Genomic DNA, 115343 nt, shown 5'->3' with positions numbered 1-115343 from the left:
CGAGGAGGATCCGGCCCGAGGTGGGGCGGATGAACCCGATGAGCAGGTTGAGCGCGGTGGACTTGCCCGCACCCGAAGGGCCGACCAGCGCGATCGTCTCGCCGGGGGTGACGGAGAGGGTGAAGTCGCGCACCGCGGGCCGACCGGCGTCGTCGTAGGCGTGCCCGACCGACTGGAACTCCACCGCGCCGCGGACCCGGGTAACCTCGGCCTTGTCCTCGTTGTCCTCCAGCGCGGGTGCGCGCAGCACCTCGCCCGCCGAGCGGATCGACTCCAGCCCCTTGGTGATCACCGGCGCCAGGCTCATCAGGGTGGCCAGGGACGTGGTGGACGTGGTCAGGAAGGCGCTGAGCATCACCACGTCACCGGCCGTGATGCCCAGGACGCCGAAGTAGGCGACCAGGGCGGCGGCGGTCAGGAAGACGACGCCGAGGATGTTGAGGAACACCCACGACAACGAGGCGACCCTGCCGTTGAGCAGGTCCAACCGCAGCCCCGAGGCCAGCACCCGGCGCAGGGTGTCGTCCATCCGCCGCAGCGCGTGGCCCTCCAGGCCGTGCGCGCGGGTCACCGGGATCAGCCGCGTCATCTCGTTGACCCGGGAGGCCAGCAGCTCCACGTCCTGGCGGAACACCTCGTTGTGGTCGCGCAGGCTCGACCGCAGGCGCACCACCACCAACGACGCGAGCGGCACGATCACCAGCAGCACCGGCAGGAAGTGCGGTGCCCGGACGCCCACCACCGCCAACCCGCCGACCAGCACCGTCACCGCGCCCAGCCCGCTGTCGGTGGTCTGCTGCACCATCTGCTCGATGGTCTCGACATCGCGGACGACCTTCGCCTGGAGCACACCCGCGCTGGTCCGGTTGTGGTAGCCGATGGACAACTCCTGCAACCTGGTGCACAGGGCCGAGCGCAGCGCCGTGCCCGCCCGGCGCACGCTGCCGTGCAGGAGGCGCACGTAGAGCAGGTGCAGCGGGTAGTTGACGACCAGGATCAGCATGATCACCCCGGTGGCGAGCCACATCCCGGTGAGCGGCAGGCGCAGCACCACCGTGTCCACGATGGTGGCCGTGACCAGCGGCAGCAGCCAGACCGGGCTGTGCTTGACGACGAACACGGCCAGCGCCCGGCCCAGGCGCCACCGGTGCGGTCGGAACAGGTGGCCGAGCGCGCGGAACGCGTGGTCGCCGGGGTCGTGGTGGCCGAGCGGGTTGACGGACGAGGTCACCGCGGAGTGCTCCCTTCAGCGCCGGGACCTGGGCAGGCCACTCACCCCGGACGGTCGTCGAACCGGGTCGTTCTGCGTAGGTAAGCGCTTTCCACGGAGTCTATCGCCGTGCCGACGGGCGAGGAACGCTGTGCTCAGCCGTTGGGACCCGCGGGCGTTCGCCGTCACGTCCGGTGGTCGCCACCACGTCGGCGCGGCTTACCGTCCGGCACCACACCGCCCCACTTCCGGGTGTGGCCTGTCACCCGTTCTCCGGTTGTGAGCCCCGCGACGGCGGGCCCAGCATGGCCCGGTCACAATCCGAAGCGGAGGACCAGTGCTCGCACCTGATCTGCTGATCGCCAAGATCGGCCACGGATTCGACTACCTCGACGTGGACGGGGACGGTCGGCTCACCGAGAACGACCACGTCCTCATGGGCAAGCGGGTCGCCGAGTCCATCGGGCACCCGCCGGGCTCACCGGCCGAGCAGGAGATCATCGACGCCTACCTGCGGATCTGGCGCGACCTGCACCAGCCGCACATCCCCGGCGGTGGCGACGCCATCACCCGCGAGCAGTTCGTGGCCTCCACCCGCACGCTCGCCGACGACCCCGACGCGGCACGGGCCACGGTCGGCGCGGTGGCCGAGGCGTTCCTGGCGGTCGCCGACATCGACCGGGACGGCCGGGTCGGTCCGGCCGAGTTCCTGAAGTTCCAGCGCGGCCACTTCCCGGGGCTGACCGAGGCCGAGATCACCGAGGCGTTCACCCACCTGGACCGGGACGGCGACGGCTACTTGTCCACCGAGGAGTTCGTCGGGGCGGTCATCGAGTTCTGGTCCAGTGACGACGTCGACGCGCCGGGCAACTGGTGGATGGGCCGGTCCTCGTACGGGGACTGACCGGTCGACACGGGGAAGCCCACCACGGCACGGAATGCCGTGGTGGGTGCCGCCGCACACCGCGCACCTCTAGGAGATCTTGCGGCGGTAGGTGGCCGTGGCGAAGACGTACGCGACGGCGAGCAGCCCGGCGCACCAGGCGAGGGCGATCCAGAGGTCGCCGCCGACCGGCTGCTCGGTGAACAGGGCGCGGATGGCGTTGACGATCGACGTGACCGGCTGGTGCTCGGCGAACGCGCGCACCGGGCCCGGCATGGTGTCGGTGGGCACGAAGGCCGAGCTGAGGAACGGCAGGAAGATGAGCGGGTAGGAGAACGCGCTCGCGCCGTCCACGGACTTCGCCGACAGGCCCGGGATGACCGCGAGCCACGTCAGCGCCAGGGTGAACAGGATCAGGATCCCGGCGACCGCCAGCCACGCGGGCACTCCCGCCGACGAGCGGAAACCCATGAGCAGGGCGACACCGACGACGACCACGAGCGAGATCAGGTTGGCGACCAGCGAGGTCACCACGTGCGCCCACAGCACCGACGACCGCGCGATCGGCATGGACTGGAAGCGTTCGAAGATGCCGCTCTTCATGTCCAGGAAGAGCCGGAACGCGGTGTAGGAGATGCCCGAGGCCACCGTGATGAGCAGGATGCCGGGCAGCAGGTACCGCACGTACGGGTCCGACCCCGTGTCGATCGCGCCGCCGAACACGTAGACGAACAGCAGCATCATGGCGATCGGCATGATCGCGGTCGTGATGATGGTGTCCGCGCTGCGCGTGATGTGGCGCAGGGACCGTCCCAGCAGGACGGCGGTGTCGCCGAAGAAGTGCTTGGTCATCGTCCTTCCTCACTCGTTCGAGGCGTGTCTTCCCCGCGGTCGGTGCCGACGAGCGCGAGGAAGACGTCCTCGAGCGTCGGCTGCTTCTCGACGTACTCGACCTCGGCGGGCGGCAGCAGCCGCTTGAGCTCGCTCAGGGTGCCGTTCACGATGATCCGGCCCTCGTGGAGGATCGCGATCCGGTCGGCGAGTTGTTCGGCCTCGTCCAGGTACTGCGTCGTGAGCAGCACGGTCGTGCCCTGGGCGGCGAGTTCCTTGACGGCCTGCCACACCTCGATGCGCCCTTGGGGGTCGAGCCCGGTCGTCGGCTCGTCCAGGAAGATCACCGGCGGGTTGCCGACGAGGCTCATCGCGATGTCGAGCCGCCGGCGCATGCCACCCGAGTACGTCGCGACCTTCCGCGCCGCCGCGTCGGTCAGCGAGAAGCGGTCGAGCAGGTCGTCGGCGATCCGGCCGGGGTTCCGCAGGTGCCGAAGCCTGGCGACGAGCACGAGGTTCTCGCGTCCGCTGAGGATCTCGTCCACGGCGGCGAACTGCCCGGTGAGGCTGATCGTCTCCCGCACGTTCGCCGCCTGCGTGGCGACGTCGAAACCGTTGATGCTCGCCGTCCCGGCGTCGGCCTTGAGCAGCGTGGACAGGATCTTCACGGCCGTGGTCTTGCCCGCCCCGTTCGAGCCGAGCAGGGCGAAGATGCTGCCGCGCGCCACGTCGAAGTCCACGCCGCGCAGCACGTGCAGCGCCTTGTACGACTTCTCCAGGCCGCGCACGTGGATCACCGGCGCGGCGGTCGATGGGGCGGTCATGCGCGGTCATCCCCGGCGTCACCTTCGGCGCGCTCGATGGCGGCGACCAGCCGTTCCCGTTCCCGGGTGATCCACCCGCCCTTCGAGTAGTTCCGCAGGAACGCCTCGACGAACTCCACCGGGTCCGCGCCGACGATCTCGCGGATCGACGTCCCGTCCGCCGCGGCCCGTTCGAACAGGTCGGCCAGGTCCTCGTACATCGTGGCCGCGCTGTCGCCGTCCGACGGCCCGAAGTACATCAGGTACCGCTCCAGCGCTTCGACCGCCGTGCGGTGGTGCTCGGGCAGCTGTCGGACGCGTGCCTTGTACGCCCGCCATCGCCGCTTGTCGCCGATCACCTTCGACGCGAGTTCCGAGATGTTCACGGTCGCTCCCCCTCTGCGGCTACTTAGTGCCGCTGACTACTGGTACTGAGTATCACTGAATAGTGCTGCCGGTGCAAATTCGCACGTCCGGCGGTGTCTTGGTGACAGTGCCCAGCATCGGCGGCCGTCCTGACACCGGGCAGTCACGGCCCTGACACGGTGGCGTCGGCCAGGACGTCGTGCGCCGTCGACGCGGCTAACGTCCGTGACGTCGCGGGCGAGTAAGGCGGTGTGGGCATGGATGTCGCGGAACGCTCTCGACCGCTCGTGGAGGTTCCGCCCGCCGCACGGAGCCTCTGCCCTCCGCTCGGGACGACGGCCGCGCTCGGGTTCGCGGGGGTGGCCATCGCGGTCTCCGCGCCGGTCGCGCACCAGAGGTGGACCGACGTGGCGCTGCACGGTTTCGGCGTGCTCGCCATCGTCCTCGGGGCGTGCGTCTGGACGGGTGCGGCCCGGCCGCGGATCGGTGCGCTCATCGTCCTCACCGGAGCCGCGTTCCACCTCGGCGACCTCCGGACCACCGAGACCTGGTTCGCGGTCGGCTTCTGCCTCGCCTACCTGTGGACCGCGGTGCTCGCGCACATCGCCTTGGCCCTGCCGAACGGCCGGGTCGGCTCGACCGGTGCCCGCGCCCTCGTCGTCGTGTCCTACGCGAGCGCGGTCGGGACGCAGGTCGTCCGGTACGTGGTCGACTCGCCGGCGGGACCGTGGTGGTGGAACCACAACCCGGGGCCGAACACCCCGATGGCGGTGGCGAGCAGCGTGACCTACGTGGTCGTGACGGTCGCGACGCTGGCCGTGGTCGTCCGCCGCTGGGTCCTGGCCACCAGCCTGCGCCGCAGGCACGGCGCCGCGCTGTGGGGCACGGTCGTGCTGGCCGGCGCCGGCGGGATCTCGACCGCGCTGGTCGCCGCGTCCGGCGCGTCCTCCGGCGCGCGCACGGTGTCGATGTTCGTGGCCTGCGCGATGCTCGTCGGCGCGGTGCCCCTGGCGGTAGCGGCGCGCAGGCTGCACCTGGAGCTGGCGTGCGCGCAGGCGGCGAGGACCGTGCTCGAACAGTCGGGCGCACCGCACGAGTCGCTGCAACGCGCGCTGGCCGACGCGGTCGGTGATCCGACGCTCGTCCTGCACTACACCGACGACGGCGGCTCGTTCGTCGACGTGCACGGCAGGCCCGTGACGCCGCGGCCGTCGCCGGGGCGCGCGGTGACGCGGGTGCACCGGGACGGCGCGCTGGTCGCGGTGGTCGAGCACGACGAAACCCTGGTCGAACAGCGTCGAGTGGTCGACGTCGCGCTGGACATCGCGGGGCTGGCGATCACCAACGCGGCCCGGCACGTCGCGGCTCGACGGTTGCCGGACGCGGCGTTCGACGAGCGGTACCGCATCCAGCGCGACCTGCACGACGGGGCGCAGCAACAGCTGTTCGGCGCGATGCTGCTGCTGGACATGGCCCGCACCGGGTCGATACCGGTGGACGGCGCGTTGCTCCGGGCGCACCGGTTGATCGGCCAGGCCGTCGCCGCGCTGCGCGAGCTGACGCAAGGGGTCTACCCGGAAACCCTGGTCGAGCACGGGCTCGCGGCGGCGGTGGCGCAGCTGGGTGCCCTGTCGCCCATCCCGGTGCTGGCGGACATCCCGGCGGGCCGCTGGCCGGCGGACCTGGAGCTGACCGCGTACTTCCTGGTGACGGAGGCCGTCGCGAACGTGTACAAGCACGCGGACGCGTCCGCGGTGGTGGTCACGGTCCGGGAGAGCCGGGGCGCGCTCGTGGTGGAGGTCCGCGACGACGGCCGGGGCGTCGCGGGCGAGCCGCGCGCCCTGCGCCTGCGGGCCGCCTCGATCGGCGGCTCGGTGGCCGTGCACAGTGAGCCGGGGCGCGGCACGACGGTGTCGGCCCGACTGCCGATCGGGGTGTCATGCGGGTAGGGATCGTCGAGGACCACTTGCTGTTGCGGGACATCCTCACCGAGGGACTGCGCGGTCGAGGTGTGAGCGTGGTCGGCGCGGCGACCGACGTCGCGTCGGGTGCCCGGTTGGTCGAGGCGGATCCGCCCGACGTGCTGCTGCTCGACATCAGGCTGCCACCGGACCACCGTGATGAGGGCCTGTCGCTGGCCGAGCTGGTGCGGGCGGAGCACCCGCAGGTGGGGCTGCTGGTCCTGTCGTCCCAGGGTGAGGTTTCGTTCGCCCAGCGGCTGCTCGGGCTGCCCGGCGAGGCGCGGGCGCTCGGGTACCTGCTCAAGGACCGGGTCGGCAACCTGGACGAGCTGGTCGACGCGCTGCACCGGGTCGCCGCGGGCGAGGTGGTGATCGACCGCGAGCTGATCCGCGCGCTGATGACCGGTCCGCGGCCGAAGGACCCGCTCGACCTGCTGAGCCCGCACGAACGCCGGGTGCTCGCGCTGGTGGCGGAGGGCCGGTCGAACCTGGGCATCGCCGAGCAGATGGGCTGCCAGGTCGGCACGGTGGAGAAGCACCTCTCGGTGATCACCGGGAAGCTCGGCCTCGGGTCACTGGGGTCGCTCGGGTCGCTCGGCGAGGTCGACCGCCGCGGGGTCAACGTCCGGGTCCTCGCCACGCTGGCCTTCCTGCGCGGCACCGGCGAACTGGCCCGATAGGCGCCACCCGGTTTCCCTACCGTTCGCGCCGGAGGTTTCCCCGTCCCGAGGGGAGGTTCGCGGGGCCAGCCTGGTGGAGGCGCCGATCGGCGTCGGTCCACCCAGGAGGGAACCCATGAAGCTCAGTACGGGCACCGTCGGCCACCGAGCGCGCGCGGTGGTCGCCGCCGCCGTCATCCTGCTCACCACGAGCGTCGCCGGCGCCGTCACCGCGGGCGTCGCGAGCGCCGACCCGGTCGGTGGTTGCGCGAGCGTCTCGAAGTTCACCATGACGTTCCGGACCGGCGGCGACGACCTGCGCTACAACTCCGAGGTGATGGTGTCCATCAGGCTGGCGAGCCTGACCCAGCCGGTGCCGTTGAAGTCGGTCTTCGGGCCGTTCGGCGGCAACACGACGACGGTGAAGGCCGACGTCACGTTCGCGACGACCGGTCAGACGGTCAACTCCTGCGACATCCGGGGCCAGAACATCACCCTGATCTCCCACTCCGCTTGGCACGAGAGTCCGGACAACTGGAACATGGACAGCTTCTCCATCCTCGGCTTCACCAGCACCGGCGTCGTCAAGTACCAGCACGGCTCCGGTGTCGGCGCGCCACGGTTCCGGTTCACCCAGGCCGCTCCGACCCTGATCCTCCGCGACTTCGTCTGAAGTCCGCGACAGGAGTTCGAGAGATCAAGGAATCAAGAGCCTGAAAAGCGTCCTCGCGGGACATCGTCCGGCGAGGACATCTTTTCTTCTCGAGGCTTTCGCGCTTGGACCGGCGAACCAGCGGCGTAGGTCAGCCGGCGGAGATCAGCCTTCCAGTGGCTTCTTCAGCTCCGGCACGCGGTCCGCGCCGTAGAGCGAGCCGAGGGCCGTGTCGATGAACTCCTCCATGCTCAAGCCCTGCTGCTTGGCGACGGCCTTGAGGCTCTCGTCGACAGCCGCCATGATCGAGTGGGCGTCGAACCGCCAGGAACCGTCCTCCTTGCGGAACGTCATCTCGATGCCGGCGGGCTTGCCGCTCACGGTCATCTTGGCCGTCGCCGTCTCACCGTCGACGGTCATGGTGCCCAGGTCGACGTTGTCCAGGCTGGACTCGCTCACCAGGCCCTTCTCCACGGCAGCGGCCACCAACTGCTCGGCCGACATCCCGCGCAGCTCGGTGGCGTCGAACTCGGCACGCATCACGTAGACCATCATCATGGTGGTGGTGCCCTGGTCGCCCAGCTGCTCGGCGGTACCGGTGAGGGAGAGGTCGCGCATCTCCCTGTAGTAGTCCAGCGAGTCCTGCGAGAGCACCTTGGCGGCGGCGGCGCCGTCCTTGGCCCGGGCGGCGTCCCGGTAGTCGGCGAAGGCCTGGCGGATCGCCTCCTCCTCGGCGGCGGCGTCGACCGACGGTGTGGTGCTGGAGGTGGTGCCCGCCGAGGAGGAGGACGCGGCGGTAGTGGTTCCGCCACCGCACGCGCCGACGAGCAGTACCGCGGCGAGGGCGAGCAGGGCGGGAGTTGTTCTCTTCACGCACGGCAGCGTACGTGGCGGTCGTCAGCCGTCCGGTACGAATATCGTTGCGCTGCCCCGCACCCGAGCGTGTCCGTAATCACCAGGGGACGGCGCCCTCGTCGTCGAAGAACCCGCCGCGCGGTCCGTCGTCCGGCAGGGTGGCCAGCCGGATCGCGATGGCGGCGCCTTGCTCGGGTGTCCGCGGCGCGCTGAAGCCGTTGAGGTCGGTCGCCACGTAGCCGGGGCAGCACGCGTTCACGATGACGTTCGTGTCGGCGAGGCGGCGGGCGTACTGGGTCGTGATGCTGTTGAGCATCGACTTCGACGGTGCGTACGCGGCCATGATCGGGCCGGTCCGCAGCGTCAGCGAACCCATGTTGCTCGACATGTTGACGATGCGCGGCGAGTCCGCGCGGCGGAGCAGCGGGAGCATCGCGTTCGTCACCCGGACCACCCCGAACACGTTCGTGTCCAGGACCGTGCGGACCACGTCGAGGTCGAGCGTCGTCGGGTCCTGCGCGTCACCGTCGAACCGGCCGGCGATGCCCGCGTTGTTGACCAGCACGTCGAGTCGTCCCGCCGTCTCCTCGACCACCTTCGCCGCCACGGCGGCGCTGTCCTCGGACGTGACGTCGAGGGCGACCCCGAACGCGTCCACGCCCGCGGCGCGCAGCCGTTCGACGGCCTCCTCACGCCTCGCGTCGTCGCGAGCACCCACCGCGACCCTGAAGCCGATCGCGCCGAGACCCCGGGCGATGGCGAGACCGATTCCCTTGTTCGCGCCGGTGACCAGCGCGGTCTTCGTGTCGTTCGTGTTGCTCGTGTCGTTCACAAGATCCATGGTCGGCGCGACCGGTGCTCGTCGTCCAAGACCGGTCCGGTGCGCTGTGATACCCACCGGGTATCAGTCGGTAGCCTGGCCAGGTGGACGATCTCGAGACCCGTGAGCTGCGGTACTTCGTCGCCGTCGCCGAGGAGCTGCACTTCGGGCGCGCCGCCGGTCGGCTCGGGATCGCCCAACCGCCGTTGTCCCGCGCGATCAGCCGGCTGGAACGTCGGCTCGGCGTCCAGCTGCTCGACCGCGACCGTCGTGGCGTCGCGCTCACCGACGCCGGGCGGGTGCTGCTGCGGGAGGCCGGAGCCGCTCTCGTCGCGGTCACGGCCGCCGCGCGACGGACGCGCCGCGCCGGGGACCCCAAGCGGCCGCTGGTGCTCGCGACGAAGGCCGGTGCCTCCCACGAACTGCTGCGACGGCTCCTCGACGCGGTGGCGGGCGAACCCGGGGCCGCGCCGGTCGAGGTCCTCCTGTGCGAGGTCGGCGAGCAGGCGGGGCTGCTCCGCGACGGTCGTGCCGACGTGGCGCTCATGCACCGGCCGTACGACGACCTCGCCGGGTTCGACACCGAAGACCTCTGCGTCGAGGGCCAGGTCGCGGTCGTTCCCGCGACCCATCCGCTGGCGTCACGCGAGCGGCTCACGATGGCCGAGGTCAGCGACGTGCCGGACCTGCCGATCGCCCGCTGGCCCCGGCTGGACGGGTCCTACCCGGACGGACCCGGACCGGAGGTGCGCACCCAGTCGCAGCTGGCCCAGCTCGTGGCCCTCGGCCGGACGCTGCTCGTCATCCCCGTCTCCAGCCGTGCCTGGCAGTGGCCCGAACACGTGTCGGTGCCCGTGGTCGACGCGCCCGAGGTCACCACGGTGATCGCCTGGCCGTCGACCAGCCGTTCGCAGGCGGTCGCGGCACTCGTCCGCTCGGCCGCCGGCCTCCGCGTCACATCCGCTGCGCACCGGCCTTGATCGCGGCACGGATGCGGGGGTAGGTCCCGCAGCGGCAGATGGTGCGGATGCCGTCGAGGTCGGCGTCGGTGATGGCGCGGCCTTCCTCGGCGGCACGGTGCACCAGCGGTGGAACGGACGGTGGCCGAAGCCGAAGACCTGATCAGCGGACGCCTCGCCGCCATCCGCTGCTAGCGACCTGAGCACGATCGGTCACGGATAGTGACCGATCGTGCCGGTGGCCCGTCGGGGCCTGTTTCCGCCCGGTCGGAGTGGGTAGGCCACGAAGGCCACCCCCGGGCTGGAGGGATGACCCGATGACCCCGAACCGAGACCGATGACCGACCGTGATCACCGCACCACCCCCGACGACCACCCCGCCGATCCCGACCCCACCCCCGACACCGAACAGCCACGCGGTGACGGCGTGCCGCGCCTGGTGGCGGTCGGGTTGTTGGCCGATCCCGGGCTGGCCGCGCTACTCGTGGACCGGCTCGGCGAAGTGCTCCCCGAACGCCTGCGCGCCCGCGTGAGCGACCACGTCACCTGGACCGTCGACACCGTGCAAGAGCCGTTCGAGGCGATGTACCCGGACTCCGACGCGCTGGTCGAGAAGGCACGCGAACACGTCCGCGACACCGAGTGGGACCTGGTGGTCTGCGTCACCGACCAGCCGATGCGGGACGGGCCGGGGATCGTGCTCGCCGACCTCCACACGGCCGACCGGGTCGCGGTGGTCTCCCTGCCCGCGCTCGGCGGCCTGCACCTGGGCCGCCGGCTCGGCAAGGTCGTGCCGGCGATCGTCGCCTACCTCGCCGAGCAGATCGACCAGCCCTCACGGCCGGACGGGATCACCCGACTGCGGCAGCGGTTGTCGTCGCGGACGGTCTACGTGCGCGGCCCGGAGCGGCCCGGCTCGCCCAACCTCCACCTGGTCCGCCCCCGCCGACGCGCGCAGCCGCACCTGCTGGCCGGCATGGTCCGGGTCAACCGGCCGTGGCAGCTGCTGCGCGGCCTGTCCACGGCCCTGGCCGGTGCGATGACAGGTATCGCGTTCGGCGTGCTGTACTCCACCATCTGGGCACTGGGGACGGCGCTCGGCCCGCTCCGGCTCGCCGCCGTGACCGTGGCCGCCATCGGCACGCTGACCGTGTGGCTCATCGTGGCGCACGAGCTGTGGGAACGGGGCCCGAAACCGCGCGGCAGACCCGATCCCGACACCCGGCTGCGCAACGCCAGCACGGTGGTGACCGTGGCCGCGGGCGCCGTCGCGTTCTTCGTGGCCATGTTCGTCGTCGCGCTCGCCGCCGTGGCGCTGGTCATCCCGCCCACCTACCTGGCCGGTACGCTCGGCCACCCCGTGGGTGTGTCGGACTACCTGGCCATCGCGGTGATGGCCAGCGTGCTGGGCACGATCGCGGGCGCCGTCGGATCCGGCCTCGAAGACGACATCACCGTCCGCGAGGCGACCTACGGCTACCGCGCGCGGGAACGGCGGCAGGTCGTGCACGACACCGCCCACGACGCGTCGCCCGTCCACCGCCACCGCAAGTGACGGGTCTCGTCGGACCGCATCGCGCACCGGCCCGGGTGGACGTGCCACAGTCGTCGCCATGACGTTGGACGACCTGCCGGGCTGGGTGTCGGTCTGGTGCGTCGACCGGCTGGGGGAGGAGCCCGTCGCCGTGCTGTTCGAGCGCCGGTCGATCTCGACGGTGTTCGGGCTGCGGCTGGCCGGCGGGCGGGACGTCGTGGTGAAGGCGCGGGAGGACGACGGTCGGGCCGCGTCGTGCGTCGCGGCGCAGGCCCGGTTGGCGGAGCGCGGGTTCCCGTGCGCCCGGCCGCTCACGCCCGTGGTCGGCGTCGGTGCGCTGGCCGTGCACGCCGAGGAGTCCCGGCCCGGCGGCGACCTGCTGCGCGGTGACTCGCCGGAGGTCGCGGTGCGCTACGCGGCGGTGTTCGCCCGGCTGATGGCCGAACTGGCGGACGTGACCGTCGCGCCGCCGTTGCCGAACCCGCGCTGGGCGCGGTGGGACCACGCGGATCCCGGGCTGTGGCCGGCGATCGACTTCCTCGACGAACGCGACCAGAGCGCCGTGCCGGGGTACGTGGTCGACACCGCCCGCCGGGCCCGTGCGCGACTGCTGGCGGCCGACCTGCCGTGCGTGCTGGGCCACGCCGACTTCGAGGCGCAGAACCTCCGCTGGCGGGACGGGGAGGTGCGGGCCGTGCACGACTGGGACAGCCTGGCGTGGCAGCCGGAGGCGGCGCTGGTCGGCGCGGCCTGCGGTGCGTTCAGCAGCGCCTCACCGCCGACCCTGGCCCCGATCGAGAGCTCGGCCGCGTTCCTGGCGGCCTACCAGGACCTGCGGGGACGCCGGTTCACCGCGGAGGAGCAGGAAATCGCCTGGGCGGCCAGCCTGTGGCCGGCGGCGCACAACGCCCGCTGGGAAGCACTGCACCGCGACCACCCGGTATCCGCTGCCGCCGTTCGCACACAGGCAGCCGAACGACTCCACCGCGCGAACGCCTAGTGCCGGCGGACGCCACCGCCCACCACCACCCACCATCACCGCCACGATCACCGCCAGCCGCCATCGCCGCTGCCGCCCGGCCGCCGGCGGTCGGAGCCGAAAGCGGGTGCGTTGACCACCGGTCGGCGGATCGCCGCGCGCACGTCTCGCCGCTCCTGGGGCCGCCGCTGCGAAACGATGCGAAAACACAGGTGCCGTGCCGCTGTTGCGGAGTACTTTGACCGCATGGCCACCGTTTCCGCGCTGTCGTTGTACCCGATCAAGGGGTGTGCCGGTGTCGTCGTGGAGCGGGCCGCGCTCGCACCGACCGGGCTGGCCAACGACCGGTTGTTCGCACCGGTCGGGCCGGGCGGTGGGATCGTCTGGCAGGGGGAGGCGCCGCAGTTGGCCGCGGTCCGGGCCGAGGTGCTGCACGACGGCGCCAAGCTCGCGCTCAGCGCACCCGGTGCCGGCGAGCTGATGCTGGACGTGGTCGAGGACGGGCCGGTCCTGCCGGTCGAGGTGGACAAGTGGCCGGGGTCGGGGATCGACCAGGGCGACGAGGTGGCGGAGTGGCTGTCCGACGCGATCGGCAAGCAGGTCCGCCTGGTGCGCGAGCCCGCCTGGACGACCAGGGTCCGCGACGGGGTCGACCCGAGCGCGCTGCTCGTCCTCTCACTGTCCACACTGGACGGCCTGAACGCGCGGATCACCGCCCGCGGCGCGGATCCCGTGCCGATGGACCGGTTCCGGCCCAACATCGTGATCAGCGGTTGGCCCGAGCCGCACACCGAGGACCGGGTCGCCCGGATGACGATCGGCGGCACCGAGATCGGCTTCGGTGAGCTGGCCATCCGCTGCGCGGTCACGCTCGTGGACCAGACGAGGGGGGTTCGCGTCGGCCCCGAGCCGTTGCGCACCCTGGCCGACTACCGCCGTGAACCCGACGGCGTCAGCTTCGGCCTGAAGGCGGCCGTGCTCACCCCCGGCGAGATCGCCGTCGGCGACGAAGTCACCGTCACCGAGTGGCGCTGACGCCGGACTCGCCGATCGGCTGAGCGCCGACCGCGGACGAACCGGGCCGCGACCCCGCACCGCCATTTCCGACGGCACACTCCTCGCCTTTTCCGAGCGGGCCGTCGAGCCCGAAAAATGCGCCGGGCGACTTCGGTGTACCGAAAGTCCTCACGTCCGCGGCGCGCGTCAGCGGCGATGGGCTGAACGGCCTATTCGATCACGGGTGCTGGACAACGACGCCCAAGTGCGCTGAAGTGGAAGCACTGGGGGCAACACCGGGGGGCTAGTCCGCGAAGGTTTCTCCGCGCATCGCTGATGTGCGGGGATGTTTCGCGCGCGCGTCAGCGCGAGCCCTCGGCGGTGCCACGAACCCTCGCCAGTAGTCATGTGACGAAGGGGCAACTCCGTGCGGAAGAAACCGTTGTCATTGTTGGCCGCCGCGCTCTTGGCGGGTGCGGGAGCCGTGGCGCTGCCCGGGCCCGCTGCCGCCGCCGCGCCGGAACCGGGTGCCGTCATCGAGGTGAAGCTCTCCTCCGGGGCCGGTGTCGCGGCGGTGCGGCAGGCGTTGGACGACCGTCAGGTCGCCAGGATGACGCCGCTGTTCGCCAGGCTCGACGACCGACTGGCCAAGTTGCGGCCGATGGGTGCGAAAGCGGTGCCGGACCTGGCCCGGTGGCACCGCGTGCAGCTCGCCGCCGGTGTGGACGCCAAGGCCGCGGCGCGGGAGCTGACCGCGTTGCCCGAGGTCGAGGTCGCCTACGAGCGGACCGAGGCCAGTGACGCGGTCACGCCCGACTTCTCCGGGCAGCAGGGCTACTCGGACCCGGCGAGCAGCAGCGGCATCGACGCCGACTACGCGCGCACGATCACCGGCGGCAAGGGCGCCAACGTCAAGGTCGTAGACCTTGAGCGGAACTGGAACCCGCAGCACGAGGACCTGTCCAAGCTGCGGTTGCCCGGTGCCCTCATCGCCAACGGCACGCCGAACTTCACCCCGACCAGCATCGACCACGGCACGGCCGTCACCGGTGTGGTCGGCGCCGACGACAACGGGTTCGGCGTGACCGGCCTGGTCCCCGAAGCCGGGCTGCACTACACCAACGCCGTGAACGTGGAGTACGGCTACGACCTGGCCAACTCGATCCTCACGGCCGCCGCGGCGGTGGGGGTCGGTGACGTGCTCATCATCGAGCAGCAGGTCGTGCACTGCGGCAACCACGCGCCCATGGAGGTGTGGGACTCGGTGTACGACGCGATCGTCACCGCGGTCGGGGCCGGGCGGCACGTCGTGGAAGCCGGTGGCAACGGCAACCAGAACCTGGACAACCCGTGCTTCGGCTCCCGGTTCCCGGCCGACAAGCCCGACTCCGGCGCGATCATCGTCGGCGCCGGCTCCGCGCCGGGCTGCACCGGTACGCCCCGCACCAAGCTGAGCTTCTCCAACTACGGCAGCCGGGTCGACCTGCAGGGCTGGGGCGAGTGCGTCACCACCACCGGCTACGGCGCCCTGTACGGCACCGGTGCGAACGACAAGTACACCGCGGGCTTCAACGGCACGTCGAGCGCCTCGCCGATCGTGGCGTCCGCGCTGGCCTCGCTGCTCAGCGTGGCCGAGGCGAACGGCCAGACGCTGTCGCCCGCCCAGGCCCGCGAGATCCTGATCGCCACCGGTACCCCGCAGAACGGCACCCTGGAGATCGGCCCGCTGCCGAACCTGCGCACGGCCATCGACAACTACCTGGCCGGCGCCGAGTTCCCGGAACGCGTCGCCAACCCGGGCCCGCGCACCACGGTCCGCGGCCAGGCGGCCTCCCTGGCGATCCAGGCGTGGGACGGCAACGACGACCCGCTGACCTACTCGGCCACCGGCCTGCCCTGGGGCCTGAGCATCGCGTCGACCACCGGCGTGATCTCCGGAACCCCGACCTCCTCGGGCACCTACACCGTCACCGTGTCCGCCAGTGACGGGGCGGGCTCACCCAGCCAGACCACGTTCACCTGGACCGTCTCCAACCCGTAAGCCCTCACACCGCGGCAGCGTGCGGGTGGCACTCCACGCTGCCGCGGTGGCCGGTCCGCCCCGATACCGGCCGGGCGACAGCACTGCTGCTCGGAGCCGGCCCGAGGGCCGCGCCGGATGTCCGGCGCCCGGCAGGTCGAGGAGCAGTTCCGAAACCCGCCCGCCGACCGAAACCTGCCGTCTCGCGACGTTCCTCGCGGCCGTGGCCGACGTTCGGATAATGCGGATATCGTCGTGATCCGGATCGGGGCCACGCCGCCCGTGGCAGGACCGCGTCCGGCGCTCGTACGCCGACCGTTATTCACCGAAGTCTTCGAAGCAGATGCTTCCACCGCCCGAACCCGCCGAGGTCGAGTGTTCGCGGGGTAACGATCCGCCCTCTGGACGCATAGTGCAACAATGCGCACCATACAGTCTACTGGCACTACCTGGGGCGGTTTACCCCGATAAATACGGATTCGTCAGGTTGCGACCTGTCGGTGAATGCGTAGAGCACTCGTATTCCATCGGAGTTGTACCGAGCGGAGGGCAGATGACCGTCGAACCCCGGCTCCTGTTGGAGGAGTTCAGGGCGCTGTGCCGAGGACCGGGAGTGCAGGCGCCGGCGATCGATCGCCAAGTGGGACCGGCGATCCGCGAAGTGTGCGGACTCAGCCCGGACGACGGTCCGGAGACGGTGCGCACGAGGCTCGGCGCGTGGGTCAACGGGCTCGTCGAGCACTTCCCCTCCGACGTCCGGCTGGCGGTGACCGTCCCGCTCGCGCTGCACGAACAAGCCCGGTACCGGTTCCTGTCCGACCGGATCGAGTGGCTGGCCGACCAGCAGGACCGGGCCGCGCGGACGGTTCGGCGCCGCATCGACGACGGCCTCGCCCGACTCGTCGAGGCGGCACTGGAAGCCGTACCGGTGACCTCCACGCCGGTGGCGCCCGTGCCGTCGACCGAGGACGGCTGGCACGTCACCGACTTCGAGGCGCTGCTCCGGCTGGACGGGCCGACGCCCAGCTGCACGGAACGCCGCACGCTGATGGCCGACCGCGACGGCCTGGACCGGATCACCTGGTCGATGTCGCTCCCGGCGGCGACCGACGACGGTCCGCCCGGGGACTTGGACGTGGAGGTGTTGCACGGGGTGGAACTCATCGAGTCCGTGCGCCCGTCGCCCAGGCGGTTCCTGCTGCACCTGCGCCTGCCCGGACCGCTGCGCGCCGGGCAGACGCACCGGTTCTCGCTGGAGGTCCGCGTGCCGTTGGGGCAGCAGATGCGACCGACCTACGTGTTCTGGCCGGAACGTCCGTGCAACCGGTTCAGCCTGGTCGTGAGGTTCCCGCCGGGGGCGCCGCCGTCATCGGTCTGGCGGGTGGACGGTGCGTTCCACCGCGATAGCGACGACTTGGCCGAGGGGCCGCACCTGCTCGCACCGAACGGGATCGGCGAGGTGGAGGTCGCGTTCGCCAACCCGAAACCCGACCGCGGGTACGGGATCCAGTGGCGGCCCGGCACGATCCCGGCCGCCTGACCGGTCAGTAACCCGCCCTGGCCAACGCCGTGATCAACAGGGCGTGCGCACTGCCCGCGTGCGGTAGTTGCCCGCACCGCACGAGGGCGACCGCGTCGGCGAACCCCAGCCTGCGCACGCGCAAACCCGCCGTGTTCGACACCGCGACCCCCGACGCGAGGAACAGGTGGTCGACGTGGTTGCTCAGGGTGTCGGCGCCGTGCACCGAGCCGATCGACGTCCAGTCCGTCGCGCGAAGACCGGCCGTCCGAGCCAACTCGCGGCGGGCGGCCTCGCGCGGATCGCGGTCCTCGCGGCGCACCCGCCCACCCGGTAGCTGCCACTGCGTGCCGCCGTGGGTGTGGATCCACGCGCGCACCAGCACCACCCGATCGACGTCGTCGACCGCGAGGACGGTGACCGACGCCGGCACGACCACGTGCGTGTAGGTGTCGCTGCGCCCGTCGGCGTGGACGACCGCGTCCTCCCGCACGGAGAACCTCGACGAGGAATGCACCGTTCTCGACGATATGCGCTGCCATGCCACGACCGGTTCGGTCGACTCTTCCCCGTGTTCCGCCGCCATGCAGGCCATGCAACCACCATCAGAGGCCTGTCCGGTGGGCGAAAGACTGCCAGTTCAAGGACAAACGACCATTGTCCGGGCGGTTGTCCGCCGTCCGGCGGGGCGGTCGAGTCCCGTCCCGCCGCCAAATAGCGGACGAACCCCGGCCGGTGGAAGGTGACCAGTAGTTGTCCGGCTTTTGGCCGGCTTCGCTCCGGCTGTGACCGGCATCATGGCGATGTGCTGATCGGGTGATGCCGGGCACGGCCGGAGCGGCTCGGGGAGGTGGTTCGTTGACCACTCGGATCAATGCTCACGTCGTGGTGCCGCCGCCTCGGTCGGCAGGTGCGCCATACCGCGGCGCGGACGATTCAGAGCCGTCCGGGTGGGCGCGATGAGTGCGCGCCGCAAGCGGATCCAGCTCGCGCGGCATTCCGCCCATCCGGTGAACAGGGCACCCGTCAAGGCGAATGCGAGGGCCGCCGCCGTGATTCCGGAAAGCCGCACCTGTGCCGCGACGACGACTACCGACAAGATCAGCAGAGAACCGTACAAGAGGGTCGGCACGGTACGTCCTGCGGCTGTCGCGCCGGTCACGATCTCTTCCCTGGACATCATCTCTCACCTTTCGTCGTGCGGTCCCACCCAGAATCACCGCACCGGTCGGCGTCCCGACAGGCGTTTCCTGGAGCCGGTCCCGGCCGGCAACGGGCAACGCCGGGATCGGTACCACCGGTCCCGGGAGCCGCGATGGACCACCTGACGTTCGGTGGCGAGCTGCGCCGCCGCCGGATCGCGGCCGGGGTCTCCCTCGCCCGCCTGGCCGACACCCTGCACTACAGCAAGGGCTACCTCAGCAAGATCGAGACGGGGAGCCGGCGGCCCGCGATGCGGCTCGCCCGGCAGGCCGACGCGGTGTTGGAAGCGGGTGGGGCGTTGAGCGCGCTCGCCGGTCCCGGTGAGCCCGAGTCGGTGCCGGACATCCGGGACACCGCCGCTCTCGACCGTCGAGCGCTGCTCGACGTCGGCAGTGCGCTGCTGCTCCCGCTGGAGGTGTCCAAGGTCGATGCGGCGGCCATGGTCGAGGACGAGCGGACCGAGCGGTACTTCCGGGAGCAGTTCGACCGGTGTCGCACGCTCGGCAGGAGAGCACCGCCGGGACTGGTGCTGCGGCAACTGGTCGTGGAGCTGCAGACCTTGCAGGAGCTGGTCGAGGTGGCGGCCGACCCGAGGGCCCGCACCCGGCTGCTGCTCCTGGCCGCCCGCTACGCCGAGTACGCGGGCTGGATGGCCCAGGAAGCCGGGCAGAGCCACGCGGCCCTGGCGTGGACGCGGAGGTCGGCGGTGATCGCGTCGTCGGCGGACGACGCGCGGCTGTCGGCCTACGCCCTCGTCCGCGAAGCCGAACTGGCGATGTACGCGCACGACCCGTTGAGGACCGTGGCGCTGGCCAGGCGAGCGCGAACCGACGGGCGTGCCGACGCACGGGTCCGGGGGCTGGCCGCGCACCGGGAAGCGCAGGGCCACGCCCTCCTCGGTGACCACGACGCGTGCCGCACCGCCCTCGGCGAGGCGACCGTCCTCCTCGCCGAGCAGGGCGACAGTGGTCCGGGGGATCCCGTGCTCGGGTCGTCGACGGTGGCCGACCTCGACCTGGCCGTGTCCGGCTGGTGCTACTACGACCTGGGCAGGCCGGGACAGGCGGCGGAGTCCTTGCGGGTCGTATTGGACCGGACACCGGACTCCGCGATGCGCGCCCGTGCGCTCTACGGTGCGCGCTTGGCCTTGGCCTACGAGGCGATCGGTGAACTCGACGGGATGTACGAGGTAGGCGCCAGGGTGCTGGCCGACGCACGTCCGCTGGGTTCCGCCACCGTGCGCGGCGAACTGCGCGACCTGTCGCGCAACCTCCTGCGACGAAGCGGGCACCGCCCTGCGGCGGAACTGCAGGCGGAGATCAACGTCGCCCTCCACCACCCTCCGTAGCCTCGTGCGGCGCGGGTTTCCTGTTGCCTCCGGCGTTGTCGACCGGCACCTGCTTCTGCCCGATGTCGTGGCCGCCCATCCTGGATTCACCCACCGGTGGGCAGACCTGACGAACGGACCCGATCGGATTCCGTTCCTGGACACGACATCCCAGGAGTACGCCATGGAACCGCACCTGTTGATCATCCTGCTCGCCCTGCTGCTCAGCTGAGCGGCAGCGCCGACCGGCGGGCGGCCCACCGCCGCGTGGACCGCCCGCCGTCCACGTTCCGACCCGACCACAACGCTGTCGCCGCAGACGGCAGACCTACCAGGAGACACGGTGACCACCATGACGGAACGCCCCGCCCCCGATGTCGACGCGGTGGCGGATGAGCTGGTGTTGACGGATCAGCCCGAGGGCGCCGGGTCCGGGTGGTCCACCGAGGCCACGGGACCGCGCAGACCGGAGGTGTGGCGCCGGCTGGGGACGAGGCTGGTGCACTCGTCGCCGTGGTTCGAGGTCCGCGAGGACGCCGTGATCCGGCCCGACGGCAACGAGGACGTCTATCACCACGTCGTCACGAGGGGCTCGGTCACGGTGGTCGCGATGGACGCCGACCGCGTACTGCTCACCCGGCAGTGGATCTACACCCACGGCGGCACCCAGTGGCGGCTGCCGGCGGGCGGAGTCGATCTCGACGACGCCGACCCCGTCGCCGCCGCCGTGCGCGAACTGGCCGAGGAAACGGGACTGCGCGCCACGCGGTGGGAACCGCTCGGCGAGGTGCAGGGCGCCGACAGCCTCACCAACCACGTGGACCGGGTGTTCCTCGCGACCGGGCTGACCGAGGGACGCCCGCACCCCGACCCGGGTGAAGCCGACCTGGAACTGCACTGGCTGCCGTTCGCCGAGGCGATGAACCTGGTGACCACCCGGCGGATCCGCCACGCGGCCAGCGCCTACGGGCTGCTCGTGATGGCTCTTCGCCGGTGCGCACCGGACGGATCCGACCCCGGCCGCCCAATGCCCGCGGTGCCGGCGGAGTGGGAACAGGGGGCCGCGACATGAACACCCCCGCTGACTTCTTCGTCAGCTTCGCCAAGCAGGACATCCGCTGGGCGCGGTGGATCACCGGCATCCTCCAGCGCGCGGGCCACCGGGTGGTCTTCCAGGAGCAGGACATGCTGCCCGGTCACAACGTGGTGCGCCAGATGCAGATCGGCACGGCCGCCGCCCGGACGATCGCGGTCCTGAGCCCCGACTACCTCAAGCGCCCCTACCCGATGTCGGAGTGGGCAGCCGCGTACGTGAAGGACCCCATCGGAGTGGAGCGGAAGCTGATCCCGGTCATGGTGCGGCGGTGCTCGCCGCCCGGCCTGCTCGCTCCCATCGTCCGCATCGACCTCATGGGGCTTGACCAGGACGAGGCCAGACATCGCCTTCTGAGCGGGGTCTCCCCGCGGCGACCGGAGTTCCTGGTCGAGCCACCGTTCCCGGGTGACGCGTGAACCGGTCAGGGGAACAGAGGTCGGCGTGGTGCGCGGCGGCGGGTCGACTCGACCTCCTCCGCGAGTCGTGCACGTGCCTGCGCGCGGTCGAGCCCGACCAGGTCGACGTAGGCGAGGTCGCGCAGCAGCCCGTTCGGTTCGCACGGCGCGACCCGCACCGGCACCAGCGTGCGCCGGAGTCCGAGCGGGTCCGCGCGCCACGCCGCGTGCCACTCGGCGGCGACGGCGGGGTCGTCGAGGTACGCCGGTGAGACCACCGCGATCGTGCGGGCCGAGAGCCGCACTGCCTCGTCGAGCCGGTGGACCCGGTTCGTGCCGGGCAGCGCGTCACGGCTCTCCAGTCGCACCCGCCTGCCCCAGGACTCGACCGCCCACGCGATCCACTCGCCCCATTCCCGGTCGGCCGCCGCGCAGGACACCATGAAGTCCCAGTCCACTCGTGCCACCCCCGACGGCAGACGTTCCGAGGCAATCAGACAACCGGCACACTACTCGCGCAGAGAGGGGACATGACGCCGATGACCGTATACGGAATCGACCTCGGGACCACCTATTCCTGCATAGCCCGGGTGGACGACACCGGGCAACCGAAGATCATCCGCAATTCCATCGGGGAGGAATCGACACCGTCCGTCGTCTTCTTCGAGTCGCCGCACAACGTGGAAGTCGGTCGGGTGGCCAGGAACGCCGCCCTGACCGACCCCCAACTCGTCGTCTCACTGATCAAGCGGGACATCGGCAAACCCGGCATGACACTGGACTTCCACGGCAGCGAACACACCCCGGAATCGATTTCCGCCTTGATACTGCGCGATCTGGTGAAGTCGGTCGAGGGCAGCACCGGCGACCGGGTCGCGGACGTCGTCATCACCGTGCCCGCGTACTTCGGGGTGGCCGAACGGGAGGCGACCCGCCAGGCGGGTGTGATCGCCAACCTGAACGTGGTGAACGTGGTCCCCGAACCGGTCGCCGCCGCCCTCTACTACGGCGTGCTCAACGCGGGTACCGACCGCACGATCCTGGTGTTCGACCTGGGCGGTGGCACGTTCGACACCACGGTGATCAAGCTCAGCGGCGGCGACGTCACGGTCGTCTGCACGGACGGCGACCACGGCTTGGGCGGAGCGGACTGGGACGGCAAGCTCGCCGACCTGTTGGGCGAGCGGTTCACCGAGCAGTACCCGGACTCGGACGCGACGGACAGCGAGGACTTCCTCCAGGAGGTCGGCCTGCTCGCCGAGGACCTGAAGAAGGCGTTGAGCGGCCGCCGGAGCATGCGGCAGACCATCCACTTCAAGGGGCTCAAGGTCACCACCGAGGTCACCAGGGCGGAGTTCGAGGACATCACCGCCGAACTGCTCGACCGCACGATGGACATCACCGAGCGCACCCTCGCGCTGGCCGCCGACCGCGGTGTCACCCACTACGACCAGGTCCTGCTGGTCGGCGGCTCGACCCGCATGCCCGCCGTCGCGGAGGCGTTGCGCACGCGGTTCGGGTTCGACCCGAAGGTGCACGAGCCGGACCTCGCCGTCGCGAAGGGCGCGGCGCTGTTCGCGCTGGTGGAGTCGCTGCGCGTGCGGCTCACCGACGACAGCGAAGTCGACCTCGTCGCCCGGGAACTCGACGTCTCGGCGGAGGCGGTGCGCTCGATGGCGGGTCGGAAGGTGGGCATCGTGACGCCGCGTGCGTTCGGCGTGGCGGTGCTCGACCCGGACGACCCGGACAAGGCGAAGAGGCTGGTCAGCCACCTCCTCGTGGCCAACACGCCGCTGCCGGCGGTGGTCACGAAGCAGTACCTCACGTCGTTTCCGAACCAGCAGGCCATCGACATCGAGATCTGGGAGCAGGCGGGCGCGATCGCCTCCGAGTCGCTGGAGCACAACAACCAGATCGGCGGCGCCCGGATCGACAGGTTGCCGCCGCTGGAGGAGGGCTCCCCGGTCGACGTGACGTTCCGGATGGACGAGAGCGGGATGCTGAACGTGCTGGCCAAGGAGATCCGAACGGGCAAGGAGGCCACCACCGACATCACCATCGGCGACCTGAGCGAGCAGCAGATCAGCGCCGCCCAGGCGATGGTCGCCCGACTGTCGTGACCGCCGTCGTCGTGGGTCAGCGCGCTGAAGGGCTCACGACGGCGGACACGACCGCGACCCCGGAGGGCCGGGACACCAGTCCGCGCACGATCTCCTTGATGGTCGGGCCGACGCGCGTCGCCGGCTTGTCGCCGAACGCCGCCTCGCCGGCCGCGGCCCGGCGCCGCCGCAGCCACAGCAGGTCGGTCAGCTCGGCTGATGCGGCGGCGAGCAGGTCACCGACCCGTGCGGGGTCGGACGGGTCGTCGAGCAGGCCGTCCGCCGCCCGGTAGGCCACCGGCTGCCGCAGTTCGTGCGCGAGCACCGCGGATTCCGCGATGTGCCGCCGGTCGCCGGTGACCAGACCCAGTTCCCGGTACAGGTGCATGGCCATCAACCAGTCGCTCCGGTGCCGGGCGACCGCGAGTCCGGCCTCCAGTCGGCGCACGGCTCTCGCGTCGTCCCCCGATCGCCGGGCCAGTGCGGCGAGCCGGCCTTCGCAGTCCACCAGCAGCGACAGCGCCCCGCAGCGCTGGGCGAGCCTCCTCGCCTCCTCGTAGTGCTCCAGCGCGTCGTCCGGCCAACCCCGCCGCAGGGCACCGTCACCGGCGACGAGCCGCGCCGCCACCACCCACGGCGAGGGAGGCTGGTCCGCCGCCGCCCTGCCCAACCGGGCCGCCGTCTCCACCACGGACGCCGCCGCACCCGACACGTCCAGCACCCAGCACATCGTCACCAGGCACGACAGGACGTCCGTCCGCTGCCCGAGCCGCGTGAACGCGTTGGCCGCGTCGTTCAGCACCGGCGCCGCCTCCCGGTAGCGCCCGACGGCCGCGAGGCACTGGCCGTGCTGCCGCAGCGCCTCGGCGCGCAACTCCGGCGCGGAGATGCCCTCCAGGAGCTCTCGGCTCTCCGCGTTCCACTCGGCGGCGTCGCCCACCTCGCCCTCGCCCAACGCCACGTCGGCCAGGCGGACCAGGCACATCGCTTGCACGAACGGGTCCCCCTCCACCACGTCGAGCGCGTCGTGGAACAACCGGACGGCCTCCTTCGACCGTCCCTTGGCCTGCGCGATCAGTCCCAGGCCGAGCAGGCACACCCCACTACCGCGACGGCTGTGGGCGGCGTTCGCCCGTCGCACGCCCTCTTCGAACATCGTCCACGCGCCGTCGAGGTCGTCGTGGTGCAGGCAGACCTGCGCGAGTTGGCTGACGAAGCCGTGCGCGAGGTCGTCGCCCGCCGTCGCCAAACCCTCGACCAGCACCCGACGGGCTTCGTCCGTGCGCCCGGCATCGGTCAGGACCGCGCCGAGGGTGAGCCGGCAGCTCTCCGCGAGCATCGGGTCCATCGCCGTCGCCAGCCGCAACGACTCCCGCGCCGAGTCGAGGTCGCCGAGGTCGCCCCAGATCAGACCGAGCTGTTGGTGCGCGTACGCCTCGGCCCGCCGGTCCTCGATCTCGGCGGCGAACTGGATGACGTTCTCGTAGGCGGCCCGCGCGTCCTCCAGCTCCCGGGACATGACGTGCTGGTACCCGAGCAGGAGCGTGCACCGCATCAGCAGCGGGACGTCGTCCATCTCCAGGGCGAAGCCCAGCGCCGCCGCGACGTGCTCCTGGGCCTCCTCGAACTCCCGTTGCTCGACCCGCACCTGGCCGAGCTGCAACTCGGCGGCGGCGATGAGCCGGCCCATGTCCACGTCGGCCGCGGCCACCTCCTGGGCCCGGAGGTCGTGCCGGGCGGCGGCCACGTGGTCGCCGCACGCCCGGGCCAGTTCGGCCAGGTCGCGGTGGATCGTCATCGAATCCGTCTCGTCGCCGATCTCGACCGCGACGGAGTGCGCGCCCAGGCTCATCCGTGCCGCGGTGTCGGTGTCGGCGCGGGCCAGGGCCACCTCACCGAGGAGCTGGTAGCACCCGGCGAGCACGATCCTGGCGTCGAGCCGTGCTCCGATCCGGGCGTCGCCCGCGACCGCGATCGCCGACCGGTAGGCGTTCTCGGCGGCGGCGGTCTCGCCGCGCAGCCGGGCGATGGTGCCGAGCTGCTGCAGCCCGGTGGCGACGGCGACGAGGTCACCGGACTCGATCGCGACCCGTTGCGCGGTGTCCTGTTCGGCCTCGGCGAGCGCGTAGTCGCCCCGCCGGAGGGCGATGACCGACATCCGGTGGTGGAACACCCTGGCCCGGGTGTGGTCGTGACCCGCGAGGTCGAGCGTCTCGGTGCACAGCGACCACTCGCGCTCCAGCGCCCCGATGCGGTCCAGCACCGCGCACATCTCGGCGGAGACGGCGAGGGCCTGGTCGTCCTCCTCCGCCCGCCAGCTGTGGTGGCGTGCTTCCTCCAGGTGGGTCAGCCGCACGAACGGATCGGCCTTCCACAGGTCGGCCTGCCAGCGGTGGTACGCCGCCGCCCGGCGGTGGGCGATCAGCAGGCTCGTGGGGTCGGCCCTGGTCGCCATGGCCCGCGCCGTCCACCGGTGCACCAGGTACCGGTCTTCCACCGGGGTCAGCAGGGTGAGGCCGACGAGCCGGTCGCGTGCGGCGGCCAGCCCGTCCCGTTCCGCGGGCACGACCAGCGCGCCGAGGTCCCGGTTCACCTGGGCGTGGGTCTCGCCGTCCAGCGGCAGCTCCGACCGCGATCTGGCCGACCCGGTCCGCTCGGCTTCCGCCAACTCGGCGTAGACCTCGCTCAGGCGCGCCTGGCGGCGCGGGTCCGGTTCGGGTTCGGGCGCGACGATCCAGGCCAGGGCTTGGTGCTCCACCGGCTGCCGGAACACCGACGCCGCCACGAACAGCTCCGCCGCGAGCGGGAACGACCTGGAGACCTCGGCGTACAGCTCGTCGAGCAGCACGTCGGAGGAGATGATCGACACCGTCTCGGCGAGGGCGCGGTCCAGGTCACGACCACCGGCGGGCCACCACTCGTCGGTGGCGCCCTTCCCCGCCAGCAGCAGTGCCCGCTCGATCCGTTCCACGACATCGGGGAAGTGCCTGCCCTTGCCGCGCCTCTGCTCCCGGGTGGCGCCACCGCGGAGCAGGGCGTCCAGGTACTCCAGCGCCCTGGGGTGCCCTCCCAGGGCGTGGTGGGCGCGCAGCCGTGCCTCGGCGGGCAACGAGTCCAACGCGGGCAGGCGGAAGATCAGCTTGCGGGTCTCCGCCTCGGACAGCGGTCCGAGGTGGTGGGCGACGATCCGCCGGGACCGGGTGGGGATCGTCATCCGGGAGGTGACCACGAGGTTCACCCGTCCGCGCAGCTCGAGCCAGGTGTCGAGGAACTCTTGGAGCTGCTGCGGATCGGCGTCCGGTCGGCCGTCGGCCTCCAGCGGGTCGCCCAGCGGGTCGTCCAGCATCAGCACCAGCCGCGCCCGCACCCCCGGCAGGATCCGACCGAGGATCTCGATCTTGGTCCGCCAGGTCTCGGACGCGTCGCGCAGCAGTTCGAGTTCGGGCACCGCCCGCACGCCGAAGTGGGCCTTCACCGTCACGCGGACCGTGTCCACGATCTCGTCGGGTGTGCACACCCCGTGCAGGGCGGCGACCAGGACCCGTTCCTCCTGCCCGAGCAGGTGCACCAACTCCGCGGCGAGGCTGCTCTTGCCCACGCCGCCCATGCCGTGGATCAACGCGCCGGAGCCCGCGCGGAGCTCGCGGAGGAGCTTGCGCAGGTCGACCCGCCGTCCGACGAAGTCACCGATCTCCAGGTCGGTGATGCCACCCGCGAGCGGCCCGCGGACCCGGGGCACGACGTCGTCGGCGAGACCGCGCCCGAACAGCCGGCTGTGCCAGACGCGCAGGTGCAGCGCGGGTACCGACCACTCCGGGAGGTGGTGGTCGGGGTCGGCCGCCCGGTCCGCTTCCAGCCGGCGTCGCACCGACGACATGGCGACCAGCACGTCCGGGTCTTCCTGGGAGGCGAGTTCGCCGTAGACGCGGGACAGGAACTCGGTGGCGTACTCGTCGGTGACCGACGCCGTCATCGCCAACACGGCGGGGACACCGCGGCGGATCAGGCTGTCCGCGAGTCCCGGCAGCTCGTCGGTCGCCTGGCTGGTGGCGCACCCGGCCAGGACCACCAGGGGAACCAGCCGACCGGGGATCACCAGTTCGGCGGTGAGCCGGTCGGCGGTGACCTCGTCCACCCTGCCGTCGGCGGTCTCCAGCACCAGCACACCGGAGCGGGCATGGCAGGAGATGTGCAGGACGTGGAACGACTCCTCGGTGAGGGCCTGCCGGATCGCGTCGACCGAGCCCCAGTTGAGGATGCGCACGTACGCCTGCTCGCGGCGGGCCCGGTCGACCTGGTCGAGGATGCGGGACAGCTCGTGCTCGTAGTCGAGCAGTTCGCCACCGCCCTCGTCCGGGCCCGCGATCACCGCCAGGATCCGCAGCGGCCCGGGCACCTGCGGCAACGCCGTCGGCCCGAGGCCCGCGGTGTGCCGGTACAGGCGCACCGACGGTCGCAGGGCCAACGGCTCGCCGTCGAGCACGAGGCCCTCCCACGGCAGGTTCGCCAGCTCCTGGTCCACCTCCAGGGCGATGTGCGCGGCACGACCGGACGACGCCGACTCCTCGATCCGGGCCGCCAGCGCCACGGCGATCGATCGCGGCAGGAACGCCGCCGTCAGGGCACGGCCGACCGCGGTCACCTGGTCCACGGCAGCGGTCGCGGGCCGCGGCCGGACGTCGGAGCGGAACGTGCGACCGGTCGACGTGCGAGCCTGCTCGGCCGCCCAGAGCTGGTGCGCCAACTGCTGGGTCATGCCGAGGTTGGGTGCCGAGCGGTCCTCGGCCACACCGGTGACCAGCGTCGTCGTGGAACCGGTGATCCGCAGGGTGGTCAGCAGGGGCGTGTGCGGTACGCGCGCCCGGTCGGCCGGCACGACGAGCGAGAGGTCGACGGGACGGTTCCGCCGCACCGACCGCAGTTCCGCGACCAACTCGGCCACGAGCTCGTCGAAGCTCCGCTGGTCCACGACCCGGGCGAAGCTGAACCCGGCCCAGGCTTCCAGCAGCGGCGGCAGCACCACCTCGTCGTCGCGGAGCACCGGGACGAGCCGTTCGAGCCGGCCCGCCGCGGCCCGACCGGCGAGGGCCGCGTACTCGTCGGTCACCCGTCCGTCCCGCGGCGCGCGCTTGCTGACCACGATGATCGCGCTCTCGGCTTCCTGGATCGCCTGGTCGACGCGGTGGGTCTTCGACTGACCCGCGTGCACGTCCCACGAGTGCAGGAACACCTCGAACCCGGCTGCCTCGAGCCCGTGCGCGAGGTATTCCGCGAACACCACGTCCACATCGGCGCAGGAGAGGAAAAGCCGACTCTTCACCACTCGGATCGTGACAGCGGCGAACCCCGACCATAATGGGGGAACACAAGCTGGCAAGTAGTTGTCAACTATGTGGCCAGGATTGCCGGAGCGCCCGGTGCTACAAAACAACCATGCTCCCCGCACCGGGTTCACCCACCGATGGAACGCACGACGACATCGCCGGAGAACAACCCGATCCGGTCGCCGCCGCGTTGGACACGGTGGCTGAGCGGATGGACCGGCTGGAATCCGCGGTGGCCGACTTCCACCGCAGATCCGCGCATCGCGAGGCAATCATCGACCGGCTGCACGACGAGAACCAGACCCTGCGCGCGGGACAGCGCCGTGAATTGCTGGAACCCCTCGTCGCGGACCTCGTGCGGCTGCACGACGGCCTGCTCCGCCAGGCCCGGCACCAAGCGGGTGACCTGCTCACCGGTTTCGCCGACGACGTCGTGCTCACCCTCGACCGCTGCGGGGTCGAGGTGGTGCCCGCGGTGCCCGGTGAGGCGTTCGAGAGCGGGCGGCACGCCGTCGGCGGGCTGCAGCCGTGCGAGGACCCGACGTTGCACAACACCGTGGCCGTGCCGTTGACCGCCGGGCTGCGCGACCGCGAGACGGGACGCATGCGGCGGCCCGCGAAAGCGATCTTCTACCGAGCCGACCAGACGCCCGAGGCGTGACCGGAGCGAGGAACCGCATGGCTACCTATGGGATCGACCTCGGCACAACGTACTCGTGCGTGGCCTACATCGACGACGTCGGGCGACCGGCGATCGCCAAGAACGCCATCGGGGAGGACACCACACCGTCGGTCGTCTTCTTCGAAACCGAGGACAACGTGGTGGTCGGCCGCGGCGCGAAGGACTCCGCGAAGCTCTACCCGGGCCAGGTCGCATCGCTGGTCAAGAGGCAGATGGGCGAACAGGTCACCTTCACCTTCAACGGGGAGGAGCACACCCCGGAGTCGATCTCGGCGCTCATCCTGAAGGAACTCGCGCGCGCCGCGTCCGAGCACACCGGTGAACCGGTGAAGGACGTCGTGATCACCGTGCCCGCGTACTTCGGGCTCACCCAGCGCGAGGCCACCCGCAACGCCGGTGTCATCGCCGGGCTGAACGTGGTCGACATCGTGCCCGAGCCGGTCGCGGCGGCGTTGCACTACCAGGCGATGAACGCGGGCGAGGACAAGACGATCCTCGTCTACGACCTCGGCGGCGGCACCTTCGACACCACCGTGATCCAGCTGACCGGCAACGAGGTCAAGGTGGTCTGCACCGACGGCGACCACCACCTCGGCGGCGCCGACTGGGACGAGCGGATCGCGACCAGGCTGCTCGACGCGTTCACCACCGAGCACCCCGACGTCGACGCGGCCGAGAACGAGGACTTCCTCCAGTTGCTGGACTCCGAGGCCGAAGCGCTCAAGAAGGTCCTGTCCAGCACCGTGTCCCGCAAGAACCGCATCCAGTTCGGGGGCGAGGTGAGCACCGTCGTGCTGACCCGGGCGGAGTTCGAGGAGTCGACGGCCGAACTGCTGCAGCGCACGTTCGACATCACCGCCCGCACCATCGAGGTGGCCAAGGCCAAGGGCGTGGAGGAGTTCGACGAAGTGCTCCTCGTCGGCGGCGCGAGCCGGATGCCGGCGGTCGCCGCCGGACTGCGGAGCAGGTTCGCGTTCGACCCGAAGGTGCACGACCCCGACCTGGCGGTCGCCAAGGGTGCGGCCATGTTCGGCCTCATCCACTCGGTGAAGATCGCCTTGCCCGAGGGGGGCGACGACGGCGGCCAGGGCGTGTCGGACAGCGCGTTGGCCGCCGTCGCCGATCAGCTCGGCATCGAGCCCGAGCACGTGCGCAAGCTGGCCGACCAGGAGGTCGTCACGGTGTCGCCGCGCGCGTTCGGGGTGCGCATGTTCAAGGGCGACAGCGACGTCGAGTTCGTCGACCACCTGGTCGGCGCCAACGACCCGCTGCCCGCCGCACCGCCGAAGAAGCAGTACTACACGCGCTACGAGGCGCAGACCTCGATCCGGATCCAGGTGTGGGAGCAGGCGGGTGCGATCGCCTCCGAGTCGTTGCAGGACAACGACCTGATCGGCGAGGGCGTGATCAGCGAGCTGCCGCCGCTGCGCAAGGGCTCACCGCTGGAGGTGGCGTTCCGGATGGAGCGCAACGGCAGCCTCCAGGTCGAGGCGGTCGAGCTCAGCACCGGCAAGAGCTTGAAGATCGAGCTGATGATCGAGGGGCTCAACGGCGAGCAGGTGGAGCAGGCGCGGGACGCCGTGGCCCGCTACACCGTCGGGGGGTGAGCGTTCATGGCGGACGAGTTCGAGGCCTACCGCACCACCGTGCTCGACACCGCGCGCCGCAACGGCAACCAGCCGCCCACGGACCTGTTCGCCCGGTACAACATGGATCCGCGCGCGGTCGGAACGCCGGAGGAGTTCAGCCGCAGGGTCGGCGCGGTCACCAAGTACTGGCGCGCGCTCAAGCTGAAAAAGCTCTACCGGGCGATCGCGATCGCGCTGTTGGCCGCCCACACCGACCTCGAACGCAAGAACCTGCTGAACCTCGACGCGTTCACCAAGCAGCGCGAGGCGGACCGGGGCAAGGCGCGCGAGCAGCTCGACCGGCGGATCGAGGTGATCGCGGGCTCGTCACCGTGCATCACCCTCACCGGGCTGCGCCGCCTGGTCGCGGCAGTGGACAACGCCTTCTCCGAACAGGAGATCAAGGAGGCGCTGCACGACCGGGGCGTCTCGGTCATCGACCCGCCGTGGGAGCTGCCTCCCGGTCCGGCGACCCCGGCGGCGCGGTCGCTGCGCGCGCCGCTGACCGCGCTCGGGTTCCGGCTGTCACCGGAGGTGGTCCTCGGGACCGAGGCGGTGCGCGCCGGGTTCAAGGTGCGCGACGGGTTCCGGTTGTCCGGCAGTGACAAGACCATCACCGTCGCCGACCTGGAACGCGCCCGCGACGAGCAGACCCGCACCAGCCAGGACGAGCGCAAGACCGCGATGGACAACGTCATCGCGATCCTGATGAACGCGGCCAAGCAGCCGGAGAACGTCCACGGGCTTGTCCTGTGGGAGATCCGGGAGCACCTGCGCCCGGACGTCGAGGCCGGGCTGCCGGTCCGGTTGATCGCCCACTCGGCGACGGAACTCGGCCTCGACGCCACCGAGGCGCTGCACCTCGCCGTCACCCTCGCCGGGGACGGCGTCGGTGGCAGGCGCGATCGCGGCACGGCCCAGTCGGTGGCCGACGCGCTGGCCGCGGGGGAGTTGCGGGAGGCACGCAGGCTGCTGGACGACGTTCCGCCCGACGAGTGCAAGGACCTCCGCGCGCAGCTCGCCGCCGCGCTCACCCGGGTCGCCGAGCTGGTGGCGCAGGCCGACGCGGCGTGGTCCGCCGGACGGACCGAGGACACCGCCTCGCTGCTCGCCGCGGCCGCCGAGGTCGCCCGGGACGACGAGACCCTCCACAGCCGCTTGGCCGAGATCCCACCACCACCGGTGGGCGCGGTGACGGCGGGGATCGACCGGGATCGCGTGGTCGTGCGCTGGGACCCGAGCCCCGCGCGCACCGGCTCGGTCCGCTACCGCGTCGTGCGCACCGACGGCGGCCCGGCGGTGTCCAGCGCGGCCGGCGTGGTGGTCGAGGAGACGTCGGCGAACGAGGCGGTCGACTCGTCCGTGCCGGCCGCCGACCCGGTGCACTACACGGTGTTCGCGTCGCGGGGTGGCACGTGGTCGACCGGCAGCGCGGCCGACGCGGTGGAGTCGCTGCCCGCGGTGGAGGACGTCGTGCTGACCTCCGACGAGCGGTCCGTGACGGCCTCGTGGCGGGCCCACCCGTCGGCGACGGCGGTCACCGTGACCCGGACGAGCCGGTCCGCACCGAACGCGCCGCCGCGGCAGGTGCCGGTTCGCGCCGACGGCGGGTCGTCGTTCACCGACACCGACGTGCGCGGTGGCGAGACGTACGACTACGCGTTCCGCGCGGTGTACCTGACCAGGTCGGGTGCCAAGCGCGAGTCCGAACCGGTGGTGGCCGCGGCGAGCCCGACCGCCCGGCCCGTCGCGGTCACCGACCTGGTGCAGGAGGTGGTCCAGGTGAACGGGGCGGCGGTGCTGCGGCTGACCTGGCGGCCTCCGCCGTCGGGTGCGGTGGAGATCCGCTCGTCGGTCGATCGCCCGACGTGGGAGGTCGGCTCGCTGGTCAGCCGCCGGGCGCTGACCACGTTCGGGCAGCCGGTGGGCGGCGTCGTCCGAACCGGTGCGGACGGCCGTGCGGTGCTCGAAACCCCGGTGCGGCACGGCCGGATGACGCTCACCGCCGTGACGCTGGCGGGCGACCACGCCGCGATCGGCGGCACGGTCTCCGTCACGCTGGTCGACGCGGTGACCGGGGTGCGGGCCGACCGGCTGGACGACGTGGTGCGGCTGCGCTGGGCGTGGCCGCGAGGCGCGCACCTGGTGCGGGTCAAGTGGTGGCCGGACGACGGCGTCGACCCGCCGGTCCACGTGGAGCAGTCGGAGGTCACCGCTCGGGCGCACAGCAGTTCGGGCGGCGCCGAACTCCGGGTCGGGCCGAGCGCCACCGTCCTGGCGGTCCAGGCGGTGACCCGCACCAGGGGTGAGGAGAGCACGTCCCCGGTCGTGCTGACCCGGGTGCCCGGCAGGCCCACCAGCGTCGGCTACCACGTGCGACTGGCCGGTCTGCCCGGCAGGCGCAGGATCGACCTCACGCTCACCAGCGACCGGCAGTGCCGGCTGCCGGCGATCGTCGTGGTGCACCGCGAGGACGGCATCATGCCGCTGCGCCCCGATCGCGGCCGCGTCGTGGCGAAGTTCCCGTCACGCAACCTGGCGCCGGGTCGACCGGTGTCCCTGGTCCTGCCGGTGCGGGTGAGCCCGCTGTCCGGGCTGGCCTGTTTCGTCGACCCGAACTCGACCCACGCTGACGAGGTGACCCTTGTTCCCGGCAATCCTGGGTAGTCGACTGCACTGCCCGTACTGCTACCGGCCGTTCCGGCAGAAGGAGATCCGGTTCCGCTGCTCGGGACGCACCGGCAAGCGCGCGAAGTGCGCCACCGCCCTGGACCGGACACTGGCCGACCAGCTGGGCGACCGCACCCCGCAGCTGCCCGTGTTCGACGCGGACAGCCGCAAGTCGACGGCCGTCCACCCGCCGTGCGGTGCCGAGACGCACTACCGGGTCTGCCCGCACTGCCACAGCCAACTGCCCGTCCACTTCGGGCAGTCGGACAGCAAGATGATCGCGCTCGTCGGCGCGAAGAACAGCGGCAAGACGATCTACATGACGGTGCTGCTGCACGAGCTCATGAACAACGTGGGGGAGCGCTTCAGCGCGGCGGTGCTCGGCGCGGACGAGGAGACCCGGAAGAAGTTCCAGCTGGACTACGAGCAGCGGCTCTACCAGGACCACGAGTTGTTCGGGACGACCAAGACGCTCGGTGCGCAGCGGGGCGGACGCAGGCCGCTGGTCTTCTCGTTCACCACCCCCGACGGTGGGCGCAAGGTGCGGCGGTCGCTGCTGTCGTTCTTCGACACCGCGGGCGAGGACATGGTGTCCGAGCACAGCGTTGACCAGAACGTCCGCTACCTCACCAGCGCCGACGGCATCATCCTGCTGTTCGACCCGCTGCAGCTGCGGGAGGCGCGCATCCACGCGGACGCCGACGCCCTGCTGCCGGAGATCGCCGACTCACCCGCGACGGTGCTCACCAACATCGTCGAGCAGTTGCACGGCAGGCTGGGGGTGAAGGCGAACCGGCGCATCGGAACGCCGCTGGCGGTCGTGTTCACGAAGATGGATGCGCTGGAGGGCTACCTGCCGCCGGAGAGCCCGCTGCGCCGCGTGCCGCCGAGCACGGCGAGCTTCAACGAATCGGACAGCTTGGCGGTGCACCGGCACATGCGCGCGTTGCTCGACGATTGGGCCGGGCACAACCTCGACGAGGCGCTGTCGGCCAACTTCGCCAAGTACCGCATGTTCGGCGTGACCGCACTGGGCGAGAGCCCGCGGCTGGAGGGAGGCACCAGGCAGCGGGTGTCGGAGCGGGGTGTGCAGCCGCGCCGGGTCGAGGACCCGTTCCTGTGGCTGATGAGCGAGTTCGGAGCCGTCCCGAAGAGCACCAAGCCGGCCGGGGAGTGACATGGGGTTCAGCCAGCTCTACTACACGTCGTGCGAGCGGGGGCTGTCCGGCCACGCCGGCTACCAGTTCAACGCGGCAACCCCCGGCGTGGCGCAGGAGGTGATGGCCGAAGTCGAGGCGATGACGGCGTACGACCCACCGCGCTCGATCGCCTACGACTCGGATGCCGCGCAGATCGCCCGGTCGCCGGTGAACCTGTGCTACCTGCCCGGAGCACCTGGTGTCCTGGCGAACGTGGTGTTCGTCGGCAACGACTACTCGCGGAGGTTCGGCAACTACTTCGCGCACGCCCTGGTCTCCGACGACGTGCGGCGCGACTTGGCCGGCGTGTTGCCCATCGAACTGTGGGGTGCGGGGCTGTGGACTCGGCAGCCCGCCGACGACCCGGTGCTGCCGACGGTCGAGCGACCGCACGCGGGCGACCTCGACCGACACCTCGTGGCGGACTTCCTCGCCGCTCATCGGGGTGCGCGCCACCTGCCGGCCCTGCTGACGGCGGTGGACCGGGCGCTCGTCGACCCGACGCGCAGGGTGGTGATCGTCGAGCGGGACGCGGAGTCCGTCGCCCGCTGGATCGCCGCCGTGTCGTACCTGATGCCGGCGGACGTGGTGTCGCGGATGTCGTTCGCGACCTACGAGCACGAGCCGCGCTACAGCCGGATGCACGTCGTCGGCACGGTGGCGGAGACGGCGGTGGACCGGTCCGCGTTCGACGCCTACCACCTGTTCGACCTCCTCGCGGACGAGGTCAGCCCGGTCGAGCCGCACCCGCTGGCCGAACTGCTGGTCTACGTCGGCGTGGAGTCCGCACCCGAGCTGTGGCACCAGGTCGACGCGCTCGCCGACGGCTCGGAGACCGGGCTGGACGGGTGGCACGCGGTCGTCCTGGCGTCGATGGGCGCGGACGGTGCGGACGCCGACCTCGTGGCGCGGTGGCTGAGCCGGCACGCCCACCGCCTCGGTGCCGCCACGGTGGCGCGGATCGGGTTCGAACTCGATGTGCGCGCCTGCCCGCCGGACCTGCTGTCCGAGCTCGCCGAGGTGACCCGGGCCGTGGGCGCGCACGAGTTCGCCGCGTGGGTGGAGGAGGCGTGGGTCGAGGTTTTCCTCGACGGTGACCTGGGTGGTCCGGGGTTCGTGCTGCGCGCACCCACGGCACGGGAGCGAGCCGCCGCCCTGGTCACCGAACGGCTGAAGGACGCGTCACCACCGAAGGCGGCCCGCCTGCTGGACTGGGCGAGGCAGTGCGGGATCGAGACCGACGACCAGCTCCTGCGGCGCGTCGGCGCGGAGACGTTCGGGCCCGCCTTGCTCGCCGAGCCGTTCGACGAGCGGTTGGCGACGGCGCTGCGCGAGTGGCCGGGGATGCGGCCGGGTGTGGTGGCGCACCTGGTGGCGCACGGCGACCTCGGGCGGCTGGCCGCGGTGCTGCGGTCCACCGCCGCCGAACTGCTCGGCCTGCGCGGCCATCCGGCGATGTCCGGTGCGGCGACGGTCGCGGACGCGCGGCTCGGGACCATTCCCCGCACGCTCGCCCTGGTGCGGGTGAGCACCGGCGCGGCGGTCGACGAAGCCCTGTTGGTCGAGCTCTGGCCGGACCGGGAGTGGGACCACGACGAGGCCTCGCTCCTGCTGCGGGACCTCGAGCCGGAGTCCGTGTGCGTGCCGCCGCTGCTGGACAGGTTCGACGCCGCGCTCCGGGCCGAGCCCACCGACGGTGAGGTGTTCGACCTGCTGTGCGCGCAGGTGCGCGAACACCCGGTGATCGACGTGCTGCCGGCCGCGACCCGCACCCGCGTGCACGACCGGTTCCGCATGGTCACCCTGGTCGACGGCGTTCTGGGCGCCGAAGGTCGGGACGCGTTCGAACGGGCGCTGCCCGCCCTCGTCCGGAGCTACGGCAGCTCCGGGCAGCAGCGCCGCGCCACCATCCTGACGATGCTCCTCGACCGCTTGGCGACCGTCGACGTCCCTCGCCGTGCGCTGCTCGTGGCGAAGCTGGACGACCTCCGTGCGGTGTACGTGGGCGACGCGGTGGCGTCGCTCGGCCAGGAGCCCGACCCGCTGCTGGCGGCCGACCTGCTCCACCTGTCGTGGCAGCTGCGCAAGCTCAGCGCCAAGAACGTGGCGCACGCCAACGTCGCGCTGAAGCAGGTGCAGGATGCGACGCTCACCGCGATCAGGAAGTGGCGGCGCCGCCGGGTGCGGGTCGTCATAGCGCTCCTGCGCGACCGGGGACTGAAGGACGCTGCCGAGTGGTTCGGCAGCTGGGCCGACCACGAGACCGGGAACCGGATCGGACGGTTCATCCGCAAGCGACTGCCTTCGAAGGAGACGACGAAATGACCGTCGGGTTCTTCACCCTGGTGGCGTTCTGCGCGCTGGTCCTCGTGCTGGTGCCCGGCGCCCGGTTCGCCTTGGTACTCGTCTGGCACTACGGCAAGGCCGTGGCGATCGGCTACGGCCTCGGGAAGTCGCCCAACGCGCGCCAGGTGAAGTCGCCGGAGGGCAAGCGGACGGCGGACGCCGAGCCCGCCTGGGAGTTCTACCTCATGGGCCAGGCGTGGCGCGATGTCCAGCACGTGCACTCGGCGGGTGCGAAAAGCCTGTGGGCGGCGGTCGTCGAGCGGTCGAAGGTGTTGCGCGAGCGGCACTTCGTGCACCCCGACGAGGCGCACGCCAAGGCGAACCCGAGGTGGCGTGGTGTCATCGGGTACTTCGGTGTGGGTGTCGGGCTGGTCCTGGCGGTACCGGTTCTGCTCCTCGCCTCGGTGTCGGCTGTCTCCGTGCTCGGTGTGCTGCTGCTGGTCAGCCTCGGCACGCTGTACGTGTTGCGCGCCGTGGACACGGTTGTCCTGCGCGTGCGGGGCATCCGGATGACGTGCAACACCTGTGGTCTGCGGGTGACGTTCGCGCTGTACGGCTGCCCGGGGTGCAAGACCCTGCACGGCAACGTCCGGCCCGGCCGGTACGGGATGCTGTACCGACGGTGCAGGTGCGGCATGACGTTCCCCTCGCTCATGGTGCTCACCGCACTGGTCCGCAGACCCGGCCGCAAGCCGACCCTGTGGTGCCCGCACAGCGACACCCCGCACCAGCTCTCGGACGACTCCGGTTCGACACCGGAGATAGTCCTGCCGGTGTTCGGCGCGACGAGCGCGGGCAAGAGCCAGCTGATCACGGTGTTCATCATCGCGCTCGAAGCGATCGCCACGCGCTCGAGCGGGAAGTTCGCGTACGCCGACCAGTCGACGCGGGACCGTGCCACCAACGCCCGGCTGACCCTGGAGACCAAGGGGGAACCGGGCAAGACGAAGGCCGTGAACAGGGACGGCGGTGTGGTCGCGCCCGCCTACTCGCTGCGCGTGAAGCCGCGGCGCGGGCAGGGCAAGCTGGTGCACGTGTTCGACGCCGCCGGTGAGATCTTCGACGGGGTGCGGCAGGTGCAGGAGCTCGAGTACTTCAAGATCGCGCGAACGTTCGTCTTCGTCATCGACCCGATGTCGATCAAAGCCGTGTGGGAGACGTTCGAGGAGCGGAGGAAGGAGGAGCTCAAGGACCGCCGTGCCCAGCCCGAGCCGTTCGCGACGTTCAACGACACCGTGTCGACCATGACCTCCATGGGCATCGACATGCGCAAGGTCCACCTCGCGGTGGCGGTCAGCAAGGCCGACTTGATCCGGCACCTGCTCGATGACGTCGACACGGAGGACCCGGTGGCGATCAGGGCATGGCTGGAGACGCTCGAGCAGGGCAACCTCACCCGGGCGATGGACCTCAACTTCAAGGAGGTCTCGTACTTCCTGACGTCCGCGCTGCCCGACGGGAACCACGAGGCGCACCACAGCGTGGAGAAGTTCACCGAGAAGACGCTCGCCGAGGAAGGGCTGCGCCTCTAGGCCTGTTTCACAAGTCCGTCGAGACTGGTGAAACAGGCCCTGACCGAGAAAGGTACCGCCGTGCAACAACTCCCTTACCGCCGCTGGCGGGTCGGCGCGTTCACCGTGTCCGTCACGCTGGGCGCGCTGGTCGTGCTGGTGATCGTGCTGGCGGTCGTGTCGGTGCTGGTCGGCGTCGTGACCGAGTCGGCCCTTCCGACGACCTGACGCGTCAGGGCTTTCGCCGGGTCACGGCGAAGTGGGCCGCGGTGCCGAAGAGGAGGCCCCAGAAGGCCGAGCCGATGCCGAACAGGGTCACGCCGGACGCGGTCACGAGGAAGGCGATGAGGGCGCCTTCGCGGTGCGAGTTGAGCGAGGTCGTGTCGGTGATGGCCGTGCCGAGCGAGCCCAGGAGTGCGACGCCGGCCACGGCGGCGATCAGTGGGGCGGGCAAGGTGAGGAAGACGCTCAGCAGGGTGGCCCCGAAGGCGCCCACCACCAGGTAGAACACGCCGCACGCCACGGCCGCCGGGTAGCGGCGGCGGGGATCGGGGTGGGCTTCCTCGCCGGTGCAGATGGCGGCGGTGATGGCGGCCAGGTTGATGGCGTGCGAGCCGAACGGGGCCAGCAGGGTGGAGGCGATGCCCGTGGTGCCGATGAGGAGGCGGTCGGGGGTGGGGTAGCCCGAGGTCCGGAGCACGCCCAGGCCCGGTGCGTTCTGGGAGGCCAGCGTCACCACCAGCAGCGGGATGCCGATGCCGATCGCGGACGCCGCGGTGAACTGCGGTGTGGTCCACTCCGGGCGCGCCCACTCCAGCGAGACCGACGACAGGCGGGTTCCGGTGGCCAGTGCCGCCGGCACGCCGAGGGCCAGGGCGCCCAGGACGGCGTACCGGGCGCTGAAGCGCTTGACCACCAGGTAGCCGACGATGACCGCGCCGACGACCAGTGGCGCGACGCCGAGGTTGCGGAAGGCGTCCACGCCGAAGGCGAACAGGATGCCCGCCAGCACACCGGACACGATCGGTGCCGGGATGACGGCCATGATCCTGCCGAACAGCCCGGAGAAGCCGACCGCCGCCGTCGCGATCCCCGCCAGCACGAACGCGCCGATCGCGGCGCCGTACGGGTGGTCGTCCAAAGTGGACACCAGAAGGGCGGCGCCCGGTGTGGAGAACGCCGTCACCACCGGTGTCCTGGTCCACAGGCTCAGCAGCACGCACGTCAACCCGCTGCCGATCGACACCGCCCACACCCACGACGTGGTCTGGCCCGGGGTGAGGTGACCGGCCTTGGCGGCGGCCAGGACGATCACCATCGGCCCCGAGTACGACACGACGACCGCGAGCAGACCGGCCACGACCGAGGGCAGCGACACGTCCCGCAGGAAGTGCCGCCGCCCCCGGTCGCTGGAGACCTCCGCGCTCATGCCGCGGTCGGCTCGGCCACCGGCTCCGGCATCTCGCGCAGCCTGCTGACCGGCGAGATGATCAGGCCGACGACCACGAACGCGGACCCGATCGCCGCCACGACCAGCGCGTTGCGCGCGCCGATGGCGTCGGCGAGCAGGCCCGCGACCAACCCGCCGAGCGCGCCGCCGCCGAACAGCAGCGTGCGGAACGACGCCGTCATGCGGCCCATCATCGACTGCGGTGTCAACGTCTGCCGCACCGACACGATGATCACACCCGCGATGCCCAGCCCCAGGTACGTGGTGAAGAACGAGGCGATGAACATGCCGATCATCACCGGCGTCGGCCCGCCCGCCAGCACGATCAGCAGCGGCCCGAGGAGCAGGCCGCTCTGGGCGATGAAGTACGTCGGGCCGATGGGGAACCGCCCGACGACCCGCCGGGACACGATGGCCCCGATCAGGCCACCGACCGACGCCGTGCCGAAGATCAGGCCCAACGTCGTGGAGTCGAGCCCGAGCGTGCGGGTGCCGTAAAGCAGGAACATGGTCCAGGTGGTGATCATCGAGAAGTTGCAGCAGAACCCGATGATGGCCAGCCACCGCAGCAGCGGCTTGCCGAACACCCAGACCACGCCCTCCTTCAGCTCGCGCAACGCGTGCCGCTGCTCCGGCCTGGGCGGCTTGGGCTCCTCGGTGCGGATCAGCAGCAGCGAGACGACCGACACGAGGTACGTGCCGGTCTGCACGGCCAGTGCGACGGGCGCGGTCAGCCACGCCACGACCAGGCCGGCGATACCGGGACCCGCGACGTCCGCCGTGGACGAGCTGATGCCCATCTTGGCGCTCGCCTCGACGTAGTGCTCCGGCTTCTTCACCAGCGTCGGCACGTACGACATCCAGCTGAGGTCGAACAGCACCGAAGCCACGCCGATGAAGCACGCGATGACCAGCAGCGCCGGGATGGACAGCAGGTCCAGCACGTACAGCAGCGGGATGAGGCCGATCAGCACCATCCGGGCGATGTTCGTCCACAGCATCACCTGCCGCCGGCGCACCCGATCCACCCAGATCCCGAGCAGCAGCGCCAGCCCCAGGTAAGGGGCGAGCTGGACGAACCGCAGCACGCCGACCTGGGTGTCGGTGGCGTTCAGCGCGGTGATGGCGGTCAGCGGCAGGGCCAGGATGGTGACCTGGGTGCCGAGCAGCGAGACCGTCTCGCCGACCCAGAACTTCAGGAAGTCCCCGTTGTGCCAGAGGCTCTTCTCTTTTTTCGCGGGTTCGGCGGTCTGGTGCTCGGGATCGGTGATGGACACGGACGTCTTCCTAGTCGCCGAGGTGCTTGCGGACGAGCCGGGCCAGCTCAGCGAGGGCGTCACCGGTCCAGATCGAGTGGTGGGTGCTGTCGGGGACGGTGTGCTCGACCAGGTCGGGCAGCAGCCGTCCCCAGCGCATGTCCTCGGCGGGGGAGCGCTCCGCCAGGACGTGCACGGACGGTCCGGTGTGCGTGCCGGTGACCTCGATGGAGTAGAACGCCTCCAGCAGCGCGTGGAACACCGCGTACTGGTCGCCGAGCACGTAGGCGTCGATCTCCTCGGGCAGGATGCCCGCCGCCTCGACCTGCTCGAACACCGTCTCCGGGTCCGGGTCCTCCGGCCAGCCCGCGGCGAGCTCGTCCAGGCCGGGCGGCGACTGGTCCGAGCTGCCCGCCATGTCGCGGATGTACCGCACCAGGGTCTCCCGCTCGGGCGGGAGGTCCATCACGATCGGCATGCCCGCGTCCACCAGGAACAGCAGCTCCACGTCCGAGCCCAGCCGCTTCGCCATCTCGAACGCCACCAGCCCGCCGAGGGACCAGCCCAGGAGCCGGTACGGCCCCTCGGGCTGGAACTCGCGCAGGATCTCGACGTACTCCTCGGCGAGGGCGGGCAACGACGGCACCGGGGTGCGGTCGTTGTCGAACCCCGGTGCCTCGAAGCCGTAGACCGGTCGGTCGCCGAGCAGGCGGGAGAGCCCGGAGTACGCGTACGCCGAGCCCGACACCGCGTGCACGCAGAACAGCGGCGGCAGGTCGCCGCCGGTGTTCAGCGGCACGATCCGCTCCAGGTCAGCCATTCGCCTTCGCCTTCACCATCTCGTCCACGGTCTGCGCGATGGCGCCCACGGTCGCGTTGCCGTACAGCAGCCGGACGGTGATGCGGATCTTGAACGTCTTGTTGATCCGGCTCGCCAGCCGCAGGGCCTGCAACGAGTTGCCGCCGGTGTCGAAGATGCTGTCGTTGACGCCGATCCGCTCGACGCCGAGCACCTCGGCGAAGCACCTGGCCACCTCGATCTCGGTCGGGGTGGTCGGTGCGGCGAAGTCGCGGTCGGTGTCCTCGACCGGGTCCGGCAGCGCGTTGCGGTTGATCTTCCAACCGTCGTTGTTCATCGGGAACTTGTCCAGGGCGACCCACGCCGTCGGCACCATGTAGTCCGGCAGCGACTCGGCCAGGTGCTCGCGCAGCGCCTCCACCGACGGCGGCTCGGCGACCGACGTGTAGTAGCCGACGAGGCGGTTCTCGCCGCGCTTGTCCGGCCGCATGAGCACGACGGCCCGCAGCACGCCCGGGTGCGCCTGCAACGCCGTCTCGATCTCGCCGAGCTCGATGCGCAGGCCGCGCAGCTTCACCTGGTTGTCGATGCGGCCGAGGAACTCGATCTGGCCGTCCTCGCTCCACCGCACCAGGTCACCGCTGCGGTAGACCTTGCTGCTCGGGTCGAACGGGTCGGTGATGAACTTCTCGGCGGTCATCTCCGGCTGGTTGAGGTAGCCGCGCGCCAGGCCGCCCTCGGCGCCGCCGATCAGCAGCTCGCCGTTGACGCCCTTGGGCACCAGGTTGTCGAACCGGTCGACGATGTAGACCTGCCGGTTGAGCTGGGGACGGCCGATGGGCGGCGGCGTCTTCCACTCCTTCTGCTCGACGTGGTACTCGGTCTGGCCGATCGCGCACTCGGTCGGGCCGTACAGGTTGAGGTACTTGCGGCCGGGCAGGTTCCACTTGTTGACCAGCTCGGGCGGCAGGACTTCCGCGCCGCCCATGACGTACTTCAGGTCCGGGTACGGCTCGGGTTCCATCACCGACTGCATGGCGGGCGGCAGACCGGCGTAGGTGACCTTCTGCTCGCGCAGCAGCGCGGTCAGCGCCTCCGGCGACTGGGCGTCGTCCGGCGAGACGGCCACCACCCGGCCGCCGACCAGGAACGCCGTCCAGATCTCACCCTGCGACATGTCGAAGTTCAGCGCGGGCAGCTGCAGCAGCCGGTCCTGCGGGCCGAAGTCGAACGTCCGCTTGTACGCCTCGCAGAAGAACGACACCGCGCGGTGCGCGATCATGACGCCCTTCGGCGTGCCGGTCGAGCCCGAGGTGTACAGCACGTAGGCCAGCGACTCGCGGGTCGTCCACTCCTCCAGCGGCGCCGAGGCGTCGATCTCCTCGATCGTCGGCCAGTCGGTGTCGATGAGCACGGTGGCCCACTCGCCGCCCTCGGGCAGCACGGACGCCAGCGGCGACCGGCTGATCACGACCGGTGCCCCGGTGTCGCGGATCATGAAGTCGAGGCGGTTGGTCGGCACCTTCGGGTCCATCATCGCGAACGCGCCACCGGCCTTGAGCACGCCGAGCATCGCCACGTAGGCGTCCAGGTCGCGGTCGATGACCACGGCCACCACGCGTTCGTGCGTCACGCCCAGCCCGCGCAGGTGCCGCGCCAGCAGGTCACCGCGCCGGTTCAGCTCGCCGTAGGTCATCTCCACGCCCCGGCACACCACCGCGACCGCGTCCGGCGTGGCGGCGGCGACCTGCTCGAACGCCACGTGCAGCGGCAGCTCCGAGTACTCGGCCTCCTCACCGTGGCCCAGCGCCAGCAGCTCGGCCCGCTCGGCCTCCGTCACCACGGGCAGCTGCGACAGCGTCAGCGACGAGTCGCGCGCCGCGGCCGTCACGACCGTGCCGATGTGGTCCAGCAGCGCCTCGATCCGCCACTGGTCGAACAGGTCCGTCGAGTACTCGACGACCGCGCGCAGCGAGTCGCCGGACTCCACGAAGTCGATCGCCATGTCGAACCGCGACCCGGTGGACGCCAGCGAGATCGGCTCGGCGGTGATGCCGGGCAGGTCGATCGCACCACCCGAGTTCGCGTCGCCCAGCAGCTGCATCGACACCTGGAACAGCGGGTTGCGGCCCGGGACGCGCACCGGCTGCACCCGGTCCACGATCAGGTGGAACGGCACTTCCTGGTGCTCGTACAGGTCGAAGTTGGCCTCCATGGTGCGCTGGAGCAGCTCGGCGAACGTCGGGTCGCCCGACACGTCCGACCGCAGCACCACCATGTTCACGAACAGGCCGACGACGTCCTCGGCGTCCGGGTCGACGCGGCCGAGCATCGGCACGCCGATCGGGATGTCCTCCTGGCCGCTGTAGCGGCTGAGCACCACGTTCAGCGCGGACACCAGCACCATGTACAGCGACACGCCGTGCTCTTCGGCCAGCGCGCGGGCCGAGACCAGCAGCTCGTCCGGCAGGTGCTTGGTGATCGAGTCGGCCCACTTGGTCGGCGCGGGCGGTCGCGGGCGGTCGGTGGGGAACTCCAGCGTCGGGAGGTCCTTGAGCTTGTCCTCCCAGAACGCGAGCTCTTCTTCCAGGGTCTCGCCCTGCATGGTCTCGCGCTGCACCCGTGCGGCCTGCGTGTACAGCGAGCCCGGCGTGGCGAACTCGGGCTCACGGCCCTCGATGAACGCCCGGTAGGCGATGGCCAGCTCCGAGTTCACGATCCCGGACGACCAGCCGTCGGTGATGATGTGGTGCAGGTTCTGCAGCAGCACGTGGTCGTCCGGCGCGAACGCCAGCACCCGGTACCGGTACAGCGGGCCCTTCTCCAGGTCGAACGGGCTGGTGGACAGCTCCCGCAGCGCCTCGGCGATCACCTCGTCCCGCGCGGCCTCGTCCAGCCCCGGTCGCTCCACCACCTCCAGCGCCACCTCCGACGGCGGCGCCACGACCTGGTACGGCGTGCCCTCGGAGTTGTGGATGGTGACGCGTAACGCCTCGTGGCGCTCGACCACGAGGTTCAGGCACCGGTGCAGCACCGGCACGTCCAGCGGTCCTCGCAGCCGGGCCGCGAGCAGGATGTTGTAGGTCGTCAGCCCGGGTGTGAGCTGGTCGAGGAACCAGAGCTGCTCCTGGCCGAACGACAGCGGCGACCGGGTTTCGGCGTGCGTGGACGTGGACGTGGTCATGTCGGGTACTTCTCTCCTTGCAGGTTCATGCGGCGTGCGCCGTGCCGCGCCCGGGGTCGGACGCGGCACGGGCCTTACAGGCAGTCGCCGGGTGGCTACGATCTTGCCCGAACTTGCCACCGCCGCGGGAGCCGAACGGGTGGTTCAGCCCCGCCGTGGGGTGACGAACGTGTCGTTGATCACGTAACCGTCCAAGCCGTGCTTCTCGCCGTACGCGATCAGGTCGCTCGTGCGGTTGATGAAGCCGCGGCCGTTGTTGTTCAGCGACGTGTTGCACAGGACGCTGAAGCCGGTGAGGTCGCGGAACGCTTCCAGCAGGTCGACGATGTGCGGGTTGCGCTCGCGGGTCACGGTCTGGGTGCGGGCGCTGCCGTCGACGTGCGTGATGGCCTTGAGCCGGTCCGTCGTCACCCGGTTGAAGTACAACATGTACGGGTCGACCACCGAGCCCGCGAACCACTTGTGCGCGTCTTCCTCCAGCGCGATCGGCGCGATCGGCCGGTAGCCCTCGCGGCGCTTGATGGTGTTCAGGCGGACCGTCGTCTCCTCGGTGAACGGCGCCGCGAGGATCGAGCGGTTGCCCAGCGCGCGGGGACCCATCTCGTAGCGGCCGCGGGCCCAGCCGATGATGTTGCCCTGCTCGATGTAACGCGCCACGTCGGCGTGCACCAGCGGGCGGACCTCGTACTTCGCCGCGTCGGGCGCGACGTCCTCCACGAAGTCCTCGCCCGCGTACACCGACCACTCGATGGTGGCGTCACCGGTGTAGTGCCACTGGGCGTCGATGCCGGTGCCCAGGGCCGAGCCGCTGTCGTTCGGGCACGGCGGCACGAACACCGACTCGAACAGGCCGCTCTCCCGCCACTGGGCGTTCCAGTCGCAGTTCAGGCCGCAGCCGCCGGAGATGAGCAGCGGCAGACCCTCCTTCATGTGCTCGGCCGCGTAGTCGTAGAACAGGTTGAAGATCGCCTGCGAGTGCTTCGCCGCGGTGTTGCGGTACTCCTGCGAGTCGACGCCCTTGTTGTAGATGTGCGACCAGGACATCTTGTCCTTGGACAGGTTCAGGATGATCTGCTCCTGCCGGAGGATGAACTCGATGGTCTCCTTCTCCTCGGCCGTCATCGGGCCGTCCTCGGCGAAGCCGGTCAGCGCCATCTGCTTGCCCGCGTCGTTGTAGCGGAACAGGCCCGTGCCCACCGGGAAGCCGGGGTCGGCCAGGGCGAACAGGTAGGCGTACTTGTTGCCCGGGTCGGCCAGCACGTGCTTGAGGTGGGTGGCGTTGCCCTTCTCGTCGACCCGGTAGAAGTCGCCGATGCTGCCTTCCCACACCAGCGAGTAGTACGCCTGGCCGGTGCGGCGCGGTGCCATGCCCAGCGACGTGTAGATGTGGGAGCGCTCGTGGGTGGAGGAGAAGTAGCGCACCTTCTTGCCGAAGAACGTGCCCTCCTCGTCCTGGATCGACCCCGGCCCGACGCCGAAGTAACCGGCGCGGGTCTGCGGCTCGATCGAGTGCAGGCCCTTGACCCAGCCGCCGAGGGCGACCACGTCGGGCGCCCGGTCGAGCATCCCGGCGGCCCGCGCGATCACCTCGCCGGTCAGCCGGTCGTAGCGCGGGTAGTTGTCCTTCTCCGCTTCCAGCGCGAACAGCAGCTTGCCGTCCTCGATGGCCGTGATGCCGCCGTCGTGACCCTCTTTGAGCGATAAGATCAGCATGGTTCGTGTGTCACTTTCTCGTTGCGGTTCGTGAGGGCAGTGGCCGTGCCCGGCGGGCTTCGTGGCCACGGATTCAGGACAGGTGACGCGTCAGCGGCTCCTGTCGGCACGGAGGGCGGGGCCCAGTACCCGGTCGAGGTCGGTGAGCGCGCGGGACCACACGCCCGGCGACGGCACGTAGTGGTTGTAGTAGCTGGCCCCTTCGGCGGGCGGGCCGAACACGGCGACGGCGGACCGCGGCGCACCGCCGCGCGGGATCACGAAGCCGTCCCGGTCCAGCACCAGGCGCGCGGACCGGTCCGGGCCGGTCTCCGCCCACGACCGCAGCGCCACGCCCACGGGGTCGAGGCGGCCGTCCGGCGACGGCCAGGTCAGGTTGGCGCGCACCACGTGGTCCACCTCGACGGTGCGCGGCTCGGCGAGCCCGGTCGAGCTGAGCGCCCACCGCCCGCCGAGGCGCTCCAACCGGGGCCGCGGACCGGGTCCCAGGGCGACCACACCGGCCTTCACCAGCGCGAACAGCTCCTGGATCCGTTCCTTCTGCGGACCGATCACCACCCGGTTGACCAGCGGCACGTACTCGTCCATGAAGTACCGGTGCGAGTCCTCGGTGAGACCGGGCGGGTCGAGCGCCGCGCGCACGCTCTCCCGGTGGTCGCGCAGCACCTCCAGCGCCTCCTTGACCGGGCTCACGCCCAAGCCCAGTTCGGCCTCCGCCAGGTCGGCCCGCGCGGCGCCCAGCACCGCGTCCCGGTACTCCTCGTAGGTCGCCCACGTCGTCGGCACGGGTGACAGGGCGCGTTCGACCACGGCCACCTGCTCCGGCGTCGCCGAACCCATGCGGCCGACGGCCTCCCGGAGGATCAGCGGCTCCACGTCCCGCCGGAAGTCGAGCAGGCCGCCCGGCACGTGCTCGCGCAGCGCCGCCAACGCCGCCGGCGTGAAGTGCTCGGCGGGTGCGGCCACCCGGTCCTGCCTGGTCCGGGGACGCGCGCGTGGCAGCACCCCGGCCCGACTGGTCAGCACGATCCGCGGTTCCCGACCGGAGGGCCGGTAGCCGTCGCCGTCGAAGGAGCCGCCGCGGCCGACGGTCAGCGCCGCGATGACGTCCATCGCGGTCAGCCCGGTGCCCAGCAGCGCGACCGTCGAACCCTCCGCGACGGTGTCGGTCCGCACGGGCAGCGGGTAAGGCGTCTCCACCAGGTCGCCACCCGTCAACGGGGCGGGGTCGGCCAGCCCGTGACCGGTCGTCACCACGGCCACGTCCACCTGGTGCCGCGAGCCGTCGGCCAGGGTCACCACCGCGCCGTCGCCGTCCGGCCGCACGTCCTGCACCGCCACCGGCAGCTGCCGCACGGTCAGCCGCGGCGGTACGCGGTCGAGCAGGTTCCGCACCGCCCACTGCAGGTACTCGCCGAGCAGCCGACGCGACAGGAACTCGTCGAACCGCACCGGTCCGTGGTGCTCCAGGCACCACTCGTACAGGCTCGGTCCCGGCGTCACCGGCGCACCCGGCGTCATCCGCTCGTCGGAGAAGATGGTCAGCTGCGACGCGATCGTGTTCAGCAGCAGGTAGTCGGGCTGCTTGACGTCGTGCACGCCCAGGCCGAGCTCGCCGGGCTCGATCAGCAGCAACTCCGTCGGCGGCCCGGGTGCGCGGGTGTGGCTGATCACCCGCTCCAGGACCGACAGCCCGCGCGGGCCGACTCCGATGACCGCGATGCGCAGCACGTCGTTCACCACCGCCGCGTCTCGCCGAAGAAGTCCGGCACCTCGATCGCCAACCCCTGGGTTCGGGCGGCGAGCAGCACGTGCTGCCCGACCGCGAGGTCCAGCACGCCGAGACCGAACGGCGACACCAGCACACCGCGCGACGGGTCGGGCAGCGCCCGGCCGCGCACCACGTCGGCGATCGTGCCGGTGACGAAGTCCCGGTTCCCGGTCTCCTGCTCCGCCAGGTGCGGCGAGGTGTTGGCCTTCATGCAGTGCTCGACGTCGTCGAAGTAGTTCTGCGCGCCCAGCACCACCGACGGCGCGAAATCGCGCAGCGAGATGTTCAGCACGACCTGGCCCGGTGCGACCGGGCGCGAGATGTGCGGTGTGGCGGCGGTCGTCGCGGTGACCGCGGTCTGCGCGTCCAGCGCCTCGTCCACGGACGCCACCCGCACCGCGGCGACGCCGAGCTCGTCCTTGGCCAGCGCGACCAGGTTGTCCGCCGACTCGGCGTGCAGGTCGAACACGCTCAACCGGTCGATCCGGTACCCGACCGCGGCCAGGTAGCGCACGATCGTCCGGGCGATCACGCCCGCGCCGATGATGGCCACCTCACCGTTGCCCGGAACGTGCTTCGCCAGCGCACGCGCGGCCACGGCCGCCGATGCCGCCGTGCGGGCCGCGCTGATCGACGCGGCTTCCAGCATCGCCCGCGGGTAGCCGGTGTCGTAGTCGTTGAGGATCAGCACCGCCGACGCGCGCGGCACGTCCTGCCGGACGTTCGCCGGGAAGCTGGAGATCCACTTGATGCCGGCGACCTGCCCCGGCGCGAGGTCGGCGAACGCGGGCAGCGCGATGATCCGCGCGTCCGGTTTCTCCGGGAACCTTAGGAAGTAGCTGTCGGGGTTGATCGTGCGACCGTCGTCGTGACGCAGGTAGGCGTCCTCGACCACGTTCACCACGTCGGGCATCGAGGTGTCGAGGATGTCCTTGACCACCTTGCCCGGGACGACCTCAAACGAGAACATCGCGCTGTCCCTCCTCCAGGGGCCGTTCGGGAGTGAGCGCCCGGCCGAGGCCGTTCTCGATCACCCAGTCGTCGTTGTAGATCGAGTCCAGGTACCGCTCGCCGAGGTCGGGCGAGATCGCCACGACCGTCTCGTCCGGCGAGATCTCGGCGGCCTGGCCGCGGATCGCCGCCAGCACCGTGCCGGTCGAACCGCCCGCGAGCAGACCCGCCGTGCGGGCCAGCCACCGGCACTCGCGCACCGTGTCGTCCTCGGGCACCAGCACGACCTCGTCGGGCGCCTCCGGCGACAGCAGTTCCGGCCGCCTGCTCGTGCCCAGGCCCGGGATCAGCCGGCGCTTGGGCTCCGAGCCGAAGTTCACCGAGCCGACCGTGTCGACCGCGATGATCCGCGTCTTCGGGCTGTGCGTCCGGAAGTAGTCCGTGACGCCCATCAACGTGCCACCCGTGCCGACGCCCACGAACAGGTGGTCCACCCGCTCGAACTCGTCCAGCACGGCGGGCGCGGTCGTCCGCTCGTGCGCCAGCGGGTTGTCCGGGTTGGCGTACTGGTTGACCCAGAACAGGTCGGGTTCTTGTTTGAGCCGCTCGCGGATGTAGTTGATCCGGGAACCGAGGAACCCGCCGTTCTCGTCACGTTCCCGGACCACCACGACCTCGGCGCCCAACGCCCGCATCACCGCGACGGCCGACGCGTTGGAGTTCGGGTCCGTGACGCACGTCAGGCGGTAGCCCTCCGCGGCGCAGATCACGGCCAGCGCGACGCCGAGGTTGCCTGACGTGGACTCGATGATGCGCACTTTGCTCAAGTCCACACCGGACAGTTCCGCGCCCTCCAGGATGCCGCGGGCGGTCTTGAGCTTGATCGAGCCGCCCGTGTTGAGGCCCTCGATCTTGAGGTATAAGCGGTTGAGACCGCCCAACCCGGATATTCGTAAGAAGACGTCATCCCGCACCAAGTCATAGACACGATCTGTGATCAACGCGATCCTCCAATGCGGGTTCACGTCGGGGTGGTCGACGAACGGATGCCTGCTGCCCCAGCGGACGCGGGCTATGCGCCCGATACAGCCACCCACTGCGAGTGCTGGTCGAGCACGACGGGGCCGTACCCCAACTGCCGGATACCGTCGTCACCGTCGGCCGGTTCGGCGGGCCGGTGGTCGTGGATGCCCTGCAGCGGGGTGGTGGTGAAATCGGTGGAGGCCGCGGCCGTCAACGCCGCCGCCAACGCCCGCAGCCCCGGCACGGTGGTCACCACGGGAATGGACAGGTAGGAGGCCGCGGCCCGCACGTGCCGGGCGAGGGGCGTCCGGTCCAGGGTGACGACGAGCACCACCCCGTCGTCCAACCTCCCGCGAACGTCCTCTTCGGACCCTTCGGTCCAGGTGACCGGCTCCAGCCCGCGTTCCCGCAACGAGACGAGCGCGGGCAGCACCTTCGGCGCCTGCGCTTCGGTGAACGAGACGTAGACCTTCCCGTTCTCGGGCAACGCGATCCCGGCCGCCAGCTGCGACTTGGCGTAGGCCATGCCGAAGGACACGTCGATGCCCATGACCTCGCCGGTGGATTTCATCTCGGGGCCGAGCAGTGAGTCGACGCCCTTGCCTTCGGGGGTGCGGAAGCGGTGGAAGGGCAGGACGGCTTCCTTGACCGCGACGGGGGCGTGGGCGGGCAGTTTGGCGCCGTCGCCGGTGTTGGGCAGCAGGCCTTCGGTGCGTAGTTGGGCCACGGTGGCGCCGAGCATGATGCGTGCGGCGGCTTTGGCCAGCGGGACGGCGGTGGCCTTGGAGACGAACGGGACGGTGCGGGAGGCGCGCGGGTTGGCCTCCAGGACGTAGAGCACGTCGTCCTTGAGGGCGTATTGGACGTTGAGCAGGCCGCGCACGCCGATGCCTTGGGCGATGGCCAGGGTGGAGCGGCGGACGGCGTCGATGTCGGATTCGCCGAGCGTGATGGGGGGCAGGGCGCAGGCGGAGTCTCCGGAGTGCACGCCGGCCTCTTCGATGTGCTCCATGACGCCGCCGATGAAGACCTCGTGGCCGTCGTAGAGGGCGTCGACGTCGATCTCGATGGCGTCGTCGAGGAACCGGTCGACCAGGACGGGGTGTTCGGGGCTGACCTCGGTGGCGCGCTGGATGTAGCCCTGCAGGGTGTCCTCGTCGTAGACGATCTCCATGCCGCGTCCGCCCAGTACGTAGGACGGGCGCACGAGCACGGGGTAGCCGATCTCGTCGGCGATGGCCTTGGCCTGCGTGAACGAGGTGGCCATGCCGTACTTCGGGGCGGGCAGCCCGGCGTCGGCGAGGACCTGGCCGAACGCGCCGCGTTCCTCGGCGAGGTGGATGGCGTGCGGCGGGGTGCCCACGATCGGCACCCCGGCGTCGGCGAGCCGCCGCGCCAGGCCGAGCGGGGTCTGGCCGCCGAGTTGGACGATGACGCCGGCGACGGTGCCGGAGGCCTGTTCGGAGTGGAAGACCTCCAGCACGTCCTCGAACGTGAGCGGTTCGAAGTAGAGCCGGTCGGAGGTGTCGTAGTCGGTGGAGACGGTCTCGGGGTTGCAGTTGACCATCACGGTCTCGTACCCGGCCTGCCGTAGTGCCATGGCGGCGTGGACGCAGGAGTAGTCGAACTCGATGCCCTGCCCGATCCGGTTGGGCCCCGACCCCAGGATGAGCACCTTCGGTTTGTCGGTCTGGGCGGTGACCTCGGTCTCGGCGTCGGGGTCCAGCTCGTAGGCCGAGTAGTGGTAGGGGGTGCGGGCGGCGAATTCGGCGGCGCAGGTGTCCACGGTCTTGAACACCGGCCGGACCTTGAGCCGGTGGCGCAGGGCGCGCACGCCGTCCTCGCCGGCCAGCTCGGGGCGCAGCGCGGCGACCTGCCGGTCCGACAGTCCCGCCCGCTTGGCCTTGCGCAGCAGCCGCTCGTCCAGCACCGGCGCGGTCTCGATCTCGCGGCGCAGCTCGACCAGCCACGCGATCTGCTCCAGGAACCACGGATCGATCCGTGAGGCCTCGTGCACCTGCTCGATCGTCGCACCCAGGCGCAGCGCGCGGTCGACGGTGTAGAGACGGCCGTCGTGCCCCTGCCGGAGGGCGTCCAGGGTGGCTTCGAGCGTGTCGTCGGGGTCGGGGGTGGTCCAGAAGCCGCCCGATGTGGTCTCCATCGACCGCAACGCCTTGCCCAGCGCCTCGATGAAGCTGCGCCCGATCGACATCGCCTCGCCCACGGACTTCATGGTGGTGGTCAGGGTGCGGTCGGCGCCGGGGAACTTCTCGAACGCGAACCGCGGCACCTTGACCACGACGTAGTCGAGGGTGGGTTCGAAGCTGGCGGGGGTCTCGCCGGTGATGTCGTTGCGGATCTCGTCGAGGGTGTAGCCGATGGCGAGCTTGGCGGCGATCTTGGCGATGGGGAACCCGGTCGCCTTCGACGCCAACGCCGAGGAGCGGGACACGCGCGGGTTCATCTCGATCACGACCATGCGGCCGTCACGCGGGTTGAACGCGAACTGGATGTTGCAGCCACCCGTGTCCACCCCGACCTCGCGGATGACCTTGATACCCACGTCGCGCATGTGCTGGAACTCGCGGTCCGTGAGCGTCATCGCCGGCGCCACGGTCACCGAGTCGCCGGTGTGCACGCCCATCGGGTCGATGTTCTCGATCGAGCAGACCACGACCACGTTGTCGTTGCGGTCGCGCATCAGCTCCAGCTCGTACTCCTTCCAGCCGAGCACGCTCTCCTCGATCAACACCTCCGTCACCGGCGACTCCGCCAGCCCGGACGCGGCCAGCCGCTCCAGCTCCTCGGGGGTGTGCGCCATACCCGAGCCGAGACCGCCCATGGTGAAGGAGGGGCGGATGACCACGGGCAGGCCGAGTTCGGCGACGGTCGCGCGGACGTCGTCCATGGTCTTGCACACCGCGCTGCGCGGCACGTCCCCGCCGATCCGACGCACCAGGTCCTTGAAGATCTGGCGGTCCTCGCCGCGCTGGATCGCGTCGATGTCCGCGCCGATCAGCTCCACGTCGTACTTCTCCAACACCCCCCGCTCGTGCAACGCGATGGCGGTGTTGAGCGCGGTCTGCCCACCCAGCGTGGCCAGGATCGCGTCCGGACGCTCGGCGGCGATCACCTTCTCCACGAACTCCGGGGTGATCGGCTCGACGTAGGTGGCGTCGGCGAACTCCGGATCGGTCATGATCGTGGCCGGGTTGGAGTTGACCAGCGAGACCCGCAGCCCCTCCTCCCGCAACACCCGACACGCCTGCGTACCGGAGTAGTCGAACTCGCAGGCCTGACCGATGACGATCGGACCCGAGCCGATGACCAGCACGTGCTTGAGATCAGTCCTCTTCGGCATCAGCGACCCTCGCCCATCATCGTCACGAACTCGTCGAACAACGGCGCGGCGTCATGCGGACCCGCCGCCGCCTCCGGGTGGTACTGCACACTGAACGCCGGCACATCAAGAGCCCGCACGCCCTCCACCGTCCCGTCGTTCGGGCAGTAGTGGGACAACAGCACACGACCGAAATCGGAGGAGAACTCCTCACCCGGCTCACCCTCCAACGCGAACCCGTGGTTCTGGGAGGTGATCGCCACCCTCCCCGTGGCCACGTCGATCACCGGGATGTTGATACCCCGATGCCCATACCGCAGCTTGTAGGTGTCACGACCCAACGCCCGACCCAGGATCTGATTACCGAAACAGATCCCGAACAACGGGATCCGCCGGTCCAGCACACCCCGCGTCAACTCCACCGCGTGCGCCTGCGTCGCCGGATCACCCGGCCCGTTCGACAGGAACACACCATCCGGCTTCACCGCCACCAAGTCCTCCACCGTCGAGGACAACGGCAGCACGTGCACCTCGATACCCCGCGCCGCCATCATCCGCGGCGTGTTCGACTTGATACCCAGATCCAACGCGGCCACGGTGAACCGACGCTCACCGACCGCCTCGACCACATAGGGCTCGGGTGTGGTCACGTCACCGGCCAGGTCGGCGCCCTTCATACCGGGGGCGCTGCGGACGCGTGCCAGCATCTCCTCGGCACTGCCCAACTGGTCGCCCGAGAACACCCCGGCACGCATCGCGCCCTGCTCACGCAGGTGACGGGTCAGCATCCGCGTGTCGATACCGGAGATACCCACGACACCCTGACGGACCAACTCGTCGTCCAGGCTGCGCTTGGAACGCCAATTCGACGGCATGCGGGCCGGGTCACGCACCACATACCCGGCCACCCAGATCCGACCCGACTCGTCATCCTCGTCGTTCCACCCGGTGTTGCCGATCTGCGGCGCGGTCTGCACCACGATCTGACGGTGATACGACGGATCGGTCAGGGTCTCCTGATACCCGGTCATCCCGGTGGAGAACACCACCTCACCCAGGCTCGCACCCACCGCGCCGTAGGCCTCACCACGGAACACACGACCGTCTTCCAACACCAATGCCGCGTTCGTCATGAGTCGCCTCCCAGCGCTTGCACCCACTGCTCGTACACGTCCTTGTCGTCGCCCCGGAACCCGGTGTCGAACACCCGGTCGCCGAGGTGCCAGCGCACGACCAGCAGGCCGTCCGCGGTCATCACCTTGCCCGCGAGGCCGCGGGCGGTCCGGGCGCCGTCGACCTGCGCCGTCGGGATCCACAGCGCGCTCGCACCCGTGCGTTCCACGAGCACGCCGTTCTCGGTGAGCTTGAGGGTCGCCTCGGCGCGGTGGCCGATGTCGCCGACCGCGACCCGGTCCTGCCAGTCGTCGCCGATCGTGGTGCCGACGTACACGCCGGTCGTCTCCAGCATCGTCGCGCCGGTCTCGGCGGGCGGCTGCGGGAACTCCGGCAGCACCTCGGCCTGCCGGCGGGCGCGGCGCCGCCAGCCGCGCCACATGCCGTACAGGCACAGCAGGAAGATCGCCAGCACGGCGAGGGACAGCAGTACCCGGGTCATGACCGGATCCTTCCGCCGACCGCCGTCACGCGCCCGCGCAGCAGCGTCGCCACCACCGTGCCGGGCAGTTCCATGCCCTCGAACGGTGTGTTGGCCGCGATGCTGGCGAACTCCGCGCCGCGCACGGTCCAGGTGGTGTCCGGGTCGACCAGGGTGAGGTTCGCGGGCTCGCCGACCTCGATCGGCCGACCGTGGTCGGGCAGGCCCGCGATCTCGGCGGGCCGTTCGCTCATCACCCGCGCCACGCCGCGCCAGTCCAGCAGACCGGTCTTGACCATGGTCTCCACCACGATCGACAGCGCGGTCTGCAGGCCGAGCATGCCGGGCCGGGCGGCGGACCACTCGGTGTCCTTGTCCTGCACGGCGTGCGGCGCGTGATCGGTGGCCACGCAGTCGATGACGCCCTCGGCCAGCGCCTCGCGCAGCTTGGCCGCGTCACCGGCGGTGCGCAGCGGCGGGTTGACCTTGTTGACCGGGTCGTAGGTGGCCAGCCGCTCGTCGGTCAGCAGCAGGTGGTGCGGGGTGACCTCGGCGGAGACCTGCGTGCCGCGGGCCTTGGCCCACTTCAGCACGTCGGCGGTGCCGGTGGTGGAGACGTGGCAGACGTGCAGCCGGGCGCCCGCGTGCAGCGCCAGCAGGCAGTCCCGCGCCACGATCGACTCCTCGGCGGCGGCGGGCCAGCCCTGCAGGCCCAGCCGGGACGCCTGCTCGCCCTCGTGCGCCTGCGCGCCCACGGTCAGCCGGGGCTCCTCCGCGTGCTGCGCGACGACCACGTCCAACGCCTTGCTGTACTCCAGCGCGCGCCGCATGATCAGCGGGTCGTGCACGCAGTGGCCGTCGTCGGAGAACACCCGCACGCCCGCCTTGGCCATGGTGCCCAGCTCGGCGAGCTTCACGCCCTCCAGGCCGACGGTGACCGCGCCGACCGGGTGCACGTCGACCAGGCCGACCTCGCGGCCGCGGCGGGCGACGTGCTGGACGACCACTTCGTTGTCCGCGACCGGGTTGGTGTTGGCCATGGCGAACACCGCCGTGTAGCCGCCCAGCGCGGCGGCGGCCGAGCCGGTGGCGATGGTCTCGGTGTCCTCGCGGCCGGGTTCGCGCAGGTGGGTGTGCAGGTCGACGAAGCCGGGCAGCAGGACCGCGCCGTTGCCGTCGACCGTCTCCGCGTCCTGCTCGGTGACGTCACCGATCGAGGCGATCACGCCGTCGCGGATCAGCACGTCGACCGGTTCACCTTCGCCGTACGGCCTTACGCCCTTGAGGATCAAGGGTTTCACGCGGTTTCCTCCTCGTGGGCAAGCAGGTGGTAGAGGACGGCCATGCGCACGTGCACGCCGTTGCGCACCTGGTCGGTGATGGCGGCGCGGGGCGAGTCGGCGACCGCCGAGGCGATCTCCATGCCGCGCAGCATCGGACCGGGGTGCAGCACGACCGCGTGCTCGGGCAGCAGCTTCAGCCGCCGCTCGCTCAGGCCGTAGGCGATCGAGTACTCGCGGGCCGACGGGAAGAAATGTCCGTTGCCTCCCGCGCCGGCGGGCCCGCTGTACATCCGCTCGGCCTGGACCCTCAGCAGCATCACCGCGTCGAGGCTGGGCAGCTCGGCGTCCAACTCGTGCGAGATGGTGACCGGCCAGCTCTCCACGCCGGTCGGCAGCAGGGTCGGCGGCGCGACCAGCGTCACGTCCGCGCCCAGCGCGGTGAGCAGGTGCACGTTGGACCGGGCGACCCGGCTGTGCAGCACGTCGCCGACGATCGCGATCCGGCGGTCGCGCAGGTCACCGAGGCGTTCCCGCAGGGTGGCCGCGTCGAGCAGGGCCTGGGTGGGGTGCTCGTGCATGCCGTCGCCCGCGTTGACCACCGACGTGCCCGCGGCGCGCAGCCAGCCGGCCAGCCGGTGCGCCGCGCCGGACGCGGGGTGCCGCACGATGACGCAGTCCGCGCCCGCGGCGGCCAGGGTCAGCGCGGTGTCGCGCAGCGACTCGCCCTTGCCCACGCTGGAGCCGGACGACGAGACGTTCACCACGTCCGCGCTCATCCACTTGCCCGCGATCTCGAAGCTGACCCGCGTGCGGGTGGAGGCCTCGTAGAACATCGTGATGACCGTGCGACCGCGCAACGTCGGCAGTTTGCGCACTTCACGGCCTTCGAGGGCCTGCTTGAGGCTCGCCGCGGTGTCCAGGATGGCGGTCGCCTGCGCCGGGTCGATGCCCTCGGTGGTGAGCAGGTGCTTCACCTCAGCACCACCCCGTCGCGCTGGTCGAACTCGTCCAGCAGCACGTGGACCTCCTCGGTGCGGGCCGTGGGCACGTTCTTGCCCACGTAGTCCGCGCGGATCGGCAGCTCGCGGTGGCCCCGGTCGACCAGGACGGCCAACTGCACGGCGCGCGGCCGGCCGTGGTCGCGCAGGGCGTCGAGCGCGGCGCGGATCGTGCGGCCGGAGAACAGCACGTCGTCCACCAGCACCACGAGCTTGTCGTCGATGCCGCCGTCGGGCAGCTTCGTCGCCTCCAGCGGGCGGGTGGGGCCCCGGCGCAGGTCGTCCCGGTAGAGGGTCACGTCCAGCGTGCCGGTCGGCACCTCGACACCCGAGAACTCGGCGATCTTGACGGCCAGGCGGCGGGCCAGCGGCGCACCCCGGGTCGGAATCCCCATCAGGACTACTGCGGGTGCGCTCGGTGCATCAAGAGCGGTCTTCTCGATGATCTGATGGGCCATTCGGGCGACGGTGCGCGCGACGTCGCCGGCCGACAGGAGCTCGCGCTCCCCGGCCGGGTCCGTCGCGCCACGTTGACGTGGCGCCACGGTGGACCTCCTTCCCCGCCTCGCTGGACGGGTCCTTAAAGGACGTCGGACACCCGGCTGCGACCGGGCTGACCAGCACGGTATCAGGCGAGCGCGGTCAATCTTCCGGGTGGTGTGCGTGGTCTCGCCCACCTGTCCCAGCGAGATCAGCTTGACCTGGTGACCACGGAGAGCAATCATTACTCTGCGTATTGATCTAAGCCTCCCCGCGGCAGTCCCCTACCGGCTGACGGGGCGAATGAACGGAGAACCGCCACATGGGCGACTACGCCAAGGCGCTGGGGGCAAAGCTCCGCGCGATCCGCCAGCAGCAGGGCTTGTCTTTGCACGGCGTCGAGCAGAAGTCCGGCGGTCGCTGGAAGGCCGTGGTCGTCGGCTCGTACGAGCGCGGCGACCGCGCCGTGACCGTGCAGAAGCTCGCCGAGCTGGCCGACTTCTACGGCGTCCCGGTGGCCGAGCTGCTGCCGGAGGGTCGGGTGCCGTCCGGGGCGGAGCCCGCCACGAAGATCGTCATCAACCTGGAGCGGCTGCAACAGCTGCCGGCGGAGAAGGTCGGGCCGCTCGCGCGGTACGCGGCGACCATCCAGAGCCAGCGCGGTGACTACAACGGCAAGGTGCTGTCCATCCGGACCGAGGACCTGCGCTCGTTGGCGATCATCTACGACATGACGCCCGGCGAGCTGACCGAGCAGCTCATCGACTGGGGCGTGCTGCCTCCCGAGGCCCGTCCGGCCAAGGAGGACTGAGGCGCGAGGGCCAGGGCCAGCCGGTTCGGACGGGTGGCCCTGGCGCTTCATGCGTTCTTCCGGCTGGTGGGTTGAGTCCGGCTGTGGCGCTGCGGGCGCGATGTGGTGTCACTCGACCGGGCGAAGCATGCAACCTTTGACAACCCAAACCGCATTTCTCACGTTAGCCGGAGAAAACGGCCGGCCCGGCGGCGGGGAGGCGTGGGCAGGTGTTGGCAGGTGTTGTGGTGGGCGGCGTAGGCAGGTGTCGGCGGGCGGCGGTGCGGACCGATGGGGCCCCCACGGTGCGGCCCGGTGAGGCCCAACGTTGCGGGCCCGGTGAGGCCCGGTGATCTCGGCAGGCCACCTGCGCCAGCCCCGCCGGTGGCGCCGTCGGACAGCCCAGGCCAGCCCGAGCGGCGCCGGGCGACCCAGTGGCGTAGGCACCTCAGCGGTGTCGCACAGCCCTCAGCAGCGCCGGGCGGCCCCGGCGGCGTGGGCAGCCCAGCGGTGTCGGGCAGCCCCGGCGGCGTGGGCCGGCCAGGTGGCACAGTCCGGGCCCAGCGGGTGTCGGGCGGGCCCAGCGGGCATCAGGCGGCCCAGCGGGTGTCGGGCGGCCCAGCGGGTGTCGGACAGCCCCGGCGACGTCCGGCGAGTCCAGTGGCATTGGCCAGCCAGGTGGCGTCGAGCCCATTGGCCTCAGCCCAGCCGGGGGCGTCAGGCAGGCCGATGGCGTCGGACAGGCCTTAGTGTCAGCCCCGCCCGGTGGCGTCAGTCCAGCGCAGCGGCGTCGGGCAGTCCCAGTGGTATCAGCCAGCTCAGGGCCGGTGGGCCGTCGGCGCAGGCCGTGGATCCCTTGCGGGTCGCGGCACCGTCGGGCGCCGAGGGGGCGTGTCCTGGGCCAGGTGAGTGGCCTGGTGCGGTGGTGGTCAGAGGACGGCGCGGAGTTGGTCGGCGATGACGGCGATTCGGCCGAGGACGCCGTTGACGAAGCGGGGGGAGTCGTCGGTGGAGAGGCCCTTGGCCAGTTCGACGGCTTCGTCGATGGCGACCGCGTCCGGCACGTCCGAGGCCCACAGCAGCTCGTAGAGGCCGATCCGCAGGACGGCGCGGTCGACTGCGGGCATGCGTTGGAGGGTCCAGCCCTCCGCGTGCTCGGAGATCAGGTCGTCGATCCGTGCGCGGTGGGCGGTGACGCCTTCTACCAGGACGATCGTGTAGTCGTTCACCGGCGGCACGTCGGTCGAGCCGACCCGGTCCGCGAGAAGCGTCACCGGGTCGGCGCCCCGCAGGTCGGCCTCGTAGAGGACGTCGACCGCGCGTTTGCGGGCCTTGCTCCGTGCGCCCATCTCAGCCGTTCACTCGGCCGAGGTAGCGGCCGTCGCGGGTGTCGACCTTGATCTTCTCGCCCGTGGTGACGAACAGCGGGACCTGGATCTCCGCGCCGGTCTCGAGCGTGGCGGGCTTGGTGCCGCCGGTGGAGCGGTCGCCCTGCAGGCCCGGGTCGGTGTGCTGGATCACGAGCTCGACCGAGGTCGGGAGCTCGACGTAGAGCGCGACGCCCTCGTGCATGGCGACGATCGCTTCCTGGTTCTCCAGCATGTAGTTCGCCGCGTCGCCGACCGTCTCGGCCGGGATGCTGATCTGGTCGTAGGTGTCGCCGTCCATGAAGACGAAGTCGGCGCCGTCCTTGTACAGGTAGGTCATGCCGCGCTTGTCGACGGTGGCCGTCTCGACCTTGGTGCCCGCGTTGAAGGTCTTGTCCACGACCTTGCCGGACAGGACGTGCTTCAACGTGGTGCGCACGAAGGCGCCACCCTTGCCCGGCTTCACGTGCTGGAACGCGGTGACGGTCCACAGCTGGCCGTCGAGGTTCAGCACCAGGCCGTTCTTCAGGTCGTTGGTGGTGGCCACGGTGGTGGGCTCTCCTGTTGCGTGATGGGAGGACGACGGCGGCGGGGCCGACGATCCGACTTCAGATGACCACGAGCTCCTTCGTGGTCAGGGTGAGGAGCTCCGGGGCGCCTTCGCGCACCACGAGCGTGTCCTCGATGCGGACACCACCCTTCCCGGCCAGGTACACACCGGGCTCGATGGTGACCGCCATACCGGGCAGAAGTGTACCGTCACCCGCCTTCGCCAGTGCCGGAGCCTCGTGGATCTGCAGGCCGACGCCGTGGCCGAGGCCGTGCACGAACTCGTCGCCGTACCCGGCCTCCTCGATCACGCCGCGCGCCGCCGCATCCACGTCCGCGTACGGCGTGCCGGTCACCAGCGCGGCCCGGCCCGCCGCCTGCGAGGCCGCGACCAGCTGGTACAGCTCCCGCTGCCAGTCCGCGGCCTTGCCGACGACCAGGGTGCGGGTCATGTCGGAGTGGTAGCCGTCGACCAGAGCGCCGAAGTCGAGCTTCACGAAGTCGCCGTCACGCACCAGGGCGTCGGTCGGCCGGTGGTGCGGCACGGCGGAGTTCGCGCCCGTGGCCACGATCGACTCGAACGACGGTCCGGCCGCGCCGTGGTCGAGCATGCGGCTCTCCAGCTCGCGGGCGACCTCCTTCTCGCTGCGGCCCGGCCGCAGGCCGCCGTGCTCGATGAGGCCGGCCAGCGCCCGGTCGGCCGCCGCGCACGCCATCCGCAGCGCCTCGACCTCGGCGTCGTCCTTGACCAGCCGCAGCCGCTCGACCAGGTCGGCGGCGCGCACCAGCTCGGCGCCGTCGGCCGCGTCCGCCAGCGCGTCCAGGCCGTCCACGGTCACGTGTCTGCTCTCGAAGCCGACCCGGCCCGCACCCGCTTTCACCGCGCGCTTCACCAGCGCCACGTCGCACGGCCGGTCGATGACCCGTTCCAGGTCGGGCACCTGGGCGGCGGACTGGGTGAAGTAGCGGCCGTCGGTGCAGAACACGGTGGTCTCGTCGGACTCGGCGTGCACGAGCAGCGCCGCGTTCGACCCGGTGAAGCCGGTCAGGTAGCGGACGTTGAGCAGGTTGGTCACCAGCAGCGCGTCCAGCTCCCGGTCCCGGAGCGTGGCGCGCAGAGCGGCGCGGCGAGTGGAGTGGGGCATGTCAAGGAGACTAGAGCCCGGGGAGACGATTCACGCTTGTCACTCGATTGGGTGAAGTGTGCTGGATCGTGCGATTGGTCGGCCCACGGACGGTGCAGGGCTAGGACGGGTGTTGGGCCGCGCTTATGGTGGGGCGCATGCGCACGTGGCTGGTTCGGGGCTTCTGGCTGGGGTTGTTCCACGGCGGGGTGCAGACCGGCACCTCGGCGGTGAGCGTGCACAGCCCCGAGGCAGCCTCGTCCACCCGGTACATCGCGATCGGGCTGGTCGTCGTCATCGGCGTGCTGTGGGGTGCGCTGGACGCGTGGCGGGGGCTCGAAGGGCGCGGCCTGGTGTGGTTCGCCGCCGGGCTGGTGGCCGGGCCGTTGGCCGGGGTCGCGGGCGTGGTCGGCCGGTCGCTGGTGGACCAGACCGGGTTGGAGGCGCTGGGTGCGGCGCTCACCGGCGGAGCGGCGTTCACCGCGTTGCTGGTCATGGCGACGGCGGCGGTCGGAATGGGCATCGGCAACGTCCTGCCGCAGCCGCAGGGGTCGCGTTAGCCCGCCACGAGCTCGACTTCGAAGCCGTCGGCGTTCTCCAGGTAAGCGGCGTAATGGTCCGGTCCGCCCGCGTGGGGGTACTTCTCCGCGAACAACGGCGACCAGCCGTGGTCGGGCGCGGTGGCGGCCAGTCTGTCGACTTCCGGCCGGTCGGCGACGTGGAACGCCAGGTGGTTCAGGCCCGTGCCGAGCCGGTGGTGCGCGTCCAGCGCGGGCGAGTGCTCGACCACCAGGTAGGTCGGGCCGAGCCGCCAGCTCACCCCCGCCGGCCAGCGCTGGTACTCGACCCAGCCCAGCTCGCCGAGCAGCCAGCCGAAGCTGCGCTCGGCGCGGGCCAGGTCGGGCACCCACAGCTCGACGTGGTGCAGGTGGCCCGCCGTCACAGCAGGACGCTGCCGCCCGACTTCGGCTCGGCGGCGACCGCGGAGTACGCCGCCGCGATGAGGGCCGGGTCCGGGCCCTCCAGCCGACCGGGCTTGGCCAGGCCGTCGAGCACGACGAACCGCAGCACGCCCGAACGGGTCTTCTTGTCCGAGCGCATGCCCTCCAGGAGCTGGCCCAACGCGTCCGGGTCGTAGCCGGTCGGCAGGCCGAGCGCGGACAGGATCGAGCGGTGGCGGTCGGCGGTCGCGTCGTCCAGCCTGCCCGCCAGGCGGGCCAGTTCGGCGGCGAACACCAGGCCGACGCTGACGGCCGCGCCGTGGCGCCAGCGGTAGCGCTCGCGGCGCTCGATGGCGTGTGCCAGGGTGTGGCCGTAGTTCAGGATCTCCCGCAGGTCCGATTCGCGCAGGTCGGTCGAGACCACGTCGGCCTTGACCTGGATCTTGCGCCGGACCAGCTCCTCGATCACGTCGCCGGTCGGGTCCAGCGCGGCCTCCGGGTCGGCCTCGATCAGGTCGAGGATCACCGGGTCGGCGATGAAGCCGCCCTTGACCACCTCGGCCATGCCCGCGACGAGCTCGTTGCGCGGCAGCGTCTCCAGCGTGGCCAGGTCGACCAGGACGGCGTTCGGCTCGTAGAACGTGCCGACCAGGTTCTTGCCCGCGTCGGTGTTGATGCCGGTCTTGCCGCCGACCGCGGCGTCCACCATGGCCAGCAGCGTGGTGGGCACGTGGACCAGCTTCACCCCGCGCATCCACGTGGAGGCGACGAACCCGGCCAGGTCGGTCACCGCGCCGCCGCCGAGGCCGATCACGGCGTCCGTGCGGCCGAGGCCGATGCGCCCGAACACGTCCCAGCAGTACCCGGCGACCCGCAGGTCCTTGCCGTCCTCGGCGTCGGGGACCTCGACGCGGTGCGCGTCGATCCCGGCGGCCTCCAGCTCGCCGCGGACCGCTTCGGCGGTCTCGGCCAGCGTGGGCGTGTGGACGATCGCCGCCTTGGCCGTGCCCTTCAGGGTCTCGACCAGGTCGCCGAGCAGGCCGCGGCCCACCACCACGTCGTACGGTCGTTCCGCGGCCACGCGGATCCGCACCGGCTCGCCCATCACCACTCCCCTCGTCGGGTCACCATTCGACCACGTCCGCTCCGAGCGCCGCGCCGCCCCACACCCCGGCCAGCACCTCGGCCTGGTCGGAGATCGCGCGCCGCGCCGTGCCCCTGCCCTTCGACCAGCCGGTGACCTGGAACGTCACCGTGCGGCCGTGGAACTCGTGGCGCCAGGCGCCCGCGACCCGGCCGTGCAGGACGAGCGCGCCGGGGCTGCCGACGGGCCGCCACACCCGCTTGGCCACGTCCGGGTCGGCGACCAGGTGGCGCGGGCCGAGCAGGTAGGGGTCGCGGGGGAACAGCAGCAGGCCGGCGGGCGGGTCCGGCGCCCCACCGGCGGCGATCAGGTCGAGGTCGTCGTCCAGGGCGAGCAGCCGCTTGCCGTCGACCCGGACCGGGCGCAGGTCGGGCCACGTGTCCGGCGGTCCGGCGCCGAGCCACTTCTCCGCGTCGGCCTTGGCGAACGGGCCGACGAGCCGCGCGTAGTCGCGCAGCAGGGTCGGCTCGCCGGGATCTTCGACGTCGGGTTTCGCGGTGGGGCGGCGGAAGACCAGCTTCGTGCCCAGGTGTTCCAGCTCGATGCCGGCGAGGAGGGTGGCCAGGCGGAACACGTTCTCGATGACGTGCTCGGTCGCGCACCCCGGGCAGTACGGGGTGACCACGGCCGGCAGGTGCGGGCTGATCGCGGCGGACAGCTCGCCCTTGGTGGCCGTGTCGCCGGGGAACTCGCGGTGCAGGAGGTCGACGACCAGGTCGACGTGCTCCGGTTCGGGCGTCGGGTACGCGCCGCACCACGCGGTCAGCTGCCGCGGCGTGCGTGGTCGGAGCTGGCGGCGTAGCGCGGGCAGGTCCTCGCGGCGGTGCAGGTGCGGCGCGCCGCGCAGGCTGAGCACGCGCACCAGGTCCTCGGTCCCCTCACGGCGGCCCCGGACGCCCAACGCCGCCGCGCCCGTCTTCGGCGGGCTGTCCACCACGCCCAGCGGCAGCACCGCGTCGGGGTCGTCGCCGTGCAGACCCTGCACCGCGGCGCGGTGCGCGAGGACGCGGGCCCCGGTGAGGTCCACCCCGATCAGGTCCCCTGCGCCGTTCCCGTCGTGCCGAGCACGGCGTCGACCACCTGGTCCGGCGTGAGGTCGTCGGTGACCACTTCGATCGTGGCGACTTCCCGGTACAGCGGCAGGCGCGCGTCCAGCAGGGACTTGAACGTCGCACGCGGGTTCACGCCCGCCAGCAGCGGCCGGGCGCTGGACATGCCGGTCCGCCGCACGCCTTCGGCCATGCCGACGTTGAGGAACACCACGGTGTGGCCGGCGAGACGCTCGCGGGTGCTCGCGGACATCACCGCGCCGCCACCCAGCGCCAGCACGCCGTCGTGGGTCTTGAGGCCGTCGGCAACGGCTTCCTCCTCCATCGCGCGGAACGCGGGCTCGCCGTCGTCGGTGAAGATGTCGGAGATCGGCTTGCCGGCCCGTGCCACGATGTCGTCGTCGGTGTCGCGGAAGGCGACGCCGAGGCGTTCGGCGAGCAGCGTGCCGACCGTCGTCTTGCCCGCCCCGGGCGGCCCGAGGACGACGAACTTCGGCGTCACAGGCCCTCCCAGCGTGCTTCCAGCGCCTCCAGGTAGGCGGCGACGTTGCGCTTGGTCTCGGCGATCGAGTCGCCGCCGAACTTCTCCAGCGCCGTCTCGGCCAGCACGAGCGCCACCACGGACTCCAGCACCACGCCCGCGCGCGGCACCGCGCACACGTCCGAGCGCTGGTGGATGGCCACCGCGGGCTCCCCGGTCCGGGTATCCACAGTGGACAGAGCACGGGGGACGGTCGAGATCGGCTTCATGGCGACGCGGACGCGCAGCGGCTCGCCGTTGGTGATGCCGCCCTCCAGGCCGCCCGCCCGGTTGGAGCGCCGCGTGACGCCCTTCGGGCCGTCGCCCCGGTCGATCTCGTCGTGCGCCTGGCTGCCCCACCGCTCGGCGGTGGTGAAGCCGTCGCCGATCTCCACACCCTTCATCGCCTGCACGCCCATCAGCGCGCCGGCCAGCCGCGCGTCGAGCCGCCGGTCCCAGTGCACGTGCGAGCCGATGCCCGGCGGCAGGCCGTAGGCGATGACCTCGATCACGCCGCCGACCGTGTCACCGGCCTCCTTGACCGCCTCGACCTCGGCGACCATCGCCTCCGTGCCGCGCGCGTCGAACGCGCGGACCGGGCTCGCGTCCACGGCGGCCAGGTCGTCCGGACCGGGCACGGGCGCGTCGGCGGACGTCTTGGCCTTGCCGATCGAGACGACGTGGCTGATCACGTCCACGTCGAAGACCTGCTTGAGGAAGTGGCGGGCGACCGTGCCGAGCGCGGTGCGGGCGGCGGTCTCCCGGGCGCTGGCGCGTTCCAGCACGGGGCGTGCCTCGTCGAAGCCGAACTTCTGCATGCCGGGCAGGTCGGCGTGGCCGGGCCGCGGCCTGGTCAGCGCCTCGTTGCGGCCGGTCGGCTTGAGCTCGGACGGGTCGACGGGGTCGGCGGACATCACCTTCTCCCACTTGGGCCACTCGGTGTTCCCGATCCGGACCGCGATCGGGCCGCCCTGGGTGAGCCCGTGCCGGACACCACCGAGGATCTCGACCTCGTCGGCCTCGAAGCCCATCCGCGGGCTGCGGCCGAAGCCGAGCCGGCGGCGCTCCAGTTGAGCGGTCAGGTCGGCAGTGGTGACCTCGACCCCGGCGACCATGCCTTCCAGCACGGCGACGAGGGCAGGTCCGTGGGACTCCCCAGCGGTGATCCAGCGCAGCACGCGCGAATCATAGTGCCGTGACGCACCGCCACCGGCGTCGGTGGCCCGGGCGGTGGGTCCGGGGCTTCGGGCCGGACTCCAGGCGCGGCTTCGGACGGGGAAGGTGACATCGGTCAGTCGGCAGGAGGCCTCCGGAGTCGTCGTTGCAGGTGGTTGTCCCGCGCGGGCACTCGACCGGACGCGGTCCGGGTGGCCGCCGATCTCGAAGAGAGCCGCGGGACCGTAGTAGTCGCGGCACCGGGAGGTGGCGGCACGAGAGAGTCGGGAGCGCACCCGTGGCCGCGCAGTCGGGCGGTGATCAGGTCAGGAAGCCGGTGCGCGCGAAGCGGCCGAGGTGGTTGACGTCGAACCGGTCCCGCGCCGCTCCTGAAGTGAACCATCCCTTCATGTTGTATGGTGAACCACCTGTTCATCTTCACCGCGAAGCGTGAAGGGCGGGACCGGGCGTGACCGGACAGGGACCGCGTCGCGCGGACGCCACCCGCAATCGGGCCGCCATCCTCGACGCCGCCCGAACGCTGGTCGCCGCGCACGGCACGGACGTCGGCATGGACCGGATCGCGGCGACGGCGGGTGTCGCGGTCGGCACCCTCTACCGCCACTTCCCCACCAAGCACGACCTGGTCGCCGCCATCGTGGCCGACCTGGGCGTGATGATCGGCGAGGCGCTCGGCTCCGCACTGGCCAGGATCGAGGACGGCCGAACCACCGCCCGGGACGAGATCGTCGCGCTACTGCACCGGGTCGTGGTGACGATGGGGCGGGAACGCCTGCTCCGCGACGCCGTCGCGAACGTCGGCCGTGAGTCGTTGCGCCCCGTCCTGGACCACGTGGCGGACTCGCTGGCCGAGCTGGTCGCCGCCGCGCACCGGGACCACGGACTGCGCCCGGACGTCACGGTGGACGACATCACCCTGCTGCTGGCCACCTCACCCGGCGCGGACGTGCCCGAACCCGCACGGCTGCGCTGGGTCGAACTGGCCCGCCGAGCACTCGTCCCCGACGACGGGACCGGCCAGGACTGACCCCGGCCGGGCGGCCGGTCACCCGCCGGACACGGTCAGCACCCACGTGGCCGCCAGCAGCCCAGGTCCGTGCGGGACGGCGTGGTCCGGCCACCACGCGCTCAGCACGAGCGTGACCAGGCTCGCCAAGACCGCCGCCACGGGTAACGCGAACCACGACGCGGAAGCCAGCACCGCGCCCAGCGGTCCGGCCAGCTTCACGTCTCCCCCGCCCATCGCCGACGGCGCGAGCAGGCGCACCAGCAGGTGGAAACCGCCGAACAGCAGGCAACCGGCCAGCGCACGCCACAGATCGGCACCGCACCACCACAGAGCCACGCCGACCACCGGGTACGCGGGCAACGTCAACGCGTCCGGCAGGCGGCGGTGGCGCACGTCGGTCACGGTCAGCAGCACGCCCAGCCACGCCAACAACAGCGGCACGGGCAGCCACGGCGGTGGGGCCAAGGCCCAGGCCACGAACCACAACACCGCCGTCGGCACGGCGCACCACAACCAGCACACGTCCGCCCCGCGAGGCAGGCGGCGCAACAACCCGGCGCCGAGGGCACCGGCCAGGAATCCCGAGATGACCATGGGACCAGCGTCGACCCGGGATCGCCGGGGGCGCAACGAGAAGTGCGGGTGAATGGTCCATTCACCCGCACTCGCCCGTCCACGGAAGCCCGAAACCAACCCGGAAATCGGACCGGACATCAGACGCCCGGGACTCGGAAGACCAGGGCTCGGAAGACCGGGGCTCGGAAGACCGGGGATCAGCGCTGCCAGGAGAACAGCGCGTCACCCGCCGCCACCGGACCACCGGCCTGGTCCAGCACCACCTCCGGCGCCGCGTCCAACGCGATCACCGGGCAGATCGGCGCGAACCCCGCCGCCTCCACCTCGGCCGGGTCCCACGTCACCACGGGCTGCCCCGCGCGCACCGCCTCACCCTTGACCACGTGCAACGTGAAGCCCTCGCCCTTGCGCTTCACCGTGTCGATCCCGAGGTGCACCAACACCGCCGCGCCCTCCGAAGTGGCCACGACGAACGCGTGCGGGTGCAGCGTCACCACGGTCCCGTCCACCGGGGACACCACGTCCGCCCGGCCGCGATCCGGCTCGACCGCCACGCCCGGACCCACCATGGCCTGCGCGAACACCGGGTCCGGCACCTCGGTCAGCGGCACCACGCGACCGCTGACCGGGCTGGCCACGCGCAGCGTCACAGGAGGTCCTCGATCTCGCTGGCGATCGTGTCGGCCTCCGGCCCCACGACCACCTGGACGACGTTGCCCGAACGCATCACGCCGTGCGCGCCCAGGCCCTTCAAAGCCTTCTCGTCCACCAGGGAACCGTCTTCCAGCTCACAGCGCAGGCGCGTGATGCACGGCTCGATCTCCACGATGTTGTCCGCACCGCCGAGCGCGGCGAGGATCCGCTCCGCCTTGTCGTCCGCCACTTGAAGTCCTCTCTCGACACCTGGCCTGAGGGTGCCACCGCTCGGGCACGGTCCCGTAACGGCGGTTGACACCCGGTTGACGCGCGGAGCATCCTCCCCGCACCAACTGGTCTAGACCGGAAAGTACCAATCCCGGTGTGGACGCGCGAGCACCGGGGAGGTGTCATGAGCCGCAACGAGATCGTCGACGGGCCGAAGCCCAAGCACGCCCAGCTCCGGGACATCCTGCGGCGCATGGCCGAGCAGGAGCTGCCACCGGGCTCGCCGATCCCGTCCGAACGCGACCTCGCCCAGCAGTACGGTGTGTCCCGCATCACAGTACGCGCCGCCGTCGGCCAGCTCGTCGCCGAGGGCCTGCTGACCAGGGCGAAGGGCCGGGGCACGTTCACCGCCCGGCGACGCATGGACGTCCAGCTCTACCTGGAGTCGTTCACCGACGACATGCGCCGGCGCGGGCTCACCCCCGCGACCGAGGTGGTGGCGTGCGCCGAGGAGGTGCCGCCACCCGAGGCGGCCACCGCGCTCGGCCTGCTGCCGCACGAACCGGCGTGCCGACTGGTCCGCGTGCGACTCGCGGACGGCGTGCCACTGGCCGTCGAACGGGGCTGGTACAGCCCGCGGGTCGTGCCCGACCTCGACCGGCACGACCTCAGCACCTCGCTCTACACCCTCATCGCCGACACCTACGGGGTCCAGCTCGACCACGCCGCGCAGACGGTGTGGGCCGAGGGCGCCGACCCCCACACCGCGAAGCTGCTGGGCATCAGGCCCGGTGGCGCGCTGCTCGTCTTCCGCCGGGTCTCCAGCTCACGAGGCAGGCCCGTCGAGGACATGACGTCCTGGTACCGGGGCGATCTCTACCAGGTGACCATGCAATTGGACCGGACCGACCCGGAATCCGGCCCACACCACTCCGCCAAGGGAGGTACCCCATGAGCGCCAGCGCCCCACAGGCGACCGGCGGTCGTGAGATCAAGGGTCTGGCCGGCCTGCAGCGATTCGGCCGCAGCCTCATGCTGCCGATCGCCGCGCTGCCCGTTGCCGCGCTCCTGCTGCGACTCGGCCAGGACGACATCCTCGGCAAGGACTGGCTGGGCTGGAACGCGGTGGCCGGCGTCATCGGCGGCGCGGGCAACGCCCTGTTCGCCAACCTGCCGCTGCTGTTCGCCGTCGGTGTGGCCATCGGCTTCGCCCGGCGCGGTGACGGTTCCACCGCGCTGGCCGCCGTGGTCGGCTTCGTGGTGACCGAGGCCGTGTTCAAGGCGATGTCGCCGCTCGTGCTGCCGCTGCCGGAGGACGCCGCCGCGGACGCCAAGCAGGAGCTGATCAACTACTCGGTGCTGACGGGCATCGTGGTCGGTCTGATCACCGCGGTGCTGTGGCAGAGGTACCACCGCATCAAGCTGCCCGCGTATCTGGCCTTCTTCGGCGGACGGCGGTTCGTGCCGATCCTGGTCGCGGGCGTGATGATCCCGGTCGCGGTGGTCATGGGCCTGCTCTACCCGTGGTTCGACCAGGGTCTGACCGCGGTCGGCGAGGCGATCTCCAACAGCACGATCATCGGCGCCGGCATCTACGGCACGATCAACCGCCTGCTGCTCCCGCTGGGCCTGCACCACATCCCGAACACGTTCATGTGGCAGGTCTTCGGCGAGTACGAGGGCAAGACCGGCGACATCCAGCGGTTCTTCGCGGGCGACCCGTCCGCGGGCACGTTCATGACCGGCTTCTTCCCGATCTTCATGTTCGCGCTGCCGGCGGCGGCGCTGGCCATCGTGCACACCGCGCGGCCGGCGCAGAAGAAGGTCATCGCGGGCATCATGGGCTCGGCGGCGCTGACCTCGTTCATCACGGGTGTGACCGAACCGCTCGAGTTCGCGTTCATGTTCGTGGCGTGGCCGCTGTACGTGATCCACGCGGTGCTCACCGGCACGTCGCTGGCCATCAGCAACGCGTTGGACATCCACAGCGGGTTCGGGTTCTCCGCGGGCGCCATCGACTACGCCCTCAACTTCAACATCTCCACCAAGCCCCTGCTGATCCTCGTGCTGGGCGCGATCTACGCGGTCATCTACTACTTCCTGTTCCGCTTCGTCATCACGAAGTGGAACCTGAGGACGCCGGGCCGCAGCGAGGACGAGGATCCGGAAGCCGACCCGAGCGTGGTCGAGGGCACCGACCGCGGCGACCGGGCGGGCAAGGGCGGCAAGGTCGACAAGGAAGGCCGGTCGGACGCCACCGCGTCCTGACGGCGAGTCGGAGGAACGAGAGGACGGGTCATGCCTGAGCGACGGGTCACCGTGGCGAGCAAGGTCGGACTGCACGCGCGCCCTGCCGCGCTGCTGGCGAAGGCCGCGGCCGGGCAGCCGGTGAAGGTCACCATCCGCAAGGACGACGGCCAACCGGTCGAGGCGGCGAGCGTGCTGAATCTGATGACGCTCGGCGCGATGCACGGTGACGAGGTCGTCCTGGCCGCGGACGGCGACGGTGCGGACGCCGCGCTGGAGGCGATCGCGGAGATCATCGCCACCGACCTCGACGAGGGCTGATCCCCTCAGCACGACGTCCGGGCCCTGCTCGCACCCTCGCGCGAGCAGGGCCCGGACGCGTTCCGAGCGTTGAATTCAGGGGTCCTGAACGTAGGACACACGCGTTCTCAACGTAGGACACGCGCGGGGTTAGATCGGTAGCGGCAGGAGGTTGTCGGTGGCGGTGCGGAGGGCGGCGCGCATCGCCTCGCGAGGGGCCGGGTGGCCGGTGAACTGCTCCGCCTGGCCGAACGCCTGGTGCAGCAGCATGTCCAGGCCGGTGGCCAGGGTGCGGCCCCGCTTCTCCACGGCGTGGGCCAGCGGGGTCGGCCACGGGTGGTAGATGACGTCCAGCACGCACGGCGCCTCGGCCAACGCGCCGGCGATCGGCTCGGTCGCGTCCGGCGGCACGGTGCTGACCAGGACGTCCGCCGACGACGCCAGACCGGCGAAGTCCGCGGTGTCCCAGGTGACGACGTCCAACGCCAGGCCGAGGCGGGACGCGCACGACTCCGCCTCCGCCGCACGGCTCACCGACCGCACCACCAACGACACCGCGCGCACACCGACGGAAGCCAACGCCACCAGCGCCGCCGTGGCCGTGCCACCCGCACCCAGCAGCACCGCGCGCGAACCGGACGTGAAGCCGCACGAAGCCCGCAGCGCACCCAGCACGCCGTCCACGTCGGTGTTGTCCGCACGCCACCCGCCGTCGACCGGCACGAGCGTGTTCGCGGCACCCACCTGCACGGCCCGGGACGTCGCGGAGGTGGCCACCGCCAGCGCCGCGCGCTTGTTCGGCATCGTCACCGACAAGCCCGCCCACGACGGGTCCAGCCCTGCCACCAGGGACGGCACCCCGTCGGCCACGCACTCGACCCGCGTGTACTCCCAGTCCGACAACCCCAGTGCCGCGAACGCGGCGTTGTGCAGCACCGGTGACAACGAGTGGGCCACCGGCGAGCCGATGACCGCCGCACGGCGGGCCACGGTCAGAAGACGCCTTCCCGCTGCGCCTGCTTCGACACCGCGTCGTGCTCGTCATAGGTGTTCGTGAAGCACGACGTGCCGTCCTTCTGGCACTTCACGAAGTACAGCCAGGGCCCTTCCTCGGGCGTGATCGCGGCCAGGATCGCCTCCCGGCCGGGCGAGCCGATCGGCGTCGGCGGCAACCCCTGCACCTTGTAGGTGTTGTACGGCCCGGACCTGTCGCGGTCCTCGTCGCTGGTGGTGATGTGCGGCCGGTCCAGCTTGTAGTTGACCGTGGAGTCCAGCTCCAGCTTCTGCGGCAGCGCGAGGCGGCTGTAGATGACCCGCGAGATCTTGCCGAAGTCCTTGGTCACGCCTTCCTTCTCGATCAGGGAAGCGATGACCAGCACCTCGTACGGGCGGAAACCCGTCTTGCCCGCGCCGTTGGGGATGCCGTAGCCCTGCAGCCTCGTCAGGGACGTGGCGATCACGCCCTTGAGCAGCTCGGTGGCGTTCGCGCCCGGCTTGACGTGGTACAGGCCCGGGGCGATCAGCCCTTCGAGCCGGTTCTCCTTCGGCGCGGCGACGACGTCGGGCAGCGCCCACTCGGGGACGCCGAGCGCGGCCGGGTCGGCGTTGTCCGCCGCGTCGCGCAACTCTTGGGGCGTGACGCACTGCTTGACGCCGTCGAGTTCCACGCACGAGGCCTCGGACAGCCGGGAGAGGATGCCCTTGGTGATGCTGCCGTCCAGCGCGGTGAGGTCGTGCAGCACGTTGCCGCCCTTGACCTCCAGCGGCACGATCTTGGCCGCCTCGTCCACCATCCGCGCCACCGCGGCCTCACCGGACATCTTGGTCTTCATCAGGTAGAACCCGGGCTGGATCGCGGTCACCCGCGAGTCGCCCGCGCCCGCCTCGGTGAACGCGCGGGCGCTGGCCACGACGCCCTGCTCCTTGAGCGTGGTCGCGATGGTGGTGACCAGGTCGCCGTCCTTGACCTCGACCACCACGTCGGCCTCGCCCGCACCGGTGAAGTCGTCGTACGAACCGATGCCGCTCAACGTGCGGTACCCGTAGTACGCGCCGACGCCGCCGCCGGTCAGCACCAGCGCCACGACGACCCACAGGATCGTCCGCTTGCGCCTGCGCTTGGCACGCCGGGCCGCGGCGTCGCTCTTGCCACGCGCCACCCGCTCGTCGTGGCGCGTGTCGGGATCGGTGAACAACCCGAGGTCGTCGTTCACGAGCCGTCCTTAGCTCCGGGGGCCCGCTCCGCGGCGGAGCGAGCCACTTGTCGCGCCCGTGCGTCCAGCCAGGACTGCAGGATCTCGACCGCGGCAGCCTGGTCGACCACGGCGCGCTGCTTCTTGCCGCGCACCCCGCGCTCGGCGAGCACCCGGCTCGCCGTGACGGTGGTCAGCCGCTCGTCGGTGAGCCGCACCGGAACCGGTGCGACGCGCTCGGCCAGTGCCGCAGCGTACGCCGTGGCGGTCTCCGCCGCCGGCCCGTGCTTGCCGGCCAGCGTGCGGGGCAGGCCGACCACGACTTCCACCACGTCGTGCTCGGTGACCAGGCCGGCCAGGTCGCGCAGGTCCCGACCGGTCTTCACGTCACGCGCCAGGGTAACCAGTGGCGTCGCCAGGAACGCACCGGGATCGCTCAACGCCACCCCGACGCGCACCGCGCCGACGTCGACGCCGAGCCTCCGGCCGAGGCCCGGGTCGTCGACGCCGGGGCGGTCAGCGCTGCTCAAGAGCCCGGTCCACCTCGGTGCGCAGGGCGGTGATGGCGTCACCGATACCGGCCGGGTTCGTGCCGCCACCCTGGGCGAGGTCGGGCTTGCCGCCGCCGCGACCACCCACGGCCGGGGCGAAGGCCGGCACCAGCTTGCCGGCGGCCAGGCCCAGGTCACGGGCGGCGGACGTGGTGGCGACCACGAAGCTGACCTTGTCGCCGTCCGGGGCGAACAGGCCGACCACGCCGGGCTTGTCGCCCAGCCGGTTGCGCACCTCGCCGGCGATGGTCCGCACGTCGCCGCCCGACGTGCCCTCGGGCAGCTGGAGGGCCACCAGGGACACCCCGCGCACGTCCAAGGCCTGCTCGGCCAGGGCACCGGCGTTGGCCACGAGCTGGGCGGCCTTGACCTTCTCCAGCTCCTTCTCGGCCACCCGCAGCCGCTCCACCAGGGCCTCGACCCGGGCGGGCACCTCGGCGTCGGGCACCTTCAGCAGGGCGGCGACGTTCTGCACCAGGGCCCGCTCCTGGGCCAGGTACTTGAAGGCCTCGATGCCGACGTAGGCCTCCAGGCGGCGCACGCCGGAGCCGACGGACGACTCGCCGATCACCGTGATCGGGCCGATCTGGGACGAGTGCTCGACGTGCGTGCCACCGCACAGCTCGCGCGACCACGGCCCGCCGATCTCGACCACGCGCACGGTCTCGTCGTAGGTCTCGCCGAACAGGGCCACGGCACCCATCTCCTGGGCGCCACCCATGTCGGTGTAGACGACCTTCACCGGTAGGTCCTTGCGGACGGCCAGGTTGGAGACCTCTTCGATCTCGCTGCGGGCCTCCTCGGAAAGACCACCCGTCCAGGCGAAGTCCAGCCGCAGGTAGCCCGGCTTGTTGTAGGAGCCGCTCTGCAGGGCCGACGGGCCGAGCACCTGGCGCAGGGCGGCGTGCACGACGTGCGTGCCCGAGTGGCCCTGACGGGCGCCGACGCGCCACTCCGGGTCGACGCGGGCCTCGACGTGCTCGCCCTCGGCGACCTCGCCGCTGACCACGCGCACCTGGTGCACCCACAGCTTGCGGGCCACCTTCTGCACGTCCACGACTTCCAGCTCGGCGTTGGCCGTGACGATGGTGCCGGCGTCGCTCTCCTGGCCACCGGACTCGGCGTACAGCGGGGTGCGGTCGAGCACGACCTCGACGATGTCGCCCTCGCGAGCCGACTTCACCCGCTTGCCGCCGCTGACGATGCCGCGCAGGGTGGCTTCGCTGGCCAGCTCGGTGTAGCCGGTGAACTCGGTGGCGCCCAGCTCCAGCAGCTCCCGGTACACGGTCTGGTCGCCGTGGCCGGTCTTCTTGCCGGCGGCGTCGGCCTTGGCGCGGGCCCGCTGCTCGGCCATCAGCTTGCGGAAGCCGTCCTCGTCCACGGTGAGACCGGCCTCGGCGGCCATCTCCAGGGTGAGGTCCAGCGGGAAGCCGTAGGTGTCGTGCAGCTGGAAGGCCTTGTCACCGGGCAGCGTGGCGCGGCCGTCGGACTTGACCTCGGCGGCGGCGTTCTCGAAGATCCGCGAACCGGCGTCCAGGGTGCGCAGGAACGTGTCCTCCTCGGCCTTGAGCACCTGCTCGATCCGGGCGAAGCCGGACACCAGCTCCGGGTAGGACGGGCCCATGGCGTCGCGCACGACCTCGGCGAACTGGGTCAGCACCGGCTCGGTCACGCCCAGCAGGCGGGCCGAGCGGACGATGCGGCGCAGCAGGCGGCGCAGCACGTAGCCGCGGGCCTCGTTGCCGGGCGTGACGCCGTCACCGACCAGCAGCACGCCGGAACGGGCGTGGTCGGCGATGACGCGGAACCGCACGTCGTCGGTCTCGTTGGCGCCGTACTTGCGGCCGGAGAGCTGCTCGGCCTTGGTGATGACGGTGCGGACGAGGTCGGTCTCGTAGACGTTGTCGACGTCCTGCAGCAGCATGGCGACGCGCTCGACGCCCATGCCGGTGTCGATGTTCTTGTCCGGCAGCTCGCCCAGGATCGGGTAGTCCTTCTTGGCACCGCCCTCGCCGCGGACGTTCTGCATGAAGACCAGGTTCCAGATCTCCAGGTACCGGTCCTCGTCCACGACCGGGCCGCCCTCCTCGCCGAAGGCGGGGCCGCGGTCGTAGTAGATCTCCGAGCAGGGCCCGCACGGGCCGGGCACGCCCATCGACCAGTAGTTGTCCTCGATGTCGCGGCGCTGGATGCGCTCCGGCGGCAGCCCGGCGACCTTCTGCCACAGGTCGGCGGCCTCGTCGTCGTCCAGGTAGACGGTCACCCAGATCCGCTCGGGGTCCAGGCCGTAGCCGCCGTCGGACTGCGGCTTGGTGACCAGGTCCCAGGCCAGCCGGATGGCGTCTTCCTTGAAGTAGTCGCCGAACGAGAAGTTGCCGGCCATCTGGAAGAACGTGTTGTGCCGAGTGGTCTTGCCGACCTCGTCGATGTCCGGCGTGCGCACGCACTTCTGGATGCTGGTCATCCGCGGGGCGGGCGGCGGGGCCTCGCCGAGGAAGTACGGCTTGAACGGCACCATGCCGGCGTTGACGAACAGCAGGTTCGGGTCGTCCAGCAGGAGCGAGGCGCTGGGCACGTACTTGTGGCCGGCGTTCTCGAAGTGCTCGCGGAAGCGCTTGATGATCTCGTGGGTCTGCACGGTCTTCAGTCCTTCGGGAGTGTGGAAATCAGGGCGCGGCTAGGCGAACGAACGACCTACCTGGCGTCGTTCGCCCTGCGCGCTCGCCGACCCGGCGTGAAGCCCGTCTGACGTTCCACGGTGTCCTGCAACTCCTGTTCGCGCTCCGACATCCCGGCGCGCACCTCGGCACCGAACGAGCCGATGGCGCCCGCCAGTTCGCGCAGGCCCTGGCCGACGTTCTCGCCGATGCCCGCGGGCGTGGCGGCGTGCGCGGCCTGGCCCGCCTTGCGGGTGGCGAACACGCCCGCGGCGATGCCGAGCCCGAACCAGAACAGCCGCCTCATCGCCTGCCCCTGCGTCGAGTGTGCTTGCTGGGAAGCTCTTTCGCCGTGCGCCGGGCGCGGATGGCCTTGCTCACGCCGTAGGACAGCGCGGCGGCCTTGACCAGCGGCCCGCCCAGGGTGGCGGTGAACAGCGAGGCGAGCGCGGAGACGTTGCCGGTGACCGCGCGGGCGTTGGCGGTGATCCCGTCCACCCGCTCCAGCTGCGTGTTCACGTGCGTGATCGTCGTGTTCGCGCCGGTGAAGATCGGGTCGCTGTTCTGGTGCGCCTTGCGGATGGCGATCGTGGCCTCGTCCAGCGTCCGGCCCAGCTTGATCAACGGGATCGCCAGCAGGAGCACAAGCAGCACGAACGCGCCGGCGGCGACCAGCGCGGCGATCTGCCCTGGCGACACGGATCCTCCTGGTGGATTGCCTGGCTCACGGTGGTGGCCAAGGTTACCGCGACCGCGTTCGGCCCTCCGAACGAGATCGGGGCTGGGCTGTGCCACGTGGTGGGACGGCGGCCCAAGACCCCCCATTTGGCGTCGATTGGATCGTCGTCGCGGCGGCTAGCGTTGGGCACGCGAGTGATCGTCACACCACGGATGGTCACGGAGGGCTTGACACACACCACACCGAGTAGATGAGGTAAGCCTAACCTTAGTCGATCGTCGGAGGTGCCGTGTTCGCCGTCAGTCCCTCCGGCCGACCGATCCCGCCGGGCAGGCCGGCCGACGTGCTGGCCCGGGCCCGTCGGGCGCTCGGCGACGTGCCCGAGCACGGCCTCGGCGCGGACGCCGCGCTGGCCCTCGTCACGACCGTGCTCACCGACGCCGGAGTGGACCTGACCAGCCCGTTCGCCGCCGCCCACCTGCAACCGCCGCCGCTGGCCGTGGCCGTCACGGCGGATTCGCTGGCCAGTGCGGGCAACGCCTCCCTGGACACCTACGACTCCGGGCCGGCGGCGCTGGCCGTGGAGCGGTGGGTGGTGGCGGCGCTCGCCCGGCTGGCCGGGTTCGGCGCCGACGCCGACGGCGTGTTCACCCCCGGCGGCACGCTGTCGAACCTGACCGCGCTGCTGCTGGCCCGGGACGCGGCGGCGGCGCGGATCGGCCTGGACGTGCGGTCCGACGGGGTGGCGGCGCTGCCCGACCCGGTGGTGTTCTGCTCCGAACTGGCGCACTTCTCGGTGGCGCGGGCGTGCGCGGCGCTGGGCATCGGCGAGCACGCCGTGCGCACGGTGCCGGTGGACTCCCGCCGGCGGATGCGGCCGGACGCGCTGGCGGCGATGCTGCGCGCGGGCGGTACGCCGGTGGCCGTCGTGGCGACCGCCGGCACCACGGACTTCGGCTCGGTGGACCCGTTGCCGCAGTTGGCGCGGATCGCCCGCGAGCACCGCGTGTGGCTGCACGTGGACGCCGCCTACGGCTTCGGCGCGGTGTTCTCGGCGAAGCTGGCCGGTCTGGTGGACGGGCTGGCGCTGGCCGACTCGGTGACCGCGGACCTGCACAAGATCGGCTGGCAGCCGGCCGCGGCGAGCGTGCTGCTGGTGCGCTCGGCGTCGTCGTTCGAGCCACTGGAGCGGTCCGTGGCGTACCTGAACCCGGAGGACGACCGGGCCGAGGGCTACGACGGCACGCTGGGCCGGTCGTTGCAGACCACCCGCCGGCCGGACGCGGTGAAGGTGGCCGCGACGCTGCTCGCGCTGGGCCGGGCCGGGCTGGGCGCGCTGGTGGACCGGTGCCACGAGCTGGCCGGGCACGCCGCCGCGCTGATCGCCGCCGACCCGTCGTTCGAGCTGGTGGGCGGCGCGACGCTGACCACGGTGGTGTTCCGCTACCGGCCCGCCGACGAGTCCCTGGCCGACGAGGTGAACGCCCGCCTGCGCCGGGCGTTGCTGCGCGCGGGCACGGCGCTGGTCGGCCGCACCGAGGTGGACAAGGTGACGTGCCTGAAGCTGACCCTGCTCAACCCGAACGCCCGGGAGGCGGACCTGGCCGCCCTGCTGGCACTGGTCCGCGAAGCCGGATCCGCCGCCGAAAGACTCTTGGAGGGAGCGGCATGACACCCGATCCGCTGGAGGGCGACCCCCGGTCGGCCGCGGAGCACGCGCATTTAGAGGCGTTGCTGCGCTGTTGGGTGCGGGAGCGGAACGTGGCGGCGACGGACCGGGTGCGGATCGACGTGCTCGGGCTGCCGTTGGAGGCGGAGGTGCGGTACTGGTCGCCCACCGGGCGGCACCGGTTCGGGCCGGTGACGTTGGCGGGCAGACCGGCGGATCCGGTGGTGGCGGTGGCGTTGGTCGGCGCCGAGTTGGGTGGTGACACCGCCGATCTCGTGGAGCGCACGGCCGAGTCGGTGCGCCGGGTGGCGGAGTTCGTGGCCTACCGGCGGCGTGCACCGGTAGGGCCGGCGGACCGGTTCCTGGACAGCGAGCAGCGGCTGATGCTCGGGCACCTGCACCACCCCGCGCCCAAGAGCCGGGACGGCCTGTCCGACGCCGACAACGCCCGGTACGCGCCCGAGCTGCGCGGTTCGTTCCCGCTGTTCTGGTTCTCGGCGGCCGAGGAGGTCGTGTCGCACGGGTCGGTGGCCGGGCCGGACGCGGTGACGTTGATGTCGACGTTGGCCGGGCGCAGCCCCGAACCGGGCCGGGTGCTGGTGCCCGCGCACCCGTGGCAGGCTCACGACCTGCTGAGCAGGCCGCGGATCGCGTCGCTGGTCTCGCGCGGGCTGCTGGAGCCGCTGGGCGAGTTCGGCCCGGCGTGGTCGCCGACCTCCAGCCTGCGCACGGTGTACCGGACCGGTGCGCCGGTGATGCTGAAGCTGTCGCTGGGCCTGCGGATCACGAACTCGCGGCGCGAGTCGACGTCGACCGAGCTGCGCCGCGGCTCGGAGGTCCACCTGCTGCTGGAGTCCGGCTACGCGGTCGGCACGGAGAAGGCGCACCCCGAGTTCAGCGTCGTGCGCGACCCCTCGTGGATCGCGGTGGACGAGGGCGGTGAGGTCACCGGGCTGGACGTGGCCGTGCGCGAGGTGCCGGAGGACATCGGCGACTCGCGGTGCCTGGCGGGCATGGTCGCGCCGCGGCCGGGCATCGGGCGTTCCCTGCTGGGCGAGTTGGTGCTGCGGCTGAACGCGGCCGAGTGGGTCGCCGACTACACCGACCGGGTGCTGGTGCCGATGCTGCGGCTGTACGCGGAGACCGGCATCGGGCTGGAGGCGCACCAGCAGAACACGCTGGTGCGGCTGGACCCGGCGGGCCGGGTGGTCGGCGGGCGGTATCGGGACAACCAGGGCTACTACCTGGCCGCCTCGCACCTGCCGCGGGTGCTGGAGCAGTTGGGTGTCGGGAAGTCGACGTTGGCCGTGGTGGACGACGCGGTCGTGGACGACCGGCTCACCTACTACCTGCTGCGCAACCAGGCGCTGGCCGTGATCGGCTGCATCGGGGTGGAAGGGCTGGCCGACGAACGCGACCTGCTGGGCGTGCTGGCGGCCCGGCTGGAAGCGGCGCTGCCGGCGTTGGCCGAAGCGGGCCCGGACGGCGACCGGCTGGCCCGGAGGTGGTTGGAGGCGGACGTGCTGCCGTGCAAGGCGAACCTGCTGACCAGGCTGGAGGGCATCGACGAGGTGCTCGCCCCGCTGGACGCGCAGTCGGTGTACTTCGACGCGCCGAACCCGTTGCGGGAGGGCAGGTGCGCCCGGTGACCCACCTCGACGCCTACCGGCCGACCGACGACCTGTCCGGTGTGCCCGGTCCACCGCTGCCGGTGCTCACCGACGGCTGGCACGCCCGCGTGGTCGACCCGGACACCCGTGACCTGGACCTGGTGCACCGCTGGATGCAGGCGCCGCACGTGGTCGCGTTCTGGCACCAGGCGTGGCCGCGCGAGCAGTGGGAGGAGGAGCTGCGGCGGCAGCTGTCCGGGCGGCACTCGTTGCCGGTGCTGGTGAGCCGCGGCGAGGACCCGGTGATCTACCTGGAGGTGTACCGGGCGGCACGGGACGTGGTCGCGCAGGTCTACCCGGCCCGGCCGCACGACCTCGGGCTGCACGTGGCCGTCGGCGACCTGTCGATGACCGACCAGGGGCTGGTGCGCGGGCTGCTGCCGGTGCTGACGGCGGCGTTGTTCGACGCCGACCCGCGGTGCACGCGGGTGCTGCTGGAGCCGGACGTGCGCAACCGGCGGGCGATCGCGTCGTTCACCGCGGGCGGGTTCGCGCCGGTCGGCGAGGTGCTGCTGCCGGACAAGGTGGCGCTGCTGATGGTGCGCACGCGATGAGGGCCGATGTCGTGGCGATCGGGTGCGGACCGTTCAACCTGGGCCTTGCGGCTTTGGCGTCCACTGTGGACGACCTGGACGTGGTGGTGCTGGAGGCGCGGCCGGAGCTGCGGTGGCACAGCGGGATGATGTTCGGCGACGCGGTGCTGCAGGTCAGCTTCCTGGCCGACCTGGTGACGTTGGTGGACCCGACGCACCCGCTGTCGTTCCTGGCCTACCTGCGTGACGCGGACCGGCTGTACCCGTTCTACGTGCGGGAGAGGTTCCACCCGACCCGGCGCGAGTACGAGGACTACCTGCGGTGGGCGGCGTCCCGGCTGCCGGTGCGGTTCTCGCACGACGTGACGTCGGTGCGGTGGGAGGGCGACCGGTTCGCCGTGTCGGGGCCGGGGTTCTCGGTGGACGCGCGGCACCTGGTGCTCGGGGTGGGCACCACGCCGTCCGTGCCGCCCGCGCTGGCCGGTCTCGGCGACCGGCTGGTGCACAGCTCGGACTACCTGCACCGGTCGACGTCCGCCGACCGGGTGACCGTGGTGGGGTCGGGGCAGTCGGGTGCGGAGATCGTGCTCGACCTGCTGCGGCGCAACCTGGACGGCGGCCCCGCGGTCACGTGGCTGACCCGCACGCCGGTGTTCGCGCCGCTGGACTACACCAAGCTGGTGCTGGAGATGACCACGCCGTCGTACGTGCGGCACTTCCACTCGTTGCCGCAGGACCGGCGGGACGCGTTGCGCGCCGAGCACTGGCGGCACTACCGGGCGATCTCGTCGGAGACGCTGGAGGAGCTGCACGACCTGCTGTACCGGCGGGAGTGGGAGCACGGGTTGGCGCCGGTCGAGCTGCGACCGGGCGTGACGGTGGTGTCGTCGTCGGTCTCCGGGTCCGAGGTGGTGCTGGAGTGCGCGCACCGGGACACCGGGCGGACGTTCCGGCACCGCACCGACCTCGTCGTGGCGGCCACCGGGTACGCGCAGGCGCCGACGCCGTTCCTGGAGCCGCTGGAGCCGTTCATCCACCGGGACGCGCGGGGCCGGTACGTCGTCGCGCTGGACCACTCGATCTCGTTGGACCCGTCGATCGCCGGGCGGGTGTTCGTGGCGAACGCCGACCTGCACAGCCACGGCGTGGCCGCGCCCGACCTGGGCATCGGGGCCGTGCGCAACGCGACCATCGTCAACGCGGTGACCGGGCGCGAGGTCTACCCGCTGCCCAAGCACACCGCCTACACCAGCTTCGGCGCTCCTGGGGACGAGGGGCGACCGAGGGACGCCGGCCATCCGGGAGACGACGTTGACTGACCTGTGGCGCGAGTGCTCGGCGGTGTTGCTGGCCAAGGCGATCGGCGAGCTGTGCTTCGAAGGGCTGCTCACGCCGACCGAGGGGTACGAGCTGCGGTTCGACGACGCGGTGTACACGTTCTCGGCGACGCGGACGGCGTTCGGCGGGTGGGCGGTGGAGCCGGGGTCGGTGCGCCGGGCGGCGTCCGGGATCCTCGGCGACGACGTGGTGGAGCCGTGCGACGACGTGCGGCTGTTCGTGGTGGACGCGTTCCGGTTCCTGCGGGTCGACCCGGCCACGACCGCCGGTTTCCTGGCCGAGGTGACCGCGACCGTGGCCGCCGACGTGGCGCTGGCGTCGACCGCGTGGCCGGTGGCGGAACTGGTGTCGTTGCCGCGGGCCGAGCTGGACGGTCACCTGGCCGGGCACCCGTGGCTGATCGCGAACAAGGGGCGGGTCGGGTTCTCCGCGGAGGACCTGGCGCGGCACAGCCCCGAGGCGCGCACGCCCGTGCGGCTGCCGTGGCTGGCCGTGCACCGGGGGCTGGCGGAGTTCCGCGGCACGTCGTCGCTGTCGGAGTCGTCGGTGCGGGAGCACGAGCTGGACCCGATGACGGTCGAGCGGTTCACCGAGGCGTTGCAGGAGGCGGGTGCCGACCCGGAAGCGTACGTGTGGCTGCCCGTGCACCCGTGGCAGCTCGACCACGTCGTGCGGACGCTGTGGGCGGCGGAGCTGGCCACCGGTCGGATCGTGGAGCTGGGCGAGGCGCCGGACTGGTACCTGCCGACCCAGGCGATCCGCACCATGTCCAATGTGGACTCGCCGAACCGGTACCAGGTCAAGCTGCCGTTGAAGGTGCTGAACACGTCGGTCTACCGGGGCATCCCGCCGCACTGCACGCTCGCCGCGCCGGTCGTCACGCAGTGGCTCGCCGGGCTGTGGCAGGCGGACAAGCTCGTCGGCGAGTGGGGCACGCAACTGCTGGGCGAGGTGGCTTCGGTGACCGTCCGGCACCCGCACCTGTCGCGGGCGGGTGACGTGCCGTACCAGTGGCTGGAGACCCTCGGGTGCATCTGGCGCGCGCCGGTGGCGTTGCGACCCGGTGAGCGCTCGTGGTCGTTGGCGGCCCTGCTGCACGTGGACCGCGCGGGACGGCCGTTGTTGCTGGAGTACCTCGGCGGAACCGACCCGGCGGTGTGGTTCGCCGCCCTGCTCCGCGCCCTGCTCCGGCCGCTGCTGCACGTGCTCTACACGTACGGGATCACGTTCAACCCGCACGGCGAGAACGTCGTCGTGATCACGGACTCCGACCACGTGCCGGTCCGCGTGGCCCTGTTGGACCTGGTGGACGACGTGAACGTCTCCGTGGACCGCGTACCCGCCCGCGGCCTGGAACCGGACGCCCACGACCCCGTGCTGCCGCGCAAGCCGTGGCCGATCCTGCGCCAGTACATCGTGGACGCCCTGCTGGTCGGCGTCTTCCGCCCCCTGTCCACCCTGATGCCGCTACCGGAGGACCACTTCTGGGGCATGGTCCGCGGCGAGATCGACGCCTACCGCGCCCGCTTCCCCACCCTGGCGGACCGGATGGACGAAGGCTCCCTGACCACCCCGGAATTCCTCCGCTACCCGCTCAACAGCTACCGCATCACCTCGGGCTACCAAGACCTGACCGCTCGCCCCCCGGTCCCTAAAACCGGCACCCTGCCCAACCCACTGCACGACGTCGTCCCGGTGCCACCGGCGGACGGTTGGTAAGGGCTCTGGCCGCCTCGTCCGGTATCCCCGGCCGGACGAGGCGGCCGGAGGGTCAGAGGCGGGCCAGGGTGAGGTAGGCGAGGCCGAAGTGGCCCCGGTAGCCCTTGAGCCAGCCGTCGCGGTGGTCGTCGACGATCGCGCGGACCTCGGTGGCCTTCGGGTGGTCCGGGTTCTCCAGCAGCCAGTGTTCGCGGGCGGCGCACCAGCGGGATTCGAAGCTGTCCCACTCGTCCAGGGAGGCGGTGGTGAGGTTGAGCAGGCGGTAGCCGCAGGTCAGAGCCAGGTCGACCAGGTCGGGCAGGGTGCCGAAGTCATCACCGAAGATCTCGGCGGACTTCGCGTTGGGTGGCTGTTCCCAGAAGCCGTCGCCGAGCAGCAGCGTGCCGCCGGGGCGGGTGCGGGCGTGCATGGCGTCCAAGGTGGCCTTCGTGCCGCCCCACGCGTGGGACGCGCCGATGGAGATCGTCACGTCGGCGGGGTCCGCCTGCCACGTGGTGACGTCGGCCAGCTCCAGCGTGACGCGGGAGGTCAAGCCCCTGGCCTCGACGTTCGCCCGGCCGCGGGTGATGGCGTAGTCGTCGCTGTCCACCCCGAGGCCGCGCGCGTCCGGCAGGTGCTCCACCGCCCTGAGCAGCAACTCCGCCCAACCGCACCCGTAGTCGACAACCCGCTGCCCCGGCGCCGTCCGCAGGCTGTTGATCAGGTCGTACGCCTTCGCGTCCGACAGCGGGGAGTTGAAGTCGAGCAGGGCGTGGCCGTTCAGCGGTACGTCTGTCACGCGCACACCGTGTCAGAACGCGGTCGGATCGGAAATGGATTTACTCCTCGCCGCGGACGACCTTGCGCAGCTTCGGCAAACGTTCGGCGATCACGCGTTCGACGCCCCGCCCGGTCGGCTGGTAGTAGTCGCGGCCGACCAGGTCGTCCGGCGGGTACTGCTGGGTCAGCACGCCCTCCGACACGTCGTGCGGGTAGCGGTAGCCCTGGGCGTTGCCCAGCTTCGCCGCGCCCGCGTAGTGGCCGTCGCGCAGGTGCGCGGGCACCGAGCCGATCGCGCCCTTGCGCACGTCCGACATGGCCTCGTTGATCGCGGTCGTGACGGCGTTCGACTTGGGCGCGGTGGCCAGGTGGATGGTGGCCTGGGCGAGGTTCAGCGCACATTCCGGCAGCCCGATGAGCTGCACGGCCTGCGCGGCGGCCACGCACGTCTGCAACGCGGTCGGGTCGGCCATGCCGACGTCCTCACTGGCGTGGATCACCAGCCGCCGGGCGATGAACCTCGGGTCCTCCCCCGCCTCGATCATCCGGGCCAGGTAGTGCAGCGCCGCGTCCACGTCCGAACCGCGGATCGACTTGATGAACGCGCTGGTCACGTCGTAGTGCTGGTCACCCTGCCGGTCGTAGCGCACGGCCGCCTTGTCGACCGTCGCCTCCAGCGTGGCCAGGTCGAGCACACCACCTTCGCCGACGGAGTCCGCGGCGGCTTCGAGCGCCGTCAACGCGCGCCGGGCGTCACCGCCGGCCAGTCGGACCAGGTGGTCCTCGGCGTCCCGCTCGACGGTGACCGTGCCGCCGAGACCGCGTTCGTCCTCGACCGCGCGCCTGACCAGCGCGCGCACCGCGTCGTCGGTCAACGGGCGCAGTTGCAGCACCAGCGACCGCGACAGCAACGGCGAGACGACCGAGAAGAACGGGTTCTCCGTGGTCGCCGCCACCAGCAGCACGATCCGGTCCTCGACCGCGCCGAGCAGCGCGTCCTGCTGGGTCTTGGAGAACCGGTGCACCTCGTCGATGAACAGCACGGTCGACTCGCCGGAGCGGACCAGGCGGCGGCGGGCCTCCTCGATGACCGCACGCACCTCCTTCACGCCCGCCGACAGCGCCGACAGCGCGGCGAACCGCCGTCCGGTGGCCTGGGAGACGAGCGTGGCCAGCGTCGTCTTGCCCGTCCCCGGCGGGCCGTAGAGCATGATCGAGGCGGGCGACGAGCCCTCCACCAGCCTGCGCAGCGGCGCGCCCGGCCCGAGCAGGTGGTCCTGCCCGACCACCTCGTCCAGGGTGCGCGGGCGCATCCGCACGGCCAGCGGCGCGTTGGCGGCGATGCGCGCCGCCTTCTCCTCCGGGTCGATGCCGAACAAGCCGTCGTCGAACAGGCCATCGTTCACGTGTTCGACTGTAGCTTCCCCGTGCACAGCCGCTGTCCGAGCGTGCAACGGCGGTTCCGTCGCAGGTCACCGCCGGTGCAGGGTATCGCCCATGAGCAAGTTGAGTCCGGAGCAGATCGCCCGGCACGCCCATGACGCGGGGTTCCGCGGGCAGGACCTGACGATCGCGGTGGCGGTCGCGCTGGCCGAGTCCGGCGGCGACCCCCGTGCGCACAACGCCACCCCGCCGGACAACTCCTACGGGCTGTGGCAGATCAACATGCTGGGCTCGCTGGGTCCGGCGCGGCGCCGCGAGTTCGGGCTGGAGTCGAACCGCGAGCTGTTCGACCCGGCGGAGAACGCCCGTGCGGCGAACAAGATCTCCGGTGACGGTCGGTCGTGGACGCCGTGGACCACGTACACGAGCGGCGCGTACAAGCGTCACCTGGACGAGGCGCGGCGGGGTGTCGAGGCGATGAAGCGCGGCGGCGGCTCAGGCGGCGGTGGCGGTTCCGGCGGCGGTCCACGTGGCGGCTCCGGAGGCGGCGGGTTCTCCGTGGACATCGGCGTGCTGCGTGACTACGCCCGGCGGACCCGCGACTCGGCCGACGACCTCACCGCGCTGGGCCGGCGGCACGTGCGCGAGGTGCGGGAGATCGCCGACGACAGCTTCGGGCGCATCGGCAAGCAGTCCGGGTTCGCCGAGGCGTTGGACAACTTCGGCGCGGCGCTGCGCAAGCAGGTCAAGGCGGTCGCGCACAACACCGACGCGCTGGCCACGTCCGCGAGCCGTTCCGTCCGTGCGTACAAGGAGCAGGACGACGACATCGCCGGGTCGCTGCGCGGCGGCCGGGTCATCAGCGGCGGAGGGGAAGGCTGATGGACAGCCGCGAGATGGCCCGGCACTTCGCCGAGAGCATGATCGGCCACCGGAACTCGTTGGCGGGCAAGGCCGAGGACGCGGTGAAGGTGCAGTACGCGCTGCACCAGACCGCGGCCGGCCTCACCGATCGGCACGAGGACCAGCGCAAGGCCGCCAAGACGGTGCTGGAGCACTGGAAGGGCGGTAACTCCGAGGGTTTCGAGAAGCGTTCGAGCCGACTCGGCAGGCAGCTGCGGGTCACCGCCGACGCCGCCCGTGACGCGGAGAAGATCGTCGCCGGTGTCACGAGCGCGTTGACGACCGGGCACGCGCGGGCTCGGCAGGCCGTCGACGAGTACCTCGACCAGGCGACCCGGCTGCTGGACGCGGGCAAGGCCGTCGGCACGCAGGCCGCGCTGCTCAAGGCCGTGGCGCAGGCGGCGGACCTGGAGCCCAAGTACACCAAGGAGACCACCGCGACCGTCCGGCACGTGCGGGGCGAGTTGGAGGACGCCGCGCGCAAGCTGCGGGCGTTGGAGAAGGAGGTCGAGCACGACGGCGTCGCGGACGGCCGGGCCGAGCGCACCCGTGGCCGCACGAAACCGTCCGGCGCCCGTGCGCGTGGCCGTTCGCGGACGATCATCTCCGCGGCACGGCGTGAGCTGGGCACCCGGGAGAACCCGCCGGGCAGCAACCGCAACCCGTACGGGCCGACGGCGGCGTGGTGCTCGTCGTTCGCCACGGCGATGTGGCGCAAGGCCGGGGTGGACATCCCGATCCTGCCGTTCACCGGCGACGTGTTCCGGTGGGGGCAGCGGCACGGGAAGGCGTACACGTCGCTCAGCGCGGTGAAGCCGGGTGACGTGCTGCTGTTCGGGAGCGGGCCGAGCAGCCCGGCGACCAGCACGCACATCGGGATCGTGGAGAAGGTGTCCGGCGGGACCGTGACGCTGATCGAGGGCAACTCGGGTGACAGCGTGCGGCGCAACACGCACCGGCTCAGCTCGGCGACGTTCTACGGAGGGGTGCACCCGTGATCACGGGCAACGCGCACGACCCGGACACGGGGATCGTGGTGGAGGTGGGTCCCGGCGGCGGGTTGCGGGACCTGGTGCTGGACGCGCGGTCGTTGCGGTTGGGGCAGTCCGGGTTGGCGCGCGCGATCCTGGGGCTGGTCGACACGGCGACGGCACGGGCGAACGCGCGCGTGCAGCGCGCGGTGGGTGACGTCAGCGGGCTCGGGCTGGCGGTGGCGAGTCGGATGGCGGAGTCGGTGGAGGACACGACTCCCGAGACGTGGCGGGTGTGATGGGGCTCGGTGAGCGGTTGGACGCCGTCCGGTGCGAGGCTTCCGGTCGGGGCGTAACGGTGGTGGTGGACCTGCACGGCAAGCCCGTGGACCTGTCGTTCACGCGGGAGGCGCTGGCCCTGCGGCCCGCCGAGCTGGCCGGTGTGATCCGGGAGTTGGCCGACGAAGCCGCCGCGGCGGCCGTGGCCGAGGGCATGGCGATCCTCGCCGACGTCGTCCCGCCGCACCTGCTGACGTCCTGAGCGTTGAACTCGGGGGTCCTGAACGTAGGACACGCGGGACCTGAACGTACGACTCTCGCGTGTGTCCTACGTTCGGAACGCGTGTGTCCTACGTTCAGGACCCGTGAGTTCTACGGTCGGGTGCGGGCTTGGGTGAGCAGGGTGGTCAGGTGGCGGGTCAGCCACGGGGTGTCGGCCGGGGAGAGGTGGACCCACTCCGTGTCCGGGGCCTGCTCGGTGGTCAGGGCGTAGCGGCCGGCGGCGGTCTCGGTCCAGCTCAGCACGCGGGAACGGCCAGCCGGACCGGTGGCGGCCAGTTGACCGGTCGACTTGCGCGGCGAGTCGACCAGGGTGGTGATCGACCGGGTGGCACGGCCGGTGATGCCCGCCTGGGCCAGGGTCCGTTCGAGCGCTGCGTGGCCGGCTTGGGCGTAGGCGTCCATCGCGGCGGAGAACACGGGCCTGGGCATCCGCACCTGCTCGCCGGGGCCCGCGGGCGCGTCGCCGATGACCCGCGTGATCGCGGCCGTCAGGTCGGTGACGGGCTCCAGCGCCACCTCGCGGTCGTTCAGCACGGCCAGCACGCCCTGCCTGCCGCGGGAGGTGGCCAGCACGCGCCACGGGTGCGGCCGGAAGACGAGCGCGTCCACCGAGACCTCGCCGTGCGCGAGCAGGGTGAACATGTCCTCCAGCTCCGGTGAGACGTCCTCGCCGTCGGCCAGTCCCGCCTCGGTCAACGTGCGCAGGACCTCCGAGCCCAGGGCGTCCCGGTCGTCCATCGTCTCGCCGTGCGACGGCACTTCGAGGGGGTAGGGCGGCTCACCCGCGCCCAAGTCCACCCACAGCAGGTCGAACTCCAGGTGGGACAGGACGACCGCGGTCGCCGAACGTCGCGCCATGGGCCCAGAAGGTAGCGGCCGGCGGCGTCTCGCGCGGCCGGTTGGGCAACACCGGTGGCTACGCTGCTCGACGTGGACGTCGCCGGCGGGTTCCTGACTGTGCGGGCTTCCGGCGCGGCGGCGGCCAAAGCAGCGCTCAGCGGTGGTGCGACCGGCACGACGACCCCCGAGCACATCCAGTTGCTGGTCGGCTGCGCGGTCGCGCCCGGCGTGCCCGGCAACGGCACCGCGCTTCGGTTTCCCGATTGCGCGCTGCACGTCCTGCCCGACGTGGTGATGCTGACCGTCGCCGAGGCACGGCTCACCGTCGGCTTCGACGAGCTGAAACCGCTGATGTTCCAACCGGTCCCGGTCGACGCCGCGCTGCACGCCGTGTTCTCCGCCGCGGTCGCGCACGTGCTCGCCGCCGCGCACGCCCTCGACCCGCACGGCTTGTCCCACCACCTGCTCGGCCTGGCCGAACTGGTGCTGCGCAGCGCGTTGCGCGCCGAGCTGGAACGCGTGGACTCCCTGGTCGCACGGCGGCGCGAGGCGTTGGACTACATGCGCGAGCACCTGGCGGACCCGACCCTGAGCGCGGACCGGGTCGCCGAGGCGCTGTTCATCTCCCGCCGACGCCTCTACCAGCTCTTCGACGACGGGCAGGGCGTGTCCGAGCGCATCCGCGGCCTGCGCATCGACCGGGCCAGGGCGTTGCTGGCCGACCCGGCGAAGGCCGCGCGCGGCATCGGCGAGATCGCCAAGGACTGCGGTTTCGTCAGCGCCGCGCACTTCTCCCGGACGTTCCGCCAGGTGGTCGGGCAGACACCGAGCGAGTTCCGTAACCGCTGAACTCGACGCCCGAGACGAACCGGCCCGCGATGCCCGCCACCTCCAGCCAGCCGCGCCCGGTCGGCGAGTGCAGCGTGAACACGGCGATCCGCGGGTGGTCCGGGTCGGTCACCACGACCTGCAGCTGGGCGCCCGGTCCGGTCACCGGGATGCGTTCCACGATCACCACCGGGTAGCCGGTCGCCGTCTCACCGCGGGTGACCTCGCGGATCGCCGGCCCGTCGAGGTGGAAGCCCAGTTCGCCGGGGTCGGTCGGCCGGTCGACGGCCACCACGCCCGCCATCAGCAGCGCCGGGTCCGCGTCCCGGTGCTCGACCACGGCCAGCAGGCCCGCGCCGTGCCGGTGCGCGAGTTCGGCGGCCTGCGTGGCGGACACCTCCAGGCCGGGGTCGCGGGTGCCCTTGAGCCGGCGCAGCACGGCCAGCAGTGCCGCCGCGGTGCGTTCGGGAGTGCTTAATTCCACCGGGGTCACCCCTGGCACGGGAGCGAGTCTCACCCCAGGCCCGCCCGGAACGCCGCCGCCGCGCCCCTGGTGGACGCCGGTCGAGGTGGGCCGAGCAGCACGGACGCCAGTTCGGCGGTGATCGAGGAGAAGCCGGTCAGCGTGTCCGCGATGGCCGTCGACGGCTCTTCGGCGCGGAGCCGTTCGGCGACCCGCCTGGCCTCCGCGCGGTGGTCGCGCTCCAGCAACCGGGCCTCGTCCAGCACGTCGTCCAGTTGCCGCCGCAGCTCGTCGTGCCGCGCCACGGCACGGTCGTGCGCCGCGCCGTCGGCGGCGGTGAACGCGGCCATCGCACCGGTCCGGTCGACCTCGTCGGACGCCTCGGCGAGCGCGCGCCGCAACGCCAGCGCCCGCCGGTCCAGCTCCTCCGCACGCCGCTGGTTGCCCAGCAGCGTGGTGGCCCAGCCGTCGAGCACCTCGGCCGCCGCCCGCATCGCGCGCCGCACCGCCGTCAGCTCCGACACCACCGCCTCCAACCGCGTCCTGAACCCGTCCGCCGCCGCACCCGTCCACTGCTCCGGGGGCGTCCCGGTGACCGTGAAGGCGACCGAGAACCGCTCGCTCGCCGCCGCCACCGCGCCCGCGTGACCCGGCGCGGGATCGAAGCCGAGACCCCGGTAGTCAGTCATGGCGCAGCTCGTCGGCCTGCCGATAGGTCTCACCCGCCGTGCGCACCGAGTCCGCCATCGCGGCCAGCTCCACGCCGCGCAGCACCCCCGCCCACTCGGCGGCCAGCTGCTCGACCGCCTCGGTCACGCCCTCCGGACCCAGGTCGCCCGGCGGCTCCGCCAGGGTGGACGCGGCGGCGCGCACCTCGTCGGCCGCCTCGTCCAACCGACCGGCGAACGCGGTCAGCGCCTCCGGGTCGACCTGGTAGCCGTCGCTCATTCGCCGAGCACCGGCGGGAACGCGGGCGGCAGGTCGTCGAGCAGGTCGAGGCCTTGGTCGTAGCGGTTGCGGTGCTCGGCGTCCTCCTCGCGGTTGCCGGGCGCCATCGGCGGGTACATGCCGAAGCCCTGCGGTCCGCCCGCGCCGACGACCGGTCCGACGCCGCCGCGGGCCGCCGCACCACCCGGCACCGCGCCGAGCACGCCGGACGAGCCGCCCGGGCCGAACCCGCCCAGACCGCCGCCGCCGGTGCCACCGGTGCCGCCCGCGTGCGGGCCGAACGAGCCGAAGCCGGGGTTCGCGCCACCGAACCCGCCGGGACCGCCCGCGCCCGGGAAACCGGGTCCGCCGAGGGCCGGTCCGCCGACGGAGGCCGCGGTCGTCGTGCCTTCCGGGCGCGTGCCGACCTCGTGCGGCGGCCGGTCCGCGGGTCCGGTCGGACCGGGGCGCTCCCACACCGGCGGTGTGGGCGTCGGACCGTGCCACGGCAGCGGCACGCCGGGCGTCCACTGCTCCGCGTCCCGGTTCGTCACCACCGGGGCCTGTTCGAACACCGGCAGCTCACGGCCGATGCCGTGGGCGGCGGCCTCGTACTGCTCCATCACCCGCACCGCCCGGTCCATCGCCTCCCGCTGCTCCTCCTTGGACGGCTTGTGGTCGTCCAGGAGCTGGTCGAGCATGTAGGAGCCCTGGGGCCCGTCGAGCGCGGTCACGTCGTAGCCCTGGCGGAACCACTTCTCGGCGTCCGGGTGCACCGGCTCGGGGATCGCCTGGGCCGCCTCGGCCACCGCCGCGGCGTAGCCGTCGAGGCCGCCGCCCACCTGGAACGCGCGCCGCGACGCGTCCGCGCCCCACTGGGTGAGCCGCGTCACCGACTCGGACGCCGCCACCGCGGACGGCCCGCGCCACGACAGCGCGAGGTTCTGCACGATCTTGCGCACTTCCGAGGTGGCCTGGTCGACGTCCTCGGCCAGCCGCTTCCACTCGTAGGTGCGGGTGGCCATCTGCGCGGCGTCCGCCGACTTGACCATGTCCCAGAGCTGCCGGTGCGTGTACGCCCGCCAGTTGATCTTGCCGAAGTTCTCCGGCTTCCGGTTCTCCCGGCGCTGCCTGAGGCGCTTCTCGTTGCGCCGACGGGTGGCCGGCGAGTGGTCGTGGAAGTCCGACCAGTACCCGCCCTTGCGCTCGCGCTCGGTCACCGCAGCCGCCCCAGTGCCTCGGCGATGTGGCGGTCCTGCGCCTGCTGCGTCACGCCCACCTGCTGCAACGCCTCGCGCAGCTCGGTCAGCTCGGCCAGGTAGGACCGCAGCGCGGCGCGCACGCCGCCGCCGAGGTCGCTGCCGCGCAGCCCGAACGCCTGCCGCATGTTGCGCGCGACGGGGCCCTTGCCGTCACCGAGGGGCTGCTCCATCTCCCGCTCGGCGCGGCTCAGCAACTCGGTCAGCACCCCGTGCAGCCGGTCCAGGTCCGCGACCGCCGTGCCGAAGGAGGACAGGTCCAGCTCGATGCGGTCACCGCCCTCGGCGACCACGCCCGCCGCACCCGCACCGGTCGGCGCGGACACCTCCGGCAGCGCTACGGCGCGCGAACCGCGCTCGTCCTCGCGCAGCTCTTCGCGCATCTGCTTGGCGTGCTCGACGCCACGCACCCTGACGACCATGGACACATGGTGGTGTGCCCGCGCGCGGGTGACCAGACCGGGTGCACAGCGGGAGCAGCGTCGGTGCACGGTCGGACAAGGCCGCGGTGCCGGTTCCGGGCGGGGTCTGTGCGAAAATCGTCACCCGTGCCGTCACCTGCCGTTCACGCGCGCGCCGTGTTGCTCGCCGGACCCTCCGGCTCGGGCAAGTCCACCCTCGCCGCCCACCTCGGCCTGCCCGTGCTGCGCCTGGACGACTTCTACCGCGAGGGCGACGACCCGCTGCTCCCCCGGGACGAGTCCGGCCGCCCGGACTGGGACGCCGAAGGCTCCTGGAACACCGCCGACGCCCTCGCCGCCGTGGTCGAGCTCGCCACCACCGGCACGGTCGAGGCGCCCGTCTACGAACTCGGGGAGGACCGGCGGGTCGGCTGCCGCACGGTGACCGCGCCGGGCCTGTTCATCGCCGAGGGCCTGTTCGCGGACCGGCTGGTGGCGGGCTGCCGCGAGGCGGGTGTACTGGCGGACGCGATCGTGCTCGCCCCGAACGCCCTGGTCACGTTCGCCCGCCGGTTCGCCCGGGACGTTGCCGAGGCCCGCAAACCGGTGCCGCTGCTGGCCCGCCGCGGCCTGCGACTGCTGCGCGAGCACCCCGGCGTGGTGCGCCGCTGCGTGGACGCGGGCATGCGCCCGGTCCGACCGCACCACGTGGCGGTAGTGCCGCGACCGGCGACCTTCACCGCGTCTTCCGGCGCTCGGCAGGGCGCCTCGCGGCACTAGCCACGATCGGGGGCATGGAGCACGCGGCGGTGTAGCCCGGACGTGCCGGGGGTACTGCTGCCGGCATGGCTGAGTACGAGCACGAGCAGAGGATCCCGGTCGACGCGCGGGTGGTGTTCGACCTGGCCCGGGACGTGTCCGCGATGGAGGCGTGGCTGCCCGACGGGCTGCAGGTCGAGCCGAGCGGCCCGGAACGCGTCACCGGCCGGGTCTCGATGGGCGACGAGATCGACGAGGCCGAGGGATACCTGGCCGCGGACGCCGAGCAGCGCAGGCTGGAGTGGGGCGACCTGGAGGGTGGCGGCTACTCGGGGTGGCTCCAGGTGGACGACGAAGGCCCCGGCCGCAGCCGCGTGGTGCTGCACCTGGACGTCGGCGGCGAGCACCAGGCGGCGCTCGGCGGCGAGGCGCACGAGATCACCGACGAGCACCTCGTGCAGGCGCTGGACCGGCTCGCGGCGCTGGCGACGCAGAGCGTTACGTGACTGTTTTCACTGATCATCAGGTTTGAACCCGAAAAAGCGACACCTAGTGTGAACGCCGTTCACCTGGGCACGTCTGCACGTCGAGGCCCCGGATCGTCTTCAAGGAGCTTCGATGTTCCGCGCTCTGCGCGGCCGCAACTACCGTCGCTGGGCCTTCGCCGACCTGATCTCGGTGACCGGCTCGTGGATGCAGTTGATCGGTCTCAACTGGGTCGTGCTGGAGAGCACCGGCTCGGCCACCTCGGTCGGCCTCTCCGTGCTGATGGGCACGCTGCCGTCCGTGCTGCTGGGTCCGTGGGCGGGTTCGCTGGCCGACCGGCTGCCGGTGCGCCGGATCATCCTCACCTGCCAGGCGCTGCACGCCGTGCTGGCCGCGCTGCTGGCGCTGGTGGTGTGGCAGGGCGCGCCGATCACGGTGTTGTTCGCGCTGACGTTCGCCTCCGGTCTGGTGACCGTGTTCGACGGTCCCGCGCTGGGCCGGTTCGGCGGGCAGGTGGTGTCCCGGGAAGACCTGGGCAACGCGGTCGCGCTCGGTTCGGTGCTCAGCTCCACCGGCCGCATCCTGGGCATGAGCAGCGCCGCGGTGCTCGCTGCCGCGCTCGGCTCGCCCGCCCTGTTCCTGATCAACTCGGTGAGCTTCCTGGCCGTCATCGCCGCGGTGCTCCTGATCCGCCGCGACGAGCTGCACCCGTTGGAGCGCAGCCCGGTCGACCGGGTCGGCGTGGCCGCCGGCCTGCGGTACGTCGCGGCCAGCGGGCGGCTGATCCTGCTGTTCGCGCTCGGTTTCACGCTGTCCAGCCTGGGCCGCAACTACCAGGTCACGATGGCCGCGATGAGCCCGGACGCGACCGTGTACGGGGTGCTGTCGACGGTGTTCGCGATCGGCACCGTGCTGGGCGGCCTGGCCGCGGCGGCGCGCAAGGCGCTGACCGTGCGGCTGCTGCTCGTGGTCGCCTGCGCGACCAGCCTGCTCCAGGTGACCAGCGGGCTGGTGCCGGGCATGCTCGGGTTCGCCGTCGTGCTGCTGCCGATCGCGGCGGGCGCGGTCGTCATCGACACCACCATGAGCACGCGGATCCAGCTCGACACCGCGGACGGCATGCGCGGACGGTTGCTGGCGGTCAACTCGGCCGTCGGTGCCGCGGCGGGCGCGGTGGGCGCACCACTGCTCGGCTGGCTGTGCGAGCACGTCGGCGCGCCGGAGGCGCTGGTGCTCGCGGGCGCGTTGACGCTGATGGTGACCGTGTTCGCCGCCTCGGTGCTGGCCGCGCCGCCGCACCGCCGGACCGCGTTGGCGCACCGCGTGCTGCGCCGGCCGCACCACCCGGCGCCGCCCGCCGGTCACCCGCACGGCCCAGTGCGCCCCGCGAAACGCCCGAGGCGGCGTGCCGTCGTCCGGGTGTAGCCGGACGCGTCCGTAGGGCGGCACGCGCTGCGCCGCTGAGATGCACTGCGTAATCGCCCATTCACAGATGAGGGAGGCACGGTTACAGTCGTCCCAGTTCCTGGGAGCGCTCCCAGAACCTCAACGAGGAGGTGAACGACGTGACGGCCCGACGATGGATCGCGCTGGCCTCGGCCGGTGCGGCAGGTTTGCTGATCGCGACGCTCGTGAATGTGGTCGGCCCCACCGCTGCGTCCGCGCACGGCGCGATGATGACGCCGGGCAGCCGGACCTTCATGTGCTGGAAGGACGGCCTGTCCCCGCAGGGCGACATCCGGCCCCAGAACCCGGCCTGCGCCGCCGCGGTGTCCGCGGGCGGCACCAACGCGCTGTACAACTGGTTCGGTGTGCTGCGGTCCGACGGCGCCGGCCGCATGAGCGGCTTCATCCCCGACGGCAAGCTGTGCAGCGGCGGCAACCCGACGTTCTCCGGGTTCGACATCGCCCGCAACGACTACCCGGTGACCCACCTCACCGCCGGTGCGACGTTCAACATCACCTACAACAAGTGGGCCGCGCACCCCGGCCGGTTCGACCTGTACATCACCAAGGACAGCTGGAGCCCGACCCGGCCGCTGGCGTGGAGCGACCTGGAGAGCACGCCGTTCGACAGCGTGACGAACCCGCCGGACAGCGGCGCGGTGGGCACCGTCGACGGCAAGTACTACTGGAACGCGAAGCTGCCCTCGGGCAAGTCGGGCCGCCACATCGTCTACTCGGTGTGGACCCGCTCGGACAGCGCGGAGACGTTCTACAACTGCTCCGACGTCGTGTTCGACGGCGGCAACGGCCAGGAGACCGGCGTCGGCAACGGTGGCGGCACGACGACCACCACGACCACGACGACGACCTCCACGTCGACCAGCACCACCACCACGACCCCGACCAGCACCACGACCACGACGCCCACCCAGCCGGGTGACGCGAACTGCATGGCGATCTACAAGATCACCAGCGCGTGGTCGGGCGGCTTCCAGGGCGAGGTCGAGATCATGAACCACAGCAAGAGCACGTACAACGGCTGGACCGCCACGTGGACGTGGGGCGGCAACCAGGCCATCAACAGCCTGTGGAGCGGCGTCAACTCCGGCTCCGGCCAGCAGGTGATCGTCAAGAACGCGGCGTGGAACGGTTCGGTGGCGCCGGAGGCGTCGGTGAAGTTCGGCTTCACCGCCAACTACTCCGGGGCGAACTCGTTGCCGACCGTGTCCTGCACCAGCCCGTAGCCCCCTGTCGGGCTGATTCGGGAGATCACTCCAGGCGGAACCCGAACGGGAGCTCCAGCCGGTGCCGGGCGAGCAGCCCGGTGTCGGCCAGGAGCTCCCGCGTCGGTCCGTCGGCCACCACGACACCGCCGTCGATCAGCACGCTGCGGGGGCACAACTGCAACGCGTAGGGCAGGTCGTGGGTGACCATCAGCATGGTCCGGTCCAAGCCCAGCAACACCTCGGCCAGCTCTCGGCGGGCCACCGGTTCCAGGTTCGCCGAGGGCTCGTCGAGCACCAGGATCTCCGGGTCGCAGGCCAGCACGGTGGCCAGCGCGACGCGGCGGCGCTGACCGCCGGACAGGTGCAGCGGCGACCGGTCCGCGAACTCCGCCATGCCGACCGCGGCCAGCGCCCGGTCCACCCGCTCGCCCAGCTCCGCGCCGCGCAGCCCGAAGTTCGCCGGGCCGAACGCCACGTCCTGCCGCGCGGTGGGCAGGAACAGCTGGTCGTCGGGGTCCTGGAAGACCACGCCGACCCGGCGCCGGATCTCCTTGAGGTTCGCCTTCTCCACCGGCAGCCCGGCCACCTCGACCCGGCCCGAACCACCGCCGAGCACGCCGTTGAGGTGCAGCACGAACGTCGTCTTGCCCGCGCCGTTGGGTCCCAGCACGGCGACGCGCTCACCGCGTTCGACCCTCAGGTTCACCCCGTAGAGGGCCTGGTGGCCGTCCGGGTAGGCGTACGCCAGCCGCTCCACCACCAACGCGGGCGCGGACCGCTGCGGCTCGACGGCCGCACCGCCACCGGCGCCGTCGGGCATCCGGCCCGTCCAGCCTCGCGACACCATCGCCAGGTGCACCCTCTCGCCGCGTTCGTAGGACCGGATGAACAGGCTGCCGACACCGCGCGCGGTCGCGCCGAGCTGCCAGAACAGCCGCGGGTCGTCACCGCGGGAGATCCGGGCCACCCGCATCCGCCTGGCCTCGCCGACGATCACCTCGGCGTAGCGCAGCATCAGCGTCGCGATGGTGACCAGCACCGACGGCATCCGCAGCCGCTGCAGCCCGAGCAGCAGGTCCTGCGGCGCGGTGGTGGCGGCCAGCGTCAGCGACGTCAGCAGGCCGAGCGTGCCCTTGGCCAGGATGTTCCAGCCGGCCAGCGCGCCCTCCTCCGAGACGGACACGCCCAGCACGTCCACCCGGTCGCCACCGCCGGTGAACGGCAGCAGCACGGCCAGCAGCACGAACGGCAGCTCGATCACCGACCGCGCGGCGAACCACCGCACCGGGACGCGGGCCACCGCCCAGACGGAGGTCAGCACGAGCAGGTAAGCGCCGAACGCCCAGAACGCCTCGCGCGGTGTGGCCACCACGCACAGCACCGCCACCACCGTGGCGACGATCTTCGTCTGGGGCGCGAGGCGGTGCACCGGCGAGTCGCCCGGCCGGTGCAGGAAACCGTGGCCCGCGCTCACCCCACGTCGGACTTCACGTCGGACTTCACGTCGGCCCGCGCGTCGGGGCGCTTGCGCAGCAGCCAGAACAGCCCGCCCGCGACGGCCAGCGTGAGCACCACGCCGAGGACGCCCGCGAGCCCGGTGAACCGGTCGTCACCGCCCAGCGCGTAGTCGGCCAGCGGCCACTCGCCCAGCGGGTGCTCCCGCGCGTGCTCGGCGATGCCGTGCTCCTCGGTGACGTGGTCCAGCCCGTCCGGGTTCGAGTCGGCGAAGTAGGACACCACACCGGCCAGCAGCAGGCTGACCACCGCGAACCCCAGGAAGAAGCGCTTCACGCCCTCAACTCCAGCTTCTGCGGCACGCCGCGCAGCAGGTACACCAGGTCGGGCCGGGCCGCCGCGACCGCCGTCACGGTGACCGCGGTGATCAGGCCCTCGCCGATGCCGATCAGCACGTGCACGCCGAGCACCGCGGCGGCGACCGTGCCGAACGCGACACCGCCCTGGCCGCCGATGGCGTACTCCACCACGAAGCCGAACGACGCGAGCACCGTGTTGACCAGCGCGGACACGAACGCGACCACGGCCAGGCCGCCCTTGTTGCGCGCGGCGAGCCTGCGCAGCGCCACCGCGGTCAGGTAGCCGACCGCCGTGCCGACCAGCGCCATGTTGGTGACGTTCGCGCCGAGCGCGGTGACACCGCCGTCGGCGAAGAACAGGGACTGGACGACCAGCACGATCGTCACGCACAGCGCGCCGACCCACGGCCCGACCAGGATGGCGGCGAGGGCGCCGCCGAGCAGGTGCCCGCTCACACCGGGCAGCACCGGGAAGTTCAGCATCTGGGCGGCGAACACGAACGCCGCCACCAGGCCCGCCATCGGCGCGGTCCGGTCGTCGAGGTCGCCGCGCGCCTTGGCCAGTGCCACGCCGACGCCCGCCACGGCCACCGCGACGAACAGCAGCGAGGTCGGGGCGTTCAGCAGGCCGTCGCTCATGTGCATTGCCACCGGTTCGGACACGCGCACCACGCTAGTTGCAAGTAGTCCGCAATGGCCAGCGCACTGCAACAACGATTCCGATCACACCACCGGGTGAACCTCGCGGAGGCGTCCCGCGGTGGTCGCGCTGGGTGAATCGGCCCGGTGGACCGGCGTCGGCCACGGTTGCCGGTCCTCCGGCCAGGTGAAGGGGGTGGGGGACGCCCACCGAGGTGACTTGGCCTGTCCCCGCCGTCGTTCCCGCTCATCCACTGGGCGACAGGTTCGGAACTACCGGAGAGGACCCCACCATGTCGCACATCACCCGCATCGCCTCGGCCACCGCCCTGGCGTTCGCCGCCGTCGCGCTGCCCGTCGTGACGGCGGGCCCGGCGCACGCGACGGTCGAGGCCTGCAAGGGCTACCTGGAGGAAAAGGGCTACGACGTCACCTACGAGATGGAGCAGGCGTGCGTCACGGGCTCCCACAACGAGCTCGAACAGTGCGCCGAGGAGCTCAAGGCGCAGGGCGTGTGGCGCTACTACGCGTACACAGCGTGCGAGCACGCGGCGATGACAGAGGGGCGGCTCGTGGACGGCGGCTGACGGACGCCGTGCCGGCGGCGGCCGGTTCGAACCCGTGACGGCCGGGCCCCGGATCGGGGTCGAGGACCGGCCGCGGCCGTCGGCTGGTCGGCCGGGTCACCCGCGCGGAGCCGCCGGGACCGCGGGGTGATCGGCCCGGTCGACCTGCCGATGCCGCGGTGACCCTCCTGACCAGCGGGGATCGGGCAGGCGCTGGTCGCGGGGCGTTGCCACTATGCTCAGCCCGCGATGACTCTCACCGACCGCCTGCCGGCCACCCCCGACCCCGACGTCCTCTACGACACCTTCGCCGAGTGGGCGCAGGACCGGGGGCTGTCGCTGTACCCGGCGCAGCAGGAGGCGTTGATCGAAATCGTCTCCGGCTCGAACGTCATCCTCAGCACGCCCACCGGCTCGGGCAAGTCGCTGGTCGCCATCGGCGCGCACTTCGCCGCCATGGCCGAGGGCAGGCGCACCTTCTACACCGCGCCCATCAAGGCCCTGGTGTCGGAGAAGTTCTTCGCCCTGATCGAGACGTTCGGCGCGGAGAACGTCGGCATGATGACCGGTGACGCCAGCGTCAACGAGACCGCGCCGATCATCTGCTGCACCGCCGAGATCCTGGCCAACATCGCGCTGCGCGACGGCACGCAGGCCGAAGTCGGCCAGGTCGTCATGGACGAGTTCCACTTCTACTCCGAGCCCGACCGCGGCTGGGCGTGGCAGGTGCCGCTCATCGAGCTGCCGCAGGCCCAGTTCCTGCTGATGTCGGCGACCCTGGGCGACGTCACGTTCTTCGAGAAGGACCTGACCCGCCGCACCGGCCGCACGACGAGCGTGGTGCGTTCCGCCGAACGCCCCGTGCCGCTGAACTTCCAGTACGTCACCACCCCGCTGCACGAGACGATCGAAGAGCTCCTGCACGGCCGCGAAGCCCCGGTCTACGTCGTGCACTTCACCCAGGCCTCCGCCCTGGAACGCGCCCAGTCGCTGATGAGCGTGAACGTCGCCACCCGCGCCGAGAAGGACGCCATCGCGGCCATGATCGGCCGGTTCCGATTCACGTCCGGATTTGGCAAGACACTGTCCCGCCTGGTCCGGCACGGTATCGGTGTGCATCACGCGGGCATGTTGCCGAAGTACCGGCGCTTGGTGGAGCAGCTGGCCCAGGCCGGCCTGCTCAAGGTCATCTGCGGCACGGACACCCTCGGCGTGGGCATCAACGTGCCCATCCGCACGGTCGTGTTCACCGCCCTGTCGAAGTACGACGGCCAGCGCACCCGCCACCTGAAGGCGCGCGAGTTCCACCAGATCGCGGGACGGGCGGGTCGCGCGGGCTACGACACCGTCGGCACGGTCGTCGTGCAGGCGCCCGACCACGTGGTGGAGAACGAGAAGGCGCTGGCCAAGGCGGGCGACGACCCGAAGAAGCGGCGCAAGGTCGTGCGCAAGAAGGCGCCCGAGGGCTTCGTGTCGTGGAGCGACCAGACCTTCGAACGGCTCAAGAACGCCGAGCCGGAACCGTTGACGTCGAGCTTCCAGGTCAGCCACGCCATGCTGCTCAACGTCATCGGCAGGCCCGGTGACGCGTTCGCCGCGATGCGGCACCTGCTGGAGGACAACCACGAGGACCGGCCCGCGCAGCGCAAGCACATCCTGCGGGCCATCCAGATGTACCGGGGGCTGCTGGCGGCGGGCGTGGTGGAGCGGCAGGGCGGCGAGATCCGGCTCACCGTCGACCTGCAGGTGAACTTCGCGCTCAACCAGCCGCTGTCGCCGTTCGCGCTGGCCGCGATCGAGCTGCTGGACCGCGAGTCGCCGTCCTACGCGCTGGACGTGCTGTCCGTGGTCGAGTCCACTTTGGACGACCCGCGCCAGGTGCTGTCCGCGCAGGAGCACAAGGCGCGCGGCGAGGCCATCGGCGCGATGAAGTCCGAGGGCATCGAGTACGACCAGCGGATGGAGCTGCTGGAGGAGGTGACCTACCCGAAGCCGCTCGCCGAGCTGCTGGAGGCCGCGTTCACCACCTACCGGCGCGGGCACCCGTGGGTCGCCGACCACCACCTGTCGCCGAAGTCCGTGGTGCGGGACATGTTCGAGCGGGCGATGACGTTCGCCGAGTACGTCTCCCACTACCAGCTGGCCCGCTCGGAAGGCCTGGTGCTGCGGTACCTGGCCGACGCGTACAAGGCGCTGCGGCAGACCGTGCCGGAGGACGCCAAGACCGAGGAGCTCAGCGACCTGCAGGAGTGGTTGGGCGAGCTGGTCCGCCAGGTCGACTCCAGCCTGCTGGACGAGTGGGAGAAGCTGCGCAACCCCACCGACGACGCCGCGGAAGCGTCCATCGACGACACGCCACCGGCCGTCACCGGCAACGTGCGCGCGTTCCGGGTGCTGGTGCGCAACGCGTTGTTCCGGCGGGTCGAACTGGCGGCGCGGCGCAACTACTACGAGCTGGGTCAGCTCGACGGCGACGCGGGCTGGTCCGCCGAGGACTGGCAGGACGCGCTGGAGCCGTACTTCGAGGAGCACGACGAGATCGGCATGGGGCCGGACGCACGCGGGCCGGCACTGCTGGTGATCACCGAGGAACCGGGGCTGTGGCGGGTCCGGCAGGTCCTGGACGACCCGGCGAAGGACCACGACTGGGGCTTCACCGCCGAGGTCGACCTGGCCGAGTCGGACGAGATCGGCACCGCCGCCATACGGATCACCGAAGTCGGCCCGCTGTAGCGGGGTCCATCCGGTGGTACTCCGGTCCTGACCGGGGTACGAGCATGTCAACGTCGGGACAGAGCGGAGGCGGTTGACCCTGTCGCAGGACGAGTTCGGCGTGCTGGGGGCCCTCGTGGTACGCCGGAACGGCCGCTCGGTCCCCGTCACCGCCGCCAAGCACCGCATCGTCCTGACGACCCTGCTGCTGGACGCGAACCGCTCGGTGCCCGCGAGCGACCTGATCCGCCGGGTGTGGGGCGACACGCCGCCGGACCGCGCCGCGCAAACGCTTCCCGTGTACGTGATGCGGTTGCGGCGCGCGCTCGGCGAACCGCCGCTGATCCACACCACCCCGACCGGCTACCGGATCGACGTTCCGCCCGCCGCGCTGGACCTGCACCGGTTCGAGGCGGCGGCCGAGGAGGGCGCGAAGCTGGCCGCCGCCGAGGACTTCACCGCCTCCGCCGAGGCCTACGAGCGGGCGCTGTCGTGCTGGCACGGTCCGCCGCTGGCCGACGTGCCGTCCGAGTCGCTGCACGAGACGGAGGTGCCGAACCTCGCCGAGCAGCGGCTGCGGGTGATCTCCGAGCTGACGGACGTGAAGCTGAGGCTGGACCGGTGCGACGAGGTGATCGCGGACCTGCGCCGGCTCACCGCGCAGCACCCGCTGCGCGAGCGGTTCTGGTCGCAGCTGATGGTGGCGCTGTACCGGGTGGACCGGCAGGCCGACGCGCTGGACGCGTACCGGCAGGCGTCCACGGCGTTGGCACGGGAGCTGGGCGTGGACCCCAGCGACGCGCTGCGCGCGGTGCACCACGCGATCCTCACCGGCGACCCGGCGCTGCACCAGCCCGCCGCGAACACGTGGGCACCGGTGTCGCAGCTGCCCGCGCCGGTGGGCAACTTCGTGGGCCGCGGCGCGGAGCTGGGCCGGGTGACGGACCTGTTGACGCGGGGCACGGCGACCGTGGTGGTGTGCGGGCCGCCGGGGGTGGGCAAGACCGCGTTCGCCATCTCGGTGGCGCACGCGGTGCGCGACCGCTACCCCGACGGCCAGCTGTACGTGAACCTGCGCGGGCACTCCACGTCGCCGCCGCTGCCGACGTCCGCCGTGCTGGCGCGGTTCCTGCGGGCGATGGGCGTGCGGGCCGACCACATCCCGGTGGACACCCAGGAGCTGGTCCGCGGCTACCAGGCCCGGCTGCGCGGCCGGCGGGTGCTGATCACGCTGGACAACGCCGCGTCGGTGGACCAGGTGCTGCCGCTGCTGCCCGGCGACCCCGGCTGCTCGGTGCTCGTCACCAGCCGCAACGAGCTGCGGCTGGGGGCCGCGACGGTGCGGCTGGACGTGCTGCGCGGCGACGAGGCGTGGAAGCTGCTCGCCCGGTCGCTGGGGTCGGAGGCGGCCGTGACGCAGTTCGACGCGCTCGGCGAGCTGGCCCGGCTGTGCGGGTACCTGCCGCTGGCGCTGCGGATCGCGTTGGGGAACCTGGTCGGCTCGTCGCACGTTGACGTCGCGTCGTACGTGGAGGAGCTGCGCGGCGGTGACCGGTTGGCCGTGTTGGCGGTGGACAACGACGACACGGCGGCGGTGCGGCGGGCGTTCGACCTGTCGTACGCGGCGTTGACGCCGGAGGCGGCGCGGCTGTTCCGGCTGGCCGGGCTGCTGCCGGGGCCGGACTTCAGCGTGGCCGGTGCGGCGGCGCTGCTGGACGCGCCGGAGGACGTGGCGCGCGGGCTGCTGGAGGACCTGGCGTCGGCGCACCTCGTGCAGCGGGTGGGTGCGGACCGGTTCGCGCTGCACGACCTGCTGCACGACTACGCGGCCGACCGCGCGGCGGCGGCGGGCGAGGACCTCGACGCGGCGCGGCGGCGGCTGTTCGACTGGTACCTGCGCACGGCGGTCGAGGTCGGCGACGTGCTGTACCCGGAGCTGGGCGCGTCCGGGCCGCCGCGGCTGGACCCGGACGCGGCCAGGGCGTGGCTGGAGGCGGAACGGCCCAGCGTGCTGGCGGCGACCGAGCACTGCGCCGCGCACGGGCCGCTGCCGCTGGCGTGGCGGCTGATCGACGCGGTCGGCGGGTACTTCGGCTCGCACGGGCACCACGTCGAGTTCGTGCACGCCATCGACGCGGCCCTGGGTGCGGCGCGGGCGGCGGGCGACCACGACGCGGAGACGTTGATGCTGGTGTGGCTCGCGGCCGAGCACCGCAACCTGGGCAACCTGCGTGCGGCCCAGCGCTACCTGCGGTCGGCGCGGCCGTCCGGGCGGACGGTGTGGCTGCACGCCGGGCTGGACGGGGTGGTGCACCTGGAGCTGGGCGAGTTCCCGGCGGCGTTCGCCTCGTTCGAGCGGCTGATGGCGTTGAGCGCGGAGGAGTGGGCCGGGCCGCACGTGCGGATCGGGGCGTTGGCGGGGCTCGGCGCGTTGCGGATGATGCGGGGCGAGCTGGAGCCGGCCCGGTCGCTGCTGGCCGAAGGGCTGGAGCTGGCGCGTGCGGCCGACGGGGCGAACCTGGAGGCGGCGTGCGCGGCGCTGCTCGGGCGGTGCCTGACGGCGGACGGTGACCACGGGCGGGCCGTGGAGCTGCTGCGGGAGGCGTTGGCGGCGTGGCACCGGACGGGGGCGCGGCACGCGCGGGCGGAGGCGATGGCGCACCTGGCGACGGCGCTGTGCCTGGGCGGTGGGCACGCGGAGGCGTTGCGGACGGCGCAGCGCTCGTTGGCGCTGGTGCAGGAGCTGGGCGGCAGCCCGCGCATCGAGTCCGAGGTGCACAACGCGCTCGGCCTGGTCCTGCGCCACCTGGGCAAACCGGCCCGCGCCGTGGCCGCCCACCTGCGCGCGCTGGAACTGGCCACGTCGTCGGACTACCGCTACGGCGTCGCCCGCTCGCACGTCCACCTGATCCACGCCCTGGCCGCCGACGGCCGCCGCGCCGAAGCCCTCCGCCACGCCCGCGTCGGCCACGACCTGGCCACCCGCAGCGGCTTCAACGACTGCGCCACCGCCACCGCCACCGCCCTCACCACCCTGACCTGACCGCGTGTCGAACCTTCAGGTCCCGCGTGTCGGACGCTCAGCGCCCGCGTGTCGAACGCTCAGGACCCCCGAATTCAACGCTCGGGCACCCCGTCCCGACCGGTTCGCCGACGCGAGTGTTGAACCCAGGGGTCCTGGAGGTTCGACACGCGGGACCTGAGCGTTCGACTCGCGGGTTTCGGGGGCCAATTGAGACCACTCCTCCGGGTCGTTGACCGCGTGGTCGGTGAACGAGAGCATCGGGTTTCGATACATCGGCGGCTCATCTGGTGGGGGATGTCATGGAATCCGATCCGCACGTGGATCTGTCGCGGATCGTGGAGCCGACGCCGCGCACTCCCGCCGAATTGGTCTGCGCGCTGACGGAGTTGGCGCGGCTGGCCAACGAGTGGTCGGACGTGGTGCGCGGGCTGCGCGAGCCGACCCGCCGGCTGGTCGGCAGCGCGGCGGCGGCCTCGGTTTCGCTGGCCGCACGGCGGGCCGAGGAAGCGTTCCTCGAGCTGGAGATGACGCTCGGTGACGCCCAGGCCGCGCGCCGGTCATTGCCCTTGGCCACCCCGAAGGGTGAGGATAGGCGTCCGGTGGTCTAATCGCCGACGCTGCCGACCACACCGCATTGGAACTCCATGACCTCAGGACTTCCCTGCCCTCTCTGCGAGGGCCCGGAGCGCCGTGGGGCGCTTGAACGAACACTCAGGGTGCTCGCCGTGGACGACGAGGCCCCCGCCCTGGAAGACCTCGTCTACCTGCTGCGCTCGGACCCGCGCGTCGCCCACGTCGAGGCCGTGACGGACGCCACCAAGGCACTGCGGACGCTGCACCGCGCCATGGACGCGGGCCAGCCGGTCGACGCCGTCTTCCTGGACATCCGCATGCCCGGCCTGGACGGGCTGGACCTGGCCCGGGTGCTGTCCCGGTTCGCCCAGCCGCCGCGCATTGTTTTCGTCACCGCGCACCAGGAACCCGCGGTCGAGGCATTCGAGCTGAAAGCGCTCGATTACCTGCTCAAGCCGGTCCGGGCGGAACGGTTGGCCGAGTCCGTGCACCGGATCGTGCACGAAGTGCTCGATTCCAAGACGCCGGAACCGGCCGCCGCCGCACCGGCCGAGAAAACACCCGATGTGGGTGACGAAGTCATTCCGGTGGAACTGGGTGGTATCACCCGGTTCATCCGATTGGCCGACATCCGGTACGTGGAAGCGCACGGCGACTACGCCCGGCTGCACACGGCCACCGGGAGCGGCCTGGTCCGCGCCGCGCTCAACGGGCTGGAGGAGCGGTGGCGCTCGGCCGGGTTCGTGCGCATCCACCGCAGCCACCTCGTCTCGCTCGGCCACATCGACGAGCTGCGGCTGGAGGACGGCCACCTGAGCGTGAACATCGGCGGCGCGGTGCTGCCGGTCAGCCGGCGGCACGCCCGCCACCTCCGGCAGCTGCTGGTGCGCCGCAACCGGCAGCCGTCGTGACCTCGCCGCAGCGACCGCCCACCCAGCGGGTCGTGGTGACGAGCCCGCGCACCCGCGCGCCGCGCGCCCCCCGCCCGTACCCCGCGTCACGGGAGATCGACGAGCAGAGCGAGCTGGGCGCCGTCTACATGCGCTCCCTGATCCGCACCCAGCGGCGGCTCGGGCTGCTGCTGTGCGCGGTCGTGTGCGGGAGCGTCGCGGCGCTGCCCCTGGTCTTCACGTTCGCACCCGGTGTCGCCGCGCAACGGCTGCTGGGCCTGCCGCTGGCCTGGCTGCTGCTGGGCTTCCTGGTGTTCCCGGTGTTCGTGCTCGCGGGCTGGTTCTACGTGCGCCAGGCCGAGCGCAGCGAGCGCGAGTTCGCCGAACTCGTGGAGCGTTCGTGAGCAGTGGGTACGGCATCGTCGCGGTGCTGGTCGTGGCGGTCGGGACGATGTTGGTCGGCACGTACGGGCTGCGGATCTCGCGGACGACGTCGGACTTCTTCGTCGCCTCGCGCACGGTCTCGCCGTGGTGGAACGCCTCGGCCATCGGCGGCGAGTACCTGTCCGCCGCCTCGTTCGTCGGCATCGCCGGGCTGATCTTCGCGCACGGGCCGGACATGCTGTGGTTCCCCGTCGGTTACACCGCGGGCTACCTGGTGCTGCTCGCGCTGGTCGCCGCTCCCCTGCGCCGCAGCGGCGCGTACACGCTGCCCGACTTCGCCGAGGCGCGGTTCGCGTCACCGGCGGTGCGCGCGGTGGCGAGCGTGTTCGCGCTGGGCATCGGGTGGCTGTACCTGCTGCCGCAGCTGCAGGGCGCCGGGCTGACCCTGCACACGGTGACGGGTGCCCCGGACTGGGTGGGCGCGCTGGTGGTCGCGGTGGTCGTGACGACGAACGTGATCTCCGGCGGGATGCGCAGCATCACGTTCGTGCAGGCGTTCCAGTACTGGCTCAAGCTGACCGCGATCGCGGTGCCGGTGGTCTTCCTGATCATGGCCTGGCACGCGCACGGCGCCCGTGACCTGACCGGGCCGCAGTTCCCCGAGTTCCCGAAGCAGACCACGGTCACGTTCGACACCGACACGACGTTCGACGCCTCCCGCGCCACGCCCTACACCGGCACCGGCCGCGTGGACGGCGAGCGGGTCGACGGCGGCGGGCAGCTGGCCGCGGGCAGGCACTCGGTGGCCGCCGGCACGCGGCTGACGTTCCCCGAGGGCGCGCCCGTGCCGCACGTGCGGTCGATCCCGTCCAACACCAACGACGTGTGGGCGCTGCCGATGCGCGGCGGCGAGAGGTTCCCGCTGTACGCGGTGTACTCGCTGATCATCGCCACGTTCCTGGGCACAATGGGCCTGCCGCACGTGATCGTGCGCTTCTACACCAACCCGAACGGCCGGGCGGCGCGCCGGACCACGTTGATCGTGCTGGGGCTGCTGGGCGTGTTCTACCTGATGCCGCCGATCTACGGCGCGCTCGGCCGGCTGTACACGCCCGAGCTGCTGATGACCGGTGACACGGACGCGGTGGTGCTGGTGCTGCCGAGCCGGATGATCGACGGGTTGGGCGGGCAGCTGCTGGGCGCGCTGGTGGCCGGCGGGGCGTTCGCCGCCTTCCTGTCGACGTCGTCGGGGTTGATGGTGTCGCTGGCGGGCGTGCTGAGCCGGGACGTGCTGCGGTTGCGGGGCGTGCGCGGGTTCCGGGTGTCGACGGTGCTGGCCGTGCTGGTGCCGCTGGGCATGACGTGGCTGGTGGGCAAGGTGCCGGTGGCGGACATGGTGGGCCTGGCGTTCGCGGTGGCCGCGTCGTCGCTGTGCCCGCTGCTGGTGCTGGGCATCTGGAGCACGCGCATCACCACGGTCGGCGCGGTGGCCGGGATGGTCGCGGGCGGCCTGCCCGCACTGGTCGCCGGTCTGGTCACGATCAGCGCCCGCGGTGACGGCGCGTGGTACCACGTGTTCCTGGCCCGGCCCGCCGCGTGGACCGTGCCGTTGGGTTTCGTCGTGATGTACGTGGTGTCGCTGCTGACGCCGCGCAAGGTGCCTCCGGGGGTGAACCACGTCATGGTGCGCTTGCACGCGCCGGAGAACCTGGGTCTGCGCAGTCAGGACCGGTTGTGACCGCGCTGTGGACGGCGGGCGCGATCCTGGTCGTCGGCCTGGCCGTGGTGATCACGCTGTGGTGGACGTCCCGCACCCGCAACGACTTCCTGACCCACGAGCAGCGGATCACGTTCGAGACGCTGCACACCGCGTGGTCCGCCGCTCCCCCGTTGCGCGCCGGGCTGGTGCCGGAGGCGGCGAAGAAGTCGGCCAAGCACCTGCGGACGCTGCTGGGCACGCCCGCGCTCGCGCTGACCGACGAGACCGAGGTCGTGGCGTGGGAGGGCGACGGCGAGCACCACGCGGCGGAGGCGATGGACCTGGCCGCCGACGTGTTCGCCACCGGTCGCACGCGGGCGTTCGACATCACGTGCTCCGCGCCCGACTGCCCCGTGCACACGGCCGTCCTCGCGCCGCTGACCGTGGAGGGGCGGGTGGTCGGTGTGCTCGCCGCGTACAGCCGGGAGGCGTCGGCGGGGTTGGTGCGGGCGACCAACGAGGTGGCCAGGTGGGCGTCGGGCCAGCTCGAACTGGCCGAGCTGGACCGGTCGCGGACCCGGCTGGTGGAGGCGGAGGTGCGGGCGCTGCGGGCGCAGATCTCGCCGCACTTCATCTACAACTCGTTGTCCGCCATCGCGTCTTACGTGCGCACGGACCCGGAGCGCGCTCGCACGCTGTTGCTGGACTTCGCCGACTTCACCCGCTACTCGTTCCGCCGGGCCGGTGACTTCACCACGCTGTCGGAGGAGCTGAAGTCGATCGACCAGTACCTGGCGCTGGAACGGGCCCGGTTCGGCGAACGGCTCAAGGTGACGTTGCAGATCGCGCCCGAGGTGCTGCCGGTGACCGTGCCGTTCCTGTGCCTGCAGCCGTTGGTGGAGAACGCCGTGCGGCACGGCATGGAGGGCAAGGTGGGGCCAGGCCACATCTCGATCCTGGCGGCGGACGCGGGCGAGGAAGCGCACATCACCATCGAGGACGACGGCATCGGCATGGACCCGGACGCGCTGCGCCGCACGTTGGCGGGTCAGGTGGGCGAGACGGCCGGGATAGGGCTGGGGAACATCGACGAGCGCCTGCGGCGGTGCTACGGCGACGACTACGGCCTGGTCGTGGAGACGGCCCAGGGGCTCGGCACGAAGATCAGCGTTCGGGTGCCGAAGTACCAGGCGGGCGTGCACGCCTAGCGGGGCCGGCACCGCCGTCGGAGCAGGCACGGCGACCGCGACCGGATGGCGCTCGGGGGACGCCGACCGGTCAGGCCGCGAGGACCGCCAACCCCAGGGCCGCGACGCCGGCGGCGGTGAGGCGGGCGGGTGCGTGGTCGCCCGGCGCGACCGGGGTCGACGCCTCGATCAGCCCCGCGTGCACCAGCGCACGGGCCGTGGTCGGGTCGCAGAACGGCAGACCGTCCACCCGCACGTCCGGTTCGGCGCTGCGGGTCAGGTCGACCCGGTTCGCGGCGGTCGCCTTCAACAGCGCGACCTCGCGTCTGGACAGCTCCTTCATGACGAACACCTCCAGTGGGACGAACGGCCCAGCGGACGTCCCGGTTCACAGTCGTGGGACGTCCGCGTTGCCACCGTCGTTCCCCGTTCGTTCAGCTCACGGCGCGCGCGCCGCGTCGTTCCGCCGCTTCCAGCACCAGCCGCAGCCACTCGGCGTCGCCCATCGCGCCGTCCACCGCGACCCGCCGCAGCCGCGGCCACAGCCCGGCCTCGGTCCACTCCTGGAACCGGCGGTGCACGGTCGGCACGGTCACGCCGAACGTCGGCGGCAGGTGCCGCCACGCGCAACCGCTGGTCAGGACGAACACGATCGCGGTGAAGATGGCCCGGTCGGACACCCGGCCGCGACCACCGCCCTGCCTGCGCACCTTCGCGGGCGGCAGCAGCGGCTCGACCACCGCCCACAGCGACGGCGGCACCAGGCGCACGGCCAGTTGCTCGATCACGTCGGCGTGCGGCGGGCGGGGTGGGGCCTCCGGCGCCCGGCGCACCCACGGCTCCTGCCGCTGGGCGTCGCCGCGCTGGCGGGCGCGCAGCAACATGGCCAGGGCGGCGTCGTCGGTGCGCCTGGGTGCGACCGCGGGATGTGCGTGCTGTTGTGCCTGGCGGGCGATCTCCGCGCCCACCGTCCGGCCGAACGGCTGCGCTGGTCGTACGTAGTTGGTCATCAGGTCCTCCGCCCAGGACGTCGTGATGCCCATCACGCTAGGAACACCGGCGCTCCCTGGTAAGGGAACGCGCGACGAACGGGAGTGGTACAGCGTCACGCGGACACCGCCGTTCCGTCGAGCGGCCACACAGGAGCGACGAGCGGATGAGCGGTCACTCCCCGATACGGGCCGCGCACAGATACGCTCGAAGGTGTGAGCACTGCGCCGCGACTCCTCGCCACCAGCGACCTGCATGTGACGTACCAGCAGAACCGCCAGTTCGTCGAAGCGATTCGCCCGCACTCCCCCGACGACTGGCTGATCGTGGCGGGCGACGTGGCCGAGAAGTTCGACGACGTGGAGTGGGCGCTGGGCGTGCTGCGCCGCCGGTTCGCCAAGGTGGTGTGGTCGCCGGGCAACCACGAGCTGTGGACCACGAAGGACGACCCGGCGCAGGCCCGCGGCGAGGTGCGCTACAAGCAGCTGGTCGAGCTGTGCCGCAGCATCGACGTGCTCACGCCGGAGGACGAGTTCGCGGTGTTCGAGGGCGCCGGCGGGCCGGTGGCGGTGGCGCCGCTGTTCACGCTCTACGACTACACGTTCCGCCCGGCGGGCACGACGGACAAGGCGTCCGCGCTGGCCGTGGCGCAGGAGGCCGGTGTGATCTGCACCGACGAGTACTTCCTGCACCCCGACCCGTACCCGAGCCGTGAGGCGTGGTGCGCGGCGCGGGTCGAGGAGAGCGAACGCCGGTTGCGCGCCGTGGACAGCTCGTTGCGCACCGTGCTGATCAACCACTGGCCACTCGTGCGGGATCCCACGTTCGTGCTGCGGTACCCCGAATTCGCCTTGTGGTGCGGCACCGAGCGGACCGCGGACTGGCACCTGAGGTTCCGCGCGGCGGTGATGGTCTACGGGCACCTGCACATTCCGCGCACGATCCGCAAGGACGGCGTCCGCTTCGACGAGGTGTCGCTGGGCTACCCGCGGGAGTGGCAGCCGCGTGGCTGGACCGCCGCACCGCTGCTGGACGTGCTGCGCGAGGGGGACGCCCGGTGATCACGGACCTGCTCCCGCCGCCGGTGTCGGCGTTCGACACGTTCGACGATCCCGACGGGGTGATGTTGTTCCCCGAAGAGGAGGGATACGTCGCCCGTGCGGTGGACAAGAGGCGCCGGGAGTTCGCCACCGGGCGGCACTGCGCCCGCACGGCCCTGGCCGAGCTCGGCTACCCGCCCGTGCCGCTGCTGCCCGGCCCGAAGCGCGAGCCGACGTGGCCGGAGGGCGTCGTGGGCAGCATCACGCACTGCAAGGGCTACCGGGCGGCGGCCGTCGGCCGGACGTCGGAGGTGCGGACGATCGGGATCGACGCCGAGCCGAACGAGCCGACCCCGGAAGGCGTGCTGGAGGCCATCGCGGTGCCCGGTGAGCTGGCCCGGATGGGTGAGCTGAGGGCGGCGGGCGACAAGGTGGCGTGGGACCGGCTGCTGTTCAGCGCCAAGGAGACGGTCTACAAGGCGTGGTTCCCGCTGGCGCGGGCGTGGCTGGGGTTCGAGGATGCGGAGGTGACCATCAACCCGGACGACGGCACGTTCTCCGCGCGGATCCTCATCGAGCCGCCCGTGGTGGACGGCGTGGTGCTGGACGGGTTCACCGGTCGCTGGCTGGCGCGGGAGGGGTTTGTGGTGACCGCGATCGCGGTACCCGCGCGCTGATCAAGCGGTTGGGAAGGCGGCGGTATGGGCGACGAGGTCGGGCGACAGCAGTTCACCCGCGACGACCGGACGAAGTACCGCACGAAGGTGCGCCGCTGCCTGGACGTGTTCGCCCGGATGCTGAGCGAGTCGCGGTTCGAGTTCGACCGGCCGACGACCGGGTTGGAGATCGAGCTCAACCTGGTCGACGACGCGGGCGACCCGACGATGCGCAACGCCGAGGCGCTGGAGGCCATCGCCGACCCGGACTTCGTGACCGAGCTCGGCCAGTGGAACCTGGAGATCAACGTCGCGCCCCGGCTGCTGACCGGTGGCGGGATCACCGCGTTCGAGGACGTCGTGCGGACGTCGTTGAACGAGGCCGAGCACAAGGCGCGCGGCGTGGACGCGCACATGGTGATGATCGGGATCCTGCCGACGTTGCAGCCCAAGCACCTGGCGGTGGACGCGCTGTCGGGCAACCCGCGCTACACGCTGCTCAACGAGCAGGTGCTGGCCGCGCGGGGTGAGGACCTGCAGATCGCGATCAGCGGGATCGAGCGGTTGCAGCTGACCGCGGACTCGATCGTGCCGGAGGCGGCGTGCACGAGCACGCAGTTCCACCTGCAGGTGTCGCCGGAGGACTTCGCGGCGTACTGGAACGCGGCGCAGGCCATCGCGGGCGTGCAGGTCGCGATCGGGGCCAACTCGCCGTTCCTGCTGGGCAAGGAGCTGTGGCGGGAGACGCGGATCGCGTTGTTCCAGCAGGCCACGGACACGCGCAGCGACGAGCTGAAGGAGCAGGGCGTCCGGCCGCGGGTGTGGTTCGGGGAGCGGTGGATCACGTCGATCTTCGACCTGTTCGAGGAGAACGTGCGGTACTTCCCGGCGCTGCTGCCGATCTGCGACGAGGAAGACCCGGT

Annotated in this window: 107 protein-coding genes and 2 pseudogenes (2 of these 109 cut by a window edge); 53 read left to right on the top strand and 56 right to left on the bottom strand. The window is 71.7% G+C overall.

Features of this window, described 5'->3' with window-relative positions; genetic code table 11:
* Positions 1–1231 carry the 5' portion of an ABC transporter ATP-binding protein gene (locus A6A25_RS24260; protein ID WP_073893521.1) on the bottom strand. It extends 536 nt beyond the left edge of the window, so only the first 1231 of its 1767 coding nucleotides appear in the window; its start codon is at positions 1229–1231; its stop codon lies beyond the left edge, outside the window.
* A 316-nt stretch (positions 1232–1547) separates the two neighbouring features.
* On the opposite strand from A6A25_RS24260, the gene A6A25_RS24255 reads away from it, so the two are divergent.
* A complete protein-coding gene (locus tag A6A25_RS24255; RefSeq protein ID WP_073893519.1) occupies positions 1548–2114 on the top strand; it encodes an EF-hand domain-containing protein in 567 nt (188 codons plus the stop codon).
* A gap of 69 nt (positions 2115–2183) precedes the next feature.
* Here A6A25_RS24255 and A6A25_RS24250 read toward each other — a convergent pair whose 3' ends face one another.
* Genes A6A25_RS24250 through A6A25_RS24240 form a run of 3 tightly spaced genes read right to left on the bottom strand, consistent with a single transcriptional unit; the run spans position 2184 to position 4113 of the window.
* Positions 2184–2945 (bottom strand): ABC transporter permease, encoded by a 762-nt coding sequence (locus A6A25_RS24250; RefSeq protein WP_073893517.1) that lies wholly within the window; start codon positions 2943–2945, stop codon positions 2184–2186.
* A complete protein-coding gene (locus A6A25_RS24245; RefSeq protein ID WP_073893515.1) occupies positions 2942–3748 on the bottom strand; it encodes an ABC transporter ATP-binding protein in 807 nt (268 codons plus the stop codon). The genes A6A25_RS24250 and A6A25_RS24245 overlap by 4 nt, the downstream gene beginning before the upstream one ends.
* The gene (locus A6A25_RS24240) at positions 3745–4113 is read right to left on the bottom strand and encodes a DUF1048 domain-containing protein (protein WP_073893514.1); all 369 of its coding nucleotides are present in this window, start codon (positions 4111–4113) and stop codon (positions 3745–3747) included. The genes A6A25_RS24245 and A6A25_RS24240 overlap by 4 nt, the downstream gene beginning before the upstream one ends.
* A gap of 237 nt (positions 4114–4350) precedes the next feature.
* Between A6A25_RS24240 and A6A25_RS24235 the strand changes: the two genes are divergently transcribed.
* The 3 genes from A6A25_RS24235 (at position 4351) to A6A25_RS24225 (ending at position 7386) form a co-directional block, all read left to right on the top strand.
* Positions 4351–6042 (top strand): sensor histidine kinase, encoded by a 1692-nt coding sequence (locus A6A25_RS24235; RefSeq protein ID WP_143193360.1) that lies wholly within the window; start codon positions 4351–4353, stop codon positions 6040–6042.
* Positions 6033–6734 (top strand): response regulator transcription factor, encoded by a 702-nt coding sequence (locus tag A6A25_RS24230; RefSeq protein WP_073893511.1) that lies wholly within the window; start codon positions 6033–6035, stop codon positions 6732–6734. Before A6A25_RS24235 ends, A6A25_RS24230 begins: the two co-directional genes overlap by 10 nt.
* Positions 6735–6849: 115 nt before the next feature.
* Positions 6850–7386: a hypothetical protein gene (locus A6A25_RS24225; protein WP_073893509.1), complete on the top strand. Its 537-nt coding sequence runs from the start codon at positions 6850–6852 to the stop codon at positions 7384–7386.
* A gap of 144 nt (positions 7387–7530) precedes the next feature.
* Here A6A25_RS24225 and A6A25_RS24220 read toward each other — a convergent pair whose 3' ends face one another.
* Positions 7531–8238, bottom strand: coding sequence for a hypothetical protein (locus tag A6A25_RS24220; protein WP_073893508.1), 708 nt, complete (start codon positions 8236–8238; stop codon positions 7531–7533).
* Positions 8239–8317: 79 nt separating this feature from the next.
* Positions 8318–9061 carry an SDR family oxidoreductase gene (locus A6A25_RS24215; RefSeq protein WP_073893506.1) on the bottom strand — a complete coding sequence of 248 codons (744 nt, stop codon included), beginning with the start codon at positions 9059–9061 and terminating at the stop codon, positions 8318–8320.
* 83 nt (positions 9062–9144) lie between these two features.
* On the opposite strand from A6A25_RS24215, the gene A6A25_RS24210 reads away from it, so the two are divergent.
* Positions 9145–10020 carry a LysR family transcriptional regulator gene (locus tag A6A25_RS24210; RefSeq protein WP_073893505.1) on the top strand — a complete coding sequence of 292 codons (876 nt, stop codon included), beginning with the start codon at positions 9145–9147 and terminating at the stop codon, positions 10018–10020.
* Here A6A25_RS24210 and A6A25_RS24205 read toward each other — a convergent pair.
* Positions 9995–10123, bottom strand: a complete 129-nt coding sequence (locus A6A25_RS24205) for a hypothetical protein (protein WP_380734679.1) — start codon at positions 10121–10123, stop codon at positions 9995–9997. The genes A6A25_RS24210 and A6A25_RS24205 overlap by 26 nt on opposite strands.
* Positions 10124–10336: 213 nt before the next feature.
* Between A6A25_RS24205 and A6A25_RS24200 the strand changes: the two genes are divergently transcribed.
* From A6A25_RS24200 to A6A25_RS24180, 5 genes are all read left to right on the top strand, one after another.
* Positions 10337–11554, top strand: a complete 1218-nt coding sequence (locus A6A25_RS24200) for a hypothetical protein (protein WP_073893503.1) — start codon at positions 10337–10339, stop codon at positions 11552–11554.
* A 58-nt stretch (positions 11555–11612) separates the two neighbouring features.
* Positions 11613–12533, top strand: a complete 921-nt coding sequence (locus tag A6A25_RS24195) for a phosphotransferase (RefSeq protein ID WP_073893502.1) — start codon at positions 11613–11615, stop codon at positions 12531–12533.
* Positions 12534–12758: 225 nt separating this feature from the next.
* Positions 12759–13547, top strand: coding sequence for an MOSC domain-containing protein (locus A6A25_RS24190; protein WP_073893500.1), 789 nt, complete (start codon positions 12759–12761; stop codon positions 13545–13547).
* A 388-nt stretch (positions 13548–13935) separates the two neighbouring features.
* Positions 13936–15549, top strand: coding sequence for a putative Ig domain-containing protein (locus tag A6A25_RS24185; protein ID WP_143193359.1), 1614 nt, complete (start codon positions 13936–13938; stop codon positions 15547–15549).
* 532 nt (positions 15550–16081) lie between these two features.
* Positions 16082–17068: a hypothetical protein gene (locus A6A25_RS24180; protein ID WP_073893497.1), complete on the top strand. Its 987-nt coding sequence runs from the start codon at positions 16082–16084 to the stop codon at positions 17066–17068.
* A gap of 4 nt (positions 17069–17072) precedes the next feature.
* Here A6A25_RS24180 and A6A25_RS24175 read toward each other — a convergent pair whose 3' ends face one another.
* Together A6A25_RS24175 and A6A25_RS44230 are read right to left on the bottom strand one after the other, a co-directional pair.
* Positions 17073–17564 (bottom strand): NUDIX domain-containing protein, encoded by a 492-nt coding sequence (locus A6A25_RS24175; protein ID WP_241828882.1) that lies wholly within the window; start codon positions 17562–17564, stop codon positions 17073–17075.
* A 354-nt stretch (positions 17565–17918) separates the two neighbouring features.
* Positions 17919–18227: a hypothetical protein gene (locus A6A25_RS44230; RefSeq protein WP_158073805.1), complete on the bottom strand. Its 309-nt coding sequence runs from the start codon at positions 18225–18227 to the stop codon at positions 17919–17921.
* 135 nt (positions 18228–18362) lie between these two features.
* On the opposite strand from A6A25_RS44230, the gene A6A25_RS24170 reads away from it, so the two are divergent.
* From A6A25_RS24170 to A6A25_RS24155, 4 genes are all read left to right on the top strand, one after another.
* Positions 18363–19598: a helix-turn-helix domain-containing protein gene (locus tag A6A25_RS24170; RefSeq protein WP_073893494.1), complete on the top strand. Its 1236-nt coding sequence runs from the start codon at positions 18363–18365 to the stop codon at positions 19596–19598.
* A gap of 4 nt (positions 19599–19602) precedes the next feature.
* Positions 19603–19809, top strand: a complete 207-nt coding sequence (locus A6A25_RS24165) for a hypothetical protein (RefSeq protein ID WP_073893492.1) — start codon at positions 19603–19605, stop codon at positions 19807–19809.
* A gap of 120 nt (positions 19810–19929) precedes the next feature.
* Complete coding sequence (locus tag A6A25_RS24160) at positions 19930–20649, top strand: NUDIX domain-containing protein (protein WP_083668626.1); 720 nt, start codon at positions 19930–19932, stop codon at positions 20647–20649.
* Positions 20646–21089, top strand: coding sequence for a toll/interleukin-1 receptor domain-containing protein (locus tag A6A25_RS24155; protein ID WP_073893490.1), 444 nt, complete (start codon positions 20646–20648; stop codon positions 21087–21089). Before A6A25_RS24160 ends, A6A25_RS24155 begins: the two co-directional genes overlap by 4 nt.
* A 5-nt stretch (positions 21090–21094) precedes the next feature.
* On the opposite strand, the gene A6A25_RS24150 is transcribed toward A6A25_RS24155, so the two are convergent.
* The gene (locus tag A6A25_RS24150; RefSeq protein ID WP_083668615.1) at positions 21095–21526 is read right to left on the bottom strand and encodes a toll/interleukin-1 receptor domain-containing protein; all 432 of its coding nucleotides are present in this window, start codon (positions 21524–21526) and stop codon (positions 21095–21097) included.
* An 81-nt stretch (positions 21527–21607) separates the two neighbouring features.
* On the opposite strand from A6A25_RS24150, the gene A6A25_RS24145 reads away from it, so the two are divergent.
* A complete protein-coding gene (locus A6A25_RS24145; RefSeq protein WP_073893489.1) occupies positions 21608–23188 on the top strand; it encodes an Hsp70 family protein in 1581 nt (526 codons plus the stop codon).
* 16 nt (positions 23189–23204) lie between these two features.
* On the opposite strand, the gene A6A25_RS24140 is transcribed toward A6A25_RS24145, so the two are convergent.
* A complete protein-coding gene (locus tag A6A25_RS24140; protein WP_158073804.1) occupies positions 23205–28487 on the bottom strand; it encodes a CHAT domain-containing protein in 5283 nt (1760 codons plus the stop codon).
* A gap of 113 nt (positions 28488–28600) precedes the next feature.
* On the opposite strand from A6A25_RS24140, the gene A6A25_RS24135 reads away from it, so the two are divergent.
* Genes A6A25_RS24135 through A6A25_RS44225 form a run of 7 tightly spaced genes read left to right on the top strand, consistent with a single transcriptional unit; the run spans position 28601 to position 38755 of the window.
* On the top strand, positions 28601–29152 hold the full coding sequence (locus A6A25_RS24135) for a hypothetical protein (RefSeq protein WP_073893485.1): 552 nt from the start codon (positions 28601–28603) through the stop codon (positions 29150–29152).
* Between the two features lie 17 nt (positions 29153–29169).
* Entirely contained in the window at positions 29170–30780 is a 1611-nt protein-coding gene (locus A6A25_RS24130) for an Hsp70 family protein (RefSeq protein ID WP_073893484.1), read from the top strand.
* Positions 30781–30786: 6 nt separating this feature from the next.
* Complete coding sequence (locus A6A25_RS24125; RefSeq protein ID WP_073893482.1) at positions 30787–33468, top strand: hypothetical protein; 2682 nt, start codon at positions 30787–30789, stop codon at positions 33466–33468.
* Positions 33446–34648 (top strand): TRAFAC clade GTPase domain-containing protein, encoded by a 1203-nt coding sequence (locus tag A6A25_RS24120; RefSeq protein WP_083668613.1) that lies wholly within the window; start codon positions 33446–33448, stop codon positions 34646–34648. Before A6A25_RS24125 ends, A6A25_RS24120 begins: the two co-directional genes overlap by 23 nt.
* A gap of 1 nt (position 34649) precedes the next feature.
* Positions 34650–36995 carry a GTPase-associated protein 1-related protein gene (locus tag A6A25_RS43295; RefSeq protein ID WP_073893481.1) on the top strand — a complete coding sequence of 782 codons (2346 nt, stop codon included), beginning with the start codon at positions 34650–34652 and terminating at the stop codon, positions 36993–36995.
* Positions 36992–38548: a TRAFAC clade GTPase domain-containing protein gene (locus A6A25_RS24110; RefSeq protein WP_073893479.1), complete on the top strand. Its 1557-nt coding sequence runs from the start codon at positions 36992–36994 to the stop codon at positions 38546–38548. The genes A6A25_RS43295 and A6A25_RS24110 overlap by 4 nt, the downstream gene beginning before the upstream one ends.
* 60 nt (positions 38549–38608) lie before the next feature.
* The gene (locus A6A25_RS44225; RefSeq protein WP_158073803.1) at positions 38609–38755 is read left to right on the top strand and encodes a hypothetical protein; all 147 of its coding nucleotides are present in this window, start codon (positions 38609–38611) and stop codon (positions 38753–38755) included.
* Positions 38756–38759: 4 nt separating this feature from the next.
* Here the strand turns inward: A6A25_RS44225 and A6A25_RS24100 are convergent, their stop codons facing one another.
* The 14 genes from A6A25_RS24100 to pyrR form a co-directional block, all read right to left on the bottom strand.
* The gene (locus A6A25_RS24100; RefSeq protein ID WP_073893476.1) at positions 38760–39956 is read right to left on the bottom strand and encodes a benzoate/H(+) symporter BenE family transporter; all 1197 of its coding nucleotides are present in this window, start codon (positions 39954–39956) and stop codon (positions 38760–38762) included.
* Positions 39953–41254, bottom strand: a complete 1302-nt coding sequence (locus tag A6A25_RS24095; RefSeq protein WP_198932835.1) for an MFS transporter — start codon at positions 41252–41254, stop codon at positions 39953–39955. The genes A6A25_RS24100 and A6A25_RS24095 overlap by 4 nt, the downstream gene beginning before the upstream one ends.
* Positions 41255–41264: 10 nt before the next feature.
* Positions 41265–42053, bottom strand: a complete 789-nt coding sequence (locus A6A25_RS24090) for a thioesterase domain-containing protein (protein WP_073893475.1) — start codon at positions 42051–42053, stop codon at positions 41265–41267.
* The gene (locus A6A25_RS24085) at positions 42046–45216 is read right to left on the bottom strand and encodes a non-ribosomal peptide synthetase (protein ID WP_073893473.1); all 3171 of its coding nucleotides are present in this window, start codon (positions 45214–45216) and stop codon (positions 42046–42048) included. The genes A6A25_RS24090 and A6A25_RS24085 overlap by 8 nt, the downstream gene beginning before the upstream one ends.
* 144 nt (positions 45217–45360) lie before the next feature.
* Positions 45361–46929: a carbamoyltransferase C-terminal domain-containing protein gene (locus tag A6A25_RS24080; protein WP_073893471.1), complete on the bottom strand. Its 1569-nt coding sequence runs from the start codon at positions 46927–46929 to the stop codon at positions 45361–45363.
* A gap of 90 nt (positions 46930–47019) precedes the next feature.
* Positions 47020–48660 (bottom strand): FAD/NAD(P)-binding protein, encoded by a 1641-nt coding sequence (locus A6A25_RS24075; RefSeq protein ID WP_158073802.1) that lies wholly within the window; start codon positions 48658–48660, stop codon positions 47020–47022.
* A gap of 5 nt (positions 48661–48665) precedes the next feature.
* Positions 48666–49670, bottom strand: a complete 1005-nt coding sequence (gene sbnB / locus A6A25_RS24070; protein ID WP_073893468.1) for a 2,3-diaminopropionate biosynthesis protein SbnB — start codon at positions 49668–49670, stop codon at positions 48666–48668.
* Positions 49657–50625: a 2,3-diaminopropionate biosynthesis protein SbnA gene (gene sbnA, locus A6A25_RS24065; RefSeq protein ID WP_083668625.1), complete on the bottom strand. Its 969-nt coding sequence runs from the start codon at positions 50623–50625 to the stop codon at positions 49657–49659. The genes sbnB and sbnA overlap by 14 nt, the downstream gene beginning before the upstream one ends.
* Before the next feature lie 98 nt (positions 50626–50723).
* The gene (gene carB, locus A6A25_RS24060; RefSeq protein WP_083668611.1) at positions 50724–54035 is read right to left on the bottom strand and encodes a carbamoyl-phosphate synthase large subunit; all 3312 of its coding nucleotides are present in this window, start codon (positions 54033–54035) and stop codon (positions 50724–50726) included.
* Positions 54035–55147 carry a glutamine-hydrolyzing carbamoyl-phosphate synthase small subunit gene (gene carA, locus A6A25_RS24055; RefSeq protein ID WP_073893465.1) on the bottom strand — a complete coding sequence of 371 codons (1113 nt, stop codon included), beginning with the start codon at positions 55145–55147 and terminating at the stop codon, positions 54035–54037. The genes carB and carA overlap by 1 nt, the downstream gene beginning before the upstream one ends.
* Positions 55144–55629 carry a PH-like domain-containing protein gene (locus tag A6A25_RS24050; RefSeq protein ID WP_073893464.1) on the bottom strand — a complete coding sequence of 162 codons (486 nt, stop codon included), beginning with the start codon at positions 55627–55629 and terminating at the stop codon, positions 55144–55146. Before A6A25_RS24050 ends, carA begins: the two co-directional genes overlap by 4 nt.
* Positions 55626–56909, bottom strand: coding sequence for a dihydroorotase (locus A6A25_RS24045; RefSeq protein ID WP_073893462.1), 1284 nt, complete (start codon positions 56907–56909; stop codon positions 55626–55628). The genes A6A25_RS24050 and A6A25_RS24045 overlap by 4 nt, the downstream gene beginning before the upstream one ends.
* A complete protein-coding gene (locus A6A25_RS24040; protein WP_073893461.1) occupies positions 56906–57865 on the bottom strand; it encodes an aspartate carbamoyltransferase catalytic subunit in 960 nt (319 codons plus the stop codon). The genes A6A25_RS24045 and A6A25_RS24040 overlap by 4 nt, the downstream gene beginning before the upstream one ends.
* Positions 57862–58434, bottom strand: a complete 573-nt coding sequence (gene pyrR, locus A6A25_RS24035; RefSeq protein ID WP_073893459.1) for a bifunctional pyr operon transcriptional regulator/uracil phosphoribosyltransferase PyrR — start codon at positions 58432–58434, stop codon at positions 57862–57864. The genes A6A25_RS24040 and pyrR overlap by 4 nt, the downstream gene beginning before the upstream one ends.
* Before the next feature lie 257 nt (positions 58435–58691).
* Here pyrR and bldD point away from each other — a divergent pair, with 257 nt between their 5' ends.
* A complete protein-coding gene (gene bldD, locus A6A25_RS24030; protein WP_015103676.1) occupies positions 58692–59180 on the top strand; it encodes a transcriptional regulator BldD in 489 nt (162 codons plus the stop codon).
* A 908-nt stretch (positions 59181–60088) separates the two neighbouring features.
* On the opposite strand, the gene nusB is transcribed toward bldD, so the two are convergent.
* The 3 genes from nusB to A6A25_RS24015 all read right to left on the bottom strand — a co-directional run bounded on the left by nusB (position 60089) and on the right by A6A25_RS24015 (position 62220).
* On the bottom strand, positions 60089–60508 hold the full coding sequence (gene nusB / locus A6A25_RS24025) for a transcription antitermination factor NusB (RefSeq protein ID WP_073893458.1): 420 nt from the start codon (positions 60506–60508) through the stop codon (positions 60089–60091).
* A gap of 1 nt (position 60509) precedes the next feature.
* Positions 60510–61073: an elongation factor P gene (gene efp / locus A6A25_RS24020; RefSeq protein WP_073893456.1), complete on the bottom strand. Its 564-nt coding sequence runs from the start codon at positions 61071–61073 to the stop codon at positions 60510–60512.
* A 61-nt stretch (positions 61074–61134) separates the two neighbouring features.
* Entirely contained in the window at positions 61135–62220 is a 1086-nt protein-coding gene (locus A6A25_RS24015; protein WP_073893454.1) for a M24 family metallopeptidase, read from the bottom strand.
* Positions 62221–62357: 137 nt separating this feature from the next.
* On the opposite strand from A6A25_RS24015, the gene A6A25_RS24010 reads away from it, so the two are divergent.
* Positions 62358–62759, top strand: a complete 402-nt coding sequence (locus A6A25_RS24010; protein ID WP_073893452.1) for a hypothetical protein — start codon at positions 62358–62360, stop codon at positions 62757–62759.
* Here the strand turns inward: A6A25_RS24010 and A6A25_RS24005 are convergent.
* Genes A6A25_RS24005 through aroC form a run of 5 tightly spaced genes read right to left on the bottom strand, consistent with a single transcriptional unit; the run spans position 62756 to position 67031 of the window.
* Positions 62756–63142, bottom strand: a complete 387-nt coding sequence (locus A6A25_RS24005; protein ID WP_073893451.1) for a VOC family protein — start codon at positions 63140–63142, stop codon at positions 62756–62758. The two genes, A6A25_RS24010 and A6A25_RS24005, sit on opposite strands and share 4 nt — an antisense overlap.
* The gene (aroB, locus tag A6A25_RS24000; RefSeq protein WP_073893562.1) at positions 63139–64245 is read right to left on the bottom strand and encodes a 3-dehydroquinate synthase; all 1107 of its coding nucleotides are present in this window, start codon (positions 64243–64245) and stop codon (positions 63139–63141) included. Before aroB ends, A6A25_RS24005 begins: the two co-directional genes overlap by 4 nt.
* 19 nt (positions 64246–64264) lie before the next feature.
* Positions 64265–65311, bottom strand: a complete 1047-nt coding sequence (locus A6A25_RS23995; RefSeq protein WP_073893449.1) for a DNA glycosylase AlkZ-like family protein — start codon at positions 65309–65311, stop codon at positions 64265–64267.
* A 5-nt stretch (positions 65312–65316) separates the two neighbouring features.
* Positions 65317–65835 (bottom strand): shikimate kinase, encoded by a 519-nt coding sequence (locus A6A25_RS23990; RefSeq protein ID WP_073893448.1) that lies wholly within the window; start codon positions 65833–65835, stop codon positions 65317–65319.
* A complete protein-coding gene (aroC, locus tag A6A25_RS23985) occupies positions 65832–67031 on the bottom strand; it encodes a chorismate synthase (RefSeq protein ID WP_073893446.1) in 1200 nt (399 codons plus the stop codon). Before aroC ends, A6A25_RS23990 begins: the two co-directional genes overlap by 4 nt.
* 446 nt (positions 67032–67477) lie before the next feature.
* Here aroC and A6A25_RS23980 point away from each other — a divergent pair, with 446 nt between their 5' ends.
* Complete coding sequence (locus A6A25_RS23980; protein ID WP_073893445.1) at positions 67478–68056, top strand: TetR/AcrR family transcriptional regulator; 579 nt, start codon at positions 67478–67480, stop codon at positions 68054–68056.
* Positions 68057–68074: 18 nt separating this feature from the next.
* Here A6A25_RS23980 and A6A25_RS23975 read toward each other — a convergent pair whose 3' ends face one another.
* The 3 genes from A6A25_RS23975 to A6A25_RS23965 all read right to left on the bottom strand — a co-directional run bounded on the left by A6A25_RS23975 (position 68075) and on the right by A6A25_RS23965 (position 69497).
* Positions 68075–68632, bottom strand: coding sequence for a prepilin peptidase (locus tag A6A25_RS23975; RefSeq protein WP_073893443.1), 558 nt, complete (start codon positions 68630–68632; stop codon positions 68075–68077).
* A 179-nt stretch (positions 68633–68811) separates the two neighbouring features.
* The gene (locus tag A6A25_RS23970) at positions 68812–69264 is read right to left on the bottom strand and encodes a PTS sugar transporter subunit IIA (protein WP_073893442.1); all 453 of its coding nucleotides are present in this window, start codon (positions 69262–69264) and stop codon (positions 68812–68814) included.
* Positions 69261–69497 carry a glucose PTS transporter subunit EIIB gene (locus A6A25_RS23965; RefSeq protein WP_073893440.1) on the bottom strand — a complete coding sequence of 79 codons (237 nt, stop codon included), beginning with the start codon at positions 69495–69497 and terminating at the stop codon, positions 69261–69263. The genes A6A25_RS23970 and A6A25_RS23965 overlap by 4 nt, the downstream gene beginning before the upstream one ends.
* A 165-nt stretch (positions 69498–69662) precedes the next feature.
* Between A6A25_RS23965 and A6A25_RS23960 the strand changes: the two genes are divergently transcribed.
* The 3 genes from A6A25_RS23960 to A6A25_RS23950 are packed head-to-tail and all read left to right on the top strand — an operon-like array spanning position 69663 to position 72046.
* Positions 69663–70433 (top strand): GntR family transcriptional regulator, encoded by a 771-nt coding sequence (locus A6A25_RS23960; protein ID WP_073893439.1) that lies wholly within the window; start codon positions 69663–69665, stop codon positions 70431–70433.
* On the top strand, positions 70430–71746 hold the full coding sequence (locus tag A6A25_RS23955; protein ID WP_083668610.1) for a PTS transporter subunit EIIC: 1317 nt from the start codon (positions 70430–70432) through the stop codon (positions 71744–71746). Before A6A25_RS23960 ends, A6A25_RS23955 begins: the two co-directional genes overlap by 4 nt.
* A 30-nt stretch (positions 71747–71776) precedes the next feature.
* On the top strand, positions 71777–72046 hold the full coding sequence (locus tag A6A25_RS23950; RefSeq protein WP_073893437.1) for an HPr family phosphocarrier protein: 270 nt from the start codon (positions 71777–71779) through the stop codon (positions 72044–72046).
* A 129-nt stretch (positions 72047–72175) separates the two neighbouring features.
* On the opposite strand, the gene A6A25_RS23945 is transcribed toward A6A25_RS23950, so the two are convergent.
* From A6A25_RS23945 to A6A25_RS23920, 6 genes are read right to left on the bottom strand one after another with little or no spacing between them, the layout of a single operon-like run.
* Positions 72176–73015: a shikimate dehydrogenase gene (locus A6A25_RS23945; protein ID WP_380733656.1), complete on the bottom strand. Its 840-nt coding sequence runs from the start codon at positions 73013–73015 to the stop codon at positions 72176–72178.
* A 2-nt stretch (positions 73016–73017) separates the two neighbouring features.
* Entirely contained in the window at positions 73018–74238 is a 1221-nt protein-coding gene (gene mltG / locus A6A25_RS23940) for an endolytic transglycosylase MltG (protein ID WP_073893434.1), read from the bottom strand.
* The gene (gene ruvX / locus A6A25_RS23935) at positions 74235–74747 is read right to left on the bottom strand and encodes a Holliday junction resolvase RuvX (RefSeq protein WP_073893433.1); all 513 of its coding nucleotides are present in this window, start codon (positions 74745–74747) and stop codon (positions 74235–74237) included. Before ruvX ends, mltG begins: the two co-directional genes overlap by 4 nt.
* Positions 74734–77406: an alanine--tRNA ligase gene (alaS, locus tag A6A25_RS23930; RefSeq protein ID WP_073893431.1), complete on the bottom strand. Its 2673-nt coding sequence runs from the start codon at positions 77404–77406 to the stop codon at positions 74734–74736. The genes ruvX and alaS overlap by 14 nt, the downstream gene beginning before the upstream one ends.
* Positions 77407–77462: 56 nt before the next feature.
* Positions 77463–77732 (bottom strand): hypothetical protein, encoded by a 270-nt coding sequence (locus A6A25_RS23925; RefSeq protein WP_073893430.1) that lies wholly within the window; start codon positions 77730–77732, stop codon positions 77463–77465.
* Positions 77729–78124, bottom strand: coding sequence for a DUF948 domain-containing protein (locus A6A25_RS23920; protein WP_073893428.1), 396 nt, complete (start codon positions 78122–78124; stop codon positions 77729–77731). Before A6A25_RS23920 ends, A6A25_RS23925 begins: the two co-directional genes overlap by 4 nt.
* Positions 78125–78393: 269 nt before the next feature.
* Here A6A25_RS23920 and A6A25_RS23915 point away from each other — a divergent pair, with 269 nt between their 5' ends.
* Genes A6A25_RS23915 through A6A25_RS23895 form a run of 5 tightly spaced genes read left to right on the top strand, consistent with a single transcriptional unit; the run spans position 78394 to position 85033 of the window.
* The gene (locus tag A6A25_RS23915; RefSeq protein WP_073893426.1) at positions 78394–79776 is read left to right on the top strand and encodes a pyridoxal phosphate-dependent decarboxylase family protein; all 1383 of its coding nucleotides are present in this window, start codon (positions 78394–78396) and stop codon (positions 79774–79776) included.
* On the top strand, positions 79773–81422 hold the full coding sequence (locus tag A6A25_RS23910; RefSeq protein ID WP_073893425.1) for an IucA/IucC family protein: 1650 nt from the start codon (positions 79773–79775) through the stop codon (positions 81420–81422). The genes A6A25_RS23915 and A6A25_RS23910 overlap by 4 nt, the downstream gene beginning before the upstream one ends.
* Positions 81419–81997 (top strand): GNAT family N-acetyltransferase, encoded by a 579-nt coding sequence (locus A6A25_RS23905; RefSeq protein ID WP_083668623.1) that lies wholly within the window; start codon positions 81419–81421, stop codon positions 81995–81997. Before A6A25_RS23910 ends, A6A25_RS23905 begins: the two co-directional genes overlap by 4 nt.
* A complete protein-coding gene (locus A6A25_RS23900; RefSeq protein ID WP_073893423.1) occupies positions 81994–83295 on the top strand; it encodes a lysine N(6)-hydroxylase/L-ornithine N(5)-oxygenase family protein in 1302 nt (433 codons plus the stop codon). Before A6A25_RS23905 ends, A6A25_RS23900 begins: the two co-directional genes overlap by 4 nt.
* Entirely contained in the window at positions 83288–85033 is a 1746-nt protein-coding gene (locus tag A6A25_RS23895; protein WP_241828881.1) for an IucA/IucC family protein, read from the top strand. The genes A6A25_RS23900 and A6A25_RS23895 overlap by 8 nt, the downstream gene beginning before the upstream one ends.
* Positions 85034–85085: 52 nt before the next feature.
* Here the strand turns inward: A6A25_RS23895 and A6A25_RS23890 are convergent, their stop codons facing one another.
* Complete coding sequence (locus A6A25_RS23890; RefSeq protein WP_073893420.1) at positions 85086–85811, bottom strand: SAM-dependent methyltransferase; 726 nt, start codon at positions 85809–85811, stop codon at positions 85086–85088.
* 40 nt (positions 85812–85851) lie between these two features.
* Positions 85852–87198 (bottom strand): replication-associated recombination protein A, encoded by a 1347-nt coding sequence (locus A6A25_RS23885; protein WP_073893419.1) that lies wholly within the window; start codon positions 87196–87198, stop codon positions 85852–85854.
* A gap of 91 nt (positions 87199–87289) precedes the next feature.
* Between A6A25_RS23885 and A6A25_RS23880 the strand changes: the two genes are divergently transcribed.
* Genes A6A25_RS23880 through A6A25_RS23865 form a run of 4 tightly spaced genes read left to right on the top strand, consistent with a single transcriptional unit; the run spans position 87290 to position 89590 of the window.
* Positions 87290–88057 (top strand): transglycosylase SLT domain-containing protein, encoded by a 768-nt coding sequence (locus A6A25_RS23880; RefSeq protein ID WP_073893417.1) that lies wholly within the window; start codon positions 87290–87292, stop codon positions 88055–88057.
* Positions 88057–89076, top strand: coding sequence for a CHAP domain-containing protein (locus tag A6A25_RS23875; RefSeq protein WP_073893415.1), 1020 nt, complete (start codon positions 88057–88059; stop codon positions 89074–89076). Before A6A25_RS23880 ends, A6A25_RS23875 begins: the two co-directional genes overlap by 1 nt.
* A complete protein-coding gene (locus A6A25_RS23870; RefSeq protein WP_241828880.1) occupies positions 89073–89348 on the top strand; it encodes a YbaB/EbfC family DNA-binding protein in 276 nt (91 codons plus the stop codon). The genes A6A25_RS23875 and A6A25_RS23870 overlap by 4 nt, the downstream gene beginning before the upstream one ends.
* Positions 89336–89590, top strand: coding sequence for a hypothetical protein (locus A6A25_RS23865; RefSeq protein WP_073893413.1), 255 nt, complete (start codon positions 89336–89338; stop codon positions 89588–89590). The genes A6A25_RS23870 and A6A25_RS23865 overlap by 13 nt, the downstream gene beginning before the upstream one ends.
* A gap of 110 nt (positions 89591–89700) precedes the next feature.
* On the opposite strand, the gene A6A25_RS23860 is transcribed toward A6A25_RS23865, so the two are convergent.
* The gene (locus A6A25_RS23860) at positions 89701–90468 is read right to left on the bottom strand and encodes an ESX secretion-associated protein EspG (protein WP_073893412.1); all 768 of its coding nucleotides are present in this window, start codon (positions 90466–90468) and stop codon (positions 89701–89703) included.
* Between the two features lie 54 nt (positions 90469–90522).
* Between A6A25_RS23860 and A6A25_RS23855 the strand changes: the two genes are divergently transcribed.
* Positions 90523–91299: a helix-turn-helix transcriptional regulator gene (locus A6A25_RS23855; RefSeq protein WP_073893410.1), complete on the top strand. Its 777-nt coding sequence runs from the start codon at positions 90523–90525 to the stop codon at positions 91297–91299.
* Here A6A25_RS23855 and A6A25_RS23850 read toward each other — a convergent pair.
* From A6A25_RS23850 to A6A25_RS23830, 5 genes are read right to left on the bottom strand one after another with little or no spacing between them, the layout of a single operon-like run.
* A complete protein-coding gene (locus A6A25_RS23850; RefSeq protein ID WP_073893409.1) occupies positions 91226–91780 on the bottom strand; it encodes a hypothetical protein in 555 nt (184 codons plus the stop codon). The two genes, A6A25_RS23855 and A6A25_RS23850, sit on opposite strands and share 74 nt — an antisense overlap.
* 11 nt (positions 91781–91791) lie before the next feature.
* On the bottom strand, positions 91792–92430 hold the full coding sequence (locus A6A25_RS23845; protein WP_073893407.1) for a hypothetical protein: 639 nt from the start codon (positions 92428–92430) through the stop codon (positions 91792–91794).
* Complete coding sequence (locus A6A25_RS23840; RefSeq protein WP_073893406.1) at positions 92423–92689, bottom strand: WXG100 family type VII secretion target; 267 nt, start codon at positions 92687–92689, stop codon at positions 92423–92425. The genes A6A25_RS23845 and A6A25_RS23840 overlap by 8 nt, the downstream gene beginning before the upstream one ends.
* Positions 92686–93888, bottom strand: a complete 1203-nt coding sequence (locus A6A25_RS46425; RefSeq protein ID WP_073893404.1) for a PPE domain-containing protein — start codon at positions 93886–93888, stop codon at positions 92686–92688. Before A6A25_RS46425 ends, A6A25_RS23840 begins: the two co-directional genes overlap by 4 nt.
* Positions 93885–94349 carry a hypothetical protein gene (locus tag A6A25_RS23830; protein ID WP_143193357.1) on the bottom strand — a complete coding sequence of 155 codons (465 nt, stop codon included), beginning with the start codon at positions 94347–94349 and terminating at the stop codon, positions 93885–93887. The genes A6A25_RS46425 and A6A25_RS23830 overlap by 4 nt, the downstream gene beginning before the upstream one ends.
* A 156-nt stretch (positions 94350–94505) precedes the next feature.
* On the opposite strand from A6A25_RS23830, the gene A6A25_RS23825 reads away from it, so the two are divergent.
* The 4 genes from A6A25_RS23825 to A6A25_RS23810 all read left to right on the top strand — a co-directional run bounded on the left by A6A25_RS23825 (position 94506) and on the right by A6A25_RS23810 (position 98263).
* On the top strand, positions 94506–95108 hold the full coding sequence (locus A6A25_RS23825) for a uridine kinase family protein (RefSeq protein ID WP_241828879.1): 603 nt from the start codon (positions 94506–94508) through the stop codon (positions 95106–95108).
* Positions 95109–95173: 65 nt separating this feature from the next.
* A complete protein-coding gene (locus tag A6A25_RS23820; protein ID WP_073893400.1) occupies positions 95174–95593 on the top strand; it encodes an SRPBCC family protein in 420 nt (139 codons plus the stop codon).
* 112 nt (positions 95594–95705) lie between these two features.
* The gene (locus A6A25_RS23815; RefSeq protein WP_073893398.1) at positions 95706–96998 is read left to right on the top strand and encodes an MFS transporter; all 1293 of its coding nucleotides are present in this window, start codon (positions 95706–95708) and stop codon (positions 96996–96998) included.
* Between the two features lie 140 nt (positions 96999–97138).
* Complete coding sequence (locus tag A6A25_RS23810) at positions 97139–98263, top strand: lytic polysaccharide monooxygenase (protein WP_241828878.1); 1125 nt, start codon at positions 97139–97141, stop codon at positions 98261–98263.
* Between the two features lie 25 nt (positions 98264–98288).
* Here A6A25_RS23810 and A6A25_RS44870 read toward each other — a convergent pair whose 3' ends face one another.
* The 4 genes and pseudogenes from A6A25_RS44870 to A6A25_RS23790 form a co-directional block, all read right to left on the bottom strand.
* The gene (locus tag A6A25_RS44870) at positions 98289–99065 is read right to left on the bottom strand and encodes an energy-coupling factor ABC transporter ATP-binding protein (protein WP_073893558.1); all 777 of its coding nucleotides are present in this window, start codon (positions 99063–99065) and stop codon (positions 98289–98291) included.
* A gap of 63 nt (positions 99066–99128) precedes the next feature.
* Positions 99129–99626: pseudogene (locus A6A25_RS44865) on the bottom strand (energy-coupling factor transporter transmembrane component T family protein); the annotation flags it as partial.
* Between the two features lie 89 nt (positions 99627–99715).
* Positions 99716–100036, bottom strand: coding sequence for a PDGLE domain-containing protein (locus A6A25_RS23795; RefSeq protein WP_073893395.1), 321 nt, complete (start codon positions 100034–100036; stop codon positions 99716–99718).
* Positions 100033–100722, bottom strand: coding sequence for an energy-coupling factor ABC transporter permease (locus A6A25_RS23790; protein WP_073893556.1), 690 nt, complete (start codon positions 100720–100722; stop codon positions 100033–100035). The genes A6A25_RS23795 and A6A25_RS23790 overlap by 4 nt, the downstream gene beginning before the upstream one ends.
* Positions 100723–100991: 269 nt before the next feature.
* On the opposite strand from A6A25_RS23790, the gene A6A25_RS23785 reads away from it, so the two are divergent.
* The 8 genes from A6A25_RS23785 to A6A25_RS23750 all read left to right on the top strand — a co-directional run bounded on the left by A6A25_RS23785 (position 100992) and on the right by A6A25_RS23750 (position 111755).
* Positions 100992–101285, top strand: a complete 294-nt coding sequence (locus A6A25_RS23785; RefSeq protein ID WP_073893394.1) for a hypothetical protein — start codon at positions 100992–100994, stop codon at positions 101283–101285.
* A gap of 228 nt (positions 101286–101513) precedes the next feature.
* A complete protein-coding gene (locus A6A25_RS23780; protein ID WP_073893392.1) occupies positions 101514–103997 on the top strand; it encodes a DEAD/DEAH box helicase in 2484 nt (827 codons plus the stop codon).
* A gap of 73 nt (positions 103998–104070) precedes the next feature.
* The gene (locus A6A25_RS23775) at positions 104071–107019 is read left to right on the top strand and encodes an AfsR/SARP family transcriptional regulator (RefSeq protein WP_073893391.1); all 2949 of its coding nucleotides are present in this window, start codon (positions 104071–104073) and stop codon (positions 107017–107019) included.
* 281 nt (positions 107020–107300) lie between these two features.
* Positions 107301–107609 carry a hypothetical protein gene (locus A6A25_RS23770; protein ID WP_073893389.1) on the top strand — a complete coding sequence of 103 codons (309 nt, stop codon included), beginning with the start codon at positions 107301–107303 and terminating at the stop codon, positions 107607–107609.
* 36 nt (positions 107610–107645) lie between these two features.
* On the top strand, positions 107646–108485 hold the full coding sequence (locus tag A6A25_RS23765) for a LytR/AlgR family response regulator transcription factor (RefSeq protein ID WP_181320439.1): 840 nt from the start codon (positions 107646–107648) through the stop codon (positions 108483–108485).
* Complete coding sequence (locus tag A6A25_RS23760) at positions 108482–108868, top strand: DUF485 domain-containing protein (protein ID WP_073893386.1); 387 nt, start codon at positions 108482–108484, stop codon at positions 108866–108868. Before A6A25_RS23765 ends, A6A25_RS23760 begins: the two co-directional genes overlap by 4 nt.
* On the top strand, positions 108865–110586 hold the full coding sequence (locus tag A6A25_RS23755) for a sodium/solute symporter (protein ID WP_073893384.1): 1722 nt from the start codon (positions 108865–108867) through the stop codon (positions 110584–110586). Before A6A25_RS23760 ends, A6A25_RS23755 begins: the two co-directional genes overlap by 4 nt.
* Complete coding sequence (locus tag A6A25_RS23750; protein WP_198932832.1) at positions 110583–111755, top strand: histidine kinase; 1173 nt, start codon at positions 110583–110585, stop codon at positions 111753–111755. The genes A6A25_RS23755 and A6A25_RS23750 overlap by 4 nt, the downstream gene beginning before the upstream one ends.
* 70 nt (positions 111756–111825) lie before the next feature.
* Here the strand turns inward: A6A25_RS23750 and A6A25_RS23745 are convergent, their stop codons facing one another.
* Complete coding sequence (locus A6A25_RS23745) at positions 111826–112077, bottom strand: hypothetical protein (RefSeq protein ID WP_073893552.1); 252 nt, start codon at positions 112075–112077, stop codon at positions 111826–111828.
* Positions 112078–112171: 94 nt separating this feature from the next.
* Positions 112172–112522, bottom strand: a pseudogene (locus tag A6A25_RS45710) (IS5/IS1182 family transposase); the annotation flags it as partial.
* A gap of 417 nt (positions 112523–112939) precedes the next feature.
* Between A6A25_RS45710 and A6A25_RS23735 the strand changes: the two are divergent.
* The 3 genes in view from A6A25_RS23735 to A6A25_RS23725 are tightly spaced (at most 24 nt apart) and all read left to right on the top strand, a layout consistent with a single transcriptional unit that may run on beyond the window.
* Complete coding sequence (locus A6A25_RS23735; RefSeq protein WP_073893382.1) at positions 112940–113785, top strand: metallophosphoesterase family protein; 846 nt, start codon at positions 112940–112942, stop codon at positions 113783–113785.
* Complete coding sequence (locus A6A25_RS23730; RefSeq protein ID WP_073893380.1) at positions 113782–114441, top strand: 4'-phosphopantetheinyl transferase family protein; 660 nt, start codon at positions 113782–113784, stop codon at positions 114439–114441. The genes A6A25_RS23735 and A6A25_RS23730 overlap by 4 nt, the downstream gene beginning before the upstream one ends.
* A gap of 24 nt (positions 114442–114465) precedes the next feature.
* On the top strand, positions 114466–115343 hold the 5' portion of the coding sequence (locus A6A25_RS23725; protein WP_073893379.1) for a glutamate--cysteine ligase. The gene runs 601 nt beyond the window's last position; the window shows 878 of its 1479 coding nt (coding positions 1–878); its start codon is at positions 114466–114468; the stop codon falls past the right edge of the window.

This window comes from Saccharothrix sp. CB00851 (assembly GCF_001905065.1).
Taxonomy (GTDB): Bacteria; Actinomycetota; Actinomycetes; order Mycobacteriales; family Pseudonocardiaceae; genus Actinosynnema.
The sequence above is the reverse complement of the archived record's forward strand: the minus strand, read 5'-3'. Positions and strand labels throughout refer to the sequence as shown.

Excerpts from the sequence above, each read along its gene's own strand:
- A6A25_RS24250 (WP_073893517.1), bottom strand. The coding sequence starts at position 2,945 with ATGACCAAGCACTTCTTCGGCGACACCGCCGTCCTGCTGGGACGGTCC.
- A6A25_RS24245 (WP_073893515.1), bottom strand. The coding sequence starts at position 3,748 with ATGACCGCCCCATCGACCGCCGCGCCGGTGATCCACGTGCGCGGCCTG.
- A6A25_RS24235 (WP_143193360.1), top strand. The coding sequence starts at position 4,351 with ATGGATGTCGCGGAACGCTCTCGACCGCTCGTGGAGGTTCCGCCCGCC.
- A6A25_RS24230 (WP_073893511.1), top strand. The coding sequence starts at position 6,033 with ATGCGGGTAGGGATCGTCGAGGACCACTTGCTGTTGCGGGACATCCTC.
- A6A25_RS24225 (WP_073893509.1), top strand. The coding sequence starts at position 6,850 with ATGAAGCTCAGTACGGGCACCGTCGGCCACCGAGCGCGCGCGGTGGTC.
- A6A25_RS24215 (WP_073893506.1), bottom strand. The coding sequence starts at position 9,061 with ATGGATCTTGTGAACGACACGAGCAACACGAACGACACGAAGACCGCG.
- A6A25_RS24200 (WP_073893503.1), top strand. The coding sequence starts at position 10,337 with ATGACCGACCGTGATCACCGCACCACCCCCGACGACCACCCCGCCGAT.
- A6A25_RS24195 (WP_073893502.1), top strand. The coding sequence starts at position 11,613 with ATGACGTTGGACGACCTGCCGGGCTGGGTGTCGGTCTGGTGCGTCGAC.
- A6A25_RS24190 (WP_073893500.1), top strand. The coding sequence starts at position 12,759 with ATGGCCACCGTTTCCGCGCTGTCGTTGTACCCGATCAAGGGGTGTGCC.
- A6A25_RS24180 (WP_073893497.1), top strand. The coding sequence starts at position 16,082 with ATGACCGTCGAACCCCGGCTCCTGTTGGAGGAGTTCAGGGCGCTGTGC.
- A6A25_RS44230 (WP_158073805.1), bottom strand. The coding sequence starts at position 18,227 with ATGTCCAGGGAAGAGATCGTGACCGGCGCGACAGCCGCAGGACGTACC.
- A6A25_RS24170 (WP_073893494.1), top strand. The coding sequence starts at position 18,363 with ATGGACCACCTGACGTTCGGTGGCGAGCTGCGCCGCCGCCGGATCGCG.
- A6A25_RS24160 (WP_083668626.1), top strand. The coding sequence starts at position 19,930 with ATGACGGAACGCCCCGCCCCCGATGTCGACGCGGTGGCGGATGAGCTG.
- A6A25_RS24155 (WP_073893490.1), top strand. The coding sequence starts at position 20,646 with ATGAACACCCCCGCTGACTTCTTCGTCAGCTTCGCCAAGCAGGACATC.
- A6A25_RS24145 (WP_073893489.1), top strand. The coding sequence starts at position 21,608 with ATGACCGTATACGGAATCGACCTCGGGACCACCTATTCCTGCATAGCC.
- A6A25_RS24135 (WP_073893485.1), top strand. The coding sequence starts at position 28,601 with ATGCTCCCCGCACCGGGTTCACCCACCGATGGAACGCACGACGACATC.
- A6A25_RS24130 (WP_073893484.1), top strand. The coding sequence starts at position 29,170 with ATGGCTACCTATGGGATCGACCTCGGCACAACGTACTCGTGCGTGGCC.
- A6A25_RS24125 (WP_073893482.1), top strand. The coding sequence starts at position 30,787 with ATGGCGGACGAGTTCGAGGCCTACCGCACCACCGTGCTCGACACCGCG.
- A6A25_RS43295 (WP_073893481.1), top strand. The coding sequence starts at position 34,650 with ATGGGGTTCAGCCAGCTCTACTACACGTCGTGCGAGCGGGGGCTGTCC.
- A6A25_RS24110 (WP_073893479.1), top strand. The coding sequence starts at position 36,992 with ATGACCGTCGGGTTCTTCACCCTGGTGGCGTTCTGCGCGCTGGTCCTC.
- A6A25_RS24100 (WP_073893476.1), bottom strand. The coding sequence starts at position 39,956 with ATGAGCGCGGAGGTCTCCAGCGACCGGGGGCGGCGGCACTTCCTGCGG.
- A6A25_RS24090 (WP_073893475.1), bottom strand. The coding sequence starts at position 42,053 with ATGGCTGACCTGGAGCGGATCGTGCCGCTGAACACCGGCGGCGACCTG.
- A6A25_RS24085 (WP_073893473.1), bottom strand. The coding sequence starts at position 45,216 with ATGACCACGTCCACGTCCACGCACGCCGAAACCCGGTCGCCGCTGTCG.
- A6A25_RS24080 (WP_073893471.1), bottom strand. The coding sequence starts at position 46,929 with ATGCTGATCTTATCGCTCAAAGAGGGTCACGACGGCGGCATCACGGCC.
- sbnB (WP_073893468.1), bottom strand. The coding sequence starts at position 49,670 with ATGTTCTCGTTTGAGGTCGTCCCGGGCAAGGTGGTCAAGGACATCCTC.
- carB (WP_083668611.1), bottom strand. The coding sequence starts at position 54,035 with ATGCCGAAGAGGACTGATCTCAAGCACGTGCTGGTCATCGGCTCGGGT.
- carA (WP_073893465.1), bottom strand. The coding sequence starts at position 55,147 with ATGACGAACGCGGCATTGGTGTTGGAAGACGGTCGTGTGTTCCGTGGT.
- A6A25_RS24050 (WP_073893464.1), bottom strand. The coding sequence starts at position 55,629 with ATGACCCGGGTACTGCTGTCCCTCGCCGTGCTGGCGATCTTCCTGCTG.
- bldD (WP_015103676.1), top strand. The coding sequence starts at position 58,692 with ATGGGCGACTACGCCAAGGCGCTGGGGGCAAAGCTCCGCGCGATCCGC.
- nusB (WP_073893458.1), bottom strand. The coding sequence starts at position 60,508 with ATGGGCGCACGGAGCAAGGCCCGCAAACGCGCGGTCGACGTCCTCTAC.
- A6A25_RS24015 (WP_073893454.1), bottom strand. The coding sequence starts at position 62,220 with ATGCCCCACTCCACTCGCCGCGCCGCTCTGCGCGCCACGCTCCGGGAC.
- A6A25_RS24010 (WP_073893452.1), top strand. The coding sequence starts at position 62,358 with ATGCGCACGTGGCTGGTTCGGGGCTTCTGGCTGGGGTTGTTCCACGGC.
- aroB (WP_073893562.1), bottom strand. The coding sequence starts at position 64,245 with ATGGGCGAGCCGGTGCGGATCCGCGTGGCCGCGGAACGACCGTACGAC.
- A6A25_RS23975 (WP_073893443.1), bottom strand. The coding sequence starts at position 68,632 with ATGGTCATCTCGGGATTCCTGGCCGGTGCCCTCGGCGCCGGGTTGTTG.
- A6A25_RS23960 (WP_073893439.1), top strand. The coding sequence starts at position 69,663 with ATGAGCCGCAACGAGATCGTCGACGGGCCGAAGCCCAAGCACGCCCAG.
- A6A25_RS23955 (WP_083668610.1), top strand. The coding sequence starts at position 70,430 with ATGAGCGCCAGCGCCCCACAGGCGACCGGCGGTCGTGAGATCAAGGGT.
- A6A25_RS23950 (WP_073893437.1), top strand. The coding sequence starts at position 71,777 with ATGCCTGAGCGACGGGTCACCGTGGCGAGCAAGGTCGGACTGCACGCG.
- A6A25_RS23925 (WP_073893430.1), bottom strand. The coding sequence starts at position 77,732 with ATGAGGCGGCTGTTCTGGTTCGGGCTCGGCATCGCCGCGGGCGTGTTC.
- A6A25_RS23910 (WP_073893425.1), top strand. The coding sequence starts at position 79,773 with ATGACACCCGATCCGCTGGAGGGCGACCCCCGGTCGGCCGCGGAGCAC.
- A6A25_RS23900 (WP_073893423.1), top strand. The coding sequence starts at position 81,994 with ATGAGGGCCGATGTCGTGGCGATCGGGTGCGGACCGTTCAACCTGGGC.
- A6A25_RS23880 (WP_073893417.1), top strand. The coding sequence starts at position 87,290 with ATGAGCAAGTTGAGTCCGGAGCAGATCGCCCGGCACGCCCATGACGCG.
- A6A25_RS23875 (WP_073893415.1), top strand. The coding sequence starts at position 88,057 with ATGGACAGCCGCGAGATGGCCCGGCACTTCGCCGAGAGCATGATCGGC.
- A6A25_RS23860 (WP_073893412.1), bottom strand. The coding sequence starts at position 90,468 with ATGGCGCGACGTTCGGCGACCGCGGTCGTCCTGTCCCACCTGGAGTTC.
- A6A25_RS23845 (WP_073893407.1), bottom strand. The coding sequence starts at position 92,430 with ATGACTGACTACCGGGGTCTCGGCTTCGATCCCGCGCCGGGTCACGCG.
- A6A25_RS23840 (WP_073893406.1), bottom strand. The coding sequence starts at position 92,689 with ATGAGCGACGGCTACCAGGTCGACCCGGAGGCGCTGACCGCGTTCGCC.
- A6A25_RS23830 (WP_143193357.1), bottom strand. The coding sequence starts at position 94,349 with ATGGTCGTCAGGGTGCGTGGCGTCGAGCACGCCAAGCAGATGCGCGAA.
- A6A25_RS23820 (WP_073893400.1), top strand. The coding sequence starts at position 95,174 with ATGGCTGAGTACGAGCACGAGCAGAGGATCCCGGTCGACGCGCGGGTG.
- A6A25_RS23815 (WP_073893398.1), top strand. The coding sequence starts at position 95,706 with ATGTTCCGCGCTCTGCGCGGCCGCAACTACCGTCGCTGGGCCTTCGCC.
- A6A25_RS44870 (WP_073893558.1), bottom strand. The coding sequence starts at position 99,065 with ATGCCCGACGGCGCCGGTGGCGGTGCGGCCGTCGAGCCGCAGCGGTCC.
- A6A25_RS23785 (WP_073893394.1), top strand. The coding sequence starts at position 100,992 with ATGTCGCACATCACCCGCATCGCCTCGGCCACCGCCCTGGCGTTCGCC.
- A6A25_RS23780 (WP_073893392.1), top strand. The coding sequence starts at position 101,514 with ATGACTCTCACCGACCGCCTGCCGGCCACCCCCGACCCCGACGTCCTC.
- A6A25_RS23770 (WP_073893389.1), top strand. The coding sequence starts at position 107,301 with ATGGAATCCGATCCGCACGTGGATCTGTCGCGGATCGTGGAGCCGACG.
- A6A25_RS23765 (WP_181320439.1), top strand. The coding sequence starts at position 107,646 with ATGACCTCAGGACTTCCCTGCCCTCTCTGCGAGGGCCCGGAGCGCCGT.
- A6A25_RS23745 (WP_073893552.1), bottom strand. The coding sequence starts at position 112,077 with ATGAAGGAGCTGTCCAGACGCGAGGTCGCGCTGTTGAAGGCGACCGCC.